Annotated in this window: 101 protein-coding genes, 1 tRNA gene and 1 other RNA gene (2 of these 103 cut by a window edge); 71 read left to right on the top strand and 32 right to left on the bottom strand. The window is 48.5% G+C overall.

Annotated elements, in window-relative coordinates; translation table 11 throughout:
* Positions 1 to 617, bottom strand: partial view of an AAA family ATPase gene (locus tag ACTNE6_RS17915; RefSeq protein WP_442497712.1) — the beginning only. 1,018 nt of this gene lie to the left of the window's left edge; 617 of the gene's 1,635 nt are visible here — the first part of the coding sequence; the start codon lies at positions 615 to 617; its stop codon lies beyond the left edge, outside the window.
* A 72-nt stretch (positions 618 to 689) separates the two neighbouring features.
* Here ACTNE6_RS17915 and ACTNE6_RS17910 point away from each other — a divergent pair, with 72 nt between their 5' ends.
* The 4 genes from ACTNE6_RS17910 to recD all read left to right on the top strand — a co-directional run bounded on the left by ACTNE6_RS17910 (position 690) and on the right by recD (position 10,198).
* Complete coding sequence (locus tag ACTNE6_RS17910; protein ID WP_442497711.1) at positions 690 to 1,559, top strand: DUF3014 domain-containing protein; 870 nt, start codon at positions 690 to 692, stop codon at positions 1,557 to 1,559.
* A 342-nt stretch (positions 1,560 to 1,901) separates the two neighbouring features.
* Complete coding sequence (gene recC / locus ACTNE6_RS17905) at positions 1,902 to 5,039, top strand: exodeoxyribonuclease V subunit gamma (RefSeq protein ID WP_442497710.1); 3,138 nt, start codon at positions 1,902 to 1,904, stop codon at positions 5,037 to 5,039.
* Positions 5,040 to 5,058: 19 nt separating this feature from the next.
* On the top strand, positions 5,059 to 8,553 hold the full coding sequence (recB, locus tag ACTNE6_RS17900) for an exodeoxyribonuclease V subunit beta (protein ID WP_442497709.1): 3,495 nt from the start codon (positions 5,059 to 5,061) through the stop codon (positions 8,551 to 8,553).
* A 1-nt stretch (position 8,554) separates the two neighbouring features.
* The gene (gene recD / locus ACTNE6_RS17895; RefSeq protein WP_442497708.1) at positions 8,555 to 10,198 is read left to right on the top strand and encodes an exodeoxyribonuclease V subunit alpha; all 1,644 of its coding nucleotides are present in this window, start codon (positions 8,555 to 8,557) and stop codon (positions 10,196 to 10,198) included.
* Positions 10,199 to 10,309: 111 nt separating this feature from the next.
* Here the strand turns inward: recD and ispB are convergent, their stop codons facing one another.
* Positions 10,310 to 11,314, bottom strand: a complete 1,005-nt coding sequence (gene ispB / locus ACTNE6_RS17890; protein WP_442497707.1) for an octaprenyl diphosphate synthase — start codon at positions 11,312 to 11,314, stop codon at positions 10,310 to 10,312.
* Between the two features lie 255 nt (positions 11,315 to 11,569).
* On the opposite strand from ispB, the gene rplU reads away from it, so the two are divergent.
* From rplU to proB, 4 genes are all read left to right on the top strand, one after another.
* A complete protein-coding gene (rplU, locus tag ACTNE6_RS17885; protein ID WP_027159057.1) occupies positions 11,570 to 11,881 on the top strand; it encodes a 50S ribosomal protein L21 in 312 nt (103 codons plus the stop codon).
* Positions 11,882 to 11,897: 16 nt separating this feature from the next.
* Positions 11,898 to 12,155 carry a 50S ribosomal protein L27 gene (gene rpmA, locus ACTNE6_RS17880; protein WP_194968180.1) on the top strand — a complete coding sequence of 86 codons (258 nt, stop codon included), beginning with the start codon at positions 11,898 to 11,900 and terminating at the stop codon, positions 12,153 to 12,155.
* Positions 12,156 to 12,271: 116 nt separating this feature from the next.
* Positions 12,272 to 13,306: an Obg family GTPase CgtA gene (cgtA, locus tag ACTNE6_RS17875; protein WP_194968181.1), complete on the top strand. Its 1,035-nt coding sequence runs from the start codon at positions 12,272 to 12,274 to the stop codon at positions 13,304 to 13,306.
* Positions 13,293 to 14,414, top strand: coding sequence for a glutamate 5-kinase (gene proB / locus ACTNE6_RS17870; protein ID WP_442497706.1), 1,122 nt, complete (start codon positions 13,293 to 13,295; stop codon positions 14,412 to 14,414). Before cgtA ends, proB begins: the two co-directional genes overlap by 14 nt.
* Before the next feature lie 69 nt (positions 14,415 to 14,483).
* On the opposite strand, the gene rpsT is transcribed toward proB, so the two are convergent.
* Positions 14,484 to 14,747, bottom strand: a complete 264-nt coding sequence (rpsT, locus tag ACTNE6_RS17865) for a 30S ribosomal protein S20 (protein WP_027159061.1) — start codon at positions 14,745 to 14,747, stop codon at positions 14,484 to 14,486.
* 100 nt (positions 14,748 to 14,847) lie between these two features.
* On the opposite strand from rpsT, the gene murJ reads away from it, so the two are divergent.
* The 4 genes from murJ (at position 14,848) to lspA (ending at position 20,771) form a co-directional block, all read left to right on the top strand.
* Positions 14,848 to 16,401 (top strand): murein biosynthesis integral membrane protein MurJ, encoded by a 1,554-nt coding sequence (gene murJ / locus ACTNE6_RS17860; protein ID WP_442497705.1) that lies wholly within the window; start codon positions 14,848 to 14,850, stop codon positions 16,399 to 16,401.
* A 115-nt stretch (positions 16,402 to 16,516) separates the two neighbouring features.
* A complete protein-coding gene (ribF, locus tag ACTNE6_RS17855) occupies positions 16,517 to 17,458 on the top strand; it encodes a bifunctional riboflavin kinase/FAD synthetase (protein WP_194968184.1) in 942 nt (313 codons plus the stop codon).
* On the top strand, positions 17,455 to 20,286 hold the full coding sequence (ileS, locus tag ACTNE6_RS17850) for an isoleucine--tRNA ligase (RefSeq protein ID WP_442497704.1): 2,832 nt from the start codon (positions 17,455 to 17,457) through the stop codon (positions 20,284 to 20,286). Before ribF ends, ileS begins: the two co-directional genes overlap by 4 nt.
* 5 nt (positions 20,287 to 20,291) lie before the next feature.
* Positions 20,292 to 20,771, top strand: a complete 480-nt coding sequence (gene lspA / locus ACTNE6_RS17845; protein ID WP_194968186.1) for a signal peptidase II — start codon at positions 20,292 to 20,294, stop codon at positions 20,769 to 20,771.
* 15 nt (positions 20,772 to 20,786) lie between these two features.
* Here lspA and ampD read toward each other — a convergent pair whose 3' ends face one another.
* The gene (gene ampD, locus ACTNE6_RS17840) at positions 20,787 to 21,332 is read right to left on the bottom strand and encodes a 1,6-anhydro-N-acetylmuramyl-L-alanine amidase AmpD (RefSeq protein ID WP_442497703.1); all 546 of its coding nucleotides are present in this window, start codon (positions 21,330 to 21,332) and stop codon (positions 20,787 to 20,789) included.
* Positions 21,333 to 21,462: 130 nt separating this feature from the next.
* Here ampD and ACTNE6_RS17835 point away from each other — a divergent pair, with 130 nt between their 5' ends.
* Genes ACTNE6_RS17835 through ACTNE6_RS17825 form a run of 3 tightly spaced genes read left to right on the top strand, consistent with a single transcriptional unit; the run spans position 21,463 to position 24,864 of the window.
* Positions 21,463 to 23,541 (top strand): DUF1631 family protein, encoded by a 2,079-nt coding sequence (locus ACTNE6_RS17835; RefSeq protein WP_442497702.1) that lies wholly within the window; start codon positions 21,463 to 21,465, stop codon positions 23,539 to 23,541.
* Positions 23,538 to 24,377: a carboxylating nicotinate-nucleotide diphosphorylase gene (nadC, locus tag ACTNE6_RS17830; RefSeq protein ID WP_194968189.1), complete on the top strand. Its 840-nt coding sequence runs from the start codon at positions 23,538 to 23,540 to the stop codon at positions 24,375 to 24,377. Before ACTNE6_RS17835 ends, nadC begins: the two co-directional genes overlap by 4 nt.
* Positions 24,370 to 24,864: a flavin reductase family protein gene (locus ACTNE6_RS17825; RefSeq protein ID WP_442497701.1), complete on the top strand. Its 495-nt coding sequence runs from the start codon at positions 24,370 to 24,372 to the stop codon at positions 24,862 to 24,864. Before nadC ends, ACTNE6_RS17825 begins: the two co-directional genes overlap by 8 nt.
* A 91-nt stretch (positions 24,865 to 24,955) precedes the next feature.
* Here the strand turns inward: ACTNE6_RS17825 and ACTNE6_RS17820 are convergent, their stop codons facing one another.
* From ACTNE6_RS17820 to ACTNE6_RS17805, 4 genes are read right to left on the bottom strand one after another with little or no spacing between them, the layout of a single operon-like run.
* On the bottom strand, positions 24,956 to 25,516 hold the full coding sequence (locus ACTNE6_RS17820) for a BON domain-containing protein (RefSeq protein ID WP_442497700.1): 561 nt from the start codon (positions 25,514 to 25,516) through the stop codon (positions 24,956 to 24,958).
* 3 nt (positions 25,517 to 25,519) lie between these two features.
* Complete coding sequence (locus tag ACTNE6_RS17815) at positions 25,520 to 26,107, bottom strand: phosphoheptose isomerase (RefSeq protein ID WP_442497699.1); 588 nt, start codon at positions 26,105 to 26,107, stop codon at positions 25,520 to 25,522.
* 13 nt (positions 26,108 to 26,120) lie between these two features.
* Positions 26,121 to 26,483: a YraN family protein gene (locus ACTNE6_RS17810; RefSeq protein ID WP_442497698.1), complete on the bottom strand. Its 363-nt coding sequence runs from the start codon at positions 26,481 to 26,483 to the stop codon at positions 26,121 to 26,123.
* Entirely contained in the window at positions 26,473 to 28,236 is a 1,764-nt protein-coding gene (locus tag ACTNE6_RS17805) for a penicillin-binding protein activator (RefSeq protein WP_442497697.1), read from the bottom strand. The genes ACTNE6_RS17810 and ACTNE6_RS17805 overlap by 11 nt, the downstream gene beginning before the upstream one ends.
* Positions 28,237 to 28,390: 154 nt before the next feature.
* On the opposite strand from ACTNE6_RS17805, the gene rsmI reads away from it, so the two are divergent.
* From rsmI to lpxC, 19 genes are all read left to right on the top strand, one after another.
* Positions 28,391 to 29,236, top strand: a complete 846-nt coding sequence (rsmI, locus tag ACTNE6_RS17800) for a 16S rRNA (cytidine(1402)-2'-O)-methyltransferase (protein ID WP_434484579.1) — start codon at positions 28,391 to 28,393, stop codon at positions 29,234 to 29,236.
* A gap of 153 nt (positions 29,237 to 29,389) precedes the next feature.
* Positions 29,390 to 29,738: RNase P RNA component class A (rnpB, locus tag ACTNE6_RS17795), an RNA gene on the top strand.
* 378 nt (positions 29,739 to 30,116) lie between these two features.
* Positions 30,117 to 30,584, top strand: a complete 468-nt coding sequence (gene mraZ, locus ACTNE6_RS17790) for a division/cell wall cluster transcriptional repressor MraZ (RefSeq protein ID WP_194968196.1) — start codon at positions 30,117 to 30,119, stop codon at positions 30,582 to 30,584.
* Positions 30,585 to 30,600: 16 nt separating this feature from the next.
* Positions 30,601 to 31,527: a 16S rRNA (cytosine(1402)-N(4))-methyltransferase RsmH gene (gene rsmH / locus ACTNE6_RS17785; protein WP_442497696.1), complete on the top strand. Its 927-nt coding sequence runs from the start codon at positions 30,601 to 30,603 to the stop codon at positions 31,525 to 31,527.
* Between the two features lie 24 nt (positions 31,528 to 31,551).
* A complete protein-coding gene (ftsL, locus tag ACTNE6_RS17780; RefSeq protein WP_194968198.1) occupies positions 31,552 to 31,800 on the top strand; it encodes a cell division protein FtsL in 249 nt (82 codons plus the stop codon).
* The gene (locus ACTNE6_RS17775; RefSeq protein WP_442497695.1) at positions 31,801 to 33,528 is read left to right on the top strand and encodes a peptidoglycan D,D-transpeptidase FtsI family protein; all 1,728 of its coding nucleotides are present in this window, start codon (positions 31,801 to 31,803) and stop codon (positions 33,526 to 33,528) included. It abuts the gene before it with no gap.
* Positions 33,529 to 33,530: 2 nt separating this feature from the next.
* Positions 33,531 to 35,000 (top strand): UDP-N-acetylmuramoyl-L-alanyl-D-glutamate--2,6-diaminopimelate ligase, encoded by a 1,470-nt coding sequence (locus ACTNE6_RS17770; protein ID WP_442499716.1) that lies wholly within the window; start codon positions 33,531 to 33,533, stop codon positions 34,998 to 35,000.
* Positions 35,000 to 36,394 (top strand): UDP-N-acetylmuramoyl-tripeptide--D-alanyl-D-alanine ligase, encoded by a 1,395-nt coding sequence (locus ACTNE6_RS17765; protein ID WP_442499715.1) that lies wholly within the window; start codon positions 35,000 to 35,002, stop codon positions 36,392 to 36,394. The genes ACTNE6_RS17770 and ACTNE6_RS17765 overlap by 1 nt, the downstream gene beginning before the upstream one ends.
* A 3-nt stretch (positions 36,395 to 36,397) precedes the next feature.
* Positions 36,398 to 37,480 (top strand): phospho-N-acetylmuramoyl-pentapeptide-transferase, encoded by a 1,083-nt coding sequence (gene mraY / locus ACTNE6_RS17760; protein ID WP_194968200.1) that lies wholly within the window; start codon positions 36,398 to 36,400, stop codon positions 37,478 to 37,480.
* Positions 37,481 to 37,485: 5 nt separating this feature from the next.
* A complete protein-coding gene (gene murD / locus ACTNE6_RS17755; RefSeq protein WP_194968201.1) occupies positions 37,486 to 38,859 on the top strand; it encodes a UDP-N-acetylmuramoyl-L-alanine--D-glutamate ligase in 1,374 nt (457 codons plus the stop codon).
* Positions 38,856 to 40,031 (top strand): putative lipid II flippase FtsW, encoded by a 1,176-nt coding sequence (gene ftsW / locus ACTNE6_RS17750; protein ID WP_442497694.1) that lies wholly within the window; start codon positions 38,856 to 38,858, stop codon positions 40,029 to 40,031. The genes murD and ftsW overlap by 4 nt, the downstream gene beginning before the upstream one ends.
* Positions 40,016 to 41,071 carry an undecaprenyldiphospho-muramoylpentapeptide beta-N-acetylglucosaminyltransferase gene (murG, locus tag ACTNE6_RS17745; RefSeq protein WP_442497693.1) on the top strand — a complete coding sequence of 352 codons (1,056 nt, stop codon included), beginning with the start codon at positions 40,016 to 40,018 and terminating at the stop codon, positions 41,069 to 41,071. Before ftsW ends, murG begins: the two co-directional genes overlap by 16 nt.
* Positions 41,068 to 42,519, top strand: coding sequence for a UDP-N-acetylmuramate--L-alanine ligase (gene murC / locus ACTNE6_RS17740; RefSeq protein ID WP_442497692.1), 1,452 nt, complete (start codon positions 41,068 to 41,070; stop codon positions 42,517 to 42,519). The genes murG and murC overlap by 4 nt, the downstream gene beginning before the upstream one ends.
* Before the next feature lie 23 nt (positions 42,520 to 42,542).
* Positions 42,543 to 43,430, top strand: a complete 888-nt coding sequence (gene murB / locus ACTNE6_RS17735) for a UDP-N-acetylmuramate dehydrogenase (RefSeq protein WP_442499714.1) — start codon at positions 42,543 to 42,545, stop codon at positions 43,428 to 43,430.
* A complete protein-coding gene (locus ACTNE6_RS17730) occupies positions 43,427 to 44,359 on the top strand; it encodes a D-alanine--D-alanine ligase (RefSeq protein ID WP_442497691.1) in 933 nt (310 codons plus the stop codon). The genes murB and ACTNE6_RS17730 overlap by 4 nt, the downstream gene beginning before the upstream one ends.
* On the top strand, positions 44,359 to 45,162 hold the full coding sequence (locus ACTNE6_RS17725) for a cell division protein FtsQ/DivIB (protein WP_442497690.1): 804 nt from the start codon (positions 44,359 to 44,361) through the stop codon (positions 45,160 to 45,162). The genes ACTNE6_RS17730 and ACTNE6_RS17725 overlap by 1 nt, the downstream gene beginning before the upstream one ends.
* Positions 45,140 to 46,366 carry a cell division protein FtsA gene (gene ftsA / locus ACTNE6_RS17720; protein ID WP_194968208.1) on the top strand — a complete coding sequence of 409 codons (1,227 nt, stop codon included), beginning with the start codon at positions 45,140 to 45,142 and terminating at the stop codon, positions 46,364 to 46,366. Before ACTNE6_RS17725 ends, ftsA begins: the two co-directional genes overlap by 23 nt.
* 32 nt (positions 46,367 to 46,398) lie before the next feature.
* Positions 46,399 to 47,559: a cell division protein FtsZ gene (gene ftsZ, locus ACTNE6_RS17715; RefSeq protein ID WP_442497689.1), complete on the top strand. Its 1,161-nt coding sequence runs from the start codon at positions 46,399 to 46,401 to the stop codon at positions 47,557 to 47,559.
* Between the two features lie 82 nt (positions 47,560 to 47,641).
* Complete coding sequence (gene lpxC / locus ACTNE6_RS17710; protein ID WP_194968210.1) at positions 47,642 to 48,565, top strand: UDP-3-O-acyl-N-acetylglucosamine deacetylase; 924 nt, start codon at positions 47,642 to 47,644, stop codon at positions 48,563 to 48,565.
* Positions 48,566 to 48,578: 13 nt separating this feature from the next.
* Here the strand turns inward: lpxC and ACTNE6_RS17705 are convergent, their stop codons facing one another.
* Entirely contained in the window at positions 48,579 to 49,043 is a 465-nt protein-coding gene (locus ACTNE6_RS17705) for a DciA family protein (RefSeq protein ID WP_442497688.1), read from the bottom strand.
* Between the two features lie 109 nt (positions 49,044 to 49,152).
* Between ACTNE6_RS17705 and ACTNE6_RS17700 the strand changes: the two genes are divergently transcribed.
* From ACTNE6_RS17700 to ACTNE6_RS17670, 7 genes are all read left to right on the top strand, one after another.
* Positions 49,153 to 50,937, top strand: a complete 1,785-nt coding sequence (locus ACTNE6_RS17700; protein ID WP_442497687.1) for an NAD(P)H-dependent oxidoreductase subunit E — start codon at positions 49,153 to 49,155, stop codon at positions 50,935 to 50,937.
* On the top strand, positions 50,930 to 51,646 hold the full coding sequence (locus tag ACTNE6_RS17695; protein WP_442497686.1) for a 2Fe-2S iron-sulfur cluster-binding protein: 717 nt from the start codon (positions 50,930 to 50,932) through the stop codon (positions 51,644 to 51,646). The genes ACTNE6_RS17700 and ACTNE6_RS17695 overlap by 8 nt, the downstream gene beginning before the upstream one ends.
* Complete coding sequence (locus ACTNE6_RS17690) at positions 51,636 to 52,175, top strand: NADP oxidoreductase (RefSeq protein WP_442497685.1); 540 nt, start codon at positions 51,636 to 51,638, stop codon at positions 52,173 to 52,175. The genes ACTNE6_RS17695 and ACTNE6_RS17690 overlap by 11 nt, the downstream gene beginning before the upstream one ends.
* A gap of 6 nt (positions 52,176 to 52,181) precedes the next feature.
* Positions 52,182 to 53,684, top strand: a complete 1,503-nt coding sequence (locus ACTNE6_RS17685) for a Ni/Fe hydrogenase subunit alpha (protein ID WP_442497684.1) — start codon at positions 52,182 to 52,184, stop codon at positions 53,682 to 53,684.
* Complete coding sequence (locus ACTNE6_RS17680) at positions 53,677 to 54,177, top strand: hydrogenase maturation protease (protein WP_434484563.1); 501 nt, start codon at positions 53,677 to 53,679, stop codon at positions 54,175 to 54,177. Before ACTNE6_RS17685 ends, ACTNE6_RS17680 begins: the two co-directional genes overlap by 8 nt.
* 66 nt (positions 54,178 to 54,243) lie before the next feature.
* The gene (locus ACTNE6_RS17675) at positions 54,244 to 54,435 is read left to right on the top strand and encodes a hypothetical protein (protein ID WP_442497683.1); all 192 of its coding nucleotides are present in this window, start codon (positions 54,244 to 54,246) and stop codon (positions 54,433 to 54,435) included.
* A 221-nt stretch (positions 54,436 to 54,656) separates the two neighbouring features.
* A complete protein-coding gene (locus ACTNE6_RS17670) occupies positions 54,657 to 54,866 on the top strand; it encodes a cold-shock protein (protein ID WP_194968218.1) in 210 nt (69 codons plus the stop codon).
* Positions 54,867 to 54,936: 70 nt separating this feature from the next.
* On the opposite strand, the gene ACTNE6_RS17665 is transcribed toward ACTNE6_RS17670, so the two are convergent.
* Positions 54,937 to 55,452, bottom strand: a complete 516-nt coding sequence (locus tag ACTNE6_RS17665; RefSeq protein WP_442497682.1) for a DUF3465 domain-containing protein — start codon at positions 55,450 to 55,452, stop codon at positions 54,937 to 54,939.
* Entirely contained in the window at positions 55,452 to 56,036 is a 585-nt protein-coding gene (gene purN / locus ACTNE6_RS17660; protein ID WP_442497681.1) for a phosphoribosylglycinamide formyltransferase, read from the bottom strand. The genes ACTNE6_RS17665 and purN overlap by 1 nt, the downstream gene beginning before the upstream one ends.
* A gap of 832 nt (positions 56,037 to 56,868) precedes the next feature.
* Here purN and secA point away from each other — a divergent pair.
* The 3 genes from secA to trmL all read left to right on the top strand — a co-directional run bounded on the left by secA (position 56,869) and on the right by trmL (position 62,787).
* Positions 56,869 to 59,577 (top strand): preprotein translocase subunit SecA, encoded by a 2,709-nt coding sequence (gene secA, locus ACTNE6_RS17655; RefSeq protein ID WP_442497680.1) that lies wholly within the window; start codon positions 56,869 to 56,871, stop codon positions 59,575 to 59,577.
* Positions 59,578 to 59,807: 230 nt separating this feature from the next.
* Positions 59,808 to 62,315 (top strand): glycogen/starch/alpha-glucan phosphorylase, encoded by a 2,508-nt coding sequence (locus ACTNE6_RS17650; RefSeq protein WP_442497679.1) that lies wholly within the window; start codon positions 59,808 to 59,810, stop codon positions 62,313 to 62,315.
* Between the two features lies 1 nt (position 62,316).
* Entirely contained in the window at positions 62,317 to 62,787 is a 471-nt protein-coding gene (trmL, locus tag ACTNE6_RS17645) for a tRNA (uridine(34)/cytosine(34)/5-carboxymethylaminomethyluridine(34)-2'-O)-methyltransferase TrmL (RefSeq protein ID WP_442497678.1), read from the top strand.
* 93 nt (positions 62,788 to 62,880) lie between these two features.
* Here the strand turns inward: trmL and ACTNE6_RS17640 are convergent, their stop codons facing one another.
* The 4 genes from ACTNE6_RS17640 to ACTNE6_RS17625 form a co-directional block, all read right to left on the bottom strand.
* Positions 62,881 to 63,879 carry an NAD(P)H-dependent glycerol-3-phosphate dehydrogenase gene (locus ACTNE6_RS17640; protein WP_331820008.1) on the bottom strand — a complete coding sequence of 333 codons (999 nt, stop codon included), beginning with the start codon at positions 63,877 to 63,879 and terminating at the stop codon, positions 62,881 to 62,883.
* A gap of 7 nt (positions 63,880 to 63,886) precedes the next feature.
* Complete coding sequence (gene secB / locus ACTNE6_RS17635) at positions 63,887 to 64,357, bottom strand: protein-export chaperone SecB (protein ID WP_194968225.1); 471 nt, start codon at positions 64,355 to 64,357, stop codon at positions 63,887 to 63,889.
* Between the two features lie 72 nt (positions 64,358 to 64,429).
* Positions 64,430 to 64,879, bottom strand: coding sequence for a rhodanese-like domain-containing protein (locus tag ACTNE6_RS17630; RefSeq protein WP_194968226.1), 450 nt, complete (start codon positions 64,877 to 64,879; stop codon positions 64,430 to 64,432).
* Positions 64,880 to 64,915: 36 nt separating this feature from the next.
* On the bottom strand, positions 64,916 to 65,230 hold the full coding sequence (locus ACTNE6_RS17625; RefSeq protein WP_027159106.1) for an ArsR/SmtB family transcription factor: 315 nt from the start codon (positions 65,228 to 65,230) through the stop codon (positions 64,916 to 64,918).
* A gap of 282 nt (positions 65,231 to 65,512) precedes the next feature.
* Between ACTNE6_RS17625 and gpmI the strand changes: the two genes are divergently transcribed.
* From gpmI to ACTNE6_RS17610, 3 genes are read left to right on the top strand one after another with little or no spacing between them, the layout of a single operon-like run.
* Complete coding sequence (gene gpmI, locus ACTNE6_RS17620; RefSeq protein ID WP_442497677.1) at positions 65,513 to 67,057, top strand: 2,3-bisphosphoglycerate-independent phosphoglycerate mutase; 1,545 nt, start codon at positions 65,513 to 65,515, stop codon at positions 67,055 to 67,057.
* Between the two features lie 7 nt (positions 67,058 to 67,064).
* Positions 67,065 to 68,321, top strand: a complete 1,257-nt coding sequence (locus tag ACTNE6_RS17615) for a murein hydrolase activator EnvC family protein (RefSeq protein WP_442497676.1) — start codon at positions 67,065 to 67,067, stop codon at positions 68,319 to 68,321.
* A 46-nt stretch (positions 68,322 to 68,367) separates the two neighbouring features.
* Entirely contained in the window at positions 68,368 to 69,693 is a 1,326-nt protein-coding gene (locus tag ACTNE6_RS17610; protein ID WP_442497675.1) for a S41 family peptidase, read from the top strand.
* A 273-nt stretch (positions 69,694 to 69,966) separates the two neighbouring features.
* Here ACTNE6_RS17610 and ACTNE6_RS17605 read toward each other — a convergent pair whose 3' ends face one another.
* Together ACTNE6_RS17605 and ACTNE6_RS17600 are read right to left on the bottom strand one after the other, a co-directional pair.
* Positions 69,967 to 70,419: a DUF934 domain-containing protein gene (locus ACTNE6_RS17605; RefSeq protein ID WP_442497674.1), complete on the bottom strand. Its 453-nt coding sequence runs from the start codon at positions 70,417 to 70,419 to the stop codon at positions 69,967 to 69,969.
* Positions 70,406 to 72,058 (bottom strand): nitrite/sulfite reductase, encoded by a 1,653-nt coding sequence (locus ACTNE6_RS17600; protein WP_442497673.1) that lies wholly within the window; start codon positions 72,056 to 72,058, stop codon positions 70,406 to 70,408. The genes ACTNE6_RS17605 and ACTNE6_RS17600 overlap by 14 nt, the downstream gene beginning before the upstream one ends.
* Before the next feature lie 208 nt (positions 72,059 to 72,266).
* Here ACTNE6_RS17600 and nhaD point away from each other — a divergent pair, with 208 nt between their 5' ends.
* Together nhaD and ACTNE6_RS17590 are read left to right on the top strand one after the other, a co-directional pair.
* Positions 72,267 to 73,574, top strand: a complete 1,308-nt coding sequence (nhaD, locus tag ACTNE6_RS17595) for a sodium:proton antiporter NhaD (protein ID WP_194968232.1) — start codon at positions 72,267 to 72,269, stop codon at positions 73,572 to 73,574.
* Between the two features lie 53 nt (positions 73,575 to 73,627).
* Positions 73,628 to 74,980, top strand: coding sequence for an AmpG family muropeptide MFS transporter (locus ACTNE6_RS17590; RefSeq protein ID WP_194968233.1), 1,353 nt, complete (start codon positions 73,628 to 73,630; stop codon positions 74,978 to 74,980).
* Here the strand turns inward: ACTNE6_RS17590 and ACTNE6_RS17585 are convergent.
* Positions 74,916 to 75,728 carry an exodeoxyribonuclease III gene (locus ACTNE6_RS17585; protein ID WP_442497672.1) on the bottom strand — a complete coding sequence of 271 codons (813 nt, stop codon included), beginning with the start codon at positions 75,726 to 75,728 and terminating at the stop codon, positions 74,916 to 74,918. The two genes, ACTNE6_RS17590 and ACTNE6_RS17585, sit on opposite strands and share 65 nt — an antisense overlap.
* A gap of 95 nt (positions 75,729 to 75,823) precedes the next feature.
* On the opposite strand from ACTNE6_RS17585, the gene rpmE reads away from it, so the two are divergent.
* Positions 75,824 to 76,024 (top strand): 50S ribosomal protein L31, encoded by a 201-nt coding sequence (gene rpmE / locus ACTNE6_RS17580; RefSeq protein ID WP_194968235.1) that lies wholly within the window; start codon positions 75,824 to 75,826, stop codon positions 76,022 to 76,024.
* 199 nt (positions 76,025 to 76,223) lie between these two features.
* Here rpmE and ACTNE6_RS17575 read toward each other — a convergent pair whose 3' ends face one another.
* Positions 76,224 to 78,527 (bottom strand): penicillin-binding protein 1A, encoded by a 2,304-nt coding sequence (locus ACTNE6_RS17575; RefSeq protein WP_442497671.1) that lies wholly within the window; start codon positions 78,525 to 78,527, stop codon positions 76,224 to 76,226.
* A 305-nt stretch (positions 78,528 to 78,832) separates the two neighbouring features.
* Here ACTNE6_RS17575 and ACTNE6_RS17570 point away from each other — a divergent pair, with 305 nt between their 5' ends.
* The 16 genes from ACTNE6_RS17570 to ACTNE6_RS17495 all read left to right on the top strand — a co-directional run bounded on the left by ACTNE6_RS17570 (position 78,833) and on the right by ACTNE6_RS17495 (position 94,416).
* Positions 78,833 to 79,894, top strand: a complete 1,062-nt coding sequence (locus tag ACTNE6_RS17570; RefSeq protein WP_194968236.1) for a pilus assembly protein PilM — start codon at positions 78,833 to 78,835, stop codon at positions 79,892 to 79,894.
* Complete coding sequence (locus ACTNE6_RS17565) at positions 79,894 to 80,487, top strand: PilN domain-containing protein (protein ID WP_194968237.1); 594 nt, start codon at positions 79,894 to 79,896, stop codon at positions 80,485 to 80,487. The genes ACTNE6_RS17570 and ACTNE6_RS17565 overlap by 1 nt, the downstream gene beginning before the upstream one ends.
* Positions 80,468 to 81,112, top strand: coding sequence for a type 4a pilus biogenesis protein PilO (locus ACTNE6_RS17560; RefSeq protein WP_442497670.1), 645 nt, complete (start codon positions 80,468 to 80,470; stop codon positions 81,110 to 81,112). The genes ACTNE6_RS17565 and ACTNE6_RS17560 overlap by 20 nt, the downstream gene beginning before the upstream one ends.
* Entirely contained in the window at positions 81,112 to 81,672 is a 561-nt protein-coding gene (locus tag ACTNE6_RS17555; protein ID WP_194968239.1) for a pilus assembly protein PilP, read from the top strand. Before ACTNE6_RS17560 ends, ACTNE6_RS17555 begins: the two co-directional genes overlap by 1 nt.
* Before the next feature lie 16 nt (positions 81,673 to 81,688).
* The gene (gene pilQ, locus ACTNE6_RS17550) at positions 81,689 to 84,019 is read left to right on the top strand and encodes a type IV pilus secretin family protein (protein WP_194968240.1); all 2,331 of its coding nucleotides are present in this window, start codon (positions 81,689 to 81,691) and stop codon (positions 84,017 to 84,019) included.
* Positions 84,020 to 84,095: 76 nt separating this feature from the next.
* Positions 84,096 to 84,629 (top strand): shikimate kinase AroK, encoded by a 534-nt coding sequence (gene aroK, locus ACTNE6_RS17545; protein WP_331819974.1) that lies wholly within the window; start codon positions 84,096 to 84,098, stop codon positions 84,627 to 84,629.
* Positions 84,626 to 85,705, top strand: coding sequence for a 3-dehydroquinate synthase (aroB, locus tag ACTNE6_RS17540; RefSeq protein ID WP_194968242.1), 1,080 nt, complete (start codon positions 84,626 to 84,628; stop codon positions 85,703 to 85,705). The genes aroK and aroB overlap by 4 nt, the downstream gene beginning before the upstream one ends.
* Complete coding sequence (locus ACTNE6_RS17535; RefSeq protein ID WP_442497669.1) at positions 85,695 to 87,242, top strand: ATP-binding protein; 1,548 nt, start codon at positions 85,695 to 85,697, stop codon at positions 87,240 to 87,242. Before aroB ends, ACTNE6_RS17535 begins: the two co-directional genes overlap by 11 nt.
* A gap of 154 nt (positions 87,243 to 87,396) precedes the next feature.
* Entirely contained in the window at positions 87,397 to 88,464 is a 1,068-nt protein-coding gene (gene hemE / locus ACTNE6_RS17530) for a uroporphyrinogen decarboxylase (RefSeq protein WP_442497668.1), read from the top strand.
* A gap of 255 nt (positions 88,465 to 88,719) precedes the next feature.
* The gene (locus ACTNE6_RS17525) at positions 88,720 to 89,274 is read left to right on the top strand and encodes a DUF411 domain-containing protein (RefSeq protein ID WP_442497667.1); all 555 of its coding nucleotides are present in this window, start codon (positions 88,720 to 88,722) and stop codon (positions 89,272 to 89,274) included.
* A complete protein-coding gene (gene glk / locus ACTNE6_RS17520; RefSeq protein WP_442497666.1) occupies positions 89,274 to 90,269 on the top strand; it encodes a glucokinase in 996 nt (331 codons plus the stop codon). Before ACTNE6_RS17525 ends, glk begins: the two co-directional genes overlap by 1 nt.
* A 6-nt stretch (positions 90,270 to 90,275) precedes the next feature.
* Complete coding sequence (ald, locus tag ACTNE6_RS17515; protein ID WP_442497665.1) at positions 90,276 to 91,376, top strand: alanine dehydrogenase; 1,101 nt, start codon at positions 90,276 to 90,278, stop codon at positions 91,374 to 91,376.
* Between the two features lie 32 nt (positions 91,377 to 91,408).
* Positions 91,409 to 91,484: transfer RNA gene (locus ACTNE6_RS17510), tRNA-Thr, on the top strand.
* Between the two features lie 690 nt (positions 91,485 to 92,174).
* Complete coding sequence (locus ACTNE6_RS17505; RefSeq protein ID WP_442497664.1) at positions 92,175 to 92,792, top strand: hypothetical protein; 618 nt, start codon at positions 92,175 to 92,177, stop codon at positions 92,790 to 92,792.
* Between the two features lie 283 nt (positions 92,793 to 93,075).
* Positions 93,076 to 93,792 carry a hypothetical protein gene (locus tag ACTNE6_RS17500; protein WP_442497663.1) on the top strand — a complete coding sequence of 239 codons (717 nt, stop codon included), beginning with the start codon at positions 93,076 to 93,078 and terminating at the stop codon, positions 93,790 to 93,792.
* 141 nt (positions 93,793 to 93,933) lie between these two features.
* On the top strand, positions 93,934 to 94,416 hold the full coding sequence (locus ACTNE6_RS17495; protein WP_442497662.1) for a hypothetical protein: 483 nt from the start codon (positions 93,934 to 93,936) through the stop codon (positions 94,414 to 94,416).
* 51 nt (positions 94,417 to 94,467) lie between these two features.
* On the opposite strand, the gene ACTNE6_RS17490 is transcribed toward ACTNE6_RS17495, so the two are convergent.
* From ACTNE6_RS17490 to ACTNE6_RS17455, 8 genes are all read right to left on the bottom strand, one after another.
* On the bottom strand, positions 94,468 to 94,650 hold the full coding sequence (locus tag ACTNE6_RS17490; RefSeq protein WP_442497661.1) for a hypothetical protein: 183 nt from the start codon (positions 94,648 to 94,650) through the stop codon (positions 94,468 to 94,470).
* A 342-nt stretch (positions 94,651 to 94,992) separates the two neighbouring features.
* The gene (locus tag ACTNE6_RS17485) at positions 94,993 to 95,139 is read right to left on the bottom strand and encodes a hypothetical protein (protein ID WP_442497660.1); all 147 of its coding nucleotides are present in this window, start codon (positions 95,137 to 95,139) and stop codon (positions 94,993 to 94,995) included.
* Between the two features lie 3 nt (positions 95,140 to 95,142).
* Entirely contained in the window at positions 95,143 to 95,448 is a 306-nt protein-coding gene (locus ACTNE6_RS17480; RefSeq protein WP_442497659.1) for a hypothetical protein, read from the bottom strand.
* Positions 95,448 to 97,157, bottom strand: coding sequence for a DNA primase family protein (locus ACTNE6_RS17475; protein ID WP_442497658.1), 1,710 nt, complete (start codon positions 97,155 to 97,157; stop codon positions 95,448 to 95,450). The genes ACTNE6_RS17480 and ACTNE6_RS17475 overlap by 1 nt, the downstream gene beginning before the upstream one ends.
* On the bottom strand, positions 97,150 to 97,998 hold the full coding sequence (locus ACTNE6_RS17470) for a toprim domain-containing protein (RefSeq protein ID WP_442497657.1): 849 nt from the start codon (positions 97,996 to 97,998) through the stop codon (positions 97,150 to 97,152). The genes ACTNE6_RS17475 and ACTNE6_RS17470 overlap by 8 nt, the downstream gene beginning before the upstream one ends.
* Before the next feature lie 157 nt (positions 97,999 to 98,155).
* On the bottom strand, positions 98,156 to 98,389 hold the full coding sequence (locus ACTNE6_RS17465; RefSeq protein ID WP_442497656.1) for a helix-turn-helix domain-containing protein: 234 nt from the start codon (positions 98,387 to 98,389) through the stop codon (positions 98,156 to 98,158).
* Positions 98,390 to 98,478: 89 nt separating this feature from the next.
* Entirely contained in the window at positions 98,479 to 99,054 is a 576-nt protein-coding gene (locus tag ACTNE6_RS17460; RefSeq protein ID WP_442497655.1) for a hypothetical protein, read from the bottom strand.
* Between the two features lie 99 nt (positions 99,055 to 99,153).
* Positions 99,154 to 100,359, bottom strand: a complete 1,206-nt coding sequence (locus tag ACTNE6_RS17455; protein ID WP_442497654.1) for a tyrosine-type recombinase/integrase — start codon at positions 100,357 to 100,359, stop codon at positions 99,154 to 99,156.
* 881 nt (positions 100,360 to 101,240) lie between these two features.
* Between ACTNE6_RS17455 and ACTNE6_RS17450 the strand changes: the two genes are divergently transcribed.
* Positions 101,241 to 102,227: a phosphatidylglycerol lysyltransferase domain-containing protein gene (locus ACTNE6_RS17450; RefSeq protein WP_442497653.1), complete on the top strand. Its 987-nt coding sequence runs from the start codon at positions 101,241 to 101,243 to the stop codon at positions 102,225 to 102,227.
* Here ACTNE6_RS17450 and ACTNE6_RS17445 read toward each other — a convergent pair.
* The 3 genes from ACTNE6_RS17445 to ACTNE6_RS17435 form a co-directional block, all read right to left on the bottom strand.
* Positions 102,206 to 103,090, bottom strand: coding sequence for a dienelactone hydrolase family protein (locus ACTNE6_RS17445; protein WP_442497652.1), 885 nt, complete (start codon positions 103,088 to 103,090; stop codon positions 102,206 to 102,208). The genes ACTNE6_RS17450 and ACTNE6_RS17445 overlap by 22 nt on opposite strands.
* 554 nt (positions 103,091 to 103,644) lie before the next feature.
* A complete protein-coding gene (locus ACTNE6_RS17440) occupies positions 103,645 to 104,211 on the bottom strand; it encodes a hypothetical protein (RefSeq protein ID WP_442497651.1) in 567 nt (188 codons plus the stop codon).
* Positions 104,212 to 104,395: 184 nt separating this feature from the next.
* The gene (locus tag ACTNE6_RS17435; protein ID WP_442497650.1) at positions 104,396 to 105,382 is read right to left on the bottom strand and encodes a HEAT repeat domain-containing protein; all 987 of its coding nucleotides are present in this window, start codon (positions 105,380 to 105,382) and stop codon (positions 104,396 to 104,398) included.
* A gap of 391 nt (positions 105,383 to 105,773) precedes the next feature.
* Here ACTNE6_RS17435 and ACTNE6_RS17430 point away from each other — a divergent pair, with 391 nt between their 5' ends.
* Positions 105,774 to 106,532, top strand: a complete 759-nt coding sequence (locus ACTNE6_RS17430) for a class I SAM-dependent methyltransferase (RefSeq protein WP_434484537.1) — start codon at positions 105,774 to 105,776, stop codon at positions 106,530 to 106,532.
* 975 nt (positions 106,533 to 107,507) lie between these two features.
* Here the strand turns inward: ACTNE6_RS17430 and ACTNE6_RS17425 are convergent.
* Positions 107,508 to 107,966 carry a hypothetical protein gene (locus tag ACTNE6_RS17425; protein WP_194968269.1) on the bottom strand — a complete coding sequence of 153 codons (459 nt, stop codon included), beginning with the start codon at positions 107,964 to 107,966 and terminating at the stop codon, positions 107,508 to 107,510.
* 289 nt (positions 107,967 to 108,255) lie between these two features.
* Between ACTNE6_RS17425 and amoC the strand changes: the two genes are divergently transcribed.
* The 3 genes from amoC to amoB all read left to right on the top strand — a co-directional run bounded on the left by amoC (position 108,256) and on the right by amoB (position 111,224).
* The gene (gene amoC, locus ACTNE6_RS17420; RefSeq protein WP_194968270.1) at positions 108,256 to 109,008 is read left to right on the top strand and encodes a bacterial ammonia monooxygenase, subunit AmoC; all 753 of its coding nucleotides are present in this window, start codon (positions 108,256 to 108,258) and stop codon (positions 109,006 to 109,008) included.
* A 116-nt stretch (positions 109,009 to 109,124) separates the two neighbouring features.
* A complete protein-coding gene (gene amoA / locus ACTNE6_RS17415; RefSeq protein WP_194968271.1) occupies positions 109,125 to 109,868 on the top strand; it encodes a bacterial ammonia monooxygenase, subunit AmoA in 744 nt (247 codons plus the stop codon).
* A gap of 111 nt (positions 109,869 to 109,979) precedes the next feature.
* Positions 109,980 to 111,224, top strand: a complete 1,245-nt coding sequence (amoB, locus tag ACTNE6_RS17410) for a bacterial ammonia monooxygenase, subunit AmoB (protein ID WP_194968272.1) — start codon at positions 109,980 to 109,982, stop codon at positions 111,222 to 111,224.
* A gap of 2,452 nt (positions 111,225 to 113,676) precedes the next feature.
* Here amoB and ACTNE6_RS17405 read toward each other — a convergent pair.
* Positions 113,677 to 115,343 carry the 3' portion of a DCC1-like thiol-disulfide oxidoreductase family protein gene (locus ACTNE6_RS17405; RefSeq protein WP_442497649.1) on the bottom strand. 238 nt of this gene lie beyond the right edge of the window, so only the last 1,667 of its 1,905 coding nucleotides appear in the window; its start codon lies off the right edge, out of view; its stop codon occupies positions 113,677 to 113,679.

Below are 115,343 nucleotides of genomic sequence, written 5' to 3'. Positions count from 1 at the left end.
AAGCGGTGATGAATATAGGCCCGTGTTTCATCAAGCGACAGCGGCAGCAAATGATAACGGGCTGTAATGCGCTGGTTGAGTTGGCGCAAGTCCTTCTGGCTCAGTAACTGCTTCAGTTCGGGCTGGCCGACCAGAATGATTTGCAGCAGTTTTGTCTTGCTGGTTTCCAGGTTGGTCAGCAGCCGGACCTGCTCCAGAACTTCCAGGCTCAGGTTCTGGGCTTCATCGATCAGCAATACGGTGCGCCTGCCGTTGGCATAGGCTGTGAGCAGGTATTGATTGATCTTGTCGATGAAGTCTTTCAGCGTTTGCCGGTTTTTGTCATAGCCGATGCTCAGCTCATCACAGATCGTGGCCAATAATTCGACGGCATTGAGTTTTGGGTTTAAGATCAAGGCGATATCGACATTGACGGGCAACTGCTGCAGCAGGCAGCGGCACAGCGTGGTTTTGCCGGTGCCGACTTCACCGGTCAGGGCAACGAAACCGCCGCCCATATTGATGCCGTAAAGCAGGTGCGCCAGACCTTCCTGATGGCGCGCGCTCATGAACATGAAGTGCGGATCAGGCGCTATCGAAAACGGTAATTCACTAAAATGAAAGTATTGTTGATACACGATTCTGACTTCTTGGGCACTTTAAAAAAATTGTCAATTATTCTAACCCACAACTGAAAGAAGGTCTTAACTATGGGGCGATACGGCCAAACTAAACCAAAAAAATCCAGCAACATCCTGATCTGGCTGGTGCTTGTTTTGATTATCGCTGCGGGCATGGGCTGGTTTTATTTCAATCTGCAGCAACCTGCCGATATTACTGAGCCGCAAACGCAAACGCAACCTTTGGCGCTGCCGCCGGTTTCCGATACCAAAACAGATACACAAAAGGCGCCGATTCCGACAGGGCCAGACATGGAGGCGCCCGATGCCGACATCGTGCCGGACATTGCCGAAGAGTCCCGACAGGGAAAGGGGGTTATCCTGCCGGATCTCGCCAATAGTGACGGACAGATACGCGAGGACATGATCAGGATTTCGCCGGGGCTTGCCGAATGGCTCAGTACCGACCAGCTGATCAGAAAATATATCACAATCGCCAACGATTTCTCGCAGGGTTTGAGGCTTGAGAAGCATATGCGTTTCCTCAAGCCAGGCGAGCGTTTTGCTCCCGATGAGAACCTGTTCATGAGCCGGCAAAGCTATCAGCGCTATGACAAGCTGGCGGCGGCGATTAGTGCGCTGGATGTCGAGGCGGCGCTGGCCGTTTACAAGAAGTTCAGGCCGCTATTTGTACAGGTCTTTGCCGAGTTCGGCTATCCTGCGGAATACAAGCTGGAAGATATTCTTGCCAAGGCCGGGGCGGAAATCCTGGCGGCGCCAGCCATAGATGCGCCCATTCCCCTTGTGCAGCCTGGAGTGCTTTACAAATACGCCGACAGCGAGCTGGAAAACGCCAGCCCCGTGCACAAGCAAATGCTGCGCATGGGGCCTGAAAACACACGCATCATTCAACAGAAAGTGCGTCTTCTGCTCGAAGGGCTAGTTAATCTGAAAGATTAGCCAGCTTTTCGGCATTATAAAATGCGGATTAATTAACCACGAAGAACACGAAGTTTTTCTTTGTGTTCTTCATGGTTTTATATCTTAAGCTGATGCGCGGGCAAATTTTGTTGTCCTGCACTATTCAGAATTCACTTTACTCATCCTCGCCGGTTGCCATTATGGCCGGTTTCCCTAGACCGGCAGGATGAGTCAAATCAGGCGAACGCCGATATGGCGTGCCGCGCCAAGCCTTACGCGAAAAAACACGATCTGATTGCGTCGATGGCAAGGCGGTTTTACAGTCAGAATATGGCTCAGTCTGTGTATAATGGTCGGGATTCATGACTGGTAAAAATTCCCATGTTCATCCTGCACAGCTCCAATAAAACCGAGAATCTGGTGGCGCATCTGAGCGCTGTGATCGGAAACGCGCCGCTGTCATCGCCTTTTGCCAAGGAAGTTTTTCTGATCCAGAGCCAGGGCATGGAGCGCTGGCTGTCACAACAACTGGCGACTGAATTCAAGGTCTGGGGCAACTATGAGTTTCTGTTTCCGAACCGCTTTTTCAGCTCATTGGCTCAAAAGGTCAACCTGTCGCTCAGCGATACGGTTTTCGAGCGTAACGTCATGCTCTGGCGGTTTGAAGCCTTGCTGCGCCGGTTACAGGATGATGCCTTTGGGCATGAATTCAAGGCGTTAAAACAGTATCTGACCGGGGAGAATCTCGCCGTCAAACGCTATCAACTGGCGCAGCAGTTGGCGCAGATTTTCGACCAGTACCAGATGATGCGGCCTGATATGCTGGAGCTCTGGAATCAGGGAAAACTGCTTTACCAGTCCGAAACGGAGCGCTGGCAAAGAGCGCTCTGGCTGTTGGTCACCGAGCAGACCGGCGTCAGACACCGCGGTTCGCTGTGGCTGGATGTGATCGAACGTTTGAACAATGCCGGGGAAGATGCTTTCGGCGATGCCGTGCCCGAGCGCGTGTTCGTGTTCGGCGTCAATACCATGCCGTCTTTGTTCCTGAATTATCTGCAGGCGTTGTCCAGGCATTGCGACGTGCATTTTTTTCTGCTGAACCCGGCACGGGAGTATTGGGCCGACATCGAAAGCAGACGTCAGCGCGTCGGATCGGAAACGTTCACCGGACACCCGTTGCTGTCAACGTTGGGCCAGCAGGGCCGCGAGTTCCAGGACATGATTCTGGAGCAGATGCAGTTCGATTTCGAACCAGCCAGTTTTGAGCTCAACGACGCGCGCACAAATCTGCAGCAACTGCAAAACGATATCCTGAATAATGCGCCGGAAAAGCGAGCGCTGCAGAAAGACGACTCGATCCGTATCCATGCCTGCCATTCGCGTATGCGTGAGATCGAAGTTCTGAAAAACGAGCTGCTACTGGCGCTGGAGCAGGACCCGACGCTGGAACTGCGCGATATCGTGGTCATGGCCCCCGACATTCAAGCCTATGAGCCGTTCATCGCGGCCGTGTTCGACGACATCCAGCACGCCATCGCCGACCGCAGCCTGCGCGTGAGCAATAATGCCCTGGAAGCGTTTATTCGCTTCCTGAGCTTGAGCCAGAGCCGTTTCGGCTGGCAAAGCGTACTGGACCTGCTGGAACAGCCGGTGGTCTATCCGGGCTTTGGATTGTCCGAAACCGATCTGGAGCTGATAAAGCATTGGGTGCGCGCTACGGAAGTGCGCTGGGGCAAATCGGCCGGCCACCGGCAGGAACTCGGACTGCCCGAGCTGGGCGGCAACACCTGGCAAGCGGCGCTGGATAGGTTATTAATGGGCTATGCGGTCGGCAGCGATGACGATTTCATCGATGAAGTGCTGCCTTATTGCGATATCGAGGGCTCATCGGCGCAGGCGCTAGGCGGCTTGTGTGAATTCATGCAGCTGGCGTTTCAAGCCAGCGCGGAGCTGAAGCAGGCCAAAACGCTGAAAGCCTGGAGCGCGCAGCTTTACTATTATGCCGATCAGCTGCTGCAGGGCGCCGATCCGGTTGAGCGCCAGCAGCTTAACGAGCTGCTGGTCGAATTGTCGGCCGATGTGGCGGCCGTCCATAATGACGATGTCGAACTGCAAGTCATTATCAGCTGGCTGGAGGGCACGATTTCCGAGCGAAAATCCTCGCACGGCTTTTTGCGCGGCCAGTTGACGTTCTGCTCGATGTTGCCGATGCGCTCGATTCCATTCAAGGTCATTGCGCTGCTGGGCATGAATGACGGCGAATTCCCCAAAATCGACCGCGCCCCGACTTTTGATTTGCTTGGCCAGCATTTCCGCAAGGGCGACCGTTCGCGCCGGGCGGACGACCGCTATCAGTTTCTGGAAATCCTGCTGTCGACACGGCAACGCCTGATTATGACCTATATCGGCCAGTCGATCAGCCAGAACGATGCCATTCCTCCATCCGTCATCATCAGCGAACTGCTCGACGTGCTCGAGGACGGTTACGGGCTGACCGAGCTGGTAACGAAGCATCCCTTGCAGCCGTTCAGTCCGCGCTATTTCGACGGCGCATCGGAGCTGTTCAGCTTTTCGGCGGCCGACTGCGCGACGGCCAGGGCCTTGTCGGCGGCCCGACAGGAGCCGCAATTATGGTGGCAGGGCGCTATTGAAGCCGAAGCCGGCGAGGTGATCGATCTGGGCGATCTGTTTGCCTTCTTCCAGCATCCGCAGCGCCATTTCCTGCGGCGGCAGCTGGATCTGCGCTTTGGCGGCATGGAAGCCAAGGCCGAAGAGCGCGAACCCTTTGAAATCGGCAAGCTGGACGGCTATGCCATCCACCATGACTGGATACAGCAGCAGCTAGGCGGCGCTTCCGCATCGCTGAAAAAACTGCAGGCGCAGGGCCGCTGGCTGGCCGGCAGTCCGGGCGAGCTCGAGTTTGAACGGCAGCAGAAATTGATCGCTGAGTTCGTCAAGCGCATCGAGCAGAAAAATCTGGGCCCGGCCTTGGACGATTTGCCCGTCGACATCAAAGTCGGCAGCTATCGCCTGATCGGCAAGCTGGGCAACCGCTATCAGAATGGCAGCCTGTTCTATCGTTACGCCGATCTGAAAGGCAAGGATTTCATCAACGCCTGGCTGCATCACCTGATCATCAATCGCCTGGAGCCGCAGGCGACCTGTCTGCTCAGCACCGATGAAGATCTGCTGTTTCTGCCCGAACATTGCCAACCCGAATATCTGCCCGAACTGATAGAGATTTACCGGCTGGGCCAACAGCAGCCTGATGCGTTCTTTGTCGAGCCGGCTCTGGCCTACGTCAGGCAGGCGCATAAGTTGAATACCAGCAGCCGCACGACCAAATCGGCGCTCGATACGGCCATGGAACAGTTGGCCAGAGCCGTTGAACAGCCTTATGAGCCGGAGCTCAGAAGGTTTTACCACAATGCCGAGGATATGGCGCGGGTGCTGGGCGAGTCGTTCGAACGGCAATGCCAGGCGCTGCTGCAGGATGTCTGGGCGGCAACGCATGGCTAGTGATTATCGGATAATGAGAATGCATGATTTCAACCCGGTGCAAACCGAACTGCTCAAAGGCGTCAATCTGATAGAAGCCAGCGCCGGGACCGGCAAAACCTATGCCATCGCCATGCTGGTGCTGCGTTTTGTCGTCGAGCAGGACATGAAGATCGAAGAGCTGCTGGTCGTGACCTTTACCAAGGCGGCGACTGAGGAGCTGAAATCGCGTGTGCGCGCCAGGCTGGCCGAAGCCAAAAGGGTCCTGGACGGACGCCTCGATGACGTGGACAGCAATGTAGTCGCGTGGCTGGATAATCTCGACATAGAGCCAGAATTGGTCAGGCAGCGCCTGGAGCGGGCATTGCTGGATATCGATCAGGCCGGCATCTTCACGATACATGGTTTCTGTCAGCGTATCCTGAAAGAGCATGCGCTGGAAAGCGGGCAGTTGTTCGACGCCGAATTGACCAGCGACCTGGCCGACATTAAGCAAGCCTGCGCAGACGATTTCTGGCGCCGGCAGATCTACAAACGTTCCGCTTGGGAAGTTTCCGTGCTGACTGCGGACTATAAAACGCCGCACGACCTGCTGGCCAGCGTCGATTTCATTCCGGCTCATGTCGACATTTATCCGTCAGGCGCTTGTCTGGATAATCAATTGGCCGAATTGAAGCAGTTGGCCGCGTCCGCCAGGGATGCGCTGGATACTTGTGCGGTATCGCTGAGGGATAGCTTTGCCGACGGCAAATTCAAGCCGAGTTATTGCGATAGCTTTGAACAGCATATCCAGGCGCTCAGCGACTGGCTGCACGGCAGGACGGCGCAGTTGCCCGATGCCGAAACTCTGGCGATTCTGACCGAAGACGGGCTCATGGAAGGACTGGACGGCCGCAAGCTAAGGGGCGATAAGAAGGCCGGCTATCTGGCCGACCTGGCGATCGATAACGCACCTTTCAATGTGCTGGCCGAGGCGCAGGGCGTTATTACCCTGACCTTGCGCCGGAGCCTGCTGGAAACCTTGCACCTGGAACTGGACAAGCGGCTGCGGCAGATGAACGTCATGTCGTTCGACGATCTGATCACGCGCCTGTCGGAAGCTCTGCATGGCGACAAAGGCGAGCTGTTGATCGCCGAACTCCGGCAACGCTTCAAAGTCGCGTTGATCGATGAATTCCAGGATACCGATCAGGCTCAATGGTTTATTTTCTCGTCGCTGTTTGCATCGCCCGATCATTACCTGTATCTGATCGGCGATCCCAAGCAGGCGATCTACAAATTCCGCGGCGCCGATATTTATTCCTATCTGGCGGCGCAAAAACAGGCCCGGCATCAATTTACGCTGGGCAAGAACTGGCGTTCGCACCCCGAGCTGGTCGATGCCGTAAACACGTTGTTCAAGCGCGAGCGGGCATTTCTGCTCGAAGATCTGGCGTTTAATGCCGTCGAGGCGGCCGTGCCGGCGGCTGAACGGACGCTGTATCAGGCCGACCGCGCACTTGCGCCGATGGTGCTGTGGCAGTTGCCGCCAAGCGATGCCAAATCGGGCTACTGGACCGCCGGCAAGGCTGCCGACGAGATCAGAAACGCGGTCGTCAATGAAATTCTGCAATTGCTGAACGGCGATTATACGCTGGCCAGAAAAATCAATGACGACGTTATGGCCGGTAAGCTCGAGCCCAGGGATATCGCGATTCTGGTACGGACCAATACGCAGGCCCGCGACTATCAGGCGGCGTTGCGCAGTGTGGGCGTGCCGTCGGTATTGAACAGCACCGAGTCTGTTTTTGCCTCACAGGAAGCCCTGGATTTATATGCGCTGTTGCAGGCCGTGGCGCATCCGGGCGAAATGGCCCTGCTGAAGCAGGCGCTGGCCTTGAGCTGGTTCGGTCTGGACGGCAGGGCGCTTTATGAGCTGATCAACAGCGAGACGGAGCTGGATGCGCGCATGGCGCGGTTTCTGGGCTATTATCAGGACTGGCAGCAAAAAGGCCTGATGGTCATGATGCAGCATCTGCTGGCGCAGGAAGCCATCCGGACGCATCTGTCCGCCACGGTCATGGCCGAAAGGCGTCTGACCAATCTGCATCATCTGGTCGAACTGGTGCAGCAGGCCGCCGTCGACGAGCATCTGGGCATCAATAAAACGCTGGATTGGCTGCAAACGGCCATTATCAAGGCGGAACAGGACAAAAGCAGCGCCGACGACCAGCAGTTGCGGCTCGAGAGCGACGAGGAAGCGGTCAAGATCATCACCATGCACCGCTCCAAGGGGCTGGAGTATTCGGTTATTTTCTGCCCTTATCTGTGGCAGCGCAGCGGCCGCTTGAGCAGCGAAAAGCAGCTGATCAAATGCCATGACAACGGCCGAGTGATCGTCGATCTGGGGTCGAAGGATTTCGAACGGCGCAAGGCGCTGGCGCTGGCTGAAGAGCTGGCCGAGGATTTGCGCGTGTTTTACGTGGCCGTGACGCGGGCCAAGTCGCGCTGCTACATCGCCTGGGCCGATGTCAGGACTGAGAAGGCCGCCAATGATTCGGCCATGGCCTGGCTGCTGGATTTTGCCGACGCCGACTTTGCTGCGCAGCAGGCAAAATTTGACGCCTTATGCGAGTCGAGTTCGTTTGACTATCGATTACTGGAGCTGCCATGCCTGACAACCGGCAATTATCAGCGGCGATTTGCGCCGTGCGATTTGCTCCCCAAAAAACGGAAAAGGTCGTTATACACGAGCTGGCAAATGAGCAGTTATACGGCCTTGTCGAATTTAAGCCTGCACGACGCGCCCGAGTTGCCTGAAGACAAGGCCGGCGAGGCGCAACGGCCGGAGGCCGAAAAGGACAAGCTGGCATTGCCGCGCGGCGCGCATACCGGTAATGTCGTACACGAGTTGCTGGAAAATGTGGCGTTTGCCGATCTGGCCCGGCGCAAGGATATCTCGAAGCTGCGCAATCAGGCCTGCCAGCGCTACGGCCTCAGGCTGGAAACGCCGGAGCTTATTGACGAGTTGCTGCAAGCCGTTGTCACGACGCCGCTGTCCGATACGGATGCGGCTTTCTGTCTGATGAACCTGAAAGAAAGCCGCTGCCTGAAAGAGATGCCGTTCTATTTGTCCATGCAGCCGGTCGACGTTAGCCGGATCAATAAAATCCTTCTCGATACGCCGGTTTTTCAGCCATTGAACAGCAAGCAGATGTGCGGCTATCTGACCGGTTTTATCGATCTGGTTTGTGAGCATGACGGCCTTTATTACATCATGGACTACAAGACCAACAGCCTTGCCGATTATGAGAATGAAACCTTGGCCCAGGCCATGCTCGAGCATAATTATGGGCTGCAATACTGGATTTATACCGTGGTGCTGCATCGCTATCTGCAAAAACGCCTGCCGGATTACAGTTATCAGCGTCACTTCGGCGGCGTCCGTTACTTATTTGTGCGCGGCATGCAGCCTGAGCAGGCCATGAGCGGGGTTTATCAGGACCGGCCGGATCTGGCCAGGATCGAGGCCTTGGCCGCATTGTTCGGAGAATAAGATGCAGGATCAGGAAAGAGTCTATAGCCGGCTGGATATTGCTTTCGCCCGTTTTCTGGGGCAGCGGTGCAAGCTCAGCACTGAGGAAAAGCCACTGTTTGAAAGCCTGGTCAGGCAGTTGTCGCATGAGCAAAGCCAGGGTCACAGCTGCATTCAACTGGCAGAAAGCGACTGCGCATTGGTGCGGGCTTCGGGGTTGGCGGCCGTATCAGGCCAAGCTGCCGGGACGCTGCCTCTGGTGCTTGAGCACAACCGTCTGTATCTGCATCGTTATTGGGATTATGAGAGCCGGTTGGCAAAACAGATCAAGGCGATGGCGCAGGCAAAGCCATCCATAGAAGGCCTAGAGGCCGCGCTGGACCGTTATTTTCCAGCGCTGTCCGATGAGATCGACTGGCAGCGAGAGGCTGCTAAGATGGCGCTTACGCGGGGATTTTGCATTATTACCGGAGGACCCGGTACGGGCAAGACGACGACAGTGGTCAGGATTCTGGCCTTAATGCAGGAACTGGCCTCAGAGCCTCTGCATATCGCCTTGGCGGCACCGACTGGCAAGGCGGCCATGCGTCTGCAGGAATCGATAGGCGCTAACAAAGCGTCGCTGCCGTGTGATGAGTCCGTCAAGCAGTTTATCCCTGAAAAAGTGACAACGCTGCACCGCTTGCTGGGCGCCATGCCGCCATCTCCGTATTTTCGCCATAATGCCGACAAACCGTTGATTCATGATCTGGTTGTGGTCGATGAGGCGTCCATGGTCGATCTGGCGCTGATGAGCAAACTGGCCGATGCGCTAAAGCCCGGCGCCGGCCTGATTTTGCTTGGCGATAAGGATCAGCTTGCTTCGGTCGAATCGGGAGCCGTGCTGGCCGATCTGACGGCGATTTTGCCGGACTGCACGCTGGAGCTGAAGAAATCGCACCGGTTTGACGAGAATATCAAGAAGCTGGCGACCGCCGTAAATCAGCAACAGGCTGATGGCGCCTGGCAGGCGCTGCAGAGTGGAGATAAGAATATAACGCTGCTGGACCAAGACCCTGCCGATTATGTGGCGGGGCGGCAGGTCGACTATCTGCAGCTGGTTAAGGCCGCAGCGTCCTTTGACGAGATCTATCGCGCCTTCAGTCGCTTTCAGGTGCTATGCGCCAACCGGCATGGCAAAAACAGCGTCGCCGAGATCAATCATCTGGTCGAGCAAAAACTCGTTGCGCAAAAATTGATCAGTGTATCCGGGCTTTGGTATGTAGGGCGGCCAATCATGGTCACGCAGAACAACCCTGCTTTGCAGCTTTACAATGGCGATATCGGCATCTGTCTGCCTGACAATGATCAGGACGGAAAACTGATGGTTTTTTTCCAGCGGGCCGATGGCGGCGTCAAAAAATATCTGCCCGCGCGCGTGCCGCATTGCGAGACCGTGTTTGCGATGACGATACACAAAAGCCAGGGCTCCGAGTTCGAGGAGGTGCTGATTGCTTTGCCTGATGCGGTTAATCCAGTGTTGACGAAGGAATTGCTTTACACGGCTATCACCCGGGCCAGAAAAACCGTCAAACTGCTAGCTGATGAGGCAGTGTTTGCGGCGACTGTCGGCCGGAAAGTCGAACGTATCACCGGTCTGGTCGATAAATTCAAATCTGACCCATAAGACTGACAGACTGCATGCGTTAAGACCAACTGGAATTTCGTTTATGGAATCAAGAAAACATGCGCCTGACGCTGTGCTTAGAAGCTAAGCACAGCTCTGCCATTTCTGGCATTAATAATTGCGTTGAACGGAAAATTTAGCCAGTAGAATCAGTGCGTTTTTGTATTCCGAATCCGGCAGGATGTTTAACGCATCGATCGCTTTTTGCGCTTCTTCATCGGCGCGCTGCTCGGTATAGTCAATCGCTTTAGTGCTCTTTACGACGGCGTAAACTTCACTGAAGGCATCGCGATTGCCGTTTTTGACCGCATCGATCACGATGCTGGCTTCACTGTCATCGCCGTGCTGAATGGCATAAATCAATGGCAAAGTCGGTTTGCCTTCGGCCAGGTCGTCGCCGAGATTTTTGCCTAATTCCTCCTGATTGGCCTTGTAATCCAGCGCATCGTCGATAAGTTGAAAAGCGATGCCGAGATGTTGGCCGTACCTGGCCAAGCCCTCCTCCACTTCTTCGGAAGCATTGGAGATAACGGCGCCCAATCGGGTTGCGGCGCTGAACAGGATGGCTGTTTTTCTGGAGATGACTTCGAGATATTTTTCTTCGGTGGTTTCGGGGTTATTGCAGTTCAAAAGCTGCAGAACCTCGCCTTCGGCAATGGCGGTTGTCGTTTTGGACAGAATTTCCATAACGCGCATATTGCCTGTGCGCACCATCATTTCAAAGGCGCTGGAGTAGAGGTAATCGCCGACCAGGACGCTGGCGGCATTGCCCCAGACCGCATTGGCTGACTCTTTGCCGCGCCGGCGGTCTGAATCGTCAACCACGTCATCGTGCAGCAGTGTCGCGGTATGGATGAATTCAATGACGGCGGCGAGCACCAGATGATTGCTATTGACATCGCCCAAAGCCTTGGCTGCAAGCAGCAGCAGCATCGGGCGCAGTCTTTTGCCGCCGTTGCCGATAATATAATGGCCGACCTGATTGATCAGGATAACATCGGAACTTAACTCGTTAATGATGAGCTGGTCGACCGCCTTGGCTTCAGAGATGGTTAAATTCTTGATCGAATTAAAATCAATGGGCGCTGATGCGTTCGATGTGGATTGTGATGCCATTATTTAGTGCTGCGTGTTTAGGTTATTTTTCATGATGATAGCTATGAAATACAAAGCCGTTAAGCTATTATAACTTAATACAAAGTTAATCGCCCATGCTATTGAATAAACTATAGTGGTGTCAATAGCCTTCTTGTGTTATTTTATTGCGAGAATATTAGGGGTCGGTTGATTTTAAATTTGACTTGACTTAGTTTTAAAAATAAAATTATCTGTTCACTTTAAACAGATTAATGCTTGATGGAGCTTGCGCAGATGTATGCGGTAATTCAAACAGGTGGTAAACAGTACCGAGTAGAAGAAGGTACGACCTTAAAAATAGAAAAACTTGAGCTTGGAACAGGCGACAGCATTGAATTCGATAAAGTGCTGATGGTTCAGTCAGGCGGTGATGTTAAAGTTGGCTTGCCTTTCATCGAAGGCGGCAAAGTGACAGCGACTGTTTTGTCTCAAGGTCGGCATAAAAAAGTTAAGATTATTAAATTCAGAAGACGTAAGCACCATATGAAACACATGGGGCATCGTCAATACTATACAGAAGTCCAGATTACTGGCATTTCTGCTTAATATTTAGGAGTTACAGATGGCTCATAAGAAAGCGGGCGGTAGTACGCGTAACGGACGCGACTCTAATGCGAAAAGATTGGGTGTTAAACGTTTTGGCGGTCAAGTCGTGACGGCGGGCAGCATTATTGTGCGCCAACGTGGAACGCATTTTCACGCAGGCGATAATGTCGGTTGCGGAAAAGATCATACATTGTTTGCAACAACTGACGGTAAAGTGCTTTTTCAGGTTAAAGGTCCTAACGGCCGTAAATTTGTCAGTGTAGTTGCTGCATAAAACTTACAAGCCGCACAGAGCGGTAGTATGGTTGTCTAAAAAAGCTCCGCTCGTTAATAGTGGGGCTTTTTTTGTTTTTATCGGTAAGTAAGTTTTTAAATGCGGCGGCGTGATTTATGAAATTTGTTGATGAGGCGGAAATTCGTGTAGAAGCGGGTGATGGCGGCAATGGCAAGGTCGGCTTCCGTCGCGAGAAATATGTGCCGTTAGGCGGGCCTGATGGCGGCGATGGCGGCGATGGCGGCAGTGTCTATCTGGTTGCGGCTGAAAATGTAAATACGCTGGTTGATTTTCGCTATCACTCAGTGCACAGGGCGCAGCGCGGCGAGAATGGCATGGCTCGCAATTGCACGGGTAAAAAAGGTGATGATTGCTATGTGCAGGTGCCTTTGGGCACGCGTGTCTCCGATGCGGAAACGGGTGAGGAGATGGGGGACCTGACCGAAGTCGGCCAGACGCTGCTGGTGGCCAAAGGCGGCTTTCATGGGCTCGGCAATACCCGTTTTAAAAGCAGCGTTAACCGCGCTCCGCAATATGCCAGCAAAGGTACTGAAGGCGAGCATCGCAGGCTGCATTTGGAGTTGACGCTGATTGCCGATGTCGGCTTGCTTGGTATGCCTAATGCGGGAAAATCCAGCTTGATCCGTGCCGTATCATCAGCTCGGCCTAAGGTCGCTGATTATCCGTTTACTACGTTGCATCCTAACCTTGGCGTGGTCAGGATTGATGATCTGCGCAGTTTTGTGATTGCCGATATTCCGGGTGTGATTGAAGGGGCGGCTGAAGGTGCGGGGCTGGGTTTGCAGTTTCTCAAGCACTTGTCGCGGACGCGCCTGTTGTTGCATCTGGTTGATGTTGAGCCTTATGAAAGTTCGGATTTGCCGGTTGAGGCGGCGCGCAAGATTATCCGTGAAGTCGAGAAATGGAGCGATGATTTGGCGCATAAGCCGCGTTGGCTGGTGCTCAATAAAGTAGACAGGTTGCTTGATGAGGAAGTGGGTGAGCATTGTCAGGCAATTATTGATGAGCTTGGCTGGTCGGGGCCGGTCTTTAAAATCTCGGCAATTAACGGGGATGGTACTAGAGAATTAATGTTTGCCATCATGGAATTTTTGGAACAGCATCGGCGAGAAGAAAGTGAGCAGGAGTGATTTTGCGAAAGCCAAACGAATTGTCGTCAAAATAGGCAGTTCTTTGTTGACGGATGGCGGCCGAGGCCTCAATAAGCCGGCTATTGCGGCTTGGGTTAGGCAAATGGCTGCGCTAAGGCGGCAGTCAATTGAAGTGCTGCTGGTTTCCTCGGGTTCGGTGGCTGAAGGCATGTGTCGTCTAGGCTGGAAAACAAGGCCTAAAATATTGCATGAGCTGCAGGCGGCGGCATCGGTCGGTCAGATGGGGTTAGTGCGCGTTTTTGACGATAATTTTCAGCAACACGGACTGCATGCGGCGCAAGTGCTGCTGACGCACGATGATTTATCGGATCGTCAGCGCTATTTGAATGCCAGAAGCACTCTGCTGACGCTGATCAAGATGGGTGTCGTGCCGGTCATTAATGAAAATGATACGGTCGCAACCGAAGAAATCCGCTTTGGTGATAACGATACGCTGGGCGCCTTGGTGGCGAATCTGGTGGAGGCGGATCTGCTGATCATTCTGACGGACCAGAAAGGGTTGTTTACGGCCGATCCCAGTCTGTATCCTGAGGCAGAGCTGATCTCCGAGATCAGTGTTAATGACAGTCGTTTGGATGTGGTGGCTGGCGAAAGCCGTAGTGGGTTGGGGCGAGGCGGCATGTTTACCAAGGTTCGTGCGGCGCGCCTGGCGTCCAGGTCGGGGGCTGCTACCGTGATTGCGGCAGGTGTTGTTGAGGATGTGATTACGTCGGTGATTGCCGGGGCTAATCTGGGGACGTATTTATTGCCGGACATAGAGCCTTTGGCGGCCAGAAAGCGCTGGCTTGCCGGGCAGTTGCAGGTCAAAGGAAAGCTGGTTCTTGATGCAGGCGCAGTCAGGGTTTTAAAAAGTGACGGCAAGAGCTTGCTGGCTGTTGGTGTTAAATCAGTGTCGGGCCGGTTTGAGCGCGGCGAGCTGGTTTCGTGTGTGGATGAAAGCGGTCAGGAAGTCGCCCGGGGGCTTGTCAATTATGGCAGGGCGGACGCAGAGTTGATTGCCGGCAAGAGCAGTTCCGAATTTGAAGCTATTCTTGGCTATGCCGATGATTCGGAAATGATGCACCGCGATAATATGGTGCTGCTGTAAGGCGGCCAAATAAAAAGGCCGCAACTCGTGGGAGTTCGGCCTTTTTATTTAGTAAGACTAAAGCTTTTATTAAGCGATAGATTTTACTTTTGAATTCAGTCTGCTTTTGCTGCGTGAGGCTTTATTCTTGTGGATAAGGCCTTTGTTTACTGCTGAATCGATAATGGGCACAACGGTCTTGAAGGCGGCTTGCGCTTTTTCTTTGTCGCCCGCGTTAACTGCGGCAATAACTTTTTTCACGAACGTGCGTAAATTGCTGCGTTGTCCTGCGTTGCGAATACGGCTTTTTTCCGCTTGTCGCGCACGCTTTTTAGCTTGTGCTGTATTAGCCATAATTTCTCGATTTTTGCTATGTGAGTTAATAAGACCGCATATTATCTTTTTAAATGGTATCATTGTCAAAAAAATAATGAATTAACAGCGAGGAGCAGTATTGAGCGGACAGCTTTTTAAATCAACTGCCGTTGTGGGCAGTATGACCATGATTTCGCGTCTATTGGGGTTTGTCCGGGACATGCTGATAGCGCGGCTTTTCGGCGTTAATCCGGCAACCGATGCATTTTTTGTCGCCTTTAAAATTCCGAATTTTCTGCGGCGCCTGTTTACTGAAGGGGCTTTTGCCCAGGCTTTTATTCCAGCGCTATCAGACCAAAAGGAGCGCGGCAGCCAGGCGGCGTTAAAGCAATTCGTCGACAGGACGGCCGGAAGCTTGGTACTGGTTTTAATGCTGGTCACGATTCTCGGCATGGTTGCTGCACCTGCGCTCATTATTTTGTTCGCTCCCGGCTTTATCTGGCAAGGATCTCAGCATGAACTGGCCGTGCAGATGCTGCGGATTACTTTTCCATATTTGTTTTTTATCTCGTCGGTGGCGTTTGCAGGCAGTGTCTTGAATGCGCACGGCAAGTTTGCCATTCCGGCCTTGACGCCGGCTTTGCTGAATATCTGCATGATCGCTGCCGCAATCTGGCTGGCGCCTCTGATGGCCGAGCCGGTTGTGGCATTGGCGTGGGGAGTCTTCATAGCCGGCGTAGTGCAATTGTTGTTTCAGATGCCGGCCTTGATGCGCTTAGGTCTGCTCCCGCGGCCGAGATTCGATTTTAATGATGTAGGCGTCAAGCGCATGATGGGGTTCATGCTGCCGGCGATTCTCGGCGTTTCAGCCACGCAGATCAATTTGCTGCTGGATACATTGATGGCTTCGTTTTTAGGCGCCGGCAGCGTTTCCTGGTTGTATTATTCAGACCGTCTGGTGGAGTTTCCGCTGGGTATTTTCGGCATTGCCGTGGCTACAGTTATTTTGCCGAGCTTGTCGAAAAATCATGCCGCCGACGATGCGAGGGCTTTTTCGAATTCATTGGATTGGGGGCTGCGCCTGGTTTTATTGATCGGCATGCCGGCCATGGTCGGGCTGCTGATGCTGGCCGAACCGATTTTATCGACACTGTTTCAATACAAGGAATTTGGCGCTGACGATGTGCAGTTGGCCGGGCAGAGCCTCATGGCGTATTCAGCCGGATTGTTGGCATTTATTCTGATTAAAGTGTTGGCGCCTGGTTTCACTTCCCGGCAAGATATGAAAACGCCGGTCCGTTATGGGTTATATGCTATTGCCGCCAATATCATTTTAAACGCTACGCTGATGTTTCCTATGGCGCATGCGGGGATCGCTTTGGCAACATCCCTGAGCGCGTTTTTAAATGCTTTTTTACTGCTTGGCAAACTGTTGAAAGAAAAGGTTTATCGGCCGGCCGAAGGATGGGCATTGTTTTTGGTCAGGATACTGTTGGCAAGTGCGGTAATGGCGGCCGCCTTGTATTATTCTGTTGACGTCAGTCAATGGGGGCAATGGGATTCCATGGACAGAGTCATCAATTTGATCGTATGGATTGCGATAGGGTGTGCAATTTATGCGTCGACATTAGTCATGACCGGTTTAAGGTTCAAGCATTTAGTCGGCTGGCATGACAGTAACGTATTGCAATAGCGCTTTGCTGAAATCCTAGGGTTTCTTGTCGGATTCATGCATTTCGCCGGATTTATGTTTTGAGTTCTCATGAAGTTACCCATGATAGAATAAAGAATTTTGATTTGTCACATTCATGCGTTTAATTAGAGGCCTGTCTCATTTGGAACCGTTGGAAAACGGTTGTGTGTTGACTATCGGGAATTTTGACGGCTTGCATTTAGGCCACAGGGCCGTGATTGATAATCTGGCGACGCGCGGTAGGGCGCTGGGTCTGCCGGTTATCGTGATGATTTTCGAGCCGCAGCCGCTGGAATATTTTCTGGGAAAAAATGCGCCGTCCCGATTGATGCGCTTGCGGGAGAAAGTGATCCAGTTTTTAAAGCTGCCCGTTGATGATTTACTAATATTGCGCTTTAATCAACAGATTGCCAATTGTGACGCCGAACAGTTCATTTCGGATATTTTAATCAAAAAACTGAATATCAAGCATTTGGTTGTCGGGGATGATTTTCATTTCGGCAAAGACCGGCGCGGCAATTTTGCCATGCTGAAGAAAGAAGGCCAGGCGTTCGGTTTCGAAGTTGAAGATACCGGATCTTATTATGTAGACGGTCAGCGCGTAAGCAGTACCCTGATCAGGGACGCGCTGGGCGCCGGTGATCTGGTTAAAGCCGAGAGACTGCTGGGACGCTGTTATTCCGTATGCGGACGGGTTGCGCATGGCGACAAGCGGGGCAGGACGATCGGCTATCCGACCGCCAATATACGCATGTTTAGAAAAAATACGCCTGTGGTCGGCGTCTATGCCGTTACCATGACCGGCATAGACGGCCAGGAATTCGAAGGCGTGGCGAATGTCGGGACGCGGCCTACGGTCGATGGCGGTTCAAAAGTGATACTGGAAACACATTTATTTGATTTTAATAAAGAAATTTACGGGCGTTATGTGGAAGTGCATTTTAAGCGAAAAATCAGAGATGAGATGCGTTTCCGGTCGCTGGATGAACTTAAGGCTCAGATCGTAAAAGATGTGGCGAATACTAAAAAGATTTTTGCTGAATTAAGAAACGTATGACGATGGACTATAAAAAAACACTGAATCTACCTAAGACTGCCTTCCCGATGAAGGCCAATCTGGCGCAACGCGAGCCGGAGCGGTTAAAGAAATGGCAGGAGGCCGGCCTGTATCGCAAAATCAGAGAGCAGTTTGCCGACAGTCCCAAATTCATTCTGCACGATGGCCCTCCCTACGCCAATGGTGAAATTCATATCGGCCACGCAGTCAATAAAGTCCTGAAAGATATCATTGTCAAATCGAAAACGCTGAGCGGTTTTGATGCGCCTTATGTGCCGGGCTGGGATTGCCACGGCCTGCCTATCGAATTGATGGTGGAAAAGAAAGTCGGCAAGGCCGGCGTTAAAGTATCTCCGGCGGTTTTTCGCAAGGCCTGCCGCGAGTATGCAGGCAAGCAGGTCAATATTCAGAAAGAAGCGTTTGTGCGTCTCGGTGTACTGGGTGATTGGGATAACCCGTATTTAACGATGGATTATGCCTTTGAAGCCGATACCGTGCGTGCATTGGGAAAAATCAGCGCCAAAGGGCATTTGACCAAGGGCGCCAAGCCCGTGCACTGGTGCACCGATTGCGGCTCGGCGCTGGCCGAAGCGGAAGTCGAGTACGAAGACAAGCATTCGCCGGCCATCGATGTGCGTTTCCAGGTTATTGATGAAGAAGCGTTTATGGCGAGCTGCCATCATGTCCCCGAGCATGAAGGCGAGGGGCCTTTATCGGTCGTTATCTGGACCACGACGCCGTGGACACTGCCGGCCAACCAGGGCGTTGCCTTGAATCCCGATCTTGACTATGCCGTGGTTCAGTGCGAGAAAGACAGCAAAAAAGAGCGCCTGGTCATAGCTGAAGTCCTGCTTAAGGATGCGATGTCGCGCTATGACGTCGAAAACTACCATGTTATTGCCTATTGCAAAGGCGCGTCGCTGGAACATCAGTTGCTGCAACATCCTTTTTATGACCGTCAGGTACCGATTATCCTCGGCGACCATGTCACGACCGATGCCGGTACCGGCGCTGTGCATACGGCACCTGGGCACGGTCAGGACGACTATGTGGTCGGTCAAAAATACGGCTTGCCGGTCGACAATCCGGTCGGCAACGATGGCGTTTTCCTGCCTAATACCGAACTGTTCGCCGGCGAGCATGTGTTCAGTGCCAATGATCATGTGGTAGCGGTGCTCAAAGAAAAAGGCAAGCTGGTGCATGAGGAAGCCATCCTGCACAGTTATCCGCACTGCTGGCGCCATAAAACGCCGATTATTTTCCGGGCCACGCCGCAATGGTTTATCTCCATGGATAAAAACGGCTTACGCGAGCAGGCGCTGAATGAAGTCAAGCGGGTAGCCTGGATTCCGGAATGGGGTCAGGCGCGTATTGAAAGCATGATGGAAAACCGGCCTGACTGGTGTATTTCGCGCCAGCGCACCTGGGGCGTGCCAATTGCCTTTTTTGTCCATAAAGAAACGGGCGAACTGCATCCGCGCACGCCTGAACTGATCGAGCAAGTGGCTCAACGCATCGAGCAAAAAGGCATAGAAGCTTGGTTTGAACTGGAGAAGGAGGAGTTGCTGGGCGAGGAAGCTTCATTATACGAGAAAATGACCGATACGCTGGATGTCTGGTTTGATTCCGGCGTTACCCATGCCTGTGTTCTGGAGAGACGCCAGGAATTGGCTTTCCCGGCCGATCTGTATCTGGAAGGTTCAGACCAGCATCGCGGCTGGTTCCAGTCATCGCTGCTGGCTTCGACGGCCATGAATGATGTGGCACCTTATGAAGCCGTGTTAACACACGGTTTTACTGTGGATGCGGAAGGCAAGAAAATGTCCAAGTCCAGAGGCAATGTGATCGCGCCGCAGGAGGTCATGAAGGAACTGGGCGCCGACGTCTTGCGCTTATGGGTAGCGTCGACCGATTATCGCGGCGAAATGTCTGTGTCCGATGAAATCCTTAACCGGACCTCGGACGGATACCGTCGCTTGAGAAACACGGCCCGGTTCCTGCTGTCGAATCTGGACGGCTTCGATCCTGCCCGGCATCTGGTCGAGGCGAAGGACTTGCTGGCCCTGGATCGTTGGGTCGTGGATAGGGCCTATGCGCTCCAGGAAGAAGTTAAGGCTGCTTACGAAAGCTATCAGTTTCAGCTTATTTTCCAGAAAGTGCACCATTTTTGCGTGATCGATCTGGGCGGCTTTTATCTGGATATCATCAAGGACCGTCAATATACGGCCAAAGAAGATTGTCTGGCCAGACGTTCTGCTCAAACGGCCATGTATCATGTGCTGGAAGCGCTGACTCGCTGGCTCGCGCCCATCATCAGCTATACAGCCGATGAAATCTGGAATTATATGCCCGGCGAGCGCAGTGAATCGATATTTCTGGAAACTTGGTATCAAGGCCTGTGCAAACTGGACGACGAGGCTGCGATGAACCGCGAGTTCTGGCAGAAAGTCATGGCTGTCCGAACTGTCGTCGGTAAAGAGCTGGAAAAGAGTCGGGCGAAGGGAGAGATAGGCGCTTCGCTCAATGCCGAGGTCGAACTGTATTGCAATGCGGATTATTTTGATGCTTTGAACCGCTTGACCGATGAGCTGCGCTTTGTTTTTATTACTTCAAATGCCACGGTAATGGCCGATCAGGTTTGTCCTGATGATGCCGTTCAAACCGAGATTGACGGCGTCAAGTTAAAAGTTGTTGTGTCCGGGCATAAAAAATGCGTGCGCTGTTGGCATCAACGTCAGGATGTGGGGTCGCATGCCGATCACCCTGAACTTTGCGGTCGCTGCGTTGAAAACGTGGCTGGCGCTGGCGAAAACCGACAATTTGCGTGAGTACTATGTTGAAATGGTTATGGTTGTCATTATTGGCAATAGCTCTGGATCAGGGCAGTAAGCTCATCATCGATAGTTCGATGCAGCTTTACGAGTCTATCCCGGTCATGCCGTATTTTAATCTGACTTATCTGCATAACCCCGGAGCGGCTTTCAGCTTCCTGAGCGAAGCGGGCGGCTGGCAGCGCTGGTTTTTTGCAGGGTTAGCCATTGTGATCAGTGTAGGCATTACTGTCTGGCTGGCCAGATTAAAAAAACATGAGACCTTGCTGGCTGCCGCGCTGGCGCTGGTTCTGGGTGGTGCGATCGGTAACTTAATTGACCGGTTGTTGTATGGTTATGTTATCGATTTTCTCGATGTGTATTATGATTCTTGGCACTGGCCGGCCTTTAATATCGCCGATTCGGCCATTACGCTGGGCGTGGTTCTGATGCTTGCCGAATCATTTGGCATTGGGCAGTCCAAGCATGCTGAACAGGCATAGATCGCCGCCGGGCTATTAGGTATTCAATAAACTGAACAGTTTCTGCCAATCAAACGATGCGCCCGGATCGGTTTTTCGTTCGGGCGCAATATCGCTATGTCCTGTAATGCGATCTGTCGATAGCTGCGGATAGGTCTCAAGCAGCAGGCGAATCACTGCCGCCAGTTGCAGGTATTGTGCGTCTGTGTACTCGATCAGCTCGGTGCCTTCAAGTTCTATGCCGATGGAGAAATCATTACACCTTTCCCGGCCTTCATAAACCGATTTCCCGGCATGCCAGGCGCGCTTGTCAAAAGGCACATACTGCACGATTTCTCCCGTCCGCCTGATCAATAGATGTGAGGATACCGTCAGCTGATAGATGTCTCTGAAATAGGGATGCTTGTCCGGGTCGAGCTGATTGCAGAAGAGCTGGTCAATATAAGGCGTGCCGAATTCGCTCGGCGGCAGACTGATGCAGTGTATGACCAGTAAGGAAATATCCGTAGCATCGGTTCTTGCGTCAAAGTTTGGCGAAGGGAGACGGGTAATGTCAGTCAGCCAATGACTATCTATTTTCATGAGATTTATAGAGGAAAAAACGGAAATAGAGCACAGAATTCACGATAAAAATGCGTATTATCTGTCAAAATAATAATTTAGGTATAGTCTTGGTTTGGCAAAGACTGATCATTTATTTTGCGGAAGAAACATGGCTATGAACATACGGCAATACACAGACATTAGCAAAAGCACATCGAATGATGCCGAAATTCTAGCTAAATTCAGATCGATTTTTTATCAATACATCGAGCCATTGGTGGATGATTGCTGTATGCGGATTGATTTCGAATTCGGGCTGCAATCAGGAAAAGATCGCGAGAAAACGGATTATAGAAAGCAGTTGGAGCACGTTCAGGCGGTTCGAAGAAAAATAAAGCAAAATTACTTACTTAAGGTGAGCGATGCTTTCCATTTTACCTCTCAAAAGACGGTAAAAAATCCGGATCAGAAAATAAATATGGCCTCTGCCTCGCTGGCTAGCGATGCTATGGTAGAGGAAAGTCATGTAGTTGCTTCCATTATCCGCGACTGCGAGCATTCTTTTCAAGGGCAGTTGCATCAGATGAACAGGCAACTCTCAATCAAGATGGGAAAACAAGTCTTTTCTGACCGTAATAATCCGGCTTCACCGGCAAATCTGGCTCATGCTTTGGCCGAGGTGATTAATCCATTGAAATTAACCACCAAGTTTCGGGTTGCTGTCTATAAATCATTTGAAGATCATGTGTTTAGCCAGCTAGGCTTTATCTACGGCGAATTGACCAGGCGGCTCGATTCAGAGTGTGAAATAGTCTCATACGATGTCAGTGAAATTAGGGAAGCGTCTGAACCTTCTATCGCAAGCAGTGAATCGATAAGCCGAGATTTTCAGATATTACAGAAAAAACTGGATCGGTGGCGTTCAATGTACACCCCGTCAGCTTATGATTTAATTCCGAAATCCGAAAGTGCAGCCACCTATGAGCATTTTGAAATAATACACGCGCTGGAAATTCTTGGTCAGCTTTATGCTTTCGAGGATGCTGATCGGGAGATCGGGAGCCCGCTGAAATGGCGAGTCATTAAAAAGCTTGAAGAGCTAAATTTCAGCGGTGATATCAAGGCATTGGCCAAATGCGATGAAGATATTCTGGATTTAGCGGCTTTGATTTTTGGAGAAATTAACAGTGACGATACGCTGACAAGCACTGTAAAGTCCGCCTTGCTCCAGTTGGAAATACCTTGGGCTGCGGTTACATTGGGACAATACAGCGTCTTTACCGGTATAGAGAATCCTGTCAGGCGCTTATTGAATGATTTGTTTGCTGCCGGGCAATTTTTAAATCCGGCTGATCATAGTGACCGCCTGGTTTACGAGCGCATTGTCGACGTCATAAAGCTTATAACCAGAGAAAATGGATCTGGGCATGTTCATTGGGCAAATGAGGCAAGCGATTTTGGGCGTTATCTGGAAAAACAAAAGCAGCGGGTTCAGATTCTTGAAGATCGCTCCAGACAGTTAATGCAAAATAAAGAATCGCTGGAGCTGAGCAAAAAAGTCGTAGCCAAGACTATTGATGACAGCATACAGGGAAAGGAATTGCCGGCAGTCATAGCCGACTTTCTGCATGATGTCTGGCAACATGTTTTGCTGGTCGATCACGTGCGTAGAAATGAAGAGCCGGAACTTTGGATAAAATCGGTACGGGCCATGGAAGAGTTGATCGTCAGCGTATTGCCTCCGAGAGATGATGATGAAAAAAAACGGATATTAAAATTTTTGCCCGGCATGATCAAAGAACTGAGATACGGACTGGATCGAATTTCATACGATAAAAACGCACAGTCACGCTTCTTTAAGGATCTTGCGGTACGGCATATCATTCTGATGGATAGTAAAGATAGAAAAAGAGAGCTGGGCAGTGTTGTTAAAGCCAGTCCGGTTGTGGAACAGGGCGCGAGCATCAAACCCGAAGTCATCGTGGATGAGTGGAGCGAGCAGGTAAAAGATATACTTGAAAACAGCTGGGCAGCTTTCGGTTCCGAGTTGGAACGGCAATGGGGCAAGCTGATATGGAAAAGTGCGGAAACGGAAAATATGCTGTTTGTCGGCAAAAATGGCGCAAAAATGCTTGAAGTTAAAGTCCAGGAATTGGCTGAAAAATTTAGACAAGGGCAGGCGGCTATTGTAACCTTGGATGAGAGATCCATCGTAGAACAAGCGCTTTCCAAATTAGACAGGTTATGACAGAACAATCAAAAATCGCAGAAGTAAAACCTTTTCTTGATGAAGATATCGGTTCGGGCGATATTACAGCGGAAATCATTCCCGAAACAACGCATGCAGAAGCCGAGGTCATTACCCGGGAGGCCATGGTGCTCTGCGGCCGTGCCTGGTTTGATGCGGTATTCAAGGCATTAAATCCCGGCGTCAACATTGATTGGCTAGTGAGTGAAGGCGATAAGGTCGATAAAGACACGCTCCTTTGCAGGCTCAGCGGTCCGGCCAGAAGCCTGTTAACGGGAGAACGTACCGCGTTGAATTTATTGCAGACTTTGTCAGCTACGGCAACAGTCGCCAAGCAATACGCGGAAGCTGTCGCCGGCACCGGCTGTAAAGTGCTGGACACCCGCAAGACCATGCCAGGACTCAGGAATGCACAGAAATACGCGGTTGCCTGTGGCGGCTGCCATAATCATAGAATTGGGCTGTATGACGGCGTATTGATCAAGGAAAATCATATTATGGCGGCAGGCTCCATAGCCAAGGCTGTTCAGAGCGCGCGTGCCAAAACATCGGTTCCTGTCGAAGTGGAGGTCGAATCCATGCAGGAGCTGGAAGAGGCTATCGCGGCCAAGCCCGATCGCATTATGTTGGACAATTTTACTCTCGAAGACATGCGGGCAGCGGTAGCGCTGAATGCCGGGGCTATAGAGCTGGAAGCGTCGGGTAATATCGGCCTTGACAATATACGCACGATTGCCGAAACGGGAGTCGATTATATTTCCATCGGCGCATTGACTAAAAATGTCCGCGCCGTTGACTTGTCGATGCGCATTAAACTGGTAGCCGGCAATGATTGAAGATCCTGACAAGCTGTTCAAGCAAATCAGTCATGGCATCTATGTCATAGGCGTCAGTGACGGAATACATCAAAACGCCTTTACGGCGGCTTGGGTTATGCAGGTTTCTTTTGATCCGCTGCTGCTGGCGTTGAGCATTAATCCCCAGCATTATTCCTATAAGCTGCTGCAGGCGGGCGGTATCTGTACCGTCAATGTTCTGGGGCAGGATCAGCAGGCCATTGCCGAGCATTTCGGCCGCCCCGGCCTCAAAGACAAGATGGCCGGTTTTCAGTGGCTGACAGGTAAAACCGGAGCGCCGATATTATCCGAAAGTCTTGCTTATTTTGACTGCGAAGTCAGTCATTATACTGAGGCGGGCGATCATAAAATCGCGGTCTGCAGAGTCATTGACGCGGCGATGCTGAATCAAGGTAAGCCGCTATTGTATGTCCAGACCGGCGATATGGACGGCAGCAGCGCGCTTTATGAGGAAAGCGCTGAATAAAAGTTGTAAGGCAGATCAGTGACAGTAGTGCGCCGAGCGGCTAATTTTGTGGTATTGGTCCAGCGCCGCGTTAAAGCCGACGGCAATCGTCTCAGTCAATATATTCATATTTTGTGACGATTTTTCTGACACCAGCGGTCTGCCGGGCCGCTTCTGTGGCTGCCGCGCCTTCATTCTTGTGCACCAGCCCCATCAGGTAAACTACACCGTTTTCGGTGACTACTTTGACTTCTGTGCCGTTGAATCCGGGTATCGTATTAATGGAAGCCAGTGCTGCTTTCAAGTTTGCGGTAATCATCGCATCATTAGCGCGTGCTTGCTCTGAACTGGGCTTGGCAAGTAGTACGGCATTGTGTATCTGTTTTATGTTAGGAATGGTTCGGACTATGGCAATGATTTTATTGCGCAAGCCCGCGCTAGGGGCTTCACCCGTAACCAGGGCTATGCCATTGTAAGCTGTGACATTTACGTGGCTGTTCTCTTCTATTTCTTCATCGGCTCTTAATGCTTGGGATGCATTGGCTTCTATGGATTGATCCATCAATACGATATCGCCATGGCGGCGTTCATTGATTGGTTTGCCGGTGGTTGCGCAACCGTTCACGGACAGGCCGATAACGAGCAACAGAGATAGCAACAGATGATTTTTCATGGATTAGCCGCCGAAGAGTTGATGGTCGATTAAGTCGCACAGGCAATGCGTAATCAGCAGGTGTACTTCCTGTATGCGCGCGGTTGAGCTTGACGGTACACGGATTTCTATATCAGTTTCATTCAGTAACGGTGCAATCATGCCGCCGTCATGGCCGGTCAAGGCGATGACTGAAATATCTTTATCATGTGCAGTAGTGATCGCCTTGGATAAATTGGCCGCATTGCTGGCGTCGGTGTATGCGACCAGGATATCGCCGCCTTGTCCAAGCGCCCGGATTTGTTTCGCGAAAATTTCATCGAAATGATAAGCATTGGCTATGGCTGTAAGGGCAACCGTGTCCGTGGTTAAGGCAATGGCCGGCAATGAGGGGCGTTCGCGCTCAAACTGGTTGAGCATGGCCGAGGACAAAAACTGGGCATTGGCCGCCGAGCCGCCATTTCCGCAGGACAATATCTTTTTGTCATTCAGTAAGGCGGCGACCAGGCGTTGCGAGGCAAACTCGATAAGCTCGCAGAGGCCGGCCATGGCATCCTGTTTGGTCTGAATGCTGTCGGAGAAATGATTGATGATTCGGTCTTGTAAGCTCATTGAAATTGCAGGGTTAAAAGGCGTTTTGTATCCAATCTATAGTGCCATTGCCTGAAATGGCGATAACATCAAAACGAATAGGCCTGTCTGTCTTATTGGCTGATAAATAATGATGAGTTGCCGCTATTATACGGGATTGTTTCTTTTGTGTAACACTCTCGAGCGCGCTGCCGTATTTATCGGATGTGCGAAATCTGACTTCGATGATCACCAGTGTCTGCTTATCGAGCATGACTAAATCGAGTTCGCCCTGCTTGCAGCGGAAATTGCGGCAGACCGGTTCGAGTCCTTTGTCGAGCAGAAAGCGATAGGCCTGCTCTTCGGCATTTTCACCGCGGATTAAGTGAGTTGCTTTGGCTTTGATTTTATTCAGCATGCTCGTCCATCGGCAACAATGCTTGCGCGGGCTGATTTTCATGCGTGGGAGATGTATTGATAGTGTCGATCAATTCAGGCCGCCCATCCATGAATTTGGCGCAAGCCAGTTCGCGTTTAATGCGCCCGTCAGGCATCAGTGACAAGATTCCGGTGGCTCCGGAGTAGGGAGCGATGTCGAGCTTATCCAGTTGGCCAATCAGGCTATAGGCATCTATACCCATGGCGATCAGGCGCAAATAAGGACTGGTAAATTGTCTCCAGATGTCTTGCAGAGCGCTCATGCTGAGGCCGTCCTGACCGGAGCTGAGCAGCCAGGGCGTATCGCAAAATGTTATCTTGTTGAGGTCCTGGTCCAGCGCCGGATCGGGCTGGCCACTGTAGACAGCCGGCAACGCGTAAATGGGCAGATTACCGGCTTGATAGTATTGCAATTGCGGATTGATCAGGCGCGCTTCGCCGCTATAAGCGCTTAGCAGGAGCGCATCGGCATCCTGCCGCTGTCGAGGCGTATAGGTCAATGAGGGCACCAATTGGCTAATTTTATGATAGCGGCCCTCGCTTTCATCGATATTCAGCAGCTTTTTGATGGCTGGGGAAAAGTCGGTGGACTTTGGATTATAGCTTTGCAACTCAAGAATTGAGCCGCCGACTCCCTGCCAGTTTTCTGTGAAAAAATTGACTATGCGTTTGCCCTGATCGTTTTCCGGAATCAGCAATAAGGCTTTTTGGCGGCCGTCCAGCCAGGCCTTATGGGAAATCTGTTCAACGTCATCCATCGGGCTGAGGCTGAACTGGTAGAGATTGTGTTTCAGCAGTCCCGGAATATGGTTTAAAGCCAGTACGGGAACGTCAAATGCAACAGAGTCCGCAAGGCTTTGAATGTGTTCTTTGTTTAGCGGGCCGACAATGAATTCCGCTCCGTCAGTGATCGCCTGATTATATAAGTCGGCTGGGGTTGACTGTTCAGTATCGTAAAAGCGGATAGTGGGTTTTGAGCCATTGCTGTCCTGGCGAGCGTAGGCGGCCATAAAACCGGCGCGTATGGCCTTGGCGGCTTGAGCGAAAGGGCCTGATTCGGGAAGTAAAACGGCGATCGATAGGGACTGTTTGTCTGCGTTTTCGGCCCTGTTTTTCAGTAAGTAAGAGTTGGCCGGATGTCCTGGAAAAATTTCGCGCCATTTTGCCAATCCGGCATCAAAAGCGGCTGGGTCTTGCTCCTTTAGTTTTAATACGCTGGCCAAGGATAGCCATCCGGCCAGTTCATCCTTTGCCTCATGCGATTGCGCCTGCAAGGCAGGCTCCGGCATTAGGCTTAATGTTTCAAGAATGGCGGCATGGTTGTCATCGCGCTCATCAGGCGAGCTTAACAATTTGTTCAACTCGATTCTGGATTTAACGCTGTCCAACAGGCGGCCGGTTAATGAAAACGCAAAGGCCTGTGATTGAAAGTATTTGATTCTATTTTCCGGGCTTAGCTGCTGGGCTTGAATTAACTCCAGTCTGCCGAGGGCCTGTTCGGCCTCACCGACATTGAGCGCAATCTGGGCATAAATCAGATTCAGCTGGCCGCGTTGCTGGACAGACAAGGCGGCAGGATCAAGGTCATCGGCGAGTTTTTGCGCTGTATCATGATTGCCGGCTTGAATCAGGGCGTCAATAGCCTGCAGTTGGTGCTGGCTTTGTTCGGGAGACAGTTCGCTGGCAGGTTGCTGGTATAATGGCGGTGCCGGTTCGGTTAGGGGGGCTTGCATGAGAGGGGTAGTCTGCCCTTGAGGCTGGACATTATTGTCAGGCAGCATGGCGCAGCCGGAAAAAAGCCATAAGACCGGAAGCGAGACATAGAGTAATAGCGGCTTATACCTTGGCCGTATCTTAAAATCAGAAGTTTTCAAGTGAGAAAGTCCAATGTCAAGTCAATGCGGCAAATTATATGTTGTTGCTACGCCAATAGGTAATTTAGCAGATATTACCTTTAGAGCGGTGGAAATATTAAAACAGGTTGATTTAATTGCCGCGGAAGACACCCGGCACGTCAAAATGCTGTTACAGCATTATGGCATCAGCAATAAAGTGGTGTCACTGCATCAGCACAATGAGGATACGGCTTCGGCCGGTCTGCTGGAAAAAATGAGACAGGGTCAATCAATCGCGCTGGTTTCAGATGCCGGTACGCCGCTGCTAAGCGATCCGGGTATGCCGTTGGTGCGCATGGTGAAAGACGCGGGGCTGGAAGTGTCGCCGGTGCCGGGCGCTTGCGCATTGATCGCCGCATTGTCGGCGGCAGGACTGCCGGTTACAAAATTTTCTTTCGAAGGCTTTTTGCCCAGAACTTCATCGGCGCGGCAGGCGTTTTTTTATGAAAAACTGATGTGCCCGACCACCTGGGTATTTTATGAGTCCAGCCATCGGATTCTGGCCTCGTTAAAAGACATGGCAGAAGTATTGCCGTTGGACCGTCAGATCGTCATTGCCAGAGAATTGACCAAACTGCATGAAACCATTGTAAAGACTCATTTGGGCAAGGCGTTGGAGTTGGTCGAGAACGACGAAAATATGAGAAAGGGCGAGTTCGTTGTCATTGTCGATGGTGCGGTCGTGGATAAAAAAGAACAGATTATTACCCCAGAGCAGCAGAAACTGCTGGCTGTGTTATTGCGGGAATGCTCTATTAAAACCGCCGTCGCGATGGCTGTGGAAATCACCGGCGTTAGAAAAAAATTGCTATACCAGGCCGCGCTGGATATGCAATAAGTAAAAACGCTTAGTTTATCCGTTAATGGTATTCGTCAAGGTACTGGTTGAATAAGTGTGACAGATTAAGCAATACGTAAAAGCACTTAGGTTGTCCGTTAATATCATTCGTCGAGGCAGTCAGCGAACAAGTGTGGTAAACTATGCATTGAAAGAGTCGGCTGAACAGTCGCTGTTTTATCGCAAGATAAAATGGAGGAAAGTCCGGGCTCCATTGGGCAGGGTGCCAGGTAACGCCTGGGGGGCGCGAGCCTACGGAAAGTGCCGCAGAAAATATACCGCCAGCCTTCGTGGCTGGTAAGGGTGAAAAGGTGCGGTAAGAGCGCACCGCGCAACTGGTAACAGGAGCGGCAGGGTAAACCCCACCCGGAGCAAGATCAAATAGAGGAACAGACGCGTGGCCCGCGCGGTTCCTGGGTAGATTGCTTGAGCTGCAAGGTGACTTGCAGCCCAGATGAATGGCTGTTCTAGACAGAACCCGGCTTACAGGCTGACTCTTTCTTTTGTTTAAGCCTCAAATTTTCGAGAGGTTGAATTCATAAACATTTTTGAAGTTGAAGTTGTATGAAAATGTTCGGTAAATATTGCCGCAGTTCCTTGCCATTTCTTCCCGCTATCACCGATAAAGCCTGCCGAGCTTAAGGTGTCTCACGTTTAAAGTATTACTGCCATAATATCAATTAACTTTCTGATAAAGCATAAGATTTATTTGAAGGTATTTTATGCGTTTCAACCTGTCATTCAAGGTTACGTAAGTCATTGTCAAAAAAGAAAGATTATTAATGAAATCCTCCTTGACTCAAGCTGGTTTGAAAACTATAGTGAATTATAGTGGTGAAAAGTGGAAAAAAATGGTTTTTTTGGGAATTCGAGGTAAATCTTGTTTCGAGGTATCAGTTCAATCACGCTTGATGATAAAGGGCGTCTTGCCATTCCAACACGTTATCGTGAGGAATTGCAGGAGTGCTGCGATCGTCAGATGGTTGTGACAGTTGCCGTGGATGAGCGATGTGTCGGAGAACACGGCTGTTTATGGCTGTATCCACTGCCTGAATGGGAAAAACTCGAACAAACGATCAGTAAATTGCCCACCTTGAATAAAATGGCCGGCAAGTTAAGACGTTTCGTTATTGGCAATGCTTCCGAGTGCGATATGGACGGGCAGGGGAGGTTGTTATTGCCGGAAAAACTCAGGACGTATGCGCGCATGGACAAGAAAATTGTTTTAGTTGGCCAGCTTAATAAGTTTGAAATTTGGAACGAAGAGGCATGGACGGCAAAAGAAAATGAATGGCTCAATGGCGATGATGACGAAGGGTTGGAAGATCTAGGGTCATTATCCTTTTAAGACGGGAGATTTGTTAGTGAAACATTTGCCCGTTATGTTTGCGGAAGCTCTGCAACAGTTGGCGATTAAACAAGACGGCATTTATCTGGATTGTACATTCGGTCGAGGCGGCCACAGTCAGGGGATCTTGGAACAATTAGGTCCATCCGGACGCTTGCTGGCTTTTGACCGCGACGCTGATGCGGTTAACTCCGAATATGCAAAGGCCATGCTTCAAGATAAGCGATTTCAGTTGATACATAACTGTTTTTCCGAGCTGGAAAACATAATTACCAGCGAAAGTCTGGCGGGGCATGTCGACGGGATTCTGATGGATTTGGGTGTGTCATCCCCTCAACTGGACAATCCTGAAAGGGGCTTCAGTTTTCTGCGCGACGGACCGTTGGACATGCGCATGAACGGAAATGCCGGAGTATCGGCGGCGCAGTGGTTGATGACTGTCGATGAGCAGGATCTCGTCAAAGTTTTGTTCGAATATGGCGAGGAACGCTTCGCGCGACGCATAGCCAGGGCTGTCATCGAAAGACGAGCCCAATCGCCTGTGGCAACCACCGGACAATTAGCCGCGCTTATTGAAGAGGCCGTGCCGGTCAGAGAAAAGCATAAGCATCCTGCAACGCGTACCTTTCAAGCCATACGCATTGAAATCAACCGGGAATTGGATGAGTTAAAAGACGTCCTGCAGCAATCGGCGCGGGTTCTGAAGCCGGGCGGACGATTGGTAGTGATCTCTTTTCATTCGCTGGAAGACAGAATCGTAAAGCGTTTTATCAGGGACGAGTCCGGGGCTAAATATGATCCCGGCAAGCTGCCTGTCAAGGAAGCCGATATTGATAAAGGCCTTTTTAAAAAAGTAGGCAAGGCGTTAAAAGCCGGTAAGCAGGAGACTGCGCAGAACCCTAGGGCGCGCAGTGCAATCATGCGGGTAGCTGAGAGAATTTAAGTGGCGACGAATCGGATTGTAGGTATGGCGGTTCTGCTGATAATGCTTCTGGTATCGGCGCTGGCGGTGATTTATAGCAAATATTACTCGCGACTGATCTTTATCGAGATTCAGAAACAGGAAAGAGCTTTGGATCAGTATGAAGTGGAATGGGGACAGTTGCAGTTGGAACTGACGACTTTAACGGAACAGAATCGGGTTGAGTTAGTCGCGCGGGAGCAATTGAAATTGGTCATGCCGTTACGGGAAAAGATTATTTACATAAAACCGTAAATGTTAGATTTTCAAGACAACAGGAAAACAAGCGCGCAAACCGGCGATTTCTCCGGCAGAAGAAAGTTCGTCATGGTTTTCATGATGAGTTGTATGGCGGTATTGGTCGGGCGAGCGGTTGATCTGCAGGTACTGAATAAACAGTTTCTGAAAGACCAGGGCGATATGCGGCAGGTGGATGACGTATCCGTATCGGCCTATAGGGGCATGATCAAAGATAGAAACGGCGAACCTTTGGCAATCAGTACGCCTGTGCAATCCATATGGGTGAATCCTAGGGAGCTTAAGTTCGCTGCGAAAGATCAAGTCCGGCAAATGGAAAAACTGTTGGGCCTGTCGGATGGCAAAGTAACCGAACTGCTCAAAGAGGATACTACGCGGCAATTCGCGTATATCGCTCGCCGGATCAATCCCGGATTGGCGGATCAGGTAAAAGAGTTAAAACTGACCGGTGTGTATTTCGAGCGCGAATTCAAGCGTTTTTATCCTACGGGCGGCGTTTCGGCGCATTTGGTGGGCTTCACCAATGTGGACGATATCGGGCAGGAAGGGCTTGAAGCAGGGTATGAAAAAGCCTTGAAAGGCACTCCGGGCAGCAAGCGGGTCATCAGGGATGGGCAGCGTCGCATTATTGACGACATTGAAAACATTAAAGAACCGGTTTCGGGAAAAAATCTAGAGTTAAGCATTGATCAGCGCATCCAGTATCTGGCGTATCGGGAATTGCAGCTGGCCGTTGACATGCATAAAGCCAAATCAGGCACCTTAGTGGTATTGGATGCAAAAAACGGAGAAATTCTGGCGGCAGTGAATCAGCCGTCTTTCAATCCGAATACCCGCAAGAATCTAAAAGAAAGCTTATACAGGAACCGGGCAATGACGGATGTCTTCGAGCCGGGTTCGACAGTTAAGCCTTTAGTAGTCGCGGCGGCTTTGGACGGCGGTTACGTCCGCCCCGATGAGGTTTTCGAAACCAACGGCATGTTTCGGGTCGGGCGCCATCTGGTCAAGGATGTGCATAATTACGGCACCATGACTTTGACAGACGTGCTGAAGAAGTCCAGCAACGTGGCGGTTAGTCAGATGGCGTTGGAAATGCCGCCGGCCTATTTCTGGGGTCTATATGACAAACTCGGGTTTGGGACGGCGACCGGAGCCGGTTTTCCAGGTGAAGCCAGCGGTAGTCTGCTCGATTATCACAAATGGCATCCTTTTGAGCAGGCGACCTTGTCGTTCGGTTACGGTTTGAATGTAACCGCTGTGCAATTGGCAAGAGCTTATACGGCACTGGCCGACGATGGCATTCTGCATTCGGTCAGTTTATTGAAACGGGATGAAGATGAAGATATGCGGCGCGTGTTCTCAGCCAAGACCGCCAGGCGCGTCAGGGCGATGATGGAAACCGTAGTTACGAAAGACGGCACGGCTTATGAGGCCAGGGTCGATGGCTACAGAGTCGCCGGTAAAACCGGAACGGCAAAAAAAGCCGGGGCCGGAGGCTATGTTGATAAAGCCTATCAGGCTGTTTTTGCTGGCATGGCGCCGGCTAGCGACCCTAGGCTGATTATCGTGGTCATGATTGACGAACCTTCCGCCGGTCAATATTACGGTGGCATAGTTTCCGCTCCGGTGTTTTCCAAAGTCATGGCTGGCGCATTGAGAGTGCTGGGCGTAGCGCCAGACCAGGAAGACACCATGCCGGTGCTGCTGACGCAGAAAGCCTCATGAACATGAAGCTGAAGGATTTATTAGCGGGGCTTTCGCTCGTCGACGATGAATTGACGATTACGGGTTTGGCGCTGGATAGCCGAGCGATAGTCAAGGGCAATGCATTTATTGCCCTGAATGGGTCTGCGCAGCACGGATTGATGCATGTCGCTCATGCTATTGCAAATGGCGCTTGTGCTGTGATTTTTGACCCGGCCGGGCAGGGTAGGCAATTGGCGGAAGGGGTCGGCGATATTTCAGCCATTCCGGTTGACAATCTGGGATTGCGGTTGGGTGAGATCGCCGCGCGTTTTTACGGTGATCCATCGCAACGGCTCGATGTTATCGGTATTACCGGAACGAATGGAAAAACCTCGTGCAGTCAGTTTTTAAGTCAGCTTATGGATGATTGCGGCATTATCGGGACACTGGGTTGGGGCGAGTGGGGCAAACTCAGCAAGACGCTTAACACGACGCCCGACGCCCTGGCCGTTCAGCATATACTGGCTGAGCTGGCAAAGGCTAAAAAACAAACGGTTGCAATGGAAGTGTCCTCGCACGGTTTGGAGCAGGGCCGCGTTAACGGTGTACGTTTTAAAGGCGCCGTCTTTACCAATATCAGCCGCGATCACCTCGATTATCACGGTTCGATGGAGGCTTATGTCGAGGCCAAACTGGCATTATTGCATAAGCCGGGACTGGCTTTCGCGGTAGTGAATCTGGACGATGAGTACAGCAAACAAATTATAGCCGCTGCGCCTGATTCGGCCGCCGTATGGGGATTTAGCGCCAAAGGGAAAACAGAAGGCTCCGGCGAAAACGTGAATGCAGAGCACATCCTGCATCAAGCCGGCGGCATCGAGTTTGACGTGCGTTGGCGGCACGAGCAGCGGCGCGTCAAGGTGCCGTTATACGGCGATTTCAATGTAGAAAACGTCCTGGCTGTGTTGACCGTCATGCTGGCGATGGGGCTTACATTGACAGATGCTGCTGACAGGTTGAAGCGCCTCGAGCCAGTGGCTGGACGCATGGAGCGCCTAGGCGCAGAGGGTGAACCTCTGATTTTTGTCGATTATGCCCATACGCCGGATGCATTGGACAAGGTGTTATCCAGCGTCAGGAAGCATTGCAAAGAGGCTTTATGGGTGGTTTTCGGTTGCGGCGGCAACAGAGATATCGGCAAGCGTCCGCAAATGGGAGCCTGCGCAGAACGTCGGGCAGACTATGTGATTGTTACGGATGATAATCCGCGTTATGAAAATGGACTCGATATAGTAAATGACATATTGGCTGGTTGCAGTTCAGGTAAGGTTGAAGTGATCCAAAACAGAGAACAGGCGATACAAAAAGCGGTAGCTAGTGCGGGCGCAAACGATTGTATCGTGATTGCCGGTAAAGGCCATGAGCAGTATCAGGAGATCAATGGCGTAAAAATACCGTTCAGCGACAATCAAGCGGTGATTGACGCATTAAAAGCGAGAGCGGCGCAATGATGGCGATGAGATTAAGCGATATTGCCCGCTGTGTGCACGGACAACTCGTCGGGCAGGACACAGCCATCTCATCGGTCAGTATCGATACCAGAGCCATCAAGCTCGGACAGCTCTATGTGGCAATCAAGGGACACAACTTCGACGGCAATGATTTCGTCGATCTGGCCGAGCAGGCCGGAGCCGCCGCGGCCATTGTGAATAAAGGAGTCGCGGCGACAATGTCTCATATAGTCGTCGATGATACACGTCTGGCATTGGCTGAACTGGCCGGCGCCTGGCGCCGGAAGGCATCAGTTTCGGTAGTCGGCCTGACCGGCAGCAATGGCAAAACGACGGTCAAGGAAATGGTGGCAGCCATATTGGGCGTCAATGATCCGGTATTGTTTACTCAGGGCAACCTGAACAATGAAATCGGGGTGCCTTTGACTTTGCTTCGGCTCGAAGAACGGCATCGCTATGCCGTGGTCGAGATGGGGGCAAACCATCCCGGAGAAATTGCCTATACCAGCACCCATGCCCAAGCCGATGTCGTGATCATCACGAATGTAGGTGCGGCACATATAGAAGGTTTCGGCAGTCTGGACGGTGTCGCGCGGGCGAAAGGCGAAATTATCCAGACGCTTAAAAATGACGGCATTGCCGTGTTGAATCACGATGATGCCTATTTCGACTATTGGAAAGCCATAGCCGGAGCCAGAAAAACCGTGTCATTCGGTTTAAATGACGGAGCCGACGTGACTGCCCGGGCAATCAGGACGGAAATCCGCACTAATGAGAGTTCCGATTCGAGTGGTACAGCTTCTGCCGAGTTTATAACCGGTTTTGAGTTAGTCACGGCTCAGGGTTCTCTGAATGTGAACTTGAAACTGGCAGGACGGCACAATGTCCTTAATGCGCTTGCGGCGGCGGCCGCCTGTCTGGCCTTAGGCGTAGGCCTGCAACAGATTAAACAGGGGCTGGAAGGCGTAAAACCGGTGACGGGCCGTTTACAGCCGCTGATGGGCCGGCAGCGCAACATCATCATCGATGATACCTATAATGCGAATTTTGCCTCACTGAAGGCGGGACTGGAGGTGCTGAAAGGCATGCCAGGCGAACCCTGGGTTGTCCTGGGGGCTTTTGGCGAATTGGGGCCGGAGAGCAAAAAAATACATGAAGAAATGGGCGAACTGCTTAAAGCCAGTGGAGTCGTGCGTCTGTTGGCTACAGGTGCCGATACCCGAAATACTGTGCGGCTTTTTGGCCCGGGAGCTACTTTTTTTGAGACCCAGAATGAGCTGATCGATGCATTAAAACAAGAACTTAAAGGCAACGAATCGGTTTTGATCAAAGGGTCGAGAGCGCAGCGCATGGAAAATGTAGCTGCAGCTCTGGTTGAAAATTTCAGGATTTAGAAGATGTTAGTTTATTTGGCAGATTATTTAATGACATTCGAAGGCGGCTTTCGGGTTTTTCATTACCTGACATTTCGCGCCATTCTCGGAGCATTAACTGCGCTGATGATTTCCTTCATCGTCGGGCCGGTGATGATCAGAAAACTAAGCCGCAACAAGATCGGGCAGAGTGTTCGTGAATGCGGTCCGCAAACGCACTATGAAAAATCGGGCACTCCTACCATGGGCGGAACCCTGATTTTGGTGGCGATTGCCATCAGTACTTTGCTGTGGGCCGATCTCGGCAATCGCTATATCTGGGTCATCATGCTGGTCACCATGGGCTACGGCGTTATCGGATTCGTCGATGACTATCGGAAAGTGGTTCGCCGCAACAGTGACGGCTTATCGGCTAAAGCTAAGTATTTCTGGCAGTCCGCCATCGGGCTGGTGGCCGCAGTTTTTCTGTACAAAACAGCCGTGCTGCCGGCGGAAACGCAATTCATCGTGCCTTTTTTCAAGAGCGTCATGCTCGATATGGGCTGGATGTATGTGGTGTTGGCCTATTTCGTCATTGTCGGCAGCAGCAATGCCGTTAACTTAACCGACGGTCTGGATGGATTGGCCATTATGCCGACCGTCATGGTGGCTTCCGGGCTGGGAATTTTTGCCTATCTGTCCGGGCATGTGACGTTTGCCGAATATCTGGCGATTCCTTATTTGCCTAATGCCGGGGAATTGATTGTATTTTGCGCCGCTTTGGTGGGCGCCGGATTGGGCTTTTTGTGGTTTAACGCTTATCCCGCGATGGTGTTTATGGGCGATGTAGGCGCGCTGGCGCTGGGCGGAGCTTTAGGCGTATTGGCAATACTTGTTAGACAAGAAGTTGTGCTGATGATTATGGGCGGTGTTTTCGTCATGGAAACGGTATCCGTGATTATCCAGGTTGCCTCTTTCAAGACGACAGGGAAACGCGTTTTCCGTATGGCACCGATTCATCATCATTTTGAGTTGAAAGGTTGGCCCGAACCTCGGGTTATCGTACGTTTCTGGATCATCACCGTGATCTTGGTGCTGATCGGTCTGGCAACTTTGAAATTGAGATAAAGAAAATGGATAAGACAGCGATTACAGAATTGTTAAAAAAGAATTTTGCGCTGGATCCACACAGCGCCAAGGTTTTAGTGGTCGGCCTTGGCGTAACAGGAATTTCAGCGGCACGTTATTTACAAAATCTGGGCATTAAGTTCGCTATCGTCGATAGCCGGGCTAAACCGCCGCTATTGGAGGAATTCTCCCAGCAGATGCCTGACGCCGCGGTTTTTACCGGCGGATTTGATGAAGCGGCTTTTAAGGTGGCTACGCATCTGGTCGTCAGTCCCGGTGTGTCGCTTAATGAGAACGCTATTGTCAAAGCCATTGCCAATGGCGCGAGAGTCGTCAGCGATATTGATCTGTTTGCCTGCTCTGTTGATGTGCCAGTTGTTGCGATTACCGGTTCCAACGGTAAAAGCACCGTGACAACCATGCTCGGCGAAATGGCGAAAGAAGCCGGCAAACGCGTGGGCGTAGGCGGAAATCTCGGGACGCCGGCTCTGGATTTGCTAGAGCAGGATGCGGAACTGTATGTGCTGGAGCTTTCAAGTTTTCAGCTGGAAAGAACCACTGTTTTCAATGCAGCGGCTGCTACCGTGCTTAATGTATCGGCGGATCATCTGGACAGGCATGCCGATATGGCCGGCTATGCTGTGGAAAAGCGCAGGGTTTTCGACGGCAATGGCGTTATGGTCATTAATGTTGATGACCCTGTTGTCAATGCGATGAAAGATGCAAACAGAGAAGTGCTCACATTTTCTATCAACAGCATGAAGGCAAATTTTTACCTTGCAGCAAAAGACGGCAAGGAATATCTGATGCACAATGACACGACACTGATGCCTCTGGCCGAATTGCCGCTTGAAGGTCGGCATAATGCGGCAAATGCGCTGGCCGCTCTGGCATTAGGCGTAGCTGTCGGATTGGATGAGCAGGCCATGTGCCGGGCATTGCAGAAATTTAAAGGGCTGGCGCACCGCATGCAGCGCGTCGCTGAAATACGCGGCGTCACTTGGGTCAATGATTCAAAGGCAACCAATATCGGTGCCTGCGTGGCGGCTTTGCAGGGGTATGACCGCAAAGTCATTCTGATTGCCGGGGGCGATGCCAAAGGCGCTGATATGAATGAGCTGATGCCCGTCATCAAAGAAAAAGCCAAAAGTGTCGTGTTGATGGGTAAGGATGCGGGACTGATCGAGCAGGCGCTCAATGGCTGTGTACCCGTTTATTCTGCTGAAAATATTTTTCAGGCGGTGCAGATTGCCGCCAATCTTGCAGACGCCGGTGAAAGCGTATTGCTTTCTCCAGCCTGTGCCAGTCTTGATCAGTTTAAAAATTATCAGGATCGCGGCGAGAAATTCACTAAAGCGGTGCTGGAGCTGGTTGCATGAGCGATCGCGCGAAAACGCCGCGGACCAGGCGATTGCATTTTGATCCGTTGTTGCTAGCGACGTGTACGAGCCTGTTGCTGATCGGTTTCATAATGGTGACGTCATCATCATTGCATTTAGGCGTAAAAATGGCCGATGACAGCCTGCATTATCCGATCAGGCAGCTGATACACATCGGCCTTGGATTATTCCTGGGTGCCGGTGTTATGGCGGTGCCCATGCAAACCTGGGAAAAATGGGGACCGTGGCTGTTCATAACGGGCTTGCTGTTGCTGGTGATTGTGCTGGTGCCCGGCCTCGGCATAAGGGTCAACGGCAGCGTACGCTGGTTGTCATTAGGCGGTTTGCGCATACAGGTGTCGGAAGTCGTTAAATTCTTCGCCGTTATCTATATGGCGGGCTATGTTACTCGGCATGAGCAGTCTTTGCGCGAGTCGGCTTACGGGATTGTAAAACCTTTGGCGCTGTTTTCGTTGGCTTGCCTATTATTGCTGATGGAGCCGGATTTTGGTTCGTCGGTAGTCATTTTATGCATCGCCATGGGCATTATGTTTCTAGCCGGCGCCAGATTGTCGCAATTCATTATTCTGCTGGCCATAGTGGCCTTGCTGGCCGTCTTGCTGGTCTATTTTTCGCCTTACCGTCTGGTCCGGGTGACCAGTTTCATGAATCCTTGGGCCGATCCGCTGAATACGGGATTTCAGTTGGTGCAGGCGCTGATTTCTTTTGGGCGCGGCGAATGGTTGGGCGTGGGACTCGGCAGCGGCATACAGAAATTATTCTATTTGCCGGAAGCGCATACCGACTTCCTGTTTTCAGTGATTGGCGAAGAGTTGGGGCTGCTGGGCGTAGTGACTGTCATCGGTTTGTTTTCGTTACTGATATGGCGGACTTTTCAGGTGGCTGTCGAGGCAGAAAAGGCAGGGCAAAAATTCTCGGCTTTTGTTGCCTATGGGTTGGCCATCTGGTTTGGTTTTCAGTCGTTCGTCAATATGGGGGTCAACATGGGCATTTTGCCGACGAAGGGGCTGACTTTGCCGCTGATGAGTTACGGCGGCGGCAGTATGATGATTATGTGTTGCGCGGTGGCGCTGCTGTTTCGCGTGCAGAGCGAAGTTTATGAAATTAATGCCAACAGGCCTAAAGGAAAGTCGGAATGGGCAAGCGCATAGTCATCATGGCCGGCGGGACCGGCGGTCATGTGTTTCCGGCCTTGGCGGTCGCACAGTCGCTGGCGGAAAAAGGCTGGCAGGTCAGCTGGCTGGGTACGCGGAAAGGCTTGGAAAGCCGTGTCGTTCCCGAGAATGGCATTGAGATTGACTGGCTGTCGGTTTCGGGCGTGCGCGGCAAAGGCATAATGGCCAAATTAAAAGCCGTATTGACACTGGCAAAGGCTTGCATGCAGGCATTACGAGTCTTGCGGCGACGTAAACCCGACGTGGTGCTGGGCATGGGCGGATTTGTCGCAGGGCCAGGCGGCCTGATGGCAAGATTGCTGGGCATACCTTTGGTCATTCATGAGCAAAACCGTGTACCCGGTACGACAAACCGGCTGTTGGCAAAAATAGCCAATCGCATACTGGAGGCTTTCCCCGACAGTTTTAACAAGGAGGTGAAGGCTGAATGCACAGGCAATCCACTTCGGAAACAGTTTTTAAACCGGCTCGATGACCGCGGCAGGCGGAGCAATCAGGCTGTCCATATCCTGGTCGTGGGCGGCAGCCAGGGTGCCCAGGTATTGAATGAGGTTGTTCCGGAAGCGGTCAGGCAACTGAAAGATGCGCAGATCAAGCACCAGACCGGCACGGTCATGTTCGAGCAGGTCAAAAGCCGATATGAAGCTTTGGGCATTAATGCTGACGTAAGCGCTTTCATAGATGATATGGTGGCGGCCTATCAATGGGCTGATATGGTGATTTGCCGGGCCGGCGCGATGACCGTCAGTGAAGTCGCCGCCTTGGGGGTGCCGGCTATTTTTATACCGCTGCCGCATGCCATTGACGATCATCAAACAGCGAATGCCCGCTATTTAACTGATGCCGGCGCCGGAATCTGCTTGATGCAGAAAGACTTGAATGCCGCAACGCTGGCAGAACAAATAACAAAAATGCTGAAACAACTGGATGTAATGAGTAAAACTGCAAAACAATGCGCCCGCCTGGATGCGACTGAAGTCGTTGCCGGCTATTGCATGGCCGAGGCCGGCTTATGAATTTCCCTAATGTACAGATGCCGACCCAGGTGTTAGGCAAAATCGACCGGATACATTTTGTCGGCATAGGCGGTACCGGCATGAGTGGTATCGCAGAAGTTTTATCCAATCTGGGCTATAAAGTCTCAGGTTCGGACATAAAAGAAAGCTCGGTCACGCAAAGGCTGGCCGGTTTGGGCGTAACCATCAATATCGGACATAAGCGCGAAAATGTTGCAAAAGCGGATGTGGTTGTTGCCTCAAGCGCCATAGACCGCAGCAATGAGGAAATCGACGAAGCGTATCTGAACAGGATACCGGTGATTCCGCGGGCGGAAATGCTGGCGGAGTTGATGCGCTTCAGGTTCGGCATTGCCGTAGCGGGCACGCACGGCAAAACCACTACGACCAGCCTGACAGCCAGCATGCTGGCCGAGGGCGGGCTCGATCCGACTTTCGTCATCGGCGGCCGGCTGAACAGCGCGGGCAGCAATGCCAAGCTGGGGCTAGGGCATTATCTGGTTGCCGAGGCCGATGAGAGCGATGCGTCATTCCTATATTTACAGCCGATGATGGCAATCGTCACCAATATCGACCAGGATCATATGGCGACTTACCAAGGCAGCTATCAGCGATTGAAGGAAACGTTCATTGAGTTTCTGCATCATTTGCCTTTTTATGGTTTGGCGGTCATGTGCATGGATGACGAAGGCGTCAGAGAAATCCTGCCGCACATCTCCAAGCCGGTGACTACTTATGGCGTACATGCCGATGCCGATGTGCGAGCAATCAATATTAAACAGGAAGGCATGCATACTTCTTTTAAAGTGATTCGCCGGGGCGATCATCCGCCGCTGCAGGTCACCTTGAACATGCCCGGCTGGCACAATATGCTTAATGCGCTTGCGGCCATCAGTATCGCGACTCATCTTAGTGTCGATGATGAGGCGATCATCAACAGCCTGGGCGCATTCAAAGGCGTCGGCAGACGGTTTCAAATTCAGGGCGATCTGGAGGTAACCGGCGGGCAGCTGACGTTCGTTGATGACTATGGCCATCACCCGCGCGAGATTGCCGCAACGCTGGAAGCCTTACGGCAGGCCTGGCCGGACAGACGTTCGATTGTTATTTTTCAGCCGCACCGCTATACGCGTACACGGGACTTGTTTGAGGATTTTGTCAAAGTCCTTTCTACCGTTGATGTACTGATTCTGATGGATGTTTATGCGGCAGGAGAAGCGGTTATTCCCGGCGCAGATGGAAGAGCATTAAGCAGGGCTATTCGCTTGCGCGGCCAGGTTGATCCGGTATTCGTTGAAGACTGGGAAGATCTGCCGCAAATACTGGCCGGCATCGTAAAGCCTGATGACGTGATTTTAACAATGGGGGCCGGCAATGTGGGGCAAGTCGCCACGCAATTGCCGCAGCTGCTATCGGACGCTTTCGGGTCAATAACTTGTCAGGATTGAAAGAAGAAAGATTGGATCTCGCGATGAAAGGGCGATTGTTAAATCACGAAAAACTGGCGAAATATACCAGCTGGCGAGTCGGCGGACCGGCTGACCGGTTATATATGCCATCTGATCGACAGGATTTGATAAATTTCGTAGCGGAACTGTCTAATAAAAACAGCACAGCTTCAGGACCAGTATTCTGGATGGGCCTGGGCAGCAATTTGCTGATCAGGGATGGCGGTATACGCGGCACAGTCATCAATACCAAAGGCCGGTTGAAAGAAATGAGATTGACCCCGGACGGGTCGATTTATGTCGAGGCCGGCGTTCCTTGCGCGCATGTGGCGCGCTTCTGCGCGGAGCAAGGACTTGTCGGTGCCGAGTTTCTGGCAGGCATACCAGGAACGATGGGCGGCGCCCTGAAGATGAACGCCGGCGCCTTTGGCGGCGAAACCTGGAATATTGTTAAAAGCGTGGACATGTTGAATTCGAAAGGCCAGGTTCATATCCGGCTGCCTGAGGATTTCGAGATTAGCTACCGTTCGGTGAAAGGCTGTGACGATGAATGGTTTTTGGCGGCGCATCTAACGCTGCAGCAAGGCGACACAGCAGAGAGTATGCAGCGCATAAAAGGTTTGCTGGAAAAACGGGCGCAAACGCAGCCGACCAACCAGCCGAGCTGCGGATCGGTATTTAAAAATCCGCAAGGCGACTATGCGGCAAGGCTCATAGAGCAGACCGGTCTAAAGGGCTATACCATAGGCGGCGCCTGCGTGTCGGAAAAACATGCGAATTTTATTATTAATACCGGCACGGCGACGGCTGCCGATATCGAAGCCTTAATTAATTATGTTCAGATTAAAGTAATGGAAAGTCAGGGGGTTGAGTTGCAGACTGAAGTTTGTATGGTAGGCGTAGCATTATGAAGCCGTTGAAGATTAAAGAGGCGCGAGAGTTCGGCAGGGTTGCCGTGTTGATGGGCGGGGCCGCCGCTGAAAGAGAAGTTTCATTGAAAAGCGGCGCCGCCGTGTACGACGCTTTAAAGCGCCAAGGCATTGATGCAATCGCTATTGATGTGACAGGCAATCCCATAGAAGCACTGGCCGGGCTTAAGGTTGACCGGGTATTCAACATCATTCATGGACGGGGCGGTGAAGACGGCGTGCTTCAGGCGGTTCTGGGTGTGATGGGCATTCCCTATACCGGCAGCGGCGTTCTGGCTTCGGCACTAAGTATGGATAAGCTCCGAACCAAGCTGTGCTGGCAGGGGTACGGATTGGTTACGCCCAAATGGTTATTGTTGAAAGATGAACATGATCTGGACGATTGCATAGCACAGCTGGGCTTCCCGGTTATTGTGAAGCCGGCTCAGGAAGGCTCCAGCATAGGCATGAGCAAGGCAACCAATCGTGACGAGTTGCAAAGAGCGTTAAAAACCGCGGCAGAATTCCGCTGTGATGTCTATGCGGAGTCTTGGGTGACAGGTAAGGAATATACGGTTGGTATATTGAATGGCGAAGCATTGCCGGTCATACGCCTGGAAACGCCGCATGCGTTTTATGATTATGAAGCGAAATACAAGGCCACCACGACTCAATATCACTGTCCATGCGGCTTAGGCCAGGATGAAGAGTTGAGGCTGCGTGATCTGGCCGTGAAAGCCAGCCAAGTGCTAGGCGTTAAGGGATGGGCAAGACTCGATGTGTTTGTCGATGATGCCGGACAATATCAATTGATTGAGATTAATACCGTACCGGGCATGACGGATCACAGTCTGGTGCCGATGGCGGCTAAACAGGCCGGCATTGATTTTGATGAATTGGTTTGGCGGATATTGGAAACCAGTATCGGCTAATGAATAAATACGCGGTAAGAATTCTGGCGGCCGCATTATTGCTGACAGGTTTGATCTGGCTGTATAGGCAGGATGTCAAGAGCTACGGCTCCGACACAATGCCCATTAAATACGTCAGGATAGAAGGCGTCTTTCAATACCTTAGTAAGGATGAGATAAAAATGGCGCTGCAGCCACTGGTCATGACCAGTTTTTTCTCAGCGGATATGCAGGCGATACACGAAGCTGTTGCGCAGCTGCCGTGGGTGCAAGCCTCTACGGTTAAACGGGTTTGGCCGGACGCGATTGACATAAAAGTATATGAAAGGAAACCTTATGTACGTTGGGGGCAACACAGCCTGTTAAATGAAAGAGGCGAATTGTTTACTCCGAAGAATGTAGAACAATTTCAGACATTGCCTATGCTTGTAGGACCAGAGCAGCAACACAGGAAAGTTCTGGAAATAATGAAGGGCATTAAAACAGTGCTGGCGGATCAGTCTATGGAGTTGGCCGAGTTTAGCATCGATGATCGGTGGTCATGGAAAATCAGGCTGGCAACCGGTATGGAGATACTGTTGGGACGAAATGAGCCGTTAAAGAAACTGCAGCGCTTCTTGAAGACGCTGGCCGTATTTGGGCCAGAGCAGGTTGATGCAATGGCTGTGGTTGATCTGAGGTATCCCAATGGTTATGGAATTTCATGGAAACCCGGAACCGCTGAAATTGACTGGAAAAAAATTGCAAACCCCGAAAACGAAACAGATGGGCGATTAGAAAAGGCGACACAGAGTAAACAAAATGGCGAAAAAAACAGAGCGTAATTTAATAGTCGGACTGGACATTGGGACTTCCAAGGTCGCTGCTATTGTGGGTGAGCTTACCGGTGAAGGCAGAGTAGAAGTCATAGGCATTGGCTCAACAGCGTCGCGCGGACTGAAAAAAGGCGTAGTCGTTAATCTTGAATCGACCGTGCAATCCATACAGCGGGCCGTGGAAGAGGCTGAATTAATGGCAGGGTGCCAGATCAGGTCCGTATTCGCAGGCATTGCGGGCAGCCATATCAGAAGTCTTAACTCTCATGGCATCGTGGCGATCAAAGACAAGGAAGTGACTCAATATGATATCGACAGGGTCATTGATTCCGCCCGCGCAGTCGCTATCCCTGCCGATCAGAAGATTATTCATATTCTGCCGCAGGAATTTGTCATTGATCTCCAGGAGGGCATTAAAGAGCCTATCGGCATGTCAGGCATACGTCTGGAAGCGAAAGTTCACATGGTCACGGGCAGCGTCAGCGCCGCCCAGAATATCATCAAGTGCATCCGCCGTTGCGGGCTTGAGGTTGAGGATATTGTGCTGGAACAGTTGGCGTCATGCAATTCGGTGCTGACCGAAGATGAAAAGGAACTGGGCGTCTGTTTGATTGATATCGGCGGCGGGACGACGGATATCGCTATTTTTGTCGATGGCGCGATCAAACATACGGCCGTCATTCCGATAGCCGGCGATCAGGTCACCAATGACATTGCCGTTGCCTTGCGCACGCCCACCTTCAATGCGGAAGAGATCAAGCAAAAATATGCCTGTGCATTAACGCAATTAGCCAATATTGATGGCGTCATTGAAGTGCCCAGCATCGGCGACAGGGCACCGCGCAAGATTTCGGTGCAAAGTCTGTCAGAGATTATAGAGCCACGTTATGAAGAGCTGATGCTGCTGGTACAGGCGGAACTGAGGCGCAGTGGATATGAAGAATTGATTGCCGCCGGAGTTGTCTTGACCGGCGGCAGTTCAAAAGTGATGGGATTGATCGAACTGGCGGAAGAAATTTTTCATATGCCGGTCCGCATGGGTATCCCGCAAAATGTGACTGGACTAACCGAAGTTGTGAGAAATCCAGTTCACTCAACAGGGGTCGGTTTATTAATGTATGGAAAAGAGCATCAGAGCGGCGACAGAATCATTGATTCCGAGAGTTCTGGATTGTTTTTAAAAATAAAGAGTTGGTTTCAGGGTAATTTTTAGTATTCGTAGGGTTTATTTAAGGGGCAGCGAAAATGAAATATGAATTAATGGATATGTGTACTGAAACGGCCAATATCAAAGTTATTGGTGTTGGCGGCGGTGGCGGTAATGCGGTCAATCACATGATTGACAGTCACATTGAAGGTGTGGAGTTTATCTGTGCGAATACCGATGCGCAGGCTTTGAGAAGATTGAATGTCGGTACGATTATCCAGCTGGGCGTTGAGTTGACTAAAGGCCTTGGCGCAGGCACCAATCCGGATATCGGAAGACAGGCGGCGGAAGAAAATAAGGAACGCATCAGAGAAGTGATTGAAGGCGCGGACATGCTGTTTTTGACTGCGGGCATGGGCGGAGGTACCGGTACGGGCGCTATTCCGGTTATTGCAGAAATTGCCAGAAGCATGGGCATTCTGACTGTGGCAGTCGTAACCAAACCCTTCCTGTTCGAAGGCAAGAAAAAGTTGGCGGTTGCGGAAAAGGGCATTAAAGAACTTGAGCAATATGTCGATTCATTGATCACGATTCCGAATCAGAAGCTGTTGCGCGTGCTGGGCAGCAGCGTTTCCCTGGTCAATGCATTCAAGGCTGCCAACGGCGTATTGCTGGATGCGGTACAGGGCATTACTGAGCTTATCGTGCATCCGGGCATGATCAACGTGGACTTTGCCGACGTAAGAACCGTCATGGCCGGCATGGGCGCCGCGATTATGGGCACAGGCTCGGCGACAGGCGAGCATCGTGCCCGCGAAGCGGCTGAAAAAGCCATTGCCTGCCCATTGTTGGAAGATATCAACTTACAGGGCGCAAGAGGCATTCTGGTCAATATTTCTGCCGCCGATATGGGTATTGCCGAGTTTGACGAAGTCGGTAATATTGTCCATGAGTTTGCTTCCGAAGATGCAATCATCAAGATCGGCACCGCTATTGATCCTGAGCTGGGCGATGAAATTAAGGTCACTGTCGTCGCGACAGGCATGGGATTGGCGGCGTCATCAGCTAAAGGGGGGCCGGTTAAACTGGTACAGAAAGCGGCGGCTGGCGAGGTCGACTATGGCGTACTCGATAAACCGACCGTCATACGCCAGAACAGGCCTGAAACCAGGGAAAATCGGTTCGGAGCGCAACCTAAAAAAGATATCGATCTGGATTATCTGGATATCCCGGCTTTCTTGAGACGGCAGGCCGACTAGACGGAAAGTCGACTTAATCTCTTTTTTGGCCTGGTTGTGGTAGAATTCCTGTTTTGCCCCTTAATTCGGCGTCCTTTATTTTATGATTAAACAGCGAACTTTAAAAAATACAATCAGGGCTACAGGCGTAGGGCTGCATACGGGCGATAAAGTGTATTTGACTTTACGCCCTGCAGAACCGAATACCGGTATTAAATTTCGCCGCGTTGATTTAGATGAGCCGGTTGTCATTGATGCTTCACCGGAAAATGTCGGCGAAACAATGCTTTCAACAACGCTGGTTGCAGGTGACGTAAAAATTTCAACCATAGAACATCTGCTTTCGGCGTTTGCCGGATTGGGCATCGATAATGCGATTATCGATGTCAGTGCTGCGGAAGTTCCTATCATGGACGGAAGCGCCGGCCCTTTTGTGTTTTTGCTACAGTCGGCCGGGGTTGAGGAGCAGGATAGTCCAAAACAGTATATTCGCATAAAGCGCAGCATCAGAGTTGAAGACGGTGATAAATGGGCGGCTTTCGAGCCATTTGAGGGCTTTAAGGTGACGTTTACCATCGATTTTGAGCACCCGGCATTTGATGAGCGCGTCAAAACTGCAACAATGGATTTCTCGTCCACGACTTTTGTAAAGGAAGTAAGCCGAGCCAGAACCTTCGGTTTCATGAAAGATATCGATATGCTCCGGCAAAATAATCTTGCGTTGGGAGGCAGTCTCGATAACGCCATCGTGGTGGACGACGATAAGATTCTCAACGAGGATGGCTTACGTTGTGCGGATGAGTTCGTTAAGCACAAAATTCTTGATGCGATCGGCGATCTGTATCTCCTGGGGCATAGTTTGATCGGTGCCTTTACCGGTTATAAGTCCGGGCATGGACTGAACAACAAATTATTGCGTACTTTACTGAATGATAAAGACGCGTGGGAAATGGTTACGTTTGATGAAGAAGAAGACGCGCCGATTTCCTTCATGCGCTCCGCGCAATCACCGCGGTCCGCTGCTTAAATTCCGCTTCGGGCTATTCGGCATCGTCGGATAGCCGCTGCAGCGTTGCGCTTAACTTCAGCAACGCTTGTTTCAACTGATTATCCGGAACATTTAGACCCAGGTTCCGGATGATTTCAATTTTGTCCTTTGCCGGCACATTGGCTTTCCTGATTGGTTTTTCATAAGGGCTTTTCTGCTCGGTAAGAATTTTGACCTGCATAAGGGCGACAGGCTCACGCGTGATTGGCACAACAGCGGCAAGAATGGCTTGGCTATAAAAGCGCAACTGTGATGCCCAGGCCGCGGAATCCGTATAAATCAGCAATTTCTTATCGTTTACTACGCAATAGCGCGCATGTTTTGCCAGAGCTTCCGGCAGTGCCTCCCGAATGTGTTGCAGAATCTGACGCTGTTGCTCGATCCGGCTGTAAAAATGGGCAATGGCCCGGTTTGGAAACGATAGCGCCGCTTTAAATGCGACTGGTTTTTTAGCCATGTACGTGTGAAAAGGTTCTTACAGGAATGTTGGATTATTTAAGAAATTATCATATAGTGACAAGGAAGTTCATTTTCTCATACTGTAAATACGCAACCAGGCGGATAAAATGAAACAATTCATTCAGGATCTTGCAGAAAAACACAACAACCAGGAAAAACAGCTGCTTCAGATCCTGCGAGAGATTCAGGCCTGCTACCATTATATCCCGGAACAGGCGATAGAACAGTTATCCGGATTATTGTCCATCCCCCGAACGCGAATCAGCGGCGTAGTCGAATTCTACAGCTTTTTGCACTTGACCCCCAGGGGGCAGTATGAGCTGTTGATCAGCGATTGCATTACCGACCACATGCGGGAAAAAAAAGACCTGACCGGTTATTTGGCAGATAAGCTGAACGTGGCTGTCGGCGCGGTGCGTAAAGACGGCTTGGTTAGCCTCGATAACACCTCCTGTACGGGCATGTGTGATCAGGGCCCTGCCGGCATGGTTAACGGCTATGCCTTAACCCGTCTGGACCGGGACCGGATTGACCGGATCGCTGATTTGATCAATCGCCGGGAGCCATTGGCGGCGTGGCCGGCTGATCTGTTCTATGTCGACGACACTGTAGCCAAGCCAGGGCTTTTATTAAAACAGCCCATTATGCAAGGCGCCGCGCTCAGAGCGGCCTTTAAAAGAGGTCTGAAAGCCACTCTGGCGGAAATTGAGCAATCCGGTTTGCGAGGCCGAGGCGGGGCCGGTTTCAAGACGGCTATGAAATGGGCGTTTTGCACCGGTGAAGCTCAGAGCGAGCGCTATGTCGTCTGTAACGCCGATGAAGGCGAGCCCGGCACATTTAAGGATCGAGTGCTGTTGAATTCCTTTGCACATCAGGTCTTTGAAGGCATGACCCTGTGCGCAGCGATTACCGGCGCCAGGCAGGGCTTCCTGTATTTGCGCGGCGAGTATCTGCACCTCTATGACCGTTTACAGGAAATCTTGCATCAACGCAGACAGGCCGGCCTGCTAGGAAGCAATATTCTCAGGGAGGGGCTGGATTTTGATATCGACATCCACCTCGGCGCTGGCGCTTATATCTGCGGTGAAGAATCGGCGCTGATCGAATCGCTGGAAGGCAAAGCGGGCATTCCGCGCAACCGCCCGCCTTATCCCGTTACGCACGGGTATCTCGGCAAGCCGACGGTAGTCAACAATGTCGAGACATTTTTTGCCGCGAGCGCGATTGCCGTCAATGGCGCCGACTGGTTCACACAGGTTGGAACGGAGAAATCAGCGGGTACGAAAATTCTCAGCATCAGCGGGGACTGCGCCAGACCCGGCATCTATGAATATGCGTTCGGCACAACCATTCAGACGGTATTGAATGATTGCGGTGCGATGGATGTGCTGGGTGTGCAGATGGGCGGTCCTTCCGGCACGTTTATTTCCAACCAGGAATTCGACCGCAAGCTGGCTTTCGAGGATCTGGCAACCGGCGGATCAGTCATTATCTTTAACGAAAGCCGTAACATTTTCGATATCGTCCATAACTTCACGCACTTTTTTGCGCATGAAAGCTGCGGATTTTGCACGCCATGCCGGGTTGGAACTTCGTTATTGAGGAAGCAGGTCGATAAAATTCATGAAGGGCATGGCTCGGCCGGCGATGTCGCGGCCCTTGAAGAATTGGGCCGGCTGATCAAGGGCTACAGTCACTGCGGCCTGGGGCAAACGGCCGCCAATCCGGTGCTGACGACTTTGGAGCGCTATCCTGAGCTGTATCAGAACAAATTGAAGAAAATCAGTTACGAGCCGGGATTTGATCTGGATGGCGCGCTTGATATCGCCAGACGCCTGGCGCAGCGCGATGACGCTGCGGCTCATTTATCCCAGGTGGGTGATCATGACTAAAACCATTACGATTGACGGCAAGACCATCCCCTTCGAAGAGGGGCAGACCATTATGGAAGCCGCGACTGCGGCCGGCGTTTATATCCCGCATTTATGCCATCATCCGGAATACGCACCGCACGGCAGCTGCAAGCTGTGCTCGGTCACCGTAAATGGCCGGTCCTGCACAGCCTGCACATTCCCGGCCTTGGAGAGTCAGGAAATACTCAATGACACTAAGGAATTGAATGACAGCCGACGCAGAATCACACAAATGCTGTTCGTGGAGGGCAATCATTTATGCCCGGGCTGCGAAAAAAGCGGCAATTGCCAGTTGCAGGCCGTCGGCTATTACCTGAATATGCTCGACAACCATTTCGTGCACTTCTTTCAACCGCGCGAACTGGATGCTTCGCACCCCGATGTGCTGGTCGATCGCAACCGCTGCATTTTCTGTACGCTGTGCGTGCGCGCCAGTCATAGAGACGGCAAGGACGTGTTCGCGATCAGCGGCCGCGGTATCAACAAGCGGCTAATTTTCAATTCCGAGAGCGGTCTGTTAAAAGACACCGATCTGGACGTCAATGATCGGGCCGCGCATATCTGTCCTACTGGGGCCATTCTGATCAAACGCACCGGATTTACTGTCCCGATCGGCGAGCGCCTGTTTGACGACAAGACCATCGCCGAAACCAGCTTGGATTATGAGCGGGGTGATCATGGCGGATAAAGTCAAAGTAGCAACCGTATCGCTGGCAGGCTGCTTCGGCTGCCATATGTCGCTGCTCGATATTGATGAACGTATAGTGCAGTTGGCTGGTCAGGTTGAATTCATCCGCTCGCCGCTTACCGATATAAAGCGCTGCACCGATTGCGATATAGGCCTGATTGAGGGCGGGGTGTGCAACTCGGAAAACGTTCATACGTTGCGGGAATTCCGCAAGCACTGCAGGATTTTGGTAGCTGTCGGCGCCTGCGCCATTAATGGCGGCCTGCCGAATTACAGAAACTATGTGCCGCTGGAAGAATGCCTTGGGGAATCTTATCTGGACGGAATCGGCGTCGAGAATCCGCATATTCCCAATGATCCCGAACTGCCTTTGCTGCTGGACAAAGTGTATCCAGTGCATGAAGTCGTCAAGATAGATTATTTCCTGCCGGGCTGCCCGCCTGCGGCTGATGTATTCTGGAAATTCCTGACCGATCTGCTGGAAGGGCGCGACCCTGCACTGCCTTATGAATTGATCCACTACGACTAGATGCCTATGTACGAGTACTTGGAAACGGCCGAAAATCCGGAAAACCTGAAGCGCGTTGCCATCGATCCGGTTTCGCGCGTTGAAGGGCACGGCAAGATCACCTTACTGCTGGATCAGGACAACAAAGTCAAACAGGCCCGGCTGCATATCGTCGAATTCCGGGGCTTCGAGCGTTTCATGCAGGGCCGGCCTTACTGGGAGTTTCCGGTTATCGTGCAGCGCCTGTGCGGCATTTGTCCGATCAGCCATCAATTGGCCGCCGGCAAGGCCATCGATCAACTGGTCGGTGTTGATCCGCAGAATTTGCCGCCTGCCGCAGACAAGCTAAGGCGCCTACTGCACTTCGGGCAGGTGCTGCAGTCCCATGCCTTGCATTTCTTTTATCTGGCCAGTCCGGATCTGCTGTTCGGCTTTGAAAGCGATCTCAATAAGCGCCACATTGTGGCCGTACTGGAAGCCTATCCGGATATCGGCCTGCAGGGCATCAAGCTGCGCAAATACGGTCAGGAAGTCATCCGCATGATCTGCGGCAAACGCATACATGGGACGGGGGCCATTGCCGGCGGCATGAACAAGTCCTTGACTCAGACAGAGCGTGACTACCTGCTGCAGGATATCGATCAGATAATAGCTTGGGCGGCAGGCGCGGTAGAACTGGTTAAAAAGGTGCACGGCTCCAACCTGCCGTATTACGATCAGTTTGCCGCGATACGCAGTAATTATCTGGGCCTGACCAGGCCTGACGGCGCGCTGGAGCTTTATCATGGCGGCTTGCGCGCCAGGAACGATAAAGGCGAGACCATCATCGATCATGTAGACTATTGCCGATATAACGACTATATCCATGAAGAAGTACGTTCATGGAGCTATATGAAATTCCCTTATCTATTGGCGCTGGGCAAGGAGAACGGTTGGTATCGCGTAGGTCCTTTGGCTCGCGTCAATAACTGCGATTACATCGATACGCCGTTAGCGGAAACTGCGCGGCTGGAATTCAAGGCGTACGGCGGTGAAGCCATGGTGCACAGCACGCTGGCTTATCATTGGACGCGCATGATCGAAGCCCTGCATTGCGCCGAACGCATCAAGGAACTGCTGAACGATCCTGAAATCATGAGCCACGATCTGGTTGCGAAAGGTGAGAAACGCTGTGAAGGCATTGGCGTGATCGAGGCACCGCGCGGCACATTGTTTCATCATTACCGTGCCAACGAAGACGGTCTTGTCACCAAGGTGAATCTGATCGTTTCGACCACTAGCAACAATATGGCCATGAATGAGTCCGTGCGACAGGTCGCGTCAGAGTATCTGTCCGGTCAGGAATTGACGGAGCCGTTGTTAAATAATCTGGAGGTCGCCGTTCGCGCCTATGATCCCTGTTTGTCCTGCGCGACGCATGCCGTCGGAAAAATGCCGCTGCAACTGGAATTGATCGATGCGGAAGGCAAGCTGATCGATAGGCTGGTCAGGCACAGCGACGGCGAATTCGAGCATAACCTGGATGGTTAAGCCGGTTCTGCTGTTTGGCTACGGCAATCTCAGTCGCGGCGATGATGCTTTGGGGCCGCTGTTGCTGGAGTTCGTCGAATCCCATTTGAGCCTGGACAATATCGATATATTGTCCGATTTTCAGCTGCAGATCGAACATGCGCTGGATCTTGAGAGCAGGGCCTTGGTTTTGTTTGTCGATGCGTCCGTATCCTGCGCTAAAGCATTCGATTTTGCCGAACTCAGTCCGGTACGCGACAAAAGCTATAGTACACACGCACTGAATCCTTCCGCGGTTCTGGCCGTGTATCAGGATGTCAAGAAACAAACGCCGCCGCCGTGTTTCCTGCTGAGCATTAGAGCGCAGCAATTTGAACTCGGCTCCGGATTGAGCCTGGAAGCTGAGGTTTGCTTAACGCAGGCCAGTCAGTTTGCGGCACTGTTATTGAATAATCCGGCGCTCGATTTTTGGCGGCGGCAGGCAACATCATGCAAGGAAGAGAGTCATGCATGAGATGTCATTGCTTGAAAAATGTGCGGGAAATGCTGGAAAAAACATGCTAAAAGCCAGGCCACCAGGATGATACTGGAAATCGGCAAGTTGTCCTTTTGTAGATCCGGCCGCCTTGCGGTTTGGTTTCAATATGATCATGAAGGGCTCGCTCAATATGCCGGACAGATCAATTCTGTCTTTCAGATCATCAAGTTATCGGCGGCCAAAGGCGGTTATTTCTTCGATCGGCTGGCCCGGAATATCAAGCCGGCGTCGTAAGCGGCTGACTATTTGGAAAAAGGTTGATTTAATAAATTGACATGCCTGGAATGCCCATATAGAATGACCGTTAGCTCGAAATACGATTTACCGCATGTTTATCTTTACGAAGTTCTTCTGTAGTTGCTCGTCCTGTTTATCATTAAGTAATTCTTCATTTCCCAGCTCCACCGGCCTTAACAGGCTAAATTACTAATTTTTATTTTAATAGGATTGCAATTATGGCTTCCACTACTACCGGTACCGTTAAATGGTTTAACTCTGAAAAAGGCTTCGGCTTTATTCAACAAGAAAACGGCCCTGATGTATTTGTTCATTTCCGTAACATTAACGGCTCCGGCTTTAAATCCCTTGATGAAGGCCAAAGAGTACAGTTTGTTGTGACTCAAGGCCAAAAAGGCCCGCAAGCAGAAGAAGTAACTATCATCTAATTTGCGTAAAAGCCGTAGCAGTCAAAAGGCTGCTACGGCTTTTTTTATGCCCGTTTATTAAAGCAGCAAGCTACTCATATCTCCTGCCGTTATAGGTTAGCCATCCTCCTTCATGCTGGCCTTGCGGATCATGATGCGTCCAGTGAATGACGCCGCCTTTATTGTTCCACTCATACTCGCCGGAGAAACTGAGCATTGATCCTTCGCTGATGCCCTCGACTTTGGGCGCTAGATCGATGTTATGCGCAATCAATACGGACTGGCCGGAACTTAACCGCACGATAAAGCGCTGATGCCGCGAGCCGTTGGTATCGTCCGGCAGTATTTTGACAATCGTGCCGGCTTGTCTGACTTGTATGTTGCTGCGCTGGTTTTCGAAAGCGTCAGTTAGGGTATTTAGGTCGGTAAAGTCTTGAACATCGCTTTGTCGGCTTTCAAAATCACCTGTTAGGCTTTTTAGACCAGTAAGACCGTTTTTATCAGTTGAGGCTGGCTTATTTTCACAACCGGGCAGCAGCATGCCTGCGCCGCCGGCAATCAAAAAAGCCAAGGCTGCTTTTCTGATCAAGGCTTTAGTCGAGCGCATTACAACTTTCCCTCAACGATATCCTTAAGCGTTTCCAAGTAGAGATCGCCTTCCGTTGCCTGTACGCGGGCACGCAAAGAAGCGACCGTGTCGTCAGGCAAAACCGGTACATGGCTCTGCTTGAGTACGGGACCTTCGTCATAGCGCTCGTTGATCAGATGCACGGAGGCGCCGGAGACCGTGTCGCCCGATTTCAGCACGGCTTCATGGACGCGATCCCCGTAGAGGCCGTGGCCGCCGTGTTTCGGCAATAGCGCCGGGTGTATGTTCAGGATATGCCCGTTAAAGCGCGCCAGCGTATGCGGGCCGATTTTTTTCATATAGCCCGACAGCACGACCAGATCGGTCTGGGCCTCAGTCAGCGTGTTCATAATCGCCAGGTCTTCGCTTTCCGGATCGGGATGCGTTTTGGCATTGATCAGATGCACGGGGATATGCTGTTCCTGACACCAGCGCAATATGGCTGAATCTGAATTGTTGGTGATGACCACGCCCAATTCGGCGGCCAAGGCTTTTTGCTCAATGGCGGCGATGATATGTCTGGCGGAAGAGCCTCCGTGCGAGGCGATAAAACTGATTTTCATGAGTATTAGTCGTTATTAAATTAATCAAAAAAGTAAGTTCGGCATATTCTAAGCAATTGTTCGCCGCTTAATAAGTCCAGAATGCAGCGGATGTTCAGCATCGTTATCAGCGCAGTCAGACCTTGTGCGTGTGCGCATTTTGCCTGTCCTATGTGGCAGGACGGGTACTAACGGATGGCTGCGCAAGCTCGCCAGCGTTTCTTCTGCTTGCGCTTTGGCCATTGGCATTGATGGGTATGCGGTCTCGCTGGTTTCGAAATGCCGCCCAGTTGTCATAGCTAATTCTATCAGGACTGGTCTGACCTCTGTGTATTAAAAGATCGGCATCGGCAGACGGGCCGATAATTTGGCCGGTATTTTTCATGGTTGTTGCCGGTGCATGATGCTATATCCAGGGCCGCAGTGGCAGCAGCGGGTGAGCGGATGAGCGATGAAATCGGCTGGCTGAATCGAAAATATACCGCACGTAATCCTGATGGGTCGCGATACCGGGCAGCGATTTTATTTCGGCCAACGGCAGTCTGATGCTTCAGATTGTGCAGGAATGTCTGTTGCTGTTAGGGAGTGCCCTCAATCGCTATGGTTAAGCTCCTGCTGGTATTGGCAATCCCCAGCCTTCTGGCTCGTGCTGCCGGGTAAGGGGCGCAACAAAAGGGCGGAATCCCGGCACTTGAACGAAACCTTTTAGATCAATCCGTAAATGTTCCTTGTTGATATTCAAAGTTTTGACCCTATAGTTTAAGGGTGTTTTTAACTGTAACTAAAAAATTAGACAGTATATAATCCAACGCTTTGAATCAATTTTTTACTAAATACAACACCGGAAAAAAATATGCTCGGTAAGCTGGTTAGATTAGTTGTAGGGAGCCGTAACGACAGGCTTATAAAGAACAAAAGGAAGTTGGTCAAAAAGATCAATGCATTAGCTTCTGAATACGAAAAATTATCTGATGAAGCCCTAAGAGGCAAAACGCAGGAGTTTCGTGACCGTCTGGCGCAAGGCGAAAAGCTCGATAACCTGCTTCCTGAGGCATTCGCAACAGTCAGAGAGGCGTCCACACGCGTCTTTGGCATGCGTCATTTCGATGTACAGCTGATCGGCGGCATGATTCTGCATGACGGCAAAATCGCTGAAATGAAAACCGGTGAAGGTAAAACCCTGATGGCGACTCTGGCAGCTTATTTGAATGCGTTGCCAGGACGCGGCGTGCATGTTGTGACCGTCAATGACTATTTGGCCAGGCGCGACTCCGAGTGGATGGGGCGCCTATACGGCTTTTTGGGATTGACGACCGGCGTCATCGTTAGCCAGCTTGACAGCCGTGAGCGGCGCCAGGCTTATGCATCCGATATCACCTATGGAACCAACAACGAATTCGGCTTTGACTACCTGCGCGACAACATGGCGTTCAGCCTGGAGCAGAAAGTTCAGCGCGATCTGCACTTTGCCATCGTCGACGAGGTGGACTCGATTCTGATCGATGAAGCCAGGACGCCGCTGATCATTTCCGGCCCTACCGAGGAAGGCACTGAGGTTTATGTCAAAACCAATGAGATCATACCGTTCCTGACCAAGCAGGAAAAAGAGGGCGAGAAAGGCGATTACTCGGTCGATGAGAAAGTCCGCCAGATTTATTTGACTGAAGAAGGCCATGAGCGCATAGAGCGTTTGATGGTCGAACATGGCCTAATGGCCGAAGGCAGCAGTCTTTACGATGCGGCCAACATCCGCCTGATGCATTATCTGAACGCATCGTTGCGAGCGCATGTGCTGTTTCAAAAAGACGTCGATTACATCGTCGCCAATAACGAAGTCATCATTGTCGACGAATTCACCGGCCGTATCATGCCGGGCCGGCGCTGGTCCGAAGGTTTGCATCAGGCGATTGAAGCGAAAGAGCGGGTCACAATCCAGAATGAAAACCAGACGTTGGCTTCGATTACGTTCCAGAATTATTTCCGTTTGTACCATAAGCTTTCGGGCATGACCGGTACGGCTGATACGGAAGCGTTCGAGCTGAACAAGATTTACGGCCTGGAAGTGGTCGTGGTGCCCACACACAGGCCTATGGTCCGTAAGGATCTGGGCGATGTTGTCTATCTGACTGCACGCGAAAAATATGAAGCCGTAGCCAAGGATATTCAGGCTTGCGTCGAGCGCGGACAGCCGGTTCTGGTCGGCACGACGTCGATCGAGAACTCGGAACGGTTGTCGGGGTTGCTGAAAAAGCAGGGCATCAAGCATGAAGTGCTCAATGCCAAACAGCACGAACGCGAGGCGCATATCGTTGCGCAGGCAGGTATGCCCGGCGCCGTCACGATAGCGACCAACATGGCCGGACGCGGTACCGATATCGTGCTTGGCGGCAATCTGGAGGCGGAGCTGGCCGCTTTGGGTGAGGATGCGGCTGAGGACGAAAAGGAAAGCATACGCGGTGCCTGGCTGGACAGGCATGAGCGGGTTATTGAAAGCGGCGGTCTGCACGTGATCGGTTCGGAGCGTCATGAATCGCGCCGTATCGACAATCAGTTAAGGGGGCGCTCCGGACGGCAGGGCGACCCGGGGTCAACACGTTTTTACCTGTCGCTGGAAGATGATCTGATGCGTATTTTCGCCTCGGAGCGTGTAGCGGGTCTGATGCAGAAATTAGGCATGGGCGACGGTGAGGCAATCGAGCATCCCTGGGTAACGCGTTCCATCGAAAATGCCCAGCGCAAGGTCGAAGCGCGTAACTTCGATATTCGCAAGGAAATTCTTGCCTATGACGATGTCGCCAATGACCAGCGTAAAGTAATCTATGAACAGCGTAATGAGCTGATGGCGGCGGCAGACGTTTCCGACATTGTTTCAGCGATACGCGAAGATGTCGTCAATGACGTCATTACACAGTATATTCCGCCTAAGACTATGGAAGAGCAGTGGGATATAAAAGGTCTGGAGGAACATTTGCATCAGGAGTTCAACGTTCAAATTCCGGTGCAAAAAATGCTTGATGAAGATAAGGCTCTGCAAGAAGCAGCCTTGCGCAATCGCATTATCGATATTCTGGAACAAAACCATAAAGAAAAAGAACAGCAGATTTCCAAGGAAGTCTTACAGCATGTTGAAAAATCAGTCATGCTGCAAGTACTGGATAACAGCTGGAAAGAACATCTGGCCGCGATGGACTACCTGCGTCAGGGCATTCACTTGAGAGGCTATGCGCAAAAAGATCCCAAGCAGGAATACAAGCGTGAAGCCTTTCAGATGTTCACTGCGCTACTCGATCATATAAAGCATGAAGTCATCACTATTTTGGCAAAAGTTCAGGTCCGTCAGGAAGAAGATGTGCAGGCTCTTGACGAACAGATGCAGGCGCCGAAAGAGATGCATTTCGAGCATGCGGAGGCTTCGGCTCTGGAGGAGCCGCCACTGGAAGTTTCGCCAGAGGAGAAGCCCGCACAGCCTTTCGTTCGTGCCAGCGATAAGGTTGGTCGTAATGATCCTTGTCCTTGCGGGTCAGGCCTGAAATATAAGCAATGTCATGGCAAGTTAAGTTGATTCTTTAGATAAACCGCTTCCGGCAGTTAGGCAAACTGGCCGGAGAACCCGGGATAATGTGTTCGAATAACATATTACCGGGTTCTCCGGCCATTTTGTTATAAATAGCTAAGCTCCTGCTGATCTGAAAAATCCCTTAAAAATAACCATGCCCATGAGGCCGAGGCTTGATCAGGGTGTGTTTAATGGTTAACATCGATTTCATATAAATTCCTCAAGTATTAAGAATTATGCCGAATAGAAGTTTCAAGAAAAGTAAACCCGCTCCCGCCATTACTACGCTTCCGGACTTAGGAATGGATAAAGAACACTTGGTGGCCGATTTTAAGCATTATTACGGGCACAGGCTTGGCAGAGACGAGCATTGCAAATCGCCGCATTATGCCTATGAAGCGCTGGCTATGGTTGTCAGCGATCGGCTTATAGTGCGCTGGAAGGAAACCTATAATGCATACAGGGATGAGGATTGCAAAAGAGCGTTCTATTTGTCCATGGAGTTTTTGATGGGACGTACATTAAGCAATGCCATGCTTAATCTAGGCATTAATAATGCAGTCGATAACGCCATGTATGAATTGGGGCTGGAGCTTGAAGAACTGATTGACAGCGAACCGGATGCAGGTCTCGGCAATGGCGGCCTGGGGCGTCTGGCGGCGTGTTTTATCGACAGCTGCGCGACATTGCAGCTGCCTGTGACCGGATATGGCTTGCGTTATGAATATGGCATGTTCTCCCAGGATATCGTCAATGGAGAACAGGTGGAAAAACCGGACCATTGGCTGCGTAACGGCAATGTCTGGGAGATTGAGCGTCCTGAGTATACACATCGCATCAAATTCGGCGGACGCACTGAGACCCATACCGATGAGCTCGGCAATAAAAAGGTTTATTGGGTCGATACCCATGACATATTGGCTGTTCCGTTTGATACGCCGATTCCCGGCTACCAGAACGGCACAGTCAACACGCTGCGTTTATGGAAGGCCACGGCAACGGAAGAGTTTGATTTGCAGGAATTCAATGCCGGCGATTATGCGGAATCGGTTGCGGCCAAGAATACGGCCGAAAATATCACCATGGTGCTGTATCCGAACGATGCCAATGAAAACGGCAAGGTTCTGCGTTTGCGCCAGCAATACTTGCTTGCCTCGGCAAGCTTGCAGGATGTGATTGCCAACTGGGTCGGACGGCACGGCAACGATTTCTCGGAATTTGCGACGAAAAATTGTTTTCAATTGAACGATACCCATCCGAGCATAGCGGTTGCGGAATTAATGCGTCTGCTGATCGACATGTACGGCCTGGACTGGGATGAGGCCTGGCATATTACCCGCAACACGATGGCATACACTAACCACACGCTCTTGCCGGAAGCGCTGGAGCGGTGGTCGGTTGATTTGTTCAAGCAATTATTGCCCCGCCTGATGGAAGTCATTTTTGATATCAATGCCCATTTTCTGGCAGAAGTATCGGCACGTTGGCCCGGCGATATAGATCGGTTGGCGCGCATGTCGCTGATTGAGGAAGGCCCTCAACAGCAGGTCAGAATGGCCTATCTGGCGATAGTCGGCAGCTATTCAGTCAACGGTGTTGCCGAGTTGCATTCAAAGTTGCTGCAACAAGGCTTGTTTCGGGACTTTTATGAGCTCTGGCCGGAGAAATTCAACAATAAAACCAATGGCGTAACGCCGCGCCGCTGGCTGGCGGGCTGTAATCCGGAACTGGCGCAGTTGATTACGGGAGCCATAGGCGATGGCTGGTTGACCGATTTGTCTTTATTGAAAAATCTGAAGCCGTTTGCCGACGACAAGACGTTCCGCGAACGCTGGTATCAGGTCCGGCAAAATGCCAAGGAAAGGCTCATCAATTATAAAAAGCAGGAACATGATATCGATCTGGACGCGGATGCTTTATTTGATGTGCAGGTAAAGCGAATTCATGAGTATAAGCGTCAATTGCTGAATGTACTCCATGTCATTCATCTGTATGACCGCATTAAACGCGGTGACACGGCAACCTGGACCAATCGCTGCGTGTTGATCGGCGGCAAGGCCGCACCGGGCTATTACATGGCGAAAAAGATCATAAAGCTGATCAATAATGTTTCCCATGTCATCAACAGCGATCCCGATATTGGCAATAAGCTGAAGCTGGTCTTCATGCCTAATTACCGGGTGTCGGCCATGGAAAAAATCTGTCCGGGTACTGATTTGTCAGAGCAGATTTCAACGGCCGGCAAGGAAGCCTCGGGCACCGGCAATATGAAGTTCATGATGAACGGAGCTTTGACGATTGGTACTTTGGATGGGGCCAATATCGAAATTCGGGAAGAAGTCGGGCATGAGAATTTCTTCCTGTTCGGTTTGACAGAAGCGCAGATTGAAGAATTGAGCCATCATTATGACCCTGCTTCAATCATCAGCCAGGATGAGGATCTGCAGCGTGTTATGAATCTGCTGGAGTGCGGGCACTTCAACCAGTTCGAACCGGGCATCTTTGACGATATCATTGCATCGGTTAAAAGTCCGCACGACCCGTGGAAGACTGTTGCCGATTTCCGCAGCTATGTCGATGCCCAGAACCGTGTGGAAGATGCTTATCGGGATAAGGATCATTGGATTCGCATGAGCATCCTGAATTGCGCGGCCAGCGGTAAATTTTCCACGGACAGGACGATTGCCGATTACAATGACAATATCTGGAAACTGACGCCGGTCAGCGTAGGCAATAAAGATTAAGATGTTTCATATCGTCTTGTATGAGCCGGAAATTCCTGCGAATACCGGCAATATTATTCGTTTATGCGCGAATACGGGCGTTCAACTGCATTTGATTAAACCGCTGGGTTTTGAATTGGATGATAAAAAACTGCGCCGTGCGGGTCTCGATTATCATGAGTGGGTTGATGTCAGGGAACATGATTCCCTGGCCGCCTTCATGGATAGCGTCAGGCCTGAGCGCTTGTTTGCGCTGACTACCAAGGGGCGGCAAGTCTACAGTGAGACGGCTTTTCAGTCCGGGGATGTTTTTTTGTTCGGGCCTGAGACAAGAGGTTTGCCTGAGGCTGTTCTGGCGGGACTTGCTGCCGACAGGCGCCTGTATTTGCCTATGAGGGCGGAAAGCCGGAGCCTGAATTTGTCCAATACCGTATCAATTGTCTTGTACGAGGCTTGGCGGCAGATGTCTTTTTCAGGCGCGCTGATAAAGTAGAGGTCCCTGCTCAGCCGATGAGCAGGGCGATGCGATAAAAGTCAGTGGATGAACTGTCAATTGATTTTTAATGCTGTTCCTGTGAAGGCGGCATTAAGACTCGGATTTTTGTTCGCGCGCCAGCAGATTCTCCACTGCCGTCAGTGGCGGCAATCCTTCGTATAAAACCTTATAGGTCTGTTCAGTGATAGGCATCTCTATGCCATATTTTTGAGCCAGCAGGAACGTTTCCTTTGCGGCTGAAACGCCTTCAATTTCCTGGCCGATTTCCCGGGTTGCCGTCGCTCTGTCTTTGCCTTGACCCAAAGCCAGGCCAAAGCGCCGGTTTCTGGACTGGTTGTCTGTGCTGGTCAGAATAAGGTCACCCAAGCCAGCCAAACCCATGAAGGTTTCCTGTTTGCCGCCAAGTTTGACGCCTAGGCGGATGACTTCGGTGAGGCCTCGTGTAATCAAGGCCGCCCGTGTGTTGGCGCCAAAACCAAGACCATCGGCAATGCCGGTGGCAATAGCCAGAACGTTTTTTACAGCTCCCCCTACTTCCACGCCAATCAGATCGGAACTGGTATAGGCACGGAAACGGCCGCTGTGCAGAATATCGGCTAATTGGTTGGCGAAGTTCGGCTGAAATGATGCGATCGTGACGGCGGTGGGCAGATCGGCGGCAACCTCGCGGGCAAAGGAAGGGCCTGAAAGGACGGCTGCAGGCGTTTGTGCAGAAAAGACTTCAGCCACTATTTCATGCAGTAACGCACCTGTTTGCGGGTTAAAGCCTTTGGTAGCCCAGGCAATTTTTACATCATCGGATACATAAGACTTGAGCTTGATCAACGTATCTTTAAAGGCATGGCTGGGCACTGAAACGAGTATCAGGTTGCTGAATGCAGCAGCTTCAGCCAAGTCCGTTGTCACGGAAAGCGTTTCCGGAAAAGGCAAGCCAGGCAGATAGCGGGCATTTTGCCGATCTCTTGCCAGATTTGCGATATGATCCGGATTGTGGCCCCATAACAGTGTTTGACAACCGTTTCTGGCAGCCAGAATCGCAAGCGCCGTTCCCCAGGAGCCGGCGCCCAGAACAGATATTTTTTTATTCATATTCGGCTTAGTTGACGGACTCAGAGCTGGGGGCTTGATTTTGTACGTGTTGCAGGTGTTGTGCGTACAATGCGTCAAAGTTTACCGGCGCCAGCAGCAATTGCGGAAAACCGCCTTTTGCCACGAGATCGGAAACGACTTCCCGCGCATAAGGGAAAAGGATGTTGGGGCAGAAGCTGCCAACCATCGGGCCCATTTCCTGGTCGTTAAAGCCATTCAAGGCGAAAATGCCGGCCTGATTGACTTCAACAAGATAAGCTGTTGTATCGCCGCTTTTAACGGTGATGGTAATGGTAAGCGCTACTTCATAAAGCGAATTCTCCAACGTTTCAACATGCGTGCTGAGATTGAAGTCGACGGAAGGCTCCCATTTCTCGATAAATACTTTAGGTGAATTTGGGGTCTCGAAAGAAATATCCTTGGTATAGATCTTTTGAATGGAAAATTGTTTTTCTACGGTTTTATTTTCTTCGGCCATGAGGAATTATTGGTTAGTTTTATAGAGTAATCGTGAAATTTACGAGTTTGCACAAGCCGTTTGCTTAAAAAATCAGGCGGCAGCCTTATTTTTGCCGGGTATCTTTATGGGTAATTTATAATCGCCTTCCCAGGACTGCATGCCGCCGGTAATGACGAATACCTGTTCAAATCCTGCCTTGCTCAGTATTTTGCCGGCAGAAGCTGCGCGTGCGCCAGTTTGGCAGGCTATAAGAACAGGCTTTCCCTTGTGCGGCGCCAATTTTGAGAGATGTTCCGGCAGTTTGCTTAAAGGCGTGTTGATGGCGTTCTCAATATGACCTTGAGTAATCTCGTTCGGTTCGCGCACATCGATAACAACAGCCTCGCCGTCATTCATTTTGGCGACAGCCAATAAAGGCGAAATGTACTTGAATTTTTTGAATGCCGTGTCAAAAAATTCCTGTATTAATAAATAGGTCACTACAGCCAGCGCAAGAGATAAGATGTAGTGATTTAAAATGAATTCTAAATAGCGGTCCATAATAAATCGGTGTTGAATAAATGAAAGGAAAATAAATCAGTTGATGGAACAGAAGACGTCTTGCATCATTTTGATAAGCTGCAGCATGCGTTCGTCGTCGATGTAGTAATAAACACGGTTGGCTTCCTTTTTATGGCCGAGAATGTTTTTTTCCCGAAGAATGGCCAGATGTTGGGAAATATTGCTCTGGCTGGTTCCAACCTGTTCTACAATATCTTGCACGCTGACTGAATTAGTGCCAAGCACGCACAAAATTTTCAAACGCAATGGATGCGACATTGCCTTTAAGCAGCGCGCCGCTTTGGTGATGTCGGGGTCATTATATAAAATGTACTCGTCTTTAGTTTCCATAGGACTGCTTAATGTTGCTGGGTTGTCTGAGTCTAATTCTAAAAAAAGAACCCACGAAGAATTATTTATACACATCTATTAACGTGTATTACTATAATGACGACTTGCTTGCGAATTTTTATCAAGTTGCCAAATCAAAAAATTAGTAAATCTAACAAAATGATACCCCATTTTCAATCATTTTGGGTAATGAAGAAACAAAACAACATTTCCACTGATTGCGAGTCTAAAAGCAGTCGGTTGCAGTGAGTTTCTGCTTAAGCGTACGGAGATAAATAAAGAATGTTAAATCGGCCAAAGCCTTTGGTATTACTGATCCTTGACGGGTTCGGTTATTCGCAGGACAAAGAATACAATGCGATTGCAATGGCTAATACGCCCTGCTGGGATAGACTGCAGCGCGATTATCCCATGACTTTGCTGAATTGTTCCGGAAATGTCGTGGGACTGCCTGACGAGCAAATGGGAAATTCGGAAGTAGGGCATCTTCATATCGGAAGCGGTCGTTATGTGCCTCAGGATTTATCATTGGTCAATAATGCCATAAAAGACGGCAGTTTTTTTTCAAATCCAGTGCTTTGTCGAGCCGTAGATATCGCTAAAGAGTCAAACAAGGCGTTACACATCCTGGGTTTATTGTCTCCAGGCGGCGTACACAGTCACGAGGACCAGATTCTGGCGATGGTTGAACTCGCCGCTAGGCGCGGCTTGAGTAAAATTTATATGCACGCATTTTTGGATGGGCGGGATGTACCGCCTAAGAGTGCCGCGTCATCGTTGCAATTGCTGGAAGCAAAATTTGCTGAATTGGGCGTGGGACGCATAGCCTCGATTGCCGGACGGTTTTATGCCATGGATAGAGATAATCGTTGGGAGCGCGTAAAAGGCGCCTATGATTTAATCACAAAAGGCGAGGCGAGTTTTTATGTCGATTCGGCCATGGAGGGTTTAGAGTCGGCTTATAGCAGAGGAGAAACTGACGAGTTTGTTTCCCCGACTGCTGTTTTGGGGGGCAATCATCAGCCCATAGTTCTGGACCCTGATGATTCCATTGTTTTTATGAATTTCCGTGCGGATCGTGCGCGTGAAATCAGCCGGGCTTTAACGGAAATAAATTTTGATGCTTTTGACAGAAGCCATGAACCTCATAAAGGCTATTTCGCAACTTTAACCGAGTACCATCAGGATTTTGATTTCGACGTGGCTTTTCCTTCCATTGATATAAAGAATAGCTTGGGAGAAGTGCTGTCCAATTTAGGCATGAGACAGTTAAGGTTGGCTGAAACTGAAAAATATGCACATGTCACCTTTTTCCTGAATGGTGGCATAGATACGCCTTTTTCTGGAGAAGACAGAATATTAGTTCCGTCTCCCAAGGTCAAAACGTATGACCTGCAGCCTGAAATGAGTGCGCCGGCGGTGACCGATCATTTGGTGGAAGCCATTACGGGCGGAAAATACGATGTGATAATCTGCAACTATGCCAATTGCGACATGGTGGGGCATACCGGCGTGATCGACGCAGCCATTAAGGCGGTTGAAGCCGTGGACGCTTCATTACAGCGCATAGTGGACGCATTGCTGACAGTGGGCGGACGCCTGTTGTTGACTGCTGATCATGGCAATATCGAACAGATGGTTGATAAAGAGACAGGGCAGCCTCATACCGCTCATACTACCAATCCAGTGCCTCTGGTCTATGTGGGCGGCGACAAGCCATTAGCCTCTGGCGGCAGTTTGTCTGATTTGGCGCCGACTATGCTGGCTATTTTAGGCATTGAGCAACCCGTTGAAATGACTGGTAGATCGCTTCTTAAATCTGTTTAACCTGTGAATGAGAAAAAAGATAGTTTTTTGTTTTTTGCTGAGCGCATTTATAAGTCAGGCTGTAGCCGATGTTTCGCAAAAAAGCAAGGAACTGGATGATGTTCAATCTGATATCAGGGCCGTCGAGCAAAATATGGAACGTATCCAGCAGGAAAAAGATACGTTAAACGCTCAATTGGCAGACATTGAAAGAAAATATGGAGAGACAGTCGCTTTATTGAAAGAGCTGCAAGAACAAATTGATCAGAAGCGGCAAAATCTGAGTCAGACCCAGCTGAACATACAGAGCTATCAGGACGAAGTAAAAAAACATAATAAAGAACTGGCAGGTCAGATAAAAGCAGCCTACGCGATGGGGCAAAAAGAAAAGCTGAAGCTAATGCTGAATCAGCAAGACCCCGCTTTATCAAGCCGGATGATGATATATTACAATTATCTTAATAAGGCTCGCTTACAGAAACTGGCGGACATCGACGAGGCCTTGAGGCATCTGAGTCAGCTGGATAAACAAAAAATAGAAGAAACTGAACTTTTAGAACAAAAACTGGAACAAAAGAAGGCAGAGCAAACAGCTTTGGCTGATGTCAGAAAACGGAGAAATGATGTACTGACGCAATTAAGTCGGGATTTTTCCTCAAATGAACAGCAATTAAATAGCTTGAAAGAAAGCGAAAATGAGTTGATGGCTTTGATTGCCTCATTGCAGGGAGAAAGAACCGATGAGTTCGCTCTTGATGCCGACCAGGCAGGGTCTGCCAGGAATGAAGAAGATCTTCTGGCTCTTAAGAGCGATTCGGTTGACGACCAGGATGGAGCTGCTGAAATTAAGGCGGATTTTTCCAAACTTAAAGGTGACTTTTCCTTACTCAAAGGCCGATTGCCTTGGCCAGTCGAGGGGAGGTTGGCGCAGAAGTTCGGCAGCCCGCGCTCGGAGGGGCTTTGGGATGGCGTATTGATCGAGGCTCGAGAAGGCACCGAAATACATGCCGTCACCAAAGGAGAAGTCGTTTATGCGGAATGGCTCCGGGGTTACGGTTTGTTGACTATCATTGATCATGGCAAGGGGTATATGTCCCTTTACGCTTTCAATCAGAGTCTTTACAAGCGTGTCGGTGAATGGGTGGAAGCGGGTGAGATTATCGCTTCTGTAGGGCAGAGTGGCGGGCGTAGCCAGCCTGGGTTATATTTTGGGATACGCAAGCAAGGCAAGCCGGTCGATCCTCTTGAATGGTGTCGGAAAGTAAGCCAGGATCAAGTTAGTTAATCATTGGATAATATTTTAGGAAATCGTATTCGGAGTTTTAAGATACATGCTAAAAAAGAAGAGCGTTTTTATATTGTTCCTGGGCATTATGCTGGGTGTTTTTGTAGGCACCTGTGGCAGCGTCTTTGCTGATCGGGATAATGCAGAGGTTGCCACTGATACTGAAGCACTGCCATTCGAAGATTTGCGGACATTCACGGAAATTTTTGGTCGGATCAAGCGGGATTATGTAGAACCTGTTTCTGATAAAAAATTACTGGAAGATGCGATTCGCGGCATGTTATCTGGGCTTGATCCTCACTCGGCCTATCTCATTGCAGAAGAGTATCAGGAGTTAAAGGAAGGTACTACAGGGCAATTTGGCGGCCTGGGTATAGAGGTAACGATGGAAAACGGCTTCGTTAAAGTGGTTTCGCCAATTGACGATACGCCTGCTCAAAGAGCGGGTATAAAAACCGGCGATCTTATTGTTCGGCTTGATGATCAGCCGGTTAAAGGCATGTCTTTGAATGATGCAGTCAAAATCATGCGAGGTGAGCCGGGCAGCAAGATTTTACTCACGGTTGTGCGAGAAGGGGAGGAAGCGCCTCTGAAAATAACCATAACCAGAGACATAATAAAAGTTAAAAGTGTAAAAAGCCGGATGCTGGAAAAAGACTATGGCTATGTGCGTATCAGCAGTTTTCAATCCAGAACCGGAGAAAGCCTTAAAGAAGCTATCGCCGACCTGAAAAAGGAAAATGCGAGCAATTTAAAAGGATTGGTGCTGGATCTAAGAAATAACCCCGGAGGCGTATTGAATGCGGCTGTGGAAGTAAGCGATGCGTTCATTAAAAGCGGGCTTATCGTTTATACAGAAGGGCGTATTGAGAATTCTGAGATGCGATTCAATGCTTCTCCTGATGATATTATCGAAGGCGCGCCAATTGTCGTGCTGATTAACGCGGGTTCTGCGTCGGCTTCTGAGATCGTAGCCGGAGCCTTGCAGGATCAAAAACGAGCGGTAATCATCGGTGAGAAATCGTTCGGTAAGGGATCAGTTCAGACTATATTGCCTACAAGCAATGGCGCGGCAGTTAAGTTGACTACTGCGCGGTACTACACCCCTTCAGGAAGATCTATTCAGGCTGAGGGTATTGAGCCGGATATTGCTTTGGCTCGTGTAAAACTGGAGTCAGTGGATAAGTCGGAATTCACGCCTGTGAAAGAATCAGATTTGTCGCATCATTTAACGAATGGCAACAAACGTAAAGATGAGAAAACGAATGTAGAGCAGACGGAAAAGGTTAAGGAAGAAATCCTGGAGCTCAAAGATTATGCAGTACATGAAGCACTGACCTTATTGAAAGGCATCAGCATCATGCATAGATAATCATTAGTCTGGTTTGATATTCTGATAAAAAACCGCCCTTTAGGCGTTGCCTAAAGGGCGGTTTTTTTATGCCAAAATTTAAAGCCATAAAAATTCTGAAAAATTTTGCCAGTACAGATTGGCGGCGCTCAAAGATACGCTGGCGATTTTATGTTTGAACGAAGCGTATTCGCAGCATAACACCCGGATGATCGAGTCGGTTGGCGGAGGGCTGGATGGGGCCGAGGATGTGAAAAGGCCAGGTGGGCATGATGATGCCCACCTGGCTATATTTTAATTGGTGGATTTTTGATAAATGACTGTAAAGTCATTTAGCGTAGACAAAGCTGCAGGCAGGTCTTCAGTTTTTTCAAGACTGAATGCATTGATGCCGACACGCGATAAATAAAATACCTGGTCCGGCATATAGTGTCCTGTCGCTCTGATTTCGCCTGTATATCGATAGCGATTTCTAAGCAGCCATGCATGAGAAAATGCGCGCCCGTCAGCAAAAGCAGGAAAGTTCAGTTCAATCAATTCAATTTTTTTCAGGTCTTCGGCAATGTTGTCAACCGAGTCAGAGGGTTCTAGCCTAACGCCTACCTTTCCATCATGATGCAACAGCTGCTGCTTGTCTTTATTCCAACGAGCCAGTGAAACGCTGATGTTGCCGGCCTTCAGTTCGGCGTCATCAGAAATATAATTCCAGCTTTCATCAATGATCTGCTTGTCTTTAATTATCTGCATAGACTTCTTCTTTGAATGGGGTGATTCCGACCCGTTTTACCATGTCCAGGAATGATTCATCGTCCAGGCGCTGTTTGACATAGACGTCAAGAATAGTCGTCACCACTTTGGCTACCTGGTCTTTGGCAACAGCGGGACCTAATCTTTCGCCAATTGCGGCTTCATTTTCCGAAGATCCGCCTAGCGTCAATTGATACCATTCAACGCCTTTTTTATCAACGCCCAGGATGCCGATGTGTCCGACGCTTTGGTGCGCGCAGCCGTTCATGCAGCCGGACATGTTAATTTTTACATCGCCTATGTCATGGATGTAGTCCATATCATCCAAGGCCTCATTGATTTCTTTGGCAATGCCGATGGAGCTGGCATTGGCCAGTGAGCAAAAGTCAAGGCCCGGGCAGCAGATCATATCGGTCACAGTGCCAATGTTAGGCGTGGCCAGTTTCAGCGCGTCCAGTTTCTGCCATAGCGAAAACAAATCCGCTTGTCTGACATCGGCGAATACCAAGTTCTGTCTGTGGGTGCTCCGGATCAGTCCGAAACTGTATTGATCCGCCAGGTCTGCAACCGCATCAAGCTGCGTATCTGTCATATCGCCGGGAGGTGAGTCCGGGGCTTTAAGCGACAGGAAGGTAATGCGATACCCTGGTACCCTATGGTTAAGGGTGTTATGTTTAACCCAGGTGGCGAAGGCTTTGTTTTCCTGTTGATGCTGCGCAAAGCTGGCGTCTTCCGCGGCGTTGGAATCGTAGGCAGGCGAGGTAAACTGGGCTTTTATCGCTTCAATCCGCTCGGCGCTAAGTTCCAGATTGTCCCTAATCTGCAGCCATTCTTCCTCAACTAACTTGGTAAACTTTTCCAGTCCGGTTTCTTTAACCAGAATCTTGATGCGCGCTTTATATTTATTATCGCGGCGCCCATATAAATTATATATGCGCAATATGGCTTCCAGATAAGACAGCAAATGCTTCTTTTCCAGGTAAGGCCTTATCACTTGGCCGATAATAGGTGTGCGGCCTAAGCCGCCGCCAACGAGCACTTGAAAGCCTACTTCACCTGCATCGTTTTTGACTAGATGCAAGCCTATGTCATGAAATTGAGTGGCGGCTCGATCAAGTTTGGCGCCGCTGACTGCAATCTTGAATTTGCGCGGCAGATAGGCGAATTCAGGATGCAAGGTAGTCCACTGCCGAATGATTTCACAATAAGGGCGAGGATCTTCAAGCTCGTCAGTACAAACGCCGGCCAAGTGGTCTGAAGTCGTGTTTCTCAGGCAGTTGCCGCTCGTTTGAATGGCGTGCATCTGAACACCGGCCAGTTCTTTGAGAATGTCGGGAATTCTTTCTAGTTGCGGCCAGTTAAATTGGATATTTTGACGGGTCGTAAAATGACAATAGCCTTTGTCGTATTCGCGCGCAATATGCGCCAGTTTGCGAAACTGTTTGGAGGAAAGCAGGCCATAGGGTCCGGCTATTCGCAGCATTGGAGAGTGAGTTTGAATATAAACGCCATTCATTAATCTCAATGCGCGAAATTGATCGTCAGATATTTCGCCTTTTAAAAAACGCTCTGTTTGCCTTCTGAACTGGGCTACGCGTTCTTCAATAAGAGTTTGGTCGTCTTCGTTATACTGATACATGGATAGTGTATTTGTTATGCCTGTCGGGCCCGTATTCAAGAATGATTATCATATACTGCGAGCCATAAAATGACAAAGTTTATTATATGGTGGTAGTATTACCGGTTAAGATTCGGTCAGTGTTTATTAACTACTAAAAAATTAGGGGGTTATTTTGTTGCGGTTTTTCTTTCTTCTATTATCGATACTGGTATTGCCCGAAATGGCGATGGCAGCCGAAAAAATTGAAACACTTGGGCTGACGGGGACGGAGCGTGGCATTTACACGGTTCTGATCTTTATTATCGCCTATGGGTTTGTTATGGCTGAGGAATTTACGCATATGCGTAAGTCCAAGCCGGTCATTCTGGCAGCTGGCATTATTTGGGCACATGCTGCTGTTTTAGCGTCTCAAGCAGGCGTTTCAGCACAAGATATGCACGAAGCTTTCGAACACAATTTGAAAGAATACGGTGCATTGATGTTATTCCTTTTAGTTGCGATGACTTATATCAACGCAATGACGGAACGGAATGTGTTTGAAGCCTTGAGGTCCTGGCTGGTAAGAAAACAGTTTGGATACCGTCAACTGTTTTTGATTACTGGCGTGATTACTTTCTTTTTGTCCGCTATAGCGGATAACCTGACGGCCGCATTATTGGTCGGAGCGGTAGTTATGGCGGTAGGTGCTGATAATGCGAAGTTTGTCAGCCTTGGCTTCATTAATATTGTTGTTGCGGCTAATGCGGGCGGCGCTTTCTGTCCTTTCGGCGACATTACTACGCTGATGGTCTGGCAGGCAGAATATGTCCAGTTCTTCGACTTCTTCAAGCTTTTCATACCTTCAATGGTGAACTACGGCGTTCCAGCGGCATTTATGTATTTTGCCGTGCCCGATGAGCAACCTCAGGCTACCAGTGAACAAGCGGTGCAGTTAAAGCCCGGAGCGATCCAGGTTTGCGTATTATTCTTGCTGACGATTGTTACAGCGGTAAGCTTTCATCAGGTTCTGCATTTGCCGCCTTTTATGGGCATGATGGTTGGCCTTTCCGCATTGATGATTTATGGATACAGCATCAATATCATGTATTCATCACAGGGCCAGCGGTTTGATATTTTTAATAAAGTCCGTGATGCTGAATGGGATACCTTATTCTTCTTCTTCGGCGTTGTGTTCGCTGTAGGCGGATTAGGATACATCGGTTATCTTGAACTGCTGTCAGGCGCTTTATACGATGGTTTGGGACAGACAACTGCCAATATCCTGGTCGGTCTGATTTCAGCGGTTGTCGATAACATCCCTGTCATGTTTGCAGTGCTGAATATGAATTTGGATATGAATCTTTATCAGTGGTTGCTGGTTACCCTGACTGCAGGCGTAGGCGGTTCCTTGCTGTCAGTGGGTTCAGCTGCGGGCGTCGCCTTGATGGGGCAATCCAATCATAAATACACCTTCTTCAGTCACTTGAAATGGACGCCAGCGATTGCTGCCGGTTATGTCGGAAGTATCGTTGTTCATTACTTGATTAATGGCTGAAATTTCTAACATGCACCGCATGAAAATGCGGTGCTTTCTCGCTGGCAAGGTCAATGGCAGCTGAAAAAAGTTGGCGGTCGGCCTTTTCTGTTTATGCTCAGCCGCGCGTGCTGAGCATGATGCTTCTCGGTTTTTCAGCCGGGTTGCCTTTTCTATTAGTCTTTTCCACGTTATCTGCCTGGTTAAGGGATGAGGGCGTGACTCGTTCCGTCATCGGTTTTTTTAGCTGGGTGGGGCTGACTTATTCAATAAAAATATTCTGGGCTCCTGTGATCGACAGGCTGCGACTGCCTTTGTTCACTAGGTTATTGGGTAAAAGGCGAGGCTGGATGTTTCTTGCTCAATTGGGAATCATGGTTGGTCTGGCAGGTATGGCGAGTTCGGATTCGCACACGCAATTACAACAGATTGCTTTATTTGCCGTATGGGTGGCATTTTGCTCGGCTACGCAAGATGTCGTTATTGATGCCTACCGCATTGAGGCTGTCAAACCGGAATACCAGGGGGCAATGGCGGCAACTTATGTGTTAGGGTATCGAATTGCGTTGCTGGTATCTGGTGCGGGCGCTTTTTATATTGCGGATTATTCGAACTGGAAATTGGCTTACTTTGCCATGGCGGCAGCAATGCTTGTCGGCATAGTCACGACGCTCTGTTTAAGCGAGCCTGAGCACAAGCAAGCTAAAGCCGTGGAAACCCTTGAGAGTAAGCTTGAGATGGCATTGGGCGTGAAAAAGCGTCAGAATGTCTGGCAGCGTGTGCTGGCAAGTATTTCCGATGCTGTTTTGAGTCCGTTTGTGGAGTTTTTCAGCCGCAACGGCGCCGTTGGTCTGTTGATTCTGACGCTTATTGCAGTTTACAAAATGAGCGATATCACAATGGGGGTAATGGCGAATCCGTTTTACCTTGATTTGGGTTTTAGTAAAAAAGAGATTGCTGAAATCAGCAAGGTTTTTGGTTTTTTTATGACCATTGCTGGCGCAACCTTGGGCGGCTTATTAGTGGTCAGATATGGTGTTATGCGCCCCTTGCTGTTAGGCGCCATTATAGTGGCGAGTACTAATCTGCTATTTGCCGTTTTGGCGATCAGTGAGCCTAGCCTATGGTTGTTGGCAGGCGTAATAAGTGCCGATAATTTAAGCGGCGGTATAGCGACCTCCGTTTTTATTGCGTATCTTTCCAGTCTGACAAACACAGCCTATACCGCCACACAGTATGCTTTATTCAGTTCCCTGATGACATTGCCGGCGCAGCTTTTGGGTGGTTTATCCGGCATTATTGTTGATACTTACGGCTATTATGTATTTTTTATTTACGCGTCAGCCGTAGGTTTGCCAGCTATTATTCTGGTGCTGGTACTGATGCGTTATCAATATTTGACTCAAGCTCGTAATCATAGTCCATAATAAGCGGTGCATGGTCGGAGAAGCGTTCTTCTTTATAGATTGATACGGCTTTCACTTTGTCTTTGAGGCTGGCGCTAATAATCTGATAATCAATACGCCAGCCTACGTTTTTCTTCCAGGCTTGGCCTCTGTGCGACCACCAGGTATATTGTTCGGCTTCTTGATTAATCAGTCTGAAAGCGTCCAGCCAGTGATTGCTGGCGAATAACTGGGTCAGCCAAGCTCTTTCTTCCGGCAAAAAACCCGAGTTTTTCTGATTGCCCCGCCAGTTTTTCAAGTCGATCTCTTTATGGGCAATGTTCCAGTCGCCGCAGATAATGTAATCTCTCCCGCTTTGCGCGCACTCTTGCAGATAGGGCTGAAAGCGATCCATGAATTTAAACTTTATTTGCTGTCGCTCTTCTCCAGAGGTGCCGGATGGCAAGTAAAGTGATATCACGCTGAGTTTGCCAAATCGCGCTTCGATGAAGCGGCCTTCTGCATCGATGTCGGGCCAGCCTATGCCTCTTATAATTTTATCGGGTTGTTTTTTGCTGTAGATCGCCACGCCGCTATAGCCTTTTTTCTCCGCGTCATGATAGAAGCAGTGATAACCGGCCGGGCAGAAGAGCTCGGGGTTTAGCTGGTATAGTTGGGCTTTTGTTTCTTGTATGCAGATGATGTCGGCATTTTGTAAGTGCATCCATTTGAAAAAGCCCTTGCTCTCTGCCGAGCGAATGCCGTTGGCATTTAGTGTAATAATGCGCATGCGTATAAATTGAGTTGCGGTTTTAGTATGAAAAACGTATTATACGGGGTTCTTCAATAAGTATGTAGCCCGTCCATGGGTAATGTGAAAGTGATATGAAACCAGAAATTCATCCTGAATATAAACAAATTACCGTAACATGTGGTTGTGGTAATACATTTGAAACGGGTTCTGTACTAAAAGGTGACTTGCTTATAGAGGTTTGCTCCTCATGTCACCCTTTCTATACAGGCAAACAGCGCGTTGTTGATACAGCGGGTCGCGTTGATAAATTCCGTAAAAAATACGGCAAATAACTTTTTGGGTTTTTTGTTCCTGCAGTCTATAGATATAGCTCAGCAATTTCAGAAAACGCTGGCTGTATCTAAGCTTTAAAAAAGCTGTTCAATTAAATATATAGCAGCGGCAGAGATAGTTACACATCAAAAAAGCTGGGGTTGTTCTTATGGCCCCAGTTTTAGTTCTCAATATTTGTATGCTGTACGTCAGCGTATTCTAAAACAGGGCTTCAATCGGTTTCTCATGAGGCTGACTATAGTCACTGGGTAAATTTTCAAACACTGGCGCGGATTGATTCGGGGCGTGCTCGGCCTGAAAAAATTCCCATATTCCATTTCGGCTTCCTTCGGGCGTCAGCAGACCTGTCTGAGGATCGATAAATGCTTTTACTATGCCTTCAGGCACATCAAAGGGAATTTCAGGTGTGTTTTTCAGCGCTGTCTGCATAAATTCTATCCACATCGGCAAGGCAGTGGCGCCGCCTGTTTCAAGATTTCCTAATGACGCATAGTTGTCAAATCCAACCCATGCTGTAGCTGCGATCGAAGGGGTATATCCATTGAACCAGGCGTCGCGCTGTTCGTTGGTTGTACCCGTCTTGCCGGCCAGATCCTGCCTTTCCAGAACTTTTGCGCGAGTTGCCGTGCCATGTTGAACAACGTCTTTTAACAAGGAATTCATAAGAAAATTAATTCTTGGTGAAATAATCCGCGGGGCATAGGTTTTATTCAATTCCTGGTTGCTATCGCACGACGGGCAGGCAACTCTGGGTTTTGCCTGATAGATGACTTCGCCCTCATTGGATTCAATGCGTTCAATGAAATAGGGCTTAATAAGAAAACCGCCATTAGCGAATGCGGCGTAAGCTCTTGCCATTTGCAGCGGTGATGCATAGCCGCTGCCTAATGCCAGAGAAAGGCTTTTGGGCAATTGCTCATGTGTAAAGCCAAAACGCAAAGCCGTGGAGACGGCTTTTTCAATGCCTATTGCTTTCAAAAGGCGAATGGAAATAATGTTTCTCGAGTGAGTTAGAGCTGATCTAATGCTGGTGGGGCCAAAAAACTTTCGGTTGTAATTTTCAGGGCGCCATTCCTCGTTTTCCTGGCTTTGATCCTCAACGACAATGGGGGCGTCGTTGATAAAGCTGGCCGTGGTATAGCCTTCCTCTAGCGCCGCGGTGTAAATGATGGGTTTAAAGCCCGATCCCGGCTGTCTTTTGGCTTGGGTGGCGCGATTGTATTTGTTGTGAGAGAAGTCGAAACCACCGGATAATGCCAGGATTGCGCCATTGATGGGATTTATTGAAACAAAAGCCCCTTCCGCTCCGGGAACTTGAGTTAAAGCCCAGGTATCGTTTTTCAATTGCCGAACCCGAATGATGTCTCCGGGCTTTAGAAAGCTTTTTACAGTATTCTGAGCCCATTTGATATTTTCCCAGGGAATTTCAATGGTGACGTTATTTTGAAGTCTGGCAGTAGCCGTGCTTTTATCGACGCTTACAATATAGGCCGGCAGGGTATCGCCGATAATGGGAATGTCTCTGAAATTGTTGACTGTATTGATGCTTGCATGAGGTACTGAATGATATCCGTGACGCTCATCATAAGCGTGTAATGTATTTCTAAGCGCCTGATCAGCCGTTGTCTGCAATGATGAGTCGATCGTTGTGTAGACTTTAAAACCCGATGTATACGCTTCTTCACCGTATTTATCGAAAAGCTTTTGTCTGACCATTTCAGCTAAGTAGGGCGCTGAAAGCTCAGGCAATACGTATTGCAGTTTTGCGGTTGAAGGCTGGTTAGCGGCGCTTTCAAATTCCTGCTGAGTTATATAGTTAAGCTCAAGCATCCTTCGTAAAACATAATTGCGCCTTTGCAGCGCCCGAGTCTCATTGGTGATCGGATTATACGCCGATGGGGCTTTAGGCAAGCCGGCGATCATGGCGTGTTCAGCAAGCGTCAGCTCATTAAGGGCTCTGCCGTAATACGTCTGGGCGGCGGCTGCAATGCCGTAGGCTCTATGGCCCATGTAGATCTGATTCAAATAAAGCTCAAGGATTTGCTTCTTTGAATATTCGTTTTCTATTTTTAGCGCCAGAATAATTTCTTTTATTTTCCGGATATATGTTTTTTCCCTGCCAAGCAGAAAGTTACGCGTGACCTGCATGGTGATCGTACTGCCGCCTTGTCTTTTTTTTCCGGTCAAAGCCAATTGTATGGCGGCTCGCAATAAGCCCTTATAGTCAACGCCGGGATGCTTAAAGAAGCGTTCATCTTCGGCTGCCAGAAAAGCATCAATAAGCTGCTTGGGAACCTCATCAATTTTGATTGGAGTGCGCTTTTTCTCTCCAAATTGAGCAATAAGAAGATTATCTTTGCTGTAAATGCTGAAAGGGATCTGATACTGAACATTGTGCAGGGCTTTTATGTCCGGCAGTTCCATTGATAATTTTTGATACAGCAAATAGCCGGCGAGCGCTAAGCAGGCGCTGATCGCTATAAAAAAAGCAATCAATCCCATCAAAATTTTTCCGCACAGCATTTTTATAGTCACAAGTAAGCCTGAATAAAATCTACGTTATAGAGGAACTACAGCTTATCAAGAATAACAAGATCTTCCAGTCAAATGCCGATTGCAGCAATCTTCGCTCGAGTATAGTGGAACCGGTCACACAAATAAATTGGATATTTTGCGCATCAAAATAAAAAAATAAAAAACACTACTATACTTCTGACAGTGATTAGTTTTTTGACTGCTGAACATACGAGAGACAGGCTTTCAATTTATGCAATACATTCATAATCAAGTTTTCCGAGAGTTAATTCATGAGCTGGTTTAATCAAAAACAGAATGCTGTTCTTGGTGTTGATGTAAGTACAGCTGCAGTAAAGTTACTGGAATTGAGCAAGGTCGGGGCTCGTTACCGGGTCGAGAATTATGCGGTAGCGTCTTTGCCGCAAGACGCCATCATTGATAAAAATATCGCCAATATCGATGTTATAGCTGACGCCATAAAAGTTGCATTAAAGCAGTCCGGGTCAAAGCTCAAGCAAGCGGCTGTAGCAGTTGCCGGTTCGGCTGTCATGACAAAAATTATAACCATGCCTGCTTCACTATCCAGCGATGAAATGGAAGAGCAGATCATGGTTGAGGCTGATCAATACATACCTTATTCCCTTGATGAAGTTAATCTCGACTTTGAAGTGCAAGGCGAAAATGAAAATAATCCGGACATGGTCGATGTGCTGCTTGCCGCCTCAAGAAAGGAAAATGTGGACGACCGGGTTGAGGCATTAGCGAAAGCCGGTTTGAAGGCCAGAGTGGTCGATGTAGAGGCATTCGCAATGGAAAACGCATTTACATTGCTCGCCGATCAATTGCCGGATTCATTAGAAGGACGAACCATCGCCATCGCCGACATAGGGGCAACAATGGCCACCTTAAACGTTCTTCATGATTGCCGCACCGTATATACGAGGGAGCAAGGATTTGGAGGGAGGCAGCTGACTGAAGAAATTCAGCGCAGATATGGTTTGTCTTATGAAGAAGCCGGTTTGGCAAAAAAACACGGCGGATTGCCGGACAATTATGCCACTGATGTACTTGAGCCGTTTAAAAGGGCTATGGTGCAGCAAATTGCTCGGTCATTACAGTTCTTTGTCTCGTCAAGTGCGAATAGAGGCATCGACAGCATCATTCTGGCTGGCGGTTGCGCTTCAATTCCCGGTGTGGAAAAGCTGGTTGAACAAAGCTTAGGCGTGCCTACCTACATTGCCAATCCTTTCATCAACATGGCCTTATCCAATCGAGTGAAACCACAGGTATTGAGTAATGATGCTCCGGCAATGATGATTGCCTGCGGGTTGGCATTAAGGAGCTTTGACTAATGACAAAGATCAATTTACTTCCTTGGCGCGAAGAGCTGCGTAAGCAAAAAAAGCAGGATTTTATAAATGTGATTGTCTTATCAGTTCTGCTCACGATTGCTGTTCTTGGGCTGGTTCACTTCTATATTGAAGGGCTGAAAGAATACCAGGAGCGAAGAAATAAAATGCTGCAGGATGAAATCGCGTTGCTGGACAAAAAAATTCAGGAAATCAAGGATATTGAAGAGAAAAAAAGCAAGTTGCTGGCCAAAATTGATGTGATTCAGCGACTGCAGGAAAGTCGCCCGGAGATCGTACATTTATTCGATGAAATCGCTCGAACGACACCTGAAGGCGTCTTTCTTACCAAATTCACCCAAACCGCATCCGACCTAACTTTTGATGGCAAGTCGCAATCGAACGCGAGAGTTTCTGCTTTCATGCGCGCGATAGATATATCGCCTTGGCTGCAAATGCCAAAGCTTGATGTGATTCAGTCGAAGGACAAAACCAATTCTGAACAGTTAAGTGATTTCACAATGCATGCGAAGCAGGGCAAGCAAAAGGCCGAAGACGTGAATGGGGAGGTGACCAATGAATCTGTCAGACATTAATTGGGATTTTAACGCGGCCGGCACATGGCCATCAACCATCAAGGCGGCAATCGTTTTACTGATATGTTCTGTAGTGGCCGGCGGAGGCATTTACTATGACACCGTTGACCAGTTAGAGGAGCTTGAAAATATTGAGCAGCAGGAGAAGGACTTAAGGCTCACGTTTGAAACGAAACAAAAAAAGGCGGTCAATCTCCAGGATTACCGGGATCAGTTAGCGCAAATTGAAGTTTCATTACATGAAATGCTCAGGCAGATGCCCACTAAGGAAGAAGTTGCAAGCCTGCTCATTGATATTTCACAGACAGGATTGGCGAGCGGCCTGGAATTCAGATTGTTTAAGCCGGCCGCTGCCGTGAACAAAGATTTTTACTCAGAGTTGCCGATTAATATTGAGGTAATAGGGAAATACGAGGAATTGGGCTTGTTTGTAAGTGGGGTGGCTGCTCTGCCCAGAATTGTGACCGTGCATGATGTCAATATTGTTCCTATCGATAAAAGCAAAGGCAAAGATAAAGACAAGTATGAAGCGGGAGACATGTTGATGAATGCGACGATAAAGACCTATAACGAAAACGTTGATAAAGCGGTCTCCAGCGTCAAGAAGAGAAGGGGGAAAAAATAATGGGACGCAAAGGTTTGCCATTATTGATTAGCAGGCGGACGGGTATACAGATAAGCTGCACCGTTTTTCTCATTCTATTGGCAGGGTGCGGAAATGACGATTTTTCAGATCTGAATCGTTATATCTCCGAAGTGAAAGCCAGGCCTAAAGGTCCGATTGAGCCATTGCCCGAAATTAAAGTTGTTGAGCCATTCATCTTTAAGCCGGAGGGGTTGCGTGACCCATTCAGGCCGCTGGAACAGACTGAGCAGGCGGATGGGGCGGATGTTGGAACAGGTAGCGGTATAAAACCCGATACTTCCCGTCGTAAAGAAGAACTGGAGGCGTTCTCTCTGGACAGTTTAAGAATGGTGGGCACTGTGGTTATGAAGTCAGGTTTGTGGGGGCTGATAAAAGCAAGTGACGGTACGATTCATCGCGTTCGGGTTGGGAATTATATGGGAAAAAATTATGGAAAAATTATACGGATATCCAACGATAAAATTGAACTGACGGAAATCGTTCCTGACAAGCCGGGATCATGGCGCGAACAATCCGCTTCATTAGCTTTGTCAGAGTGATTTCGAGGATAACAAAATGAATAATAAACATAGTGACATTATGTTGAATAGAATGGGACGTTCCCTATGGGCGCGCATCGGCTTAAGCTTATTTTTATTTATATTCCAAATTGCAACCGCGCAAGCCGGTGGCGTATCCGTTCAGGGTATAGATATCGCGACCTTGCCCGGCGATAAACTGCAGATACAACTGGAAATGAACGGTGCAGCCGTTGAACCTAAAGTCTTTCATACGGATAATCCTGCCAGGATTGCCCTGGATTTTCCTGGAGTGAAAAATGCGTTGGATAAAAAGGAATATCCGATAAACCAAGGGGCCGCACGTAACATTTACGTGGCGGAAGGGGCCGATAGAGTGCGTATCGTACTCAATCTGGTTGAATCCGTGCCTTTCGATACCAAAGTGATCGGCAATAAAGTGCAGCTTACTTTAACCAGCGCAAAAGCAGTTATGCCTGAACGGTCTGCTCCGGTTGTTCAAAAGCCTGCAACAACTTTAGTATCCAGTTTAATGCCTGAGCAGGTTATCAGAGGACTGGATTTCAAGCGCGGAGAGAGGGGCGAAGGGCGCATACTGGTTTCTTTGGCAAATCCCAATACCATCGTAAACAGCAAGGAAGAAGGCGGGAAAGTTGTTATCAGTTTCCTGAATACGCAATTGCCGGGTAATCTGGAGAAAAAACTCGATGTATCCGATTTTGCAACACCGGTCAGGTCTATCGATGCTGTTTCGTCAAACAATGACTCCGCCATTACAGTGTCGCTACAGAATAGTCTTTATGATTATTCACTTTTTCAGTCAGAAGGATTATTGACTGTTGAGTTCAGACCAATAACTGCTGAAGAAAAAGAAGCGGTTGATAAAAAGAGAGCGAAATACACCGGTGACAGGTTGTCTTTGAATTTTCAGGAGATCGATGTTCGTAGCGTTATTGCGGTCTTGGCTGAATTTACCGGGCAGAATGTGGTTGCCGGCGACGACGTTACTGGAACCGTTACCTTGAAACTGGATGATGTGCCCTGGGATGAAGCTCTGGACTTCATCATGATGACCAAGGATCTGGAAAAGTATGAGACAGGCAATGTCACATTGATTGCACCACAAGGCAAGATTAAGAAATATAAGGAAGAACAGCAAAAAACAGAGACTGTCGTTGAACAGTTAGAGCCTTTAGTAACCGAATACCTCAAAATTAATTATGCTAAAGCAGAGGACTTTAGAAACTTATTGTATGGGCAAGATGCCAGTGCCGTAGGTAGCTGTTCCCGTATTACCAAGTCAGAGCTTGAATCATCCGGCGGCAATCAAAGCCAAAATCAAGGTCAAAATCAATACCAAAATCAATTCCAAAACCCATTCCAGAACCAAGGTCAAGACCAAGGTCAAAATCAGGGCTTCGGAGACCTGGGAAATAATTCAGGCTCTAATAATGATCGCTTGGTGTTGCTCTCCGCTCGAGGATCTGCCGTTGTAGATTCAAGAACCAACACGCTGATTGTGCGCGAAACAGCAAAACGTCTGGAAGAAGTAAAAAAATTGATACGCAAACTGGATATTCCGGTGCGTCAGGTTATGATTGAGTCAAGAATCGTCATTGCATCCAATACATTTGCGAAAGAACTGGGAGTGAGGTTTGGTGTGGCAAAACAAGCCGAAGCCGGTTCCGGTAAGGTATTCGCTGTTGGCGGCCGGGGAACCCGAGGCAACGGCAATGCTCAAGTCGATGAGGATGGCAACATTGGTACGCTAAATGATGCGCTGGTGGATCTGGCTACAACGTCTAATCCTTATGGCGCTTTAGGCATGACCTTGGCAAGAGGTGCGGATTATGTGTTAAATCTTGAATTGTCGGCGTTGCAGGATCAAGGGCGCGGCGAACTCATCTCCAATCCGAGAGTCATGACCTCTGACCGCTGCCTGGCAGTGATTCAACAGGGCGCCAAAATTCCTTACTTGTCTTCAAGCGCTAATACCGGAACAAATACCGTATTCGTTGATGCTGTGTTGCAACTGGGCGTATTGCCTCAGATAACGCCTAACGGTAGCGTGATCATGGGCTTATATATCACTAAAAACACGCTGGGCGAAGAAGCGACAGAACTTGGCGACCGTATGATTGACAAGCGGGAGCTTAGAACCAGTGTGCAAGTGAACGATGGCGAGACGGTTGTGCTCGGCGGCGTCTTTGAAGAAGAGATAAATAACGATACTAACAAAGTGCCGTTTTTTGCAGACCTGCCTGGCATAGGCTTCCTGTTTAAGCGTACATTCAATCAGGATGATAAAAGGGAATTGCTGATTTTCGTAACACCAAAAATTGTCAAAGACGCATTATCATCTTATTGATAGCTTCTACTTGGAGCAAAAAGGGGGCATAATGCCCCCTTTTTTTATGCTTAAATCTTAAAGAGTCAAGTAACTCATGACGCAATCAGAAAATATCTATTTAATTGGTCTCATGGGTGCCGGAAAAACCACTATAGGCCGGCAGTTGGCGAAGGCGCTCAAATTGCCTTTTTATGACAGCGATAAAGCGATTGAAGAAAGCACGGGCGTAGACATCTCTACTATTTTTGAATTTGAAGGCGAGGAAGGATTCAGGGATCGCGAACAGAAGATGATTCAACAGCTAACGCAAAAGGAAGGCATTGTGCTGGCTACCGGCGGCGGTGCAATTTTGCGGGAACAGAACCGCAAGCTATTGAAGGAAAATGGTTTTGTTGTTTACTTGCAATGCTCGGTGGAAAGAATTCTGGAAAGGACACGCAGAGATTCCCAACGGCCGTTATTACAGACTGATAACCCTAGAGGACGGCTAGAAAACTTGTTTGCACAGCGTGAGCCTCTCTACTTGTCATGTGCCGACTATAAAATTGACACCAGTGTGATGCAAAGCAAAACAGTTGTTAACCATATACTGGAAAAATACAGATCTGTTAATCGTTTACGTAAATGAAAAAATTACTTGTACAGTTAGACGACCGTAGTTATCCGATATATATAGGCTCCGGTTTATTGAACCGTCCGGAACTCTTAACTCAGCATATAAAATCCAGGCAGGTTCTGGTTGTTACTAATGAAACCATAGCACCATTATATCTGGATGCGATTTTAAAGAATTTGCAGAGCTATATTGTTGAAACGGTGGTTTTGCCGGATGGCGAGCAGTATAAAACTTTAGATTTTGTCGCCAGGATCTTTGATAAGTTACTGGCCGGCAAATTTAGCCGAAACGCGACCTTGATTGCTCTGGGAGGCGGCGTCATAGGGGATATGGGCGGCTTTGCCGCAGCCTGTTACCAAAGAGGCATTCCTTTCCTTCAAATACCGACAACCTTGCTGGCGCAGGTTGATTCTTCAGTGGGCGGAAAAACCGGTGTCAATCATGCGCTGGGAAAAAACATGATCGGTGCTTTTTATCAGCCGCAGTGCGTTATTGCCGATGCCGATGTATTGGATACACTGGATGACCGTCAACTGTCAGCGGGTTTGGCGGAAGTGATAAAATATGGCTTGATCAGGGATGCGGAATTTTTTGTGTGGCTGGAAAATAACATGGATGCGCTGCTGGCAAGAGATAAGCAGGCGCTTGCCTTTGCTATTGAACGGTCCTGTATCAACAAAGCTGAAGTTGTCGCTGAAGATGAAACAGAATCAGGCGTCAGGGCCACATTAAATTTGGGTCATACTTTTGGCCATGCAATTGAAACAGGCGTAGGCTATGGTCAATATTTGCATGGCGAAGCCGTAGCCATCGGCACCTGCCAGGCGGCCGACCTTTCCAGAAGAAAAGGCTGGCTGAATGACGAGGATGTGGCAAGAATAATGGCGCTTTTCAAAAGAGCCAAATTACCTGTCAATCCACCGGAAGAAATTGACTCGCAAAGATTCCTTGAATTAATGGCGGTTGACAAGAAAAATGTAGACGGTCAAATAAGGTTGATTCTGCTGAAGAAAATTGGTGAAGCAACCTTGCCGACAGACGTAAATCAAGAACTATTAGAAGTAACGCTTAAAACCTATGGTAGATAATGATACCTTTACGTATCATCTGAAAAAGTCGGCGGACAGACCAGTCGATACGACCGCTCGCTCTTTGATAACGCAGGAACGAACTCAGAAGCTTGAGTTACTGACTCATCTGCTTGCCAACTTAACACAGCCTCTTATCATCTGCGGGCCGGAAGGCATTGGTAAAACAACTTTGCTGAGAGTCTTGCAAGAGCGCAAGGTGGACTCCTGGTTGTATTGTCCAATACAGGGCAATGCTGATTTAAGTTTTGAAAAAATTCAGGAGCACATGGCAAAGGCCATCACGCAGGATAAGTCTGACAAGCATGGTCTGGCTTTGGCGGCCGCCTTTGACCAGCATGAAAGCCAGAAGAGAAAGGTAATCCTGACCATTGATAATGCAGGTCAGCTAGTACCAGGTCTGGTAACGACAATTATTCAATATGCTGCCTTAAACCCTGCGTTAAGGGTGGTTTTTGTTTTGACGCATGATGAACTGCACATAAAAAGCAGATCGGACCGGGCTATTGATAATTGCTATTTTATAGAAATACCGCCTTTATCGGAAAAACAATGCGGCGAGTTTTTGCAGCATTTATCAACACAGCCCCGGGCGCAAATTTCATTTAATGCCATCAATGAGAACATGGTGGAGGCCATCTATAAGGAAACGCACGGCATTCCAGGGAAAATTATCGCTGAATTGCCCGCTTTGGCAAGCAATCCCAAACCTGGCAGTAATGCCAAATGGATACTGCCGGCTGCCGTAGTCGCATTGATTGCCGTAGCCCTCAGTGTGCAGTGGATGAGTTCGCTACCGCGTAAAGAAGATAACGCCTCTACCAGTTCTTCTGCTGGCCAGAAGATCGCTATTGAAATAGCGCCGCCATCAGCTGTAACTTCGACTGAAAGCGCCAAAAACGGACAGTCTGTGCAACCAGTGCAAACACAGCCGCAACAGCAGAAACCGATCAATGAAAAGATTATGACGCAGCCTGAAACGGAAGACGCGCTAGACGATCCAGACGCATTAGATACGCCAGAGGTGGCAGAAGATGTCTCTGAGGAAATGGATGCGGTTCCGTCCGACCATGACATGAAAAACAGAGGCGTTGCCAATGAGATTCAGCCAATAAACGACAAGCCTGAAAAGCCGGAAACAGATAAAATTACTAACAGTGCCGAACAGATTGAATCTAAAAAACCGGAAATCAGTGATAAGAAAAAAAATGTAGAGGATGCTATTGTTGCCCCTAAAGAGAAACAGGCAGCAAAGCCTGTCACTCAAGAAAGCGAAAAGCAACCGCCAGTCACCCAGATGGCTAACGGTTACACGCTGCAGCTCATGGTTTTATCCAAACAACAATCGGTAGCGGATGTGCTGAAAAAATACCCGTCGTTGGGGATTAAACAAAGCCGGAAAATAACCAATGGCAGGGAACTCTATGTCCTAATGTACGGTTCTTTTTCCAGTGCGGCGCAGGCGATTCAGGCCCGGAATTCACTGCCGCCAGAGTTTCGCAAAGCCATACCTGTAAAAGTGAGTGCAATTAAATAAAGACCTGTGAACCTCGGCGGACAAGAATTGAATAGTTGAGTGGCAGATCTTTCGAATTTCTATGCTTCAGTGTGTTTAGGATAAACAGCATTCCTTGAGTGTTAGTATCTTGTGACTGAAGATAAATCTAAACCGGAAAAATCGATATAAAGCAATGACAGAATTAAAAAACGACACCTTGATCAGAGCTCTTTTAAAGCAACCTGTTGATCGAACGCCGGTCTGGATGATGCGTCAAGCGGGACGATATCTGCCTGAATATAGAAAAGTCAGGGAGCAGGCCGGCAGTTTTTTAAATCTGTGCACCAATCCTGAGCTGGCGTGTGAAGTCACTCTGCAACCGTTGAGGCGGTTCGATTTCGATGCGGCCATTCTGTTCTCCGATATATTGACTGTTCCTGATGCAATGGGGCTGGGGCTTTATTTCACGGAAGGCGAAGGCCCTAAATTTAAAAATCCGGTAAGAACGACTGCAGATATCAACAAATTGCCGATTCCAGACCCGGAGATGGAACTGCGCTATGTGGTGGATGCTGTTCGACTGATAAGAAAATCGCTGCAGGGCAGCGTGCCGCTCATCGGATTTTCGGGCAGCCCTTGGACACTAGCCACTTATATGGTTGAAGGCGGCAGCAGCAAAAGCTTTCAAAAGGTCAAAGGCCTGATGTATGAGCAGCCCAAGTTAATGCACGTCATGCTCGATAAATTGGCTCAATCGGTAGCAGTCTATTTAAATGCCCAGATCGAAGCGGGCGCCCAGGCTGTCATGCTGTTTGACACATGGGGAGGAATGCTGACTTCCGAGGACTATGCCGAATTCTCCTTATACTATGCCAAGCAGGTCAGATCATTGCTGAACACCACTATAGACGGGCAGTCGATTCCGACAATCTTATTTACCAAAGGCGGAGGCCTCTGGTTGGAAACCATGGCTGAGGCCGGTTATGATGCGCTGGGTCTGGATTGGCAGACAGATATACAGCAGGCTCGCGCCCGAGTTGGTGACCGGGTTGCTCTGCAAGGCAATATGGACCCAGTTTCACTTTATGCGACTCCTGAAATTATTACTGAAAAAGTAAAAGCTGTTTTGCAAAAGTATGGTTCGGGCTCAGGACATGTGTTCAATCTGGGGCACGGAATTCTGCCCGATATTAACCCGGATCATGTTAAAGCAATGGTGGATGCCGTACGCAAGTACAGTCCAGCCTATCATCAATCATAATTTTTAAACGGCAGCGTTTTTACCGGATTGGCCGATCTGCTTGACTGAAAAACGACAATTTCTTCAAGCTACCGGCAACAAGATGGATACAAAAAAAATTCGTTTGGTCTTAAAGGTTAAGATTTTCTTCATTGCATGAGATTCTTAATGAGATACTTAAAACAGAGGACTTAAAAAAGGATTTTTGAATTTATCCGCTATCCAGGGCTCTGTTAGTGTAATAAAGATGCAGATCGCTTAGGGAAGGCTTGTTTTTTGAAGAACCGAAAAAATTATTTGGCAGGCCAACAAAAAACTATGTTCAAGCTTATCGGTAATGAAGTTAGAAAATTAAGAGGTTATTCTATGAAGTTGTTAAATATGTTGCTGGCAGTAGGGTTACTTAGTGTAAATGCCGGTGTGCAGGCTGAGAATGCCGAATCGGCCAAGCCTGTTGACATTGTGGTTTACAGAAGCCCTACATGCGGCTGTTGTGGAAAATGGCTGGAACATCTGAAACAAAATAACTTTAATGTCAAAGATATCGTTACCAATGAAGTTCAGGCCATAAAAGACAAGTATGGCGTGCCAAATGAAATGGCTTCCTGTCATACGGCTCTGGTGAATGGCTATGTTATTGAAGGGCATGTGCCAGCCAATGATATCAATGCACTTTTGAAAACGAAACCGAAGGTGGTCGGCATAGCGGTTCCAGGCATGCCGGCCGGTACGCCCGGCATGGAAATGGGCGGCAGAAAAGACCCTTACCAAGTGGTAAGCTTCGATAGCGAAAAACATTACCAAGTATTCAACAGTTACGAGAACAAGTGATGATCCTCGCCGGCGATATAGGTGGCACCAAAACAATCCTGGCATTATATGAAGTTGAAGGCGGCAACTGGCGCTGTATCAAAAAAGAACAGTTCCCCAGTTCCGCCTATCAGAGCTTCAACAAAATACTGGATTTATTTTTAAGCGATGCTGAGCCTATTCAAGTATCGGCAGCTTGTATCGGCGTGGCCGGCCCCATAGTGGACGGTAACTGCACAACAACCAATCTTCCGTGGGTATTAATTAAAACCGAAATCGGCACCCAATTGCGTACCCAGAATGTCAAATTGTTAAATGACTTGGAGTCCACCGCATGGGGTGTGCTGGAAATGCCCGAACATAATTTCGTCGGGCTTAATCCACATGCAGAGCCGCGAGAAGGCCATCTAGCCATTGTTGCGGCAGGCACGGGCTTGGGTGAATCAATAATTACATGGGATGGTGCAAAGCATTATGTAATGGCAACAGAAGGCGGCCATACGGATTTTGCACCTGGCACGGAGCAGGAAATAGCGTTACTCCATTACTTAAGGGAAAAATATCCCGAGCACGTCAGTTATGAAAGATTGTTGTCCGGCGAAGGACTGATAAATATTTATCAATTTCTTAAAAAAAATGATTGGGCATCGGCTCAACCCAATATTGAGCAACAAATGACCGAGCGCGATCCGGCTGCAGTTATCGGTGAAGCCGGAGTTACTGGAAGCGATGCGTTATGCGTGGAAGCATTAAACATTTTTTGCAGGATATACGGTGCAGAGGCGGGTAATCTTGCGCTTAAGTGCCTGCCCTATGCCGGCGTTTATCTGGCCGGCGGAATAGCATCGAAAATTTTACCTTTTCTACAAAAGGGAGCATTTATGCAGGGTTTTCTGGCTAAAGGGCGATATTGTCCAGTGCTGGAAAAAATACCTGTTAAAGTTTGCACCAACCCTGAAGCGGCTCTTTTAGGCGCGGCAAGCTATGCCATAAAACAGCTGAACGAAAATAATTGATAAACAATGAAAATCGGCATTCCTAAAGAAATTAAAGAAAAAGAAAGCAGGGTTGCTATTACGCCTGAAGCTGCTAAGCATCTGATTCAAAAAGGGCACTGTGTTCTGGTTGAGGTCGATGCCGGCTTGGGGGCCGGTTTCAGCAATGCGCAATATGAGCAGGCAGGCGTGCAACTGGTTTCTACCGCTACTGCCTGGGCTGCTGATATGGTTGTAAAAGTCAAAGAGCCTCTGGAGCCAGAATATCAGTATCTGGATAGACAAATTGTCTTTACCTTTTTTCACCTGGCCGGCGTGTCGCCTGCATTGACTTTGGAGCTATTAAAAAAAGGCACAACCGCAATTGCCTATGAAACGCTGGAAGATGAACAAGGGCGATTGCCAATCCTTGCGCCGATGAGCGCTGTGGCCGGTAACATGGCGACATTGATGGGCAGTTATTATCTTGCCAAATTCAATCAGGGAAAGGGAATACAGTTAGGCAAGGTATTGGGTAGACGGCATGGCAAGGTTGTCATCGTTGGCGATGGTGTGGTTGGCCAACATGCCGCGCAAGTTGCCTGTGCGATGGGGGCTGATGTATTTGTTGCGGGCATAGAATTAGCGATGATGCAGAAACTGAAAGAAACCGTGTTGCCGGAAGTGAATTTTTTTCTGTCCAATAAAGAAAATATCGAGAAGCACATTATAGACGCCGATTTAGTGGTAGGGGCTGTGCTTTGCCGTGGAGCCAAAGCGCCTAAAATAATCAGCGAAAATATGATCAAATCAATGGCCGAAGGGACGGTTGTTGTCGATGTCAGCATTGACCAGGGTGGATGCATAGAGACATCAAGGCCTACAACGCATTCGGATCCGGTCTTTATAAAACATGGCGTGATACATTACTGCGTGACCAATATGCCTGGCGCTTATCCAAGAACATCAACTATCGCGTTAGTTGATGCTACGCTACCGTATATTGCAAAGATAGCAGATGCTGAATTGTCATCTTTAAAGTTTGACAGAGAACTCGCCAAGGCAATTAATGTGTTTGATGGTAAAATCACGTGCAAAGCAGTGGCAGAAGGGCTGGGAATGATGGACCAGTATCAGCCATTAGATTAGCTTTTAAGTTTCTTTATAATTTTCTTCCTAAAGCCGATGTAGCTCAGTCGGTAGAGCAACTGATTCGTAATCAGTAGGTCAGGGGTTCGAATCCCCTCATTGGCTCCATAAAATCAATAACTTAGATATAAACTGAACGCCTTGTTTATTGCTGGTGCTACGCTGGTGCTACGGTCTTGTGAGCTTGCGACCTGTTTATCTGCTCAAAACCTGCCCCACTGGTTGCCGATAACCCAACTTTGGGCGCTCCTAACTCACCCGGTTATTCCCATCACATCAACCAAGCCTATACCATGGTGATGTGTTCGGAATGGTAAACAATCATTTCCTTAGCTGGTTTTTGTGCCAAATCCATATAAACCACGCTAGATAAGGGCTACAGGCTGGCATGGTTCTTGATATGGGTATCGTTTCTTATTAGTTGCACATGACCGCGCTTGTTTGCTATTCACGAATACCGAAAACGGATTCACTGAACAATCACATATAGGCGAAATAAGGCGGTTTCAGGGGCATTTCTTCTTGGCGGTAGGGGATAGCTGTAAGGGCTTGCGTTTGAAAATGGCCCGGCTCACAATAGCTAAAGCTGAGCTTGCATTTCATTGTCGCGGGCCCGCTTTAATTGCGAATGTAAAATTTTCCTGATTTCGTCTCGTTAGGATCTAGGCCTTCAAATAAGACGTCTCAAAAATCTAAATTACACCTTATCGATACACAAAATTTATCTCAATGCTTCATCTCATACGAATACTTTGATATACAAAAGCAATTCCTTACCTTCATGTTATGGAAGAAGAAATGACTCAAGAAGAAATTATAAGCGCTATTAATGTAGCTGCTCTATTTGTGGTAGCTTATTTAATAGTCCATTTCAAAAGTTATTTTAAAAGTTATCTCAAGAAAAAAGCCGAGAACTTAGCAACAAAAGAAGATTATGAGTCAATTCTCGCGCAACTTAAGAAAACAACAGCAGAAACAGAAGGAATTAAAGTCGAATTAGCGAAAGGAAATTGGCTGCATCAACAAAGTTGGAATTTAAAGGAAAAATATTACTCCAGCCTTCTTGAGGCTCTTTATAATCTCGAGATGTCTTTGTCTGTCAGACTGGACTGTTATATGTATCCCGGTTCTGAGCAGCGTGATGAAGAAATAGGAAAAAGCGAATATTACATAAATCAGTCAAAAATTGGTTATGAGGCACTTAAGAAAATTCAACAACTGCATGGCCCAGCTGAAATAGTTATTTCAGAACGGGCGGTTGAAGCTTTAAAAGCGTTGTATATTTCAAATTGGGAAGCAGACAATTTTAGTTCATGCAATAAAGAATATCTGGATAAAGTATATGAGTCTGTTGAAGAGGCACGTAAGATAATTCTTGAAGAGGCACGTTCAGAACTGATAAGTACCTTTGTATAATTATTCAGTCGACAACATCAGCTATATATCTGTTTTTATTGACTACTTTTCGCAAGCAGCCCTAAAAAATACCAGGTTTATTTTGCACATGTACTTATGAAGCTCTCTCGAATCTCTCCTTTCGCTACATGTAAGTACTCTGAATCTGCGAAATATAATAACTTGATAATCGACTAATGAATCTCTACAGTAGTTCTTTGATTAGCTGACTAACTGTAACGCCTCGCGTTTGAAAATAGCCAGGCTCAGATTATCTGCTAGAAAAAGCTAAAAAAGGCACTGTATGGGTAAGATCATCTTATATTTATCTTCAATTCTCGTATTGATTATTACATCTCCAGCACAAGCAATGACATGCGGGCATTTCAATACATTAGGGGGCACAGCAAATACTGTGGATCAAGCTCTTAATTCGCCAGCTACTGAAGCGCAAGCAGCAGAATTTAAAGAAATAATTGCTTCCCATGTGGGCGACTTAGCTTTTAATAGTTTTTCTGCAAAAGCTAAAGCGCTTCAGTTTGTCAGAAAAAATAATCAGCTCACGATGCTTTTAAGAGAATCATTAGCAATGACTCGAGCATTCTGCATCGATCGAATAAACGACCCTGTGAAAAACGTAGCCATAGAGCAATTTGACTATTTATTAGATGCTATAGTCAAGAAACAATCAGAAGATTGGGGCTCTTTTGAGCATCTTAGTGCTATTGCTAGCAATTTAAACAAAACCCTTCCAATGATGGTTGACAAAATAACAGAGTGTTTTGTTGTCACACCACTTGATCATGAACTCGACTTTTCATATAGGGTAACAACATTAGAAGCTGCGCAAATTAATATAGACGCTAATGATTTAAAAAATGAACGTACTAATTACGCGTGTTCTCATCCAGACATAAGACCTTTAATTGATAGAGGTATAAGTATGCGTTATTCTTATTTTGATAAAAATAGGAAATTTGTTATTAGTGCACTTATAAGAAAGTCAGATTGTAACCCGTAAAACAGTTTTGGGTAACGTTAGTAAATAGACTAACATAAATATTGAATGGCAGATTTTGACATATTGTTGCCAGCTGATCTGATAATAATTCGATAGATAAACAAGGAATTAAATGAGATTATGGGAAAAAGAAGAATATATATGACCTTCATTTTTTCTTGCCTTTTTTCATCAGTAACGTACGCAGGCTGGTTAGGCGGTCCTTCAGATTATGATGAATGTATTTTAGAAAGCATGAAAGGCGTCACAAGCGATGTTGCAGCCAAAATGATACGGCAGTCATGTCAAAAGAAGTTTCCAAAAAAAACACCAGAAGATAATAGTGTCGAACTACCAAGCTCCGTAATTGAAAAAATTAAAGGTAATGCGAGAATGACAGATTACGGGTACTACGAGGGTGACATATTCAATGGAGACAATGAGTGGCATATTGCCTCGCTGACAGTCCGTATTGTTGACAACAAGACCAAACAATACAGAGATTACAAAACTAGGGCAGGTCTAGTTCTAGAGGTGGATTCACCAATTCCGCCTTTAACAAGTGGTGTATTTTCTTTTAAGCCTTTTGAAATGCCTGCGGACAGATCCTGGTATATCTTGGACGGGCGTGGTTATAAGAAATAGCTGCTTAAATTTTTACCTAGTTGGCAGACGTATTGTGCATTGCTCACATTATTAAGCTTGGCTTTGTTCTGTTGGGGTATACCAATATGAGATGAAGCATTGATTCAAATTTAGTGTATCAATAGGGTTAAATTTAAGTTTTTGAAACATCCTGATGAAGTCCTGCTCACTATAGCCCTGTTGCTTCATCGCCAGAAACTCTGCCCGGCTTGGTATGTGGTCTTGTGTGTTCATGGTATATCTTATAATTCGATTTAGTTGATTTTTTCATCTAAATATAAGTATTTTATTCAGATAAGCCATTGATTATTATTGCTTATTTTAAGCATACGTATTGCTTATATCTAAATTTTTCTATTATAGAATTGGCTTTCATCTGTATATCAGAATTACTGATTGGTAGTTGTTTTATTATCATACTTAGTGATAATGATTGTTATTTCCTTGTTAAAACAAGCGAACATAAAAAGGCCAGCATTAAGCCAGCCTTTTCTATATCGGGAATCAATGGCGGTCCTGTTATTTCTCTGTTATATCAGGGAATTTGTCTCTATCTTTTCCCATTTGCACTTTCCCTCACTTTGCAAAATCAGAACACTTGCTCATTCTGGATAACTTCCGCTCCAGCTTCTTCTGATCGTACTCTCGTTTACGCCTGTCCTGCTCCACTTCGCGATACTGGGCTTTAAGCTCGGCAAGTGATTTATAAGTCTGCTTAATCATCGTTCAATTCCTCATTGATTCTGTGTTCAATGGCATATTGGCGCGCCTGAGAAAATACTCCAGCGCCTCACTATCCGCTCGGCATCTGTTCAGAGTGTCCTCGATGATTTCCGGGTCGGTTTCGCCAATGGATGCAAGCCAATCAAGAATCTTCTGTTCTTCCTGTAGCTCGCTGATAATCTCGGCTCTGTGGGTTTTCAGGAATTTCCGCTGTTGCTGGTTTAGCTGGTCTGCCGGGCTTACTTCAATAAAGCCATCAACCAGCGTTAGAGTGAACCCGGCATGACTGATCTGATTTAGTACACGCATCAGAAACGCTCCTTGTTATCGTGTTTTTTTACAGATAAGTTTTTCCCGACACATAGAGCACCTTCAGCACTGGCGCGGGTTTGATAGAGCACTGATAGAGCACTTTTATCATTTGATAGAGCACTGTCATTAATATCAGCCTTAGTTACTGGCGTTTTATCGGTATGCCAATCACGCCGGATTGCAAGCCCCTTGATAAAGCGGCCTTGTTTGTTTCGGCCTTTTTCAACGGGAATTTTTATTTGCTCGCATACATCGGCTAGATTATCCGTGAATCTATTTTGTGCTATTGGATGGGCATTGCTTTCATAGCACCATCGCTCATAATTGGAATAGAGCTTTTCGTTTATCAGTTCTTGCCGTATATCGGCATCAGTTTCTTTTGTCGTGCTAACTCCTATATAAGTAATCGCCTGGCTATCAATGACCACATTATCATCCAACCAAGCGGCTATTTTGTTCGTGCTTATCAAGTGCTCCCGCTGCGCCTTGGTCATGCCGCCATTAATGCCGCCAATAGCCGCCCTCATTTCGTCATCGGTCATTTCCAAAACCCAGTTAAGCAAACCTGCCAGTTCTGATTTCATGGCCGTTTCAATTCCGCCAACACTGGCCCACTTTGCCTTATCTTCATCAGTAATTTTCCTCCTGAATGGAACCGGCATCCTCCGCCTGATCAGGCCGCTTGTGTAATCTGATGACTGTATAGGCTCATTGGCAGCGATAACGACAACACCTGCATAAATAAAAGACTCCCCTTGCTGCTGGTTCTTTTTTTCGTGCCGTACCGGATCGCCCCCGGTTATTGCTTTCAGTGTGGGAACCTCACCGCCATAACGGGCCGAGTCGTTAATTACAACCAGCTTCTTGCCGTATATGTTCGCCACTTCAAACCTATTGTTTTCAAGATTTTTTAAATCGGTTGTTGCTTGGTTCTGCTTTCCGATAAACGATTCAAACAGCCTTATTAATGTTGATTTACCAGTACCGCCCGGGCCGATCAATTCAAGGAATTTTTGAACATCACCCCCCACTAACGCCATTCTGAAAAATGCACGAATAATGCTGATTGCTTCGGCATCATTGCCGGTTGCATCTGATAGCCATTCCTTGATGACTTTTATTTTTGCGCTGGAATCATAGTCATAAGGCAGTTGCCAGTTGAGCCTGTGCCTGTGGGTATAGGGCACCAGTTCCTTTGTTTGAATATTCAAAATGCCATTCTTGAGCGGAAGCAGGTTTTTATCGGCCTGCCACCCGTCTAAAAGCAAGTGAATTGTCAAAAAAGCTTCCATGCTGTTAAGTTTGCTCATTGAGAAGCCATGCGGCAGCGCACCATAAAGCGAACGGCTAATAATCTTTACGGCTCGCTTTTTGCTGACGGGCCTCCATACCCCTGACTGCTGCAAATGCCAATCGCCGCTCACATCATCAAAACATAAGACATTCTTTAAAACAGTCGCCAATCGAGCTGCTAAAATCGAATCTTTTTCGCTGCCGGTGTCGCTGTTTGATTCGTCATCAACATCATCTGATAGAGCATTTTTTGAGAGTGATGCTCTATCAATGTCGGTTGGAGGCCGCGCCAGTGCTGAAGGTGCTCTATGTGCTCTATCATTGCTAACTTCATATATTTGCTGTTCATCATCGAGCAATGGATTTATTAGCCGGTTGGCTCCGCCGGATTTTTCAAAGTCCAAGTCATTCATTGCCGCCCCCAAAAACATCATTCCAGTCAGAGTCCGGTTCTTCTGGTATCGTGTATAAGCCACCGCAAGCAATCGCGGCGGCTCTCGCGGCTTTCTGCCCTACGCCTGATGAATCGTTATCGCCATAAACAATTATTTCAACGTCCGGGTATAGCTTGCGTAAAACGATAGCGACCGGCTCCAAGTTGCCACTATCAAACGCCACAAAGGTAGGGCAGCCGGTATGCTCATAAACGGAAGCGCCAGTGGCATAGCCCTCAACGACGCAAATCCTTTCTGTCGGGTCGATAACATTGCCCATCTGGAAAAAGCAGCCCTTTTTCTTGCCGCCTGAAAGGAAACGCTTACCGCCTGCCGCATCGATAAACTGCAAGTTCACGATCTGGCGCGACTTATCGAACAACGGAATGATTAAATTCCCGCGACCTGCCCGGATGCCATGTGGGTTTACTTTCTTTCTTCTGAGATATGAATGATTGGATTCAGCCGGTTTTGATTGGCTCCAAATAGCATTGGCTTTGCTGGCTGCTGCCCGGTGTCTGGCGCGCTCTTCCTCTCGTTTGCGCTGGCCGTATATCCGCGCCCGTTCCGCTATTGCTTGGCGCTCTAAGTCAGAAAGCCGATGATTGGAATTGAGCCTCCAATTCTCCTTGATACCTTGTTTCCAATCCTTGAACCATCCGGCAGGGGGCGTATCAAGATGCAAAGCGTATGAGCCGTTTAGCTTGTCGTCTATTTTGAAGCGATGAAGCGCGCCGTCAGCAATTATATGTTCTGGAGGCACGATGCCAGCATCAAGCATGGCGCTTTTGAATTGGCTGATAATGTCGAGAGCGTTCATAGCGCCCCCAATATCATGACCAGCCAATAAGCGATTACCAGCCCATAAAATAGATTAAGCGCACTAAACCTTACCGTGATACAATCACCATGCAAGTGTTTGTTTCTTTTGGCTTTCCCGAGGATACCCCCTCGGGTTGGCTGTCTAATCGCTTTCATTATTCGCCTCCTTGCGTCCGTGAAAGCAAAAAGGCTTCTAAGTCAGACTTCCTATATCTGACCAAACGACCAACCTTTATATAAGGAATGTGATACCGCTTTGTTGAGCGCCAAACTTCTAAAGTTTTATAAGTGACGCCCAGATACTCGGCGGCTTCCTGAGAAGTGATAAGCTCAGTTAATGCTAATGCGACTTGGTGAACAGTTGGGCGGGGTTGAGTGTTTGTAGCCATGTTGTGAACCCTCCAATGGGTATTGATTTAACATGGCATCATGGTATGAAATTGGACTTTGGACAGTGGCCGGTTTCTGTCCAAAATTGTTACGTGGGGTTTTCAATGCGATAAAACTTCTTATAGCTGACCTTTTCACCCAGCACTGATTCTGATTTTTCCGCTGCTCGTGTGTATACCGCATGGGGTTTAAGGTGCGGGTTACTTTTGCGAATATCCGCCATTAATTTCAGGCATTTACGGCGCATAATCTCTTTTTCTATCGGGTCTCCATGCGTCTTATTATGCCCGCGACTTGCCGCCAGTCTTACTTTAGCCCCGCGCCTTGAATCATCATCCATGTTTAAGGCTATATTCGTTAATGCGGCATGTTCAGCACGTTGATGGACATAAGACTTTAATTTTTTACCGGCTGCTTCAAACTTGCCATTTGCCGCCAATCTAACGGATAAAAACAGCGTGTCGAGTTCACTGCTTACGTTGTCATCAGGTAGCTTTTGTGTGGCCTCTACAATGATTCTCGCCGCTTCTTGTGGGATATTCTGCGGGTCAATGCCGCAAACCTCGGCCCTGTTCATTATCCATAAGCCAAGAATTAATTTGCCTAAATCTTCATCAGGTAAATCAAAATGATCACCCCGTAAGGGTAGTATTTTTGTAATCATGTTCGCACTCCATCAAAGTGCTGTCATCACGAGAAGATAACCGGAAAGCGGGGTGATGAATCCGCCTTGTCAGCCCGTCGGCCTATCCGGTTAAAACCATTATACCTTTCTTTTTAAAGGCAGTACCTGTGCCGTTTCTATTAATCCGCCAGCCTCAAGCATGGCATCAACGGCCTTATTGACTGATTCTCTAACCGGGTCTTGGTCAAGCCTTGCATATATCGCCGTGGTGCTGGGGCTTTGATGATTCAGAGACTTGCCGATGATAACCAGTGACGCGCCGCTTTTCGCCTGCCAACTGCCTAACGTCCGCCGTAAGTCATGAATCCTTAAGTCCTCAAGGCCAGCCCGCTCTAAAACGCGCTTCCAAGCCTTTTTTGGCTCCATGATATGACCTGTCTTGCCAGTGCCGGGAAATACCCAGGCATCATCACAGCCAATCCGCTGCCGTAATATCTCGACCGCTTGAGGCGATAAGGTGACAGTCTGCGGTGTTCCGTTCTTGGTGGTTGGTATGCGCCACTCCGCCCGGTCAAGATTGATTTCCCGCCATTGCATAGCCAATACATTTGAGCGGCGCGCCCCCGTCAACAGTGAGATTAAAAAATAATCCCTGAATGTTTGGCTTGGTTCTTCCGCCAGTGATTGAAAGAAAGCCGGTAATTCATCAGACTGCAAGAACCTGTCGCGCTTGTTCTCAGAAAACTTCCTTATCCCCATTGCCGGATTCGGCCCCTTAAACAATCTCTGTTCGCCTGCATAGCTGAATAAACTGGATGCCAGCGCAATAACTCTATTAGCGGTTACAGGGTGATGCTTGCCAATTTCAGCATGGAGTCGCCCAAATTCAGTGTCTTTAAATTGCGATAGCTTCCGGTTTCCCCATTTTGAAAGGTAAAGCCCGAAGTCATACCTATACCCTTGCTTTGTCCGTTCGGATAGATAAGCCCCTCTACGGTTGCGCCGATGTTCAAGGAAGTTATCAAACAATTCCTGCAAGGTGGTCTCAGTCTTTAACGCCCTGACATCATTAAGCGGGTTTATCCCCTGTGCAATCAAGGCCGTAAGTCTTGCCGCCTCTTTTCTGGCGTTCTCTATCGATACATCAGGGAAACGGCCTATGGTCATACGCTCGGGCTTGCCGTCCATGCGTCGTTGAATAAAGAATGTCTTGGCCGTGCTGGTGCTTCTTAACTGCAATCCTGCGGCGTTCTTATGGGTATCATGGTAGGTGATACGTTCGCCAGATTCAGGGCAGGGCAGGCTTTCAAGCTTGGGCTTAGTGAAGTTGAAGTGGTTGGTCATGGTGCTACTCCGGTGCTACGCTGGTGCTACGCTTTAGGTCAAATTTCGTTAAATTTCATGTAGCACCGTTAAGCTCATAATACGCCTAACCGACTGTTCCGTAAAGCTTCATTAAGTTTTATTAATCAGTAGACAATTACGGGCTTTCAAATTCGTAATCAGTAGGTCGCGGGTTCGAATCCCGCCATTGGCTCCATATTTCATGCGGTCTTTAAGTACACACTCAACAGGGACGCATTAGCCCCACCTCAAGTAAAAATCTCAAGTTTAGATCTCAAGTCATGGTCCAAGGGACATGACTACGCAAAATGTCCCTTGATGATCTGCACTTAACAGGGCAACACCAAGGTATAGTCATTTCTGGTGTATGACTTAGAGAAGGATGCGGTATAACTTGTTGGTAAAAAGATCTCCGCAGATCCACCAGCATGAGGAAAACACCACCATGACTCATATAATGTCATTAACCTGAGCAAGCCAGAACAGAATGATTTTTGCTATCCTTTAGATACTTGATGCACTGCTATGCCAAGTAAGCAAGATGGCATACTTTCAACGGCAGGGTCGAAGCGATGAATAAGAAATTCAAGACGAAATACTGTCAAATGCTTTCATTATGGTGGAGTCGAAGTACACAAACAGCATCCAGGCGCCTACTTGATGAATTACAGCTTCAATCCTAAGGTACGTGCCATCAGCCATGTCTCATTTCTATTTGTCTGGCATAAAAAATTGCCCGCTATTTTTGCCACTCTTGGCAATTTAATCATGGGAGCTAGACAACTTCGGATGTTTATTAAGTGCATTTTCTGTTCCATTGCGCCTTAAACTTATGTCATTCTTGTTTCCTCTAATGTCGCTATCGATATTTAATCACCCTTATGACTAAACCGCTTTCAACCGCTGTGGACCTGGTCAGGCAGTATGGCGGCCCCGTGTCGCACGTTGCTCTGGATCCCTCGCGCAGCACCTTTCGCACTCCTGCCGTTGACGGGCTGATTAACTTTTTACTCGTGTGCAGGTGTGCTGTTGTGCAGGGCGATCCGATCTGTGCACCGGAAAATAAAGCCTGCTTGGCTGATGCTTTTGCAGACTATTGCGCAGGCAAAGGCTGGTCGATCTTGTATGTCACTGCAACGGTCAGCATGCAAGCCTATGCCCATGAGCGCGGATATGCCTCGATGGAGTTTGCCAGTCTGCTGATAGCCGATCCTCAGAACGATCCTGAGGCAGGCCCACAGGCCCGCCATCTGCGCCAGCACCTCAATCATGTGCGGCGAACGAGCGTGACCGTGCGCGAGTACTTGGGGGAACCTGATGCGCAGATGGAAGCACAGGCAGAGGCAGCTTGCAAGGCTTGGCGGCGGGCTCGCCATGGGCCTCAGATGTATCTGGGCCAGCCACGACTTTTCGATGATAAAGTGGGCAGGCGCTGGTTTATTGCCGAACAGGCGGGCGAGGTGGTCGGCTTTCTCTCCATGCTGCAAGTGGGCTGCACTGAGTGCCAGCGCCTGATCAACCTCGTGTTTTCCACGCCTGCTGCCCCACTCTATACCAACGAACTTATGATAGTCACTGTCCTGCAGGCACTACGAGAAGAGGGTATTGGTTCGGTCTGCCTGGGAGTTGGGCCGCTGGAAAAACTGGGGCGGATTGAGGGTTGCAGTGCCATGTCTGAGTGGATGTCTCGCAAGCTTTACTACTTGTTTGCGACTAAGCTAATTCACCAGTACGGCAAGACGGTATTCTGGGAAAAATTTCGCGTGGCGCAAAGAGAGCCTTTATATCTGCTTTTCCAATCGCCTCGCATCGGGCTAAGGGAACTTTACGCTTTATCGCGGGCTGTTCATTTTTCCTTGACTGGATAAGCTTGCGCCACGCGGATGGTGGCCTGGTTGGGCGTCGGCATTGGCAAAGCCGGTCCACCCTGGAGATGCTGGAGGAAAAAACCAACAGTCGCGCGCCTTGCCGTGATGCGCACTTGGCGCGAATCCGCCGTGCCGCTGCGGCATATGCCGTAGCCGAATCGGTCCGGTTCGTCCAGCATCTGCACATGGTCAGCATCCCTCAGCGTCAGTTCGATGGTTCCAGTCGGCGCCCGTTCGAAGAATCGCAGGTAATTAGTCGCTAGCGGCGCACAGATACTGGATGCGCGCCAAGCGACTTCCGCGCCGATTAGCAGTAAAGGGGCCTTCAGGCTGGCAAGCGGGCCGTGCACTACCGAGACGCTGCCGTTGTCGTCGGGATCGATGGCCACCACGCCAGCAAATCCGCCGTATTGTGCGGCGGCAAGCACCGCATCTTTGCCGCCCATTGAATGGCCGGCGATGCCGATTTTTTCCGGATTGACTCCTTGAGACTGGACTAGCCAGTCAGCGATTACTTTCGCATCGTGGGACAGTTCGAGGTCGCTTCTGAACAGCGAATACCAACTGCGCACGGCCACGACAAAGCCACGGGAGGCGAGTGCACGGGCGTAACTTTCATACTGGTTGTCAGAAGCCATGCGGCCTGGCAGGAAGACAATAGCGGGCGCCGGTTGTTGTGGATGGGCGGGTTTGTACAGCACGACTTCCAAACTCTCGCCTTGATGCAGAACTTCGACCCGCGAGGAGTCAACCCGCTGCAGGCCAGGGCCGGCCAAGTCGTTTTCTGACAGGCCTACCGCATCGGTTGCAAGCGTATCGAATGATGGGTGTTTCCAGAAGACATTGCTGTTGGCGGTCGACAAAAGCAGGCTTGTGGCAAGAATAAGTAGGGAAAAACAACGGTAGTGGAGCATCGTTGATGAGTATATATGAATACCCGATGAGGAGGAAGAAATATACAGAGACACCACAAGGCAGAGTGCGCTCTTTACCTGTCGCCCTTGCAATAATCTTCTCGCGGACGTGCCCGGCTTCGAACGGGTGCTGTTGGGCGAGGCGAACTGACAAAGAGGTCGTGAAAAGGGCATAAACCTTCCGTTTCATGGATTTCTGTTCCAGATTATTTTCTTCATAAAATTCATTAATTTCGCGAACGTCGGAAGCTTCTCGAAAATGGTATGACACAGCCCTTGCATGGTGCCTGAAGCGAATTGTCCGGCGGAGGAGATTCGGCCCAATCGGCCTTGTCTTTTACGTGCAGATCTATTGTATTTTCTAATCGAACTGTAAGGCTGTATCCGATCCACAAGTGAGAAGCTTTTATAAAATTTTCAGGCTGAATCTAACCCGACAGACACTGCTAGTAAAGTCAGCGTCTGTCAGATTCTGAACCTTTAAATACAGCAAGATTTAATTGTCATCTATCAATCACCAGAGAAATGTCATCAATCTGCCATTGGCCTGCTGGAGTAGGGATCATTCGGACTCGAAGCTGATGAACTCCGGCTGTAGGAACTGTATAGGTACATTGCGTAACAGCGCTCACCCATCCATCAAGTACATTAGGGGTGCCATTGCCGGATACGAATACATTGTTTGAGCCAGACGGCGGGCAAACAGTTGGGCCAGTTGGACCAGCGGGATCTATAAAAATCGTGGAACCCAGCGTGGCCGAAAAATTGCCTAGCCTTGCACCAACGGCATTAAAAATGACGCGTATCAGCGTGTTTGGGCGTGATGTATTAAAGGTGATTGTTTGACCGCCAGCCTGCGGGCCATTGAGGTCGAGATCTCTTGCTGCTGCGGCATTTTGTGGGCTGTTGTTCTGTGTTGCGAATAAAAGGTCGGCATTAGCCGTGTTGGCTATAAGCCCGAAACCCAGGATCGCCGTTAAGCTACCTAAGTAACGCATTTTCTTATTTATTGATCGTATATTCATGTTTTTACCCTCATTGTTGTATAAAAAGTAAAACAGCGTGATCAAAGTTTTCTCCTTCCTGATCGGTTACTTATCTAGCCTTGTCCCTGTAAGTCTTACTCGGCGTTTTGCGGTATCCATTCGAATTGAGTATCCATCTTCGGATTGAGTATCCATCTCTTCCTGATCAGCTACTTATCGAGCCTTGTTCCTGTAAGTCTTATTTGGCATCTTGCGGCATCCCTTCAGGTTAAGGAGGCATCGTTTGTTCTTGAGATTCCTGGGATTCCTGTTCGCTTGGCTGAGCGGAGGGCTCTTCCAGAGATTTCATGAGTTGTGCGGCAAGTTCTGATACTTCCGGATCGTCATCTTTTTGAGCAGTTGCTAGAGTATCCAGGATATCAGATGTTCCGATTGAACCGTTTACGGAGCGGTCGAACAAGCCAGCAAGGGCAATAGAGCGGATTTTCGCAGAAGCATCGTTTTGAGCCAGATCTTTGAGCGTATCCGGCGGCAAGTCTATCTGAGCCCGCAGAGCGGCATCCAATGCTTGAATACGGATGAGTTCATCAGGGTCCGTCAGTGCGTTTTTTGCAATTTCGGTTGCAGCGCTGCCTTGCTGCTCAACCATATTGGTAATAGCTGAGGCCCGCTTGTTGATTGAGTCTGCATCCGTTATGTCTTGTATATTCTCATCGGCGCGCGTTGCAATTGACGGAGAAACTGGCGCCAATTTTTTTCCTTGGCCTTGCGGATAGACCCAAACAGTTGCCAGGCGAGCTGATTTGGCGTCGTCTCGGGTGTAAAAGAAAAAAATATCATAATTCTCAAAAAGCCGGTGCAAGCCCTGCTCTATAGAAAGATCGTGAAACTGGATTGTGGTTGTTGGATTTGCTATGGCCTCGCTCATTACAATAGTAATCCCTGATTGTTGGGCGATTTTATACCCAATGTCTTGAAGCGGATGTCCGGAGGCCTCAAGGCTTAAGTGGTTAGATCTGAATAGAACATAAAAGGGCGATGGATTGGCCGGTTGATCGGTATTGTTTGGGATCTTATCTTGAACTACTGAGCCCGATGCAGAGTCAGAATGAGGTAGGGCGGACACCCGGGAGGAGTCGGCGGCACCAGATTCTCTCTTCGTTTGTTCTGTTACCGGGCTTGGCAGATTTGGCCACAGCCAAGATATGAAGCCAATGGTCATGGCCGATATGATCACAATCTTTATTGTTTTCATAAGGAAACCTCCATCTAACAGGCGCGGGGTCAAATTCTCCTTTATTTAACGTACCGCGTAGCCGACTGAATGCGGGCGACACACAGGTTGCAGTCCGAGTTGATGTGATGGTTAGTTATTGATGTCGTGCCAAGTTAAATTCCTATGCTTTTATGGCTATTATTCATGTTTTTAAGTGGATTTCTATTCGTGCTTTTACTGTCTAGCTAAGCAAATAGTTAGAACGATAGGCTTATCAACTTAAAAAGTGGTCCTTACCATTTGCAAATAATGGTGGGCTCCGCTAAATGCTGAAAGGGCAACCATGATGGTTCTTATCGGGTATTCGAGCATCCAAATACCTCGATGGGGTGTTATCTGAAATATTAAATGAATCTTATGCTTCCGAACTATGGATAAACAAAATTTAGTCTGTTCTGTTTGCGGCGGAGCTTGTTTGTTACTCGATGTCGTGGACTTCAATAAATCCTGTGAGGAAGCAAGAGGTAAGTTTCTCAGTCTTGCAGGAATTCCCGTTTACTATGCTCTCTGTAGCAAGTGTGGTTTTTGTTTTAGTCCAGAGCTATACGTATGGACGTTAGACGAGTTTGAGGAAAGGATATACAACGGTGAATACATCTTGGTGGATCCTGATTATATCGAAACCAGGCCTCGAGCAAATGCCGCTACGTTGCTTTCCATGTTTAGCAATCTTCCTCATCCTATTAGGCATCTTGACTATGGCGGGGGAAATGGGCTTCTCGTGAAGCTCCTGCGCGAATCAAATTGGGAGTCCATTTCCTACGATCCTTTCGTAGACAGGAACATTAGCATTGAGCAGCTCGGAAAATTTGAACTAATTACTGCATTTGAAGTTTTTGAGCATGTTCCCGATGTTCAAGAGTTGATGTCGAATTTGCGCTCACTGCTTTCTTCGAATGGGCTTATATTATTTTCGACATTGTTGTCAGACGGAAACATTTATCCCAACCAACGGATAAGCTGGTGGTACGCATCCCCCCGCAATGGGCACATCAGCCTGTTTTCAAGAAATAGTCTCGCAATTCTTGCGCAAAATAGCGGATTCAATTTTGGTAGCTTCTCGCAAGGTTTGCATGTTTTCCTCACAAATGTGCCGCCTTGGGCCGCTCACATTATTCAGATGGGTTAAACCAGCAATTCACTGATCTGCACTAAAAGTTGTCAAGATCAGTGATCCCAAACGTTCATCGCCATCCAACCGGTATTTCGCCAGTTTAGCGTCTGTTAAAGTTATTCTCGATGCCTGCAATAAAAAACGGAAGCTGGTCGCAGACGGCCATCGCAGTAGAGATCATCGCCTGGTTGATGGATTTCAAAATAGCGCCTTTAAGTTATCAGTGAATTCTGAGTATAGAAAAATTCCAGATAAATATTGGTGCTCTTTCTGGGGCCGAAAGAGTTGATAGCAAATACCATTCCTCACGGATTCATGGGCGCAATTGTTCGGTTCATACAGGCCCAAATGAGTATATCGGACGAATGGTTGGGAATTCTGCTTAAGGGTGATGCGTCCTGATTTGATCCTTTCCAGCAAACTCTTGGACCTAACCTGGATCTGGGGATTAACGGACGGCCTATCGGCAGACTCGGTGTGTTTATAGTGAAGAAGCCGACGAATGCGGTCCGCGTTGATTACGATGGTGCCTACAATTTCATTGTATTGCCAAGCACTTGCATCATTAGGCTTCGAAATAAAGCTTTTTTGCAAGCATATAGGACGACTTCAGCCGCCAGTAGCTTATTCAAGCATAAAAAGCGACAGGAGTTGCTCCAGTGGTTTTTAAGCAGATGCCATCTTTTTTAGATTTTTCTCTTTTTCACTTAGCCGACAATCGTTTTCTGCGTTGCTTTGGCTCTTTCTGTCCTGCAATCATCTGCAACAGCTAAATTACAGGGATGAACGAATATAGAAAATGCATAAAGCCATAAATGGCGTGTAATAAAACATTGACAATGGTTGCTTTAGGCAAAGCAGGAGCGATCGTTGAGGAGCTTTTTAGCCTTGTCGCCCTATACAGCCTACTTCCTTGTAGGCTTCCCGGTGAAGGAAAGGCAAAAATTGTGTAAATCCGGACAATTTAAGAATAAATTAGGTGAATAAGTTCTAGATATCATCTAAACCAGACAGTCCGTAGACAGACCAGTTAGCAGAATCAACGGCACCTTCCTCATTGTCTTTATTATTGTAATTAATTCGGCATACATATCTTTTGGTGGCGGTAGATGAGTCGCTGGTTACATCGACTTCAGCGTTAATCACATACTGATAATCACCAAGGCTCCAGGCATTAATAGGTTTTTCAGGAAAGTTAATTGTCACATCTGAACCGAGCTCTGATTTAATGTAACTGTTGCAGTGTGTGAACGCGAGATCTGTAAGAGAATTGGAAATAGGGGAAGCGCTACCTTGATCTTTGGTGTCAACAAGAAATAAATCTGACTGAATAACTTTGTAGATCAAGGGCATGATGAATTCCCGCTGAATTAATATCAGCCCAACCAAGCCGACGGCGAGGACTAAAATAGGGTGTTTTCTCAGAAATAAGATAAGATTTTTTTTCATAAGATTTAGAAGTTACATCAGAAAAATAGAAAGGATGGACAAGAATTTTAACAGAAATCAAAGTTTTAACAGCAAGGAAATTTATCGTGAATGAAGTGAATATGAGACAAACAAAATTCAGAATTGTTTTTGACTTGACAAGGGTAATCGAACTGGTAGACTGAGCGCTCACTAAATAGACTTGGTGACATCCTGATTCTAGAATTAGAAGTAGGGGTGAGAAAATGGAGTTGTAACAATAGACTCCCGGCTAATAAACCGGGGATTTGATAATTTTTAGGAGGTAGAAATGGCAGCTACAACTGAATCAGTGAAAGCTGATGCTGCGGAAGCACCGCTGTTAAATAAAAGAAATATGTTTCTCGGAGCAGCACTCTATATAGTGTTCTACGGTTGGGTTCGTTGGTATGAAGGAATTTATGGCTGGTCAGCTGGTCTGGATTCATTCGCACCTGAATTCGAAACATATTGGATGAACTTTCTGTACACCGAGATGATTCTTGAAGTAGTCACCGCATCAGTTCTGTGGGGTTACATCTGGAAAACTCGTGACCGCAAAGTGATGTCAATCACTCCAAGAGAAGAGTTAAGAAGACACTTCACTCACTGGACATGGTTGGTAATGTACGCTATCGCTATTTACTATGGTGCTAGCTACTTCACTGAGCAAGATGGTACATGGCACCAAACAATCGTTCGTGATACTGACTTTACTCCAAGCCACATCATCGAATTCTATTTGAGCTATCCTATCTACATCATTACTGGTTTTGCTTCATTCCTGTATGCAAAAACAAGACTGCCTACATACCAACAAGGTCTGGCATTACAGTACATGGTATCAGTAATTGGTCCTTTCATGATTCTGCCAAACGTTGGTCTGAATGAGTGGGGTCACACTTTCTGGTTTATGGAAGAGCTCTTCGTTGCTCCTTTACACTATGGCTTCGTATTCTTCGGATGGGCTGCTTTGGGTGTATTAGGTGTTATCAACATCGAAGTTGCGGCTTTCTCTAAACTGCTGAAAAAAGACTTAGCTTAATTTAGAGTCTCGGTTGTAATAACTATCTCCTGGCTGTTTTGCCTCTTTTCAAGGCAAAACAGCGTAGTGAAGATGGTGTTAATAAAAATAATTTAAATCCTTTAGGAGGTAAGCTAATGAGCGCATCTCAATCAGCTGTTCGTTCGCGTGCAGAAGCGGTAAAAGCTTCACGTACGTTAGACTATTTGATTCTCTTCACAGCGTTTTTCGTTATTCTGGGTGGTTATCACATTCACTACATGTTGACCGGTGGTGACTGGGATTTCTGGACTGACTGGAAAGACAGACGTCTGTGGGTGACTGTTGCACCTATCGTTTCAATCACTTTCCCAGCTGCTGTTCAAGCATGCTTGTGGTTCCGTTACAGACTGCCTTTCGGCGCAGTTGTTTGCGTACTGGGTCTGCTGTTAGGCGAATGGGTTAACAGATACTTGAACTTCTGGGGTTGGACATATTTCCCAGTAAACTTCTGCTTCCCTTCAAACCTGGTGCCAGGCGCTATCGTTCTTGATGTTATCCTGATGTTGTCAAACAGCATGACATTGACAGCGGTTGTTGGCGGTATGGCATGGGGTCTGTTGTTCTATCCTGGCAACTGGCCAATCATTGCTCCATTGCACATTCCTGTTGAATACAATGGCATGATGTTCACTCTGGCTGACTTACAAGGTTACCACTACGTAAGAACAGGTACTCCTGAGTACATCAGAATGGTTGAAAAAGGTACACTAAGAACTTTCGGTAAAGACGTTGCTCCAGTATCAGCATTCTTCTCTGCTTTCGTGAGTATCTTAATTTACTTCCTGTGGCATTTCTTCGGTAAATGGTTCTCAAAACCTGACTTCGTTCAGTCTGCATAAGAATCGTTTAACAGAAAACTACACATTAAAAGGACTAGAGGCAACCGTATTATTTCAGTTGCCCTAGGATACTCGGAAAAACAATAGACTCTCTATTACAGAGGAGGATATATGAAATTGATTAAAGACAAAGTTGCGAAACTATCCTTTGTCGCACTGCTGATGACTGTCACAGCAGCGATGTTCTACACGCCAACTGCATCTGCTCATGGTGAAAAGTCACAGGCTGCTTTCATGCGTATGCGTACTATTCACTGGTTTGACTTGAACTGGTCAAAAGAAGAAGTAGCAGTTAACGATACAATGACAATTTCTGGTAAATTCCACGTTTTTGCTGGATGGCCAGAAACTGTTGATAAACCAGAAGTCTCATTCTTGAACATTGGTATTCCAGGTGCTGTATTTATTCGTGCAGGATCATGGATCGGTGGTCAATTGGTTCCTCGTTCAGTTACTCTGGAACTGGGTGAAACTTATGAGTTTAAAGTATTGTTAAAAGCACGTCGTCCAGGTGACTGGCACGTTCATACTATGATGAACGTTGAAGGCGGTGGTCCAATCATCGGTCCAGGTAAATGGGTAACTATTACTGGTACAATGGGATCATTCACTAACCCAATCACAACTTTGACAGGCGAAACAATCGACCTGGAACACTTCAACCTGGGTAACATCTACTTCTGGCACGCTTTCTGGTATGCTCTGGGCTTAGCTTGGTTGGTATACTGGGCTCGTAAGCCAATGTTCGTTCCACGTTCAATTGCAGTTGAATCAGGTAAAGCTGATTCTTTAATCTCTGCTACTGACAAGAAAGTTGCTATGGCTTTCGGAGCTGGTACTATCGCTATCGTTGCTTTCTCAATGGGCAGCACTAACGAACAGTATCCTGTAACTACTCCTCTGCAAGCTGGTTTGATGCGTGGCATGAAACCAATTGAAATGCCTGCACCAACTGTAAGCGTTAAAGTTGAAGATGCTTCTTACCGTGTACCAGGTCGTGCTATGCAAATGACACTGACTGTTACTAACAACGGTGATTCAGCTATTCGTTTAGGCGAATTCGAAACAGCTGGCGTACGTTTCTTGGATCCAGCAGTTTCTGAAGATACAACTAACTATCCAGATGACTTGTTAGCTGAAGAAGGTCTGACTGTTAGCGATAACAGCCCACTTGCTCCAGGCGAATCAAGAACTGTTGAAGTTACTGCTTCTGACGCTGCATGGGAAGTTTATCGTTTAGCTGACTTGATCTACGATCCAGACAGCCGTTTTGCTGGTTTGCTGTTCTTCTATGATGAAGCTGGCAACCGTCAATTGGTTACTGTAGATGCTCCATTAATCCCAACATTCATCTAATGAATAATTAGCTGATAACACTGGTTGTCAGTTAAGGGTTAAGACCCCCGTTACCGAAAGGTAACGGGGGTTTTTTGTTTGTGAAAAATAAAAGAAAAGATATAACAATTAAAGATTGAGTAGTAAATTTAATAAATGGATTGAAATCGCGTAAGGATGGAATTAACGTAAATCAACAGAAATCGATCATATTTTGAATGATTTAACATGCTTATTAAGTATATTCAAAGCGATAATGACTTTACATTGGGATAAGGATGGCCATAAATGCGGTTGAAGTAATTTATGCTGAGACTGTCTGTAAAATGAAAATTTCAGAGAATAAGCTGGCTAATACTTTAAAAACATTAAATTTCCGGAAATAATAAATAAGGCTACAGTTATTACGTGTATTACGAGCAGAAATCATCATGGAGCACAATGTTTGTGCAGAAAGATTGTGTATGGGCTGGATTTTTTCACTAATATTGCACAGGTTGTGAGGCGCAGGCGGAGCAAGGCAATTGTTGTTCTGGATAATAAAAAGTTGGACAAGACGAAAATAGACAGTACATTTTTGCTACTTGAAATTAACGGCGCTGTTAAAAATGCTGGAATTGAGCAATTTTTCAGAAAAGAATTGTGTAAAAATTGATCATTTTTAGAAGGTTGAGGCGCGAATTGAAGACAGGTTAGAAGTGAACGCGACGGGAGAGGTCAATGTATCGCCCTGTCCTCGTGTCAAAAGCGCAGCAATTAGGAAAATCGCCAGCGACTTTTAGATAAGCCGGTCAGTGGCAATTGGTTGTATGCTTTTGGCCTCTTCCTATGGTGATGCCATAACGGCGCTACGAGTTATTTAATGATGTTTAGAGAGTAAGCGGAGTTGTTGAAAGCATACTTGCTTTAACCGTTTGAGATCATTAATGATGAGTTTATTCACCAGAAACTGGGCTGCTGTCATAAAGGCGGTTATTGCTGACGGTAACAATGCGAGAATGTAATTAACCTGAGTTCGGGGTAAAGAAAGGAAGCGCATTTTTGTTATATAAAGAAAAAAATAAGTTTTCGACGCTCGCTAACTTTCTCAAACTAAAACTAGCTACTGACGAACACTCTTATTCTGCGATGTGGACGATTTTTTAGGCTGAATGGCAAAAAATTAAGGCTCATAATGGATTCCGGGAGGGGATAGCTGATGATCAGCTCCAGCAGTGAACTTAATAACGCTTTACCGCGTTTTCTGGCGTTATGCACAAATTCAAAAAAGCCTAAATAAATGGGCAGATGCGCCTGGGAAGCCTCGCGATGCGGGCGTAACCAGAGGAGCGCAGCAGTGACCAAAACCCTTCCATGGTGCTCACATGCACTTCATAAAACCCATCACCCACCCCTGAAAATCTGGGTGCTGTGCTTGTATTTTATGGGCTTGAACTTATCGAACGCGCAGATTGCCCGCGAGCTGGACTTAAATGAATCGGACGTTCAGTAAATAACTCGCCAGTTGCGGTCAAGGATCGTCAGCAAAAGACCGGTCGTGGTACTGGAGGGCGAGGTCGAATGCGATGAAGTTTATGGGGGGGGGGGGGGGCTGGGCATAAAGGCCAACCGGAAGCCGTAAAAAAAGGCCGAAAAGGTCGGCGTAACCGCTTAAAAGGCGCTCGTGGACGCGGCACGCTGGACAATGTTCAGCAAGCGACCATCCAGCCCGTTATATCCAAAGCATCATAGTGCCGGGTACGCTCATTTATATCGATGAATAGGCAATTTATGACCGCCTGGCGTCATGGGGATGCGCACGAAAAAGTGTTTGCCATGGTGTCGGAGGATATGCTTGCGATGAGGATGGTGGCCCGCGAAAATCGTACCGGTTAAATCGTCGAATTTGCGCTGACAAGCCGTGCAACTATAGCGCTGTCGTTCAGGTTAGGTATCATCCTTGCCTGCTTGGTAATGGCTTCTGAACCGTAATGGGGGCAAGACACTTTACCTGAGCAGCGCAAGGGCGCGAACTGTTTCAAAGCATTTGGCATTATCTAATAGCTGAGGTAAGGCAATCATCCGTCCTATCTGGGGATACTGAACCTCAAATTCAAGACTTGCTTTAAATAGGCTTGGGTATTTCCCCGGAATCCAATAAGAGCCATTAAGAAATGTTTCTGAAAAAAAATTTTCGTTTATACAAAAAACCCAGCATAAAGCTGGGTTTTTTGGTTCTTTGATCTCTATTGATTAAAGAGAGATAGAGCTAGAAACTTTTTGTTTAGTGCCATCTGGATCATCGATGCAACCAGTTAAACCAACGATCATCAATGCCATAGCTAAAAGTGATAATACTTTCTTCATAATAATATCCTCCATAGGGGTGTAAATTATTTTTATATATTTTTTGCGCCAGTTTTTAAGCACAAGCAATTTATATCACGACTGCATGGATGATGCAATATAAAATCCCTCGAATTTTTTAGGATCATTATAGTTCATTGATATTATCGGGTAGATCAAAGGTGATTACGCCATGATTCCATTTGGCAGTGCCAATAGTGCTCCATGGTGAAGAAAAATTCTTGTGCAATTGATCGTAAACCCAATAAGAAGGCGCATCAATTTTCTTGAGTTTTATATGAAACACCGTTTCGTCGAGCTTTAAGTCAATTTTTTGTCCCCAAAAAGCAGTGACCTTCATAATAAACTTATGTAAACGCTTGTTATCAATATTGGGCGTAACAGCAATGTTAGCCCACATGGAGTGAACTCTGCCCCAATTTGGAGCCAGTAATCGACCTTGCTCGTTAACAAATGGCAGCCAGCGTTCAACATTATTCTGATCGATATACGTAATGGCTAAGATATGGTCATAGCCGGCAAAATGATCATGCAGGTATAGGGCATGGGGTATGATGCCTAAAAAGCTCTGAGAGGTCATAAGGAGTGAATTGCTGGCCTGAGCGAGAGCAACGCTGAATGCATTTTGCTTTGTGTCCAGCTTGAATCTATAGATGAAGCCATAATGTATAGTGCTGTTTAATTGCAGAAATAATATGGCAATAAGAACTTTTGAGACTCGCATTGCAAAAAGCTTAGGCGAGCGAGCAGCGAATTGTTCAAAGATGCGATGATAAAGACTATTATCAGGCAGTTTTGTGGCAACAATGCATTCAGATGAACAGGTAATACGAGTGCGAGAATCTGCAATGGTACGGTATTTATTGGCTGCATATTGATAAATGCCGGGCAGGCGCATAACCAGACTGACTGGCAGCAAATAACCCATTTTGGCAAATATTTGAATGTAAGTATCGATGCCGGAATAGATGCGGTTGTCATTATCCAGCGCATATAAATCGGTGAGTAAGGTCTTGCTATCTATTGGTGCAAGAGCCGGATATGCGGAAGCGTATTCTTGCGCTGATTTAAAATCGATGCGCTTGAAGATGTCAAAATGGTTGAGGGTGAGGACAGTTCGATTACAAAGAGGGCATTGTTGATCATAAAATACAGTAAGTGCTGGTTGCTTCGAAGTGATCAGTTCGCCAATAGATCGCCACCAGCTGAAAGGGATGAGCAGCGTATAAAACGTAAGCATGCCCATGCCAAAAGGATAAATATTGAAAGACAGGGCAATGCCTAAGTGAAGTCCAATCCCGATGAGAAGGTAAACTATACGTAAGCAAGGATTGGAGAAGAAAAATATAAAAGTAAACTGAAAGACCAAAATAGTGTAGCCAATGGTTTTTTCCAGAAGCTCGTTGTTCAGCAAGGGGGTCATGTCAATTGCTGAAACATAATAAGGCTGTGTTGCCGGCAGCCAGGACCCGAGGCCATTGCGCCAGTGTTCGGCAAACATTTTATGGATAGCCGAATCAAAGTAGAGAAATCCAAGACAGATAGCGACAGGCAAATAATAAGCAAGCGCTGAAACAGTTGGTTTGGAATAAGTGCTGTAGTGCACAAAGGGAGTGCTGAGCTTGTATCTGAGGCTATCTATGGAAAAAGCGCGATTGCCGGGCATAAAAAGCAGGAAGAATCCTGCTCCTATCATGAATACATCAAAGCCTCCGTCAAAATCCCTTTGCATAGGGGTAAAGTTAACGAAAATGATCCAGAAGATATAGTTGCAAATGATCGCGAGTTGATAGC

Source organism: Methylobacter sp. sgz302048 (genome assembly GCF_052162025.1).
Taxonomy (GTDB): Bacteria; Pseudomonadota; Gammaproteobacteria; order Methylococcales; family Methylomonadaceae; genus Methylobacter.
This window is presented reverse-complemented; position numbering and strand designations above follow the sequence as displayed.

Bases quoted from the DNA above. Each gene is read 5' to 3' on its own strand.
- ACTNE6_RS17705 (WP_442497688.1), bottom strand. From the start codon at position 49,043: ATGGCTAAAAAACCAGTCGCATTTAAAGCGGCGCTATCGTTTCCAAAC.
- ACTNE6_RS17610 (WP_442497675.1), top strand. From the start codon at position 68,368: ATGCTAAAAAAGAAGAGCGTTTTTATATTGTTCCTGGGCATTATGCTG.
- ACTNE6_RS17615 (WP_442497676.1), top strand. From the start codon at position 67,065: ATGAGAAAAAAGATAGTTTTTTGTTTTTTGCTGAGCGCATTTATAAGT.
- ACTNE6_RS17820 (WP_442497700.1), bottom strand. From the start codon at position 25,516: ATGAAAAATCATCTGTTGCTATCTCTGTTGCTCGTTATCGGCCTGTCC.
- murG (WP_442497693.1), top strand. From the start codon at position 40,016: ATGGGCAAGCGCATAGTCATCATGGCCGGCGGGACCGGCGGTCATGTG.
- ACTNE6_RS17600 (WP_442497673.1), bottom strand. From the start codon at position 72,058: ATGTATCAGTATAACGAAGACGACCAAACTCTTATTGAAGAACGCGTA.
- lspA (WP_194968186.1), top strand. From the start codon at position 20,292: ATGTTGAAATGGTTATGGTTGTCATTATTGGCAATAGCTCTGGATCAG.
- ACTNE6_RS17725 (WP_442497690.1), top strand. From the start codon at position 44,359: ATGAATAAATACGCGGTAAGAATTCTGGCGGCCGCATTATTGCTGACA.
- ACTNE6_RS17570 (WP_194968236.1), top strand. From the start codon at position 78,833: ATGAGCTGGTTTAATCAAAAACAGAATGCTGTTCTTGGTGTTGATGTA.
- mraY (WP_194968200.1), top strand. From the start codon at position 36,398: ATGTTAGTTTATTTGGCAGATTATTTAATGACATTCGAAGGCGGCTTT.
- gpmI (WP_442497677.1), top strand. From the start codon at position 65,513: ATGTTAAATCGGCCAAAGCCTTTGGTATTACTGATCCTTGACGGGTTC.
- secA (WP_442497680.1), top strand. From the start codon at position 56,869: ATGCTCGGTAAGCTGGTTAGATTAGTTGTAGGGAGCCGTAACGACAGG.
- recD (WP_442497708.1), top strand. From the start codon at position 8,555: ATGCAGGATCAGGAAAGAGTCTATAGCCGGCTGGATATTGCTTTCGCC.
- ACTNE6_RS17690 (WP_442497685.1), top strand. From the start codon at position 51,636: ATGGCGGATAAAGTCAAAGTAGCAACCGTATCGCTGGCAGGCTGCTTC.
- rplU (WP_027159057.1), top strand. From the start codon at position 11,570: ATGTATGCGGTAATTCAAACAGGTGGTAAACAGTACCGAGTAGAAGAA.
- ACTNE6_RS17835 (WP_442497702.1), top strand. From the start codon at position 21,463: ATGGCTATGAACATACGGCAATACACAGACATTAGCAAAAGCACATCG.
- ampD (WP_442497703.1), bottom strand. From the start codon at position 21,332: ATGAAAATAGATAGTCATTGGCTGACTGACATTACCCGTCTCCCTTCG.
- glk (WP_442497666.1), top strand. From the start codon at position 89,274: ATGATCCTCGCCGGCGATATAGGTGGCACCAAAACAATCCTGGCATTA.
- ftsL (WP_194968198.1), top strand. From the start codon at position 31,552: ATGGCGGTTCTGCTGATAATGCTTCTGGTATCGGCGCTGGCGGTGATT.
- recB (WP_442497709.1), top strand. From the start codon at position 5,059: ATGCATGATTTCAACCCGGTGCAAACCGAACTGCTCAAAGGCGTCAAT.
- lpxC (WP_194968210.1), top strand. From the start codon at position 47,642: ATGATTAAACAGCGAACTTTAAAAAATACAATCAGGGCTACAGGCGTA.
- ACTNE6_RS17590 (WP_194968233.1), top strand. From the start codon at position 73,628: ATGGCAGCTGAAAAAAGTTGGCGGTCGGCCTTTTCTGTTTATGCTCAG.
- ACTNE6_RS17575 (WP_442497671.1), bottom strand. From the start codon at position 78,527: ATGGGATTGATTGCTTTTTTTATAGCGATCAGCGCCTGCTTAGCGCTC.
- ACTNE6_RS17810 (WP_442497698.1), bottom strand. From the start codon at position 26,483: ATGCTGAATAAAATCAAAGCCAAAGCAACTCACTTAATCCGCGGTGAA.
- ACTNE6_RS17825 (WP_442497701.1), top strand. From the start codon at position 24,370: ATGATTGAAGATCCTGACAAGCTGTTCAAGCAAATCAGTCATGGCATC.
- secB (WP_194968225.1), bottom strand. From the start codon at position 64,357: ATGGCCGAAGAAAATAAAACCGTAGAAAAACAATTTTCCATTCAAAAG.
- aroK (WP_331819974.1), top strand. From the start codon at position 84,096: ATGACGCAATCAGAAAATATCTATTTAATTGGTCTCATGGGTGCCGGA.
- ACTNE6_RS17435 (WP_442497650.1), bottom strand. From the start codon at position 105,382: ATGAAAACAATAAAGATTGTGATCATATCGGCCATGACCATTGGCTTC.
- ACTNE6_RS17910 (WP_442497711.1), top strand. From the start codon at position 690: ATGGGGCGATACGGCCAAACTAAACCAAAAAAATCCAGCAACATCCTG.
- ACTNE6_RS17495 (WP_442497662.1), top strand. From the start codon at position 93,934: ATGACCTTCATTTTTTCTTGCCTTTTTTCATCAGTAACGTACGCAGGC.
- ACTNE6_RS17665 (WP_442497682.1), bottom strand. From the start codon at position 55,452: ATGCGCTCGACTAAAGCCTTGATCAGAAAAGCAGCCTTGGCTTTTTTG.
- ACTNE6_RS17535 (WP_442497669.1), top strand. From the start codon at position 85,695: ATGGTAGATAATGATACCTTTACGTATCATCTGAAAAAGTCGGCGGAC.
- ACTNE6_RS17480 (WP_442497659.1), bottom strand. From the start codon at position 95,448: ATGCGTGTACTAAATCAGATCAGTCATGCCGGGTTCACTCTAACGCTG.
- amoC (WP_194968270.1), top strand. From the start codon at position 108,256: ATGGCAGCTACAACTGAATCAGTGAAAGCTGATGCTGCGGAAGCACCG.
- ald (WP_442497665.1), top strand. From the start codon at position 90,276: ATGAAAATCGGCATTCCTAAAGAAATTAAAGAAAAAGAAAGCAGGGTT.
- ACTNE6_RS17560 (WP_442497670.1), top strand. From the start codon at position 80,468: ATGAATCTGTCAGACATTAATTGGGATTTTAACGCGGCCGGCACATGG.
- ftsA (WP_194968208.1), top strand. From the start codon at position 45,140: ATGGCGAAAAAAACAGAGCGTAATTTAATAGTCGGACTGGACATTGGG.
- ACTNE6_RS17485 (WP_442497660.1), bottom strand. From the start codon at position 95,139: ATGATTAAGCAGACTTATAAATCACTTGCCGAGCTTAAAGCCCAGTAT.
- recC (WP_442497710.1), top strand. From the start codon at position 1,902: ATGTTCATCCTGCACAGCTCCAATAAAACCGAGAATCTGGTGGCGCAT.
- ileS (WP_442497704.1), top strand. From the start codon at position 17,455: ATGACGATGGACTATAAAAAAACACTGAATCTACCTAAGACTGCCTTC.
- ACTNE6_RS17805 (WP_442497697.1), bottom strand. From the start codon at position 28,236: ATGCAAGCCCCCCTAACCGAACCGGCACCGCCATTATACCAGCAACCT.
- ACTNE6_RS17585 (WP_442497672.1), bottom strand. From the start codon at position 75,728: ATGCGCATTATTACACTAAATGCCAACGGCATTCGCTCGGCAGAGAGC.
- ACTNE6_RS17605 (WP_442497674.1), bottom strand. From the start codon at position 70,419: ATGCAGATAATTAAAGACAAGCAGATCATTGATGAAAGCTGGAATTAT.
- ftsZ (WP_442497689.1), top strand. From the start codon at position 46,399: ATGAAATATGAATTAATGGATATGTGTACTGAAACGGCCAATATCAAA.
- ACTNE6_RS17465 (WP_442497656.1), bottom strand. From the start codon at position 98,389: ATGGCTACAAACACTCAACCCCGCCCAACTGTTCACCAAGTCGCATTA.
- ACTNE6_RS17475 (WP_442497658.1), bottom strand. From the start codon at position 97,157: ATGAATGACTTGGACTTTGAAAAATCCGGCGGAGCCAACCGGCTAATA.
- trmL (WP_442497678.1), top strand. From the start codon at position 62,317: ATGTTTCATATCGTCTTGTATGAGCCGGAAATTCCTGCGAATACCGGC.
- ACTNE6_RS17430 (WP_434484537.1), top strand. From the start codon at position 105,774: ATGGATAAACAAAATTTAGTCTGTTCTGTTTGCGGCGGAGCTTGTTTG.
- ACTNE6_RS17770 (WP_442499716.1), top strand. From the start codon at position 33,531: ATGAAGCTGAAGGATTTATTAGCGGGGCTTTCGCTCGTCGACGATGAA.
- ACTNE6_RS17630 (WP_194968226.1), bottom strand. From the start codon at position 64,879: ATGGACCGCTATTTAGAATTCATTTTAAATCACTACATCTTATCTCTT.
- cgtA (WP_194968181.1), top strand. From the start codon at position 12,272: ATGAAATTTGTTGATGAGGCGGAAATTCGTGTAGAAGCGGGTGATGGC.
- murD (WP_194968201.1), top strand. From the start codon at position 37,486: ATGGATAAGACAGCGATTACAGAATTGTTAAAAAAGAATTTTGCGCTG.
- ACTNE6_RS17670 (WP_194968218.1), top strand. From the start codon at position 54,657: ATGGCTTCCACTACTACCGGTACCGTTAAATGGTTTAACTCTGAAAAA.
- nadC (WP_194968189.1), top strand. From the start codon at position 23,538: ATGACAGAACAATCAAAAATCGCAGAAGTAAAACCTTTTCTTGATGAA.
- purN (WP_442497681.1), bottom strand. From the start codon at position 56,036: ATGAAAATCAGTTTTATCGCCTCGCACGGAGGCTCTTCCGCCAGACAT.
- ACTNE6_RS17765 (WP_442499715.1), top strand. From the start codon at position 35,000: ATGGCGATGAGATTAAGCGATATTGCCCGCTGTGTGCACGGACAACTC.
- rpmA (WP_194968180.1), top strand. From the start codon at position 11,898: ATGGCTCATAAGAAAGCGGGCGGTAGTACGCGTAACGGACGCGACTCT.
- ACTNE6_RS17675 (WP_442497683.1), top strand. From the start codon at position 54,244: ATGATACTGGAAATCGGCAAGTTGTCCTTTTGTAGATCCGGCCGCCTT.
- rpmE (WP_194968235.1), top strand. From the start codon at position 75,824: ATGAAACCAGAAATTCATCCTGAATATAAACAAATTACCGTAACATGT.
- pilQ (WP_194968240.1), top strand. From the start codon at position 81,689: ATGAATAATAAACATAGTGACATTATGTTGAATAGAATGGGACGTTCC.
- ACTNE6_RS17650 (WP_442497679.1), top strand. From the start codon at position 59,808: ATGCCGAATAGAAGTTTCAAGAAAAGTAAACCCGCTCCCGCCATTACT.
- ACTNE6_RS17565 (WP_194968237.1), top strand. From the start codon at position 79,894: ATGACAAAGATCAATTTACTTCCTTGGCGCGAAGAGCTGCGTAAGCAA.
- murB (WP_442499714.1), top strand. From the start codon at position 42,543: ATGAAAGGGCGATTGTTAAATCACGAAAAACTGGCGAAATATACCAGC.
- ACTNE6_RS17700 (WP_442497687.1), top strand. From the start codon at position 49,153: ATGAAACAATTCATTCAGGATCTTGCAGAAAAACACAACAACCAGGAA.
- nhaD (WP_194968232.1), top strand. From the start codon at position 72,267: ATGGCAGCCGAAAAAATTGAAACACTTGGGCTGACGGGGACGGAGCGT.
- ACTNE6_RS17680 (WP_434484563.1), top strand. From the start codon at position 53,677: ATGGTTAAGCCGGTTCTGCTGTTTGGCTACGGCAATCTCAGTCGCGGC.
- amoA (WP_194968271.1), top strand. From the start codon at position 109,125: ATGAGCGCATCTCAATCAGCTGTTCGTTCGCGTGCAGAAGCGGTAAAA.
- ribF (WP_194968184.1), top strand. From the start codon at position 16,517: ATGCGTTTAATTAGAGGCCTGTCTCATTTGGAACCGTTGGAAAACGGT.
- ACTNE6_RS17730 (WP_442497691.1), top strand. From the start codon at position 43,427: ATGAAGCCGTTGAAGATTAAAGAGGCGCGAGAGTTCGGCAGGGTTGCC.
- ACTNE6_RS17490 (WP_442497661.1), bottom strand. From the start codon at position 94,650: ATGAACACACAAGACCACATACCAAGCCGGGCAGAGTTTCTGGCGATG.
- ACTNE6_RS17450 (WP_442497653.1), top strand. From the start codon at position 101,241: ATGACTAAACCGCTTTCAACCGCTGTGGACCTGGTCAGGCAGTATGGC.
- ACTNE6_RS17640 (WP_331820008.1), bottom strand. From the start codon at position 63,879: ATGAATAAAAAAATATCTGTTCTGGGCGCCGGCTCCTGGGGAACGGCG.
- ACTNE6_RS17425 (WP_194968269.1), bottom strand. From the start codon at position 107,966: ATGAAAAAAAATCTTATCTTATTTCTGAGAAAACACCCTATTTTAGTC.
- ACTNE6_RS17695 (WP_442497686.1), top strand. From the start codon at position 50,930: ATGACTAAAACCATTACGATTGACGGCAAGACCATCCCCTTCGAAGAG.
- rpsT (WP_027159061.1), bottom strand. From the start codon at position 14,747: ATGGCTAATACAGCACAAGCTAAAAAGCGTGCGCGACAAGCGGAAAAA.
- ACTNE6_RS17815 (WP_442497699.1), bottom strand. From the start codon at position 26,107: ATGAGCTTACAAGACCGAATCATCAATCATTTCTCCGACAGCATTCAG.
- aroB (WP_194968242.1), top strand. From the start codon at position 84,626: ATGAAAAAATTACTTGTACAGTTAGACGACCGTAGTTATCCGATATAT.
- amoB (WP_194968272.1), top strand. From the start codon at position 109,980: ATGAAATTGATTAAAGACAAAGTTGCGAAACTATCCTTTGTCGCACTG.
- ACTNE6_RS17555 (WP_194968239.1), top strand. From the start codon at position 81,112: ATGGGACGCAAAGGTTTGCCATTATTGATTAGCAGGCGGACGGGTATA.
- rsmI (WP_434484579.1), top strand. From the start codon at position 28,391: ATGTCAAGTCAATGCGGCAAATTATATGTTGTTGCTACGCCAATAGGT.
- ACTNE6_RS17505 (WP_442497664.1), top strand. From the start codon at position 92,175: ATGACTCAAGAAGAAATTATAAGCGCTATTAATGTAGCTGCTCTATTT.
- ACTNE6_RS17775 (WP_442497695.1), top strand. From the start codon at position 31,801: ATGTTAGATTTTCAAGACAACAGGAAAACAAGCGCGCAAACCGGCGAT.
- ACTNE6_RS17685 (WP_442497684.1), top strand. From the start codon at position 52,182: ATGTACGAGTACTTGGAAACGGCCGAAAATCCGGAAAACCTGAAGCGC.
- ispB (WP_442497707.1), bottom strand. From the start codon at position 11,314: ATGGCATCACAATCCACATCGAACGCATCAGCGCCCATTGATTTTAAT.
- ACTNE6_RS17470 (WP_442497657.1), bottom strand. From the start codon at position 97,998: ATGAACGCTCTCGACATTATCAGCCAATTCAAAAGCGCCATGCTTGAT.
- ACTNE6_RS17455 (WP_442497654.1), bottom strand. From the start codon at position 100,359: ATGACCAACCACTTCAACTTCACTAAGCCCAAGCTTGAAAGCCTGCCC.
- ACTNE6_RS17500 (WP_442497663.1), top strand. From the start codon at position 93,076: ATGGGTAAGATCATCTTATATTTATCTTCAATTCTCGTATTGATTATT.
- murC (WP_442497692.1), top strand. From the start codon at position 41,068: ATGAATTTCCCTAATGTACAGATGCCGACCCAGGTGTTAGGCAAAATC.
- ftsW (WP_442497694.1), top strand. From the start codon at position 38,856: ATGAGCGATCGCGCGAAAACGCCGCGGACCAGGCGATTGCATTTTGAT.
- hemE (WP_442497668.1), top strand. From the start codon at position 87,397: ATGACAGAATTAAAAAACGACACCTTGATCAGAGCTCTTTTAAAGCAA.
- ACTNE6_RS17625 (WP_027159106.1), bottom strand. From the start codon at position 65,230: ATGGAAACTAAAGACGAGTACATTTTATATAATGACCCCGACATCACC.
- ACTNE6_RS17460 (WP_442497655.1), bottom strand. From the start codon at position 99,054: ATGATTACAAAAATACTACCCTTACGGGGTGATCATTTTGATTTACCT.